This window comes from Marinilactibacillus sp. GCM10026970, from assembly GCF_042660675.1.
Classification (GTDB): domain Bacteria; phylum Bacillota; class Bacilli; order Lactobacillales; family Carnobacteriaceae_A; genus Marinilactibacillus.
In genome coordinates this window covers 1-115,343 of the sequence record NZ_JBHSUL010000002.1, presented here as the reverse complement: position 1 = coordinate 115,343, position 115,343 = coordinate 1, and the positions used below count along the sequence as shown (strand labels likewise).

General features: G+C 37.0%; 108 protein-coding genes and 1 riboswitch (1 of these 109 running past the window's edge). Of the genes, 48 read left to right on the top strand and 60 right to left on the bottom strand.

The annotated features are described in order from the left end of the window. The 15 genes from ACFP65_RS00915 to ACFP65_RS00845 form a co-directional block, all read right to left on the bottom strand. Positions 1-467, bottom strand: partial view of a DUF624 domain-containing protein gene (locus ACFP65_RS00915; RefSeq protein WP_379915018.1) — the 5' portion only. 199 nt of this gene lie to the left of the window's left edge; only the first 467 of its 666 coding nucleotides appear in the window; its start codon is at positions 465-467; its stop codon lies off the left edge, out of view. Next, positions 464-1,957, bottom strand: a complete 1,494-nt coding sequence (locus ACFP65_RS00910) for a response regulator transcription factor (protein ID WP_379915016.1) — start codon at positions 1,955-1,957, stop codon at positions 464-466. Before ACFP65_RS00910 ends, ACFP65_RS00915 begins: the two co-directional genes overlap by 4 nt. Position 1,958: 1 nt before the next feature. Further along, positions 1,959-3,758 (bottom strand): sensor histidine kinase, encoded by a 1,800-nt coding sequence (locus tag ACFP65_RS00905; RefSeq protein WP_379915014.1) that lies wholly within the window; start codon positions 3,756-3,758, stop codon positions 1,959-1,961. Next, entirely contained in the window at positions 3,742-6,018 is a 2,277-nt protein-coding gene (locus ACFP65_RS00900; protein ID WP_379915012.1) for a glycosyl hydrolase family 95 catalytic domain-containing protein, read from the bottom strand. The genes ACFP65_RS00905 and ACFP65_RS00900 overlap by 17 nt, the downstream gene beginning before the upstream one ends. A 355-nt stretch (positions 6,019-6,373) precedes the next feature. Next, positions 6,374-6,835: a 6,7-dimethyl-8-ribityllumazine synthase gene (gene ribE / locus ACFP65_RS00895; RefSeq protein ID WP_379915010.1), complete on the bottom strand. Its 462-nt coding sequence runs from the start codon at positions 6,833-6,835 to the stop codon at positions 6,374-6,376. 25 nt (positions 6,836-6,860) lie between these two features. Beyond that, entirely contained in the window at positions 6,861-8,048 is a 1,188-nt protein-coding gene (locus ACFP65_RS00890; protein WP_379915008.1) for a bifunctional 3,4-dihydroxy-2-butanone-4-phosphate synthase/GTP cyclohydrolase II, read from the bottom strand. Between the two features lie 14 nt (positions 8,049-8,062). Beyond that, entirely contained in the window at positions 8,063-8,716 is a 654-nt protein-coding gene (locus ACFP65_RS00885; protein ID WP_379915006.1) for a riboflavin synthase, read from the bottom strand. Positions 8,717-8,730: 14 nt separating this feature from the next. After that, positions 8,731-9,813 carry a bifunctional diaminohydroxyphosphoribosylaminopyrimidine deaminase/5-amino-6-(5-phosphoribosylamino)uracil reductase RibD gene (gene ribD, locus ACFP65_RS00880; protein ID WP_379915004.1) on the bottom strand — a complete coding sequence of 361 codons (1,083 nt, stop codon included), beginning with the start codon at positions 9,811-9,813 and terminating at the stop codon, positions 8,731-8,733. A 228-nt stretch (positions 9,814-10,041) separates the two neighbouring features. Next, positions 10,042-10,155, bottom strand: a riboswitch (FMN riboswitch). A gap of 341 nt (positions 10,156-10,496) precedes the next feature. Continuing rightward, positions 10,497-10,724 carry a hypothetical protein gene (locus ACFP65_RS00875; RefSeq protein ID WP_379915002.1) on the bottom strand — a complete coding sequence of 76 codons (228 nt, stop codon included), beginning with the start codon at positions 10,722-10,724 and terminating at the stop codon, positions 10,497-10,499. Further along, complete coding sequence (locus ACFP65_RS00870) at positions 10,721-11,053, bottom strand: DUF1697 domain-containing protein (RefSeq protein ID WP_379915000.1); 333 nt, start codon at positions 11,051-11,053, stop codon at positions 10,721-10,723. The genes ACFP65_RS00875 and ACFP65_RS00870 overlap by 4 nt, the downstream gene beginning before the upstream one ends. Before the next feature lie 162 nt (positions 11,054-11,215). Beyond that, positions 11,216-12,538 (bottom strand): MATE family efflux transporter, encoded by a 1,323-nt coding sequence (locus ACFP65_RS00865; protein ID WP_379914998.1) that lies wholly within the window; start codon positions 12,536-12,538, stop codon positions 11,216-11,218. Between the two features lie 104 nt (positions 12,539-12,642). Continuing rightward, on the bottom strand, positions 12,643-13,458 hold the full coding sequence (gene phnE / locus ACFP65_RS00860) for a phosphonate ABC transporter, permease protein PhnE (RefSeq protein WP_225742902.1): 816 nt from the start codon (positions 13,456-13,458) through the stop codon (positions 12,643-12,645). Between the two features lie 14 nt (positions 13,459-13,472). Next, on the bottom strand, positions 13,473-14,300 hold the full coding sequence (gene phnE, locus ACFP65_RS00855; RefSeq protein ID WP_379914996.1) for a phosphonate ABC transporter, permease protein PhnE: 828 nt from the start codon (positions 14,298-14,300) through the stop codon (positions 13,473-13,475). A gap of 12 nt (positions 14,301-14,312) precedes the next feature. Then, complete coding sequence (phnC, locus tag ACFP65_RS00850; protein WP_379914994.1) at positions 14,313-15,092, bottom strand: phosphonate ABC transporter ATP-binding protein; 780 nt, start codon at positions 15,090-15,092, stop codon at positions 14,313-14,315. Positions 15,093-15,198: 106 nt separating this feature from the next. Beyond that, positions 15,199-16,260 carry a phosphate/phosphite/phosphonate ABC transporter substrate-binding protein gene (locus ACFP65_RS00845; RefSeq protein WP_379914992.1) on the bottom strand — a complete coding sequence of 354 codons (1,062 nt, stop codon included), beginning with the start codon at positions 16,258-16,260 and terminating at the stop codon, positions 15,199-15,201. Between the two features lie 361 nt (positions 16,261-16,621). Here ACFP65_RS00845 and mscL point away from each other — a divergent pair, with 361 nt between their 5' ends. Further along, positions 16,622-17,008 (top strand): large conductance mechanosensitive channel protein MscL, encoded by a 387-nt coding sequence (gene mscL, locus ACFP65_RS00840; protein WP_379914990.1) that lies wholly within the window; start codon positions 16,622-16,624, stop codon positions 17,006-17,008. 47 nt (positions 17,009-17,055) lie between these two features. On the opposite strand, the gene ACFP65_RS00835 is transcribed toward mscL, so the two are convergent. From ACFP65_RS00835 to ACFP65_RS00780, 12 genes are all read right to left on the bottom strand, one after another. After that, the gene (locus ACFP65_RS00835; RefSeq protein ID WP_379914988.1) at positions 17,056-17,463 is read right to left on the bottom strand and encodes a hypothetical protein; all 408 of its coding nucleotides are present in this window, start codon (positions 17,461-17,463) and stop codon (positions 17,056-17,058) included. 140 nt (positions 17,464-17,603) lie between these two features. Continuing rightward, positions 17,604-18,821: an acetyl-CoA C-acetyltransferase gene (locus tag ACFP65_RS00830; RefSeq protein WP_379914986.1), complete on the bottom strand. Its 1,218-nt coding sequence runs from the start codon at positions 18,819-18,821 to the stop codon at positions 17,604-17,606. A gap of 60 nt (positions 18,822-18,881) precedes the next feature. After that, positions 18,882-20,051, bottom strand: a complete 1,170-nt coding sequence (locus ACFP65_RS00825) for a hydroxymethylglutaryl-CoA synthase (protein ID WP_379914984.1) — start codon at positions 20,049-20,051, stop codon at positions 18,882-18,884. A 228-nt stretch (positions 20,052-20,279) separates the two neighbouring features. Next, positions 20,280-21,011: a hypothetical protein gene (locus tag ACFP65_RS00820; RefSeq protein WP_379914982.1), complete on the bottom strand. Its 732-nt coding sequence runs from the start codon at positions 21,009-21,011 to the stop codon at positions 20,280-20,282. Positions 21,012-21,051: 40 nt separating this feature from the next. Beyond that, the gene (locus ACFP65_RS00815) at positions 21,052-21,747 is read right to left on the bottom strand and encodes a hypothetical protein (RefSeq protein ID WP_379914980.1); all 696 of its coding nucleotides are present in this window, start codon (positions 21,745-21,747) and stop codon (positions 21,052-21,054) included. Between the two features lie 43 nt (positions 21,748-21,790). After that, positions 21,791-22,501 carry a hypothetical protein gene (locus ACFP65_RS00810; RefSeq protein ID WP_379914978.1) on the bottom strand — a complete coding sequence of 237 codons (711 nt, stop codon included), beginning with the start codon at positions 22,499-22,501 and terminating at the stop codon, positions 21,791-21,793. 13 nt (positions 22,502-22,514) lie between these two features. Then, positions 22,515-22,829 (bottom strand): PadR family transcriptional regulator, encoded by a 315-nt coding sequence (locus tag ACFP65_RS00805; protein WP_379914976.1) that lies wholly within the window; start codon positions 22,827-22,829, stop codon positions 22,515-22,517. 141 nt (positions 22,830-22,970) lie between these two features. Then, complete coding sequence (locus ACFP65_RS00800; RefSeq protein WP_379914974.1) at positions 22,971-23,192, bottom strand: hypothetical protein; 222 nt, start codon at positions 23,190-23,192, stop codon at positions 22,971-22,973. Between the two features lie 24 nt (positions 23,193-23,216). After that, positions 23,217-24,422 (bottom strand): ABC transporter permease, encoded by a 1,206-nt coding sequence (locus ACFP65_RS00795; RefSeq protein WP_379914972.1) that lies wholly within the window; start codon positions 24,420-24,422, stop codon positions 23,217-23,219. 4 nt (positions 24,423-24,426) lie between these two features. Continuing rightward, complete coding sequence (locus ACFP65_RS00790) at positions 24,427-25,101, bottom strand: ABC transporter ATP-binding protein (RefSeq protein ID WP_379914970.1); 675 nt, start codon at positions 25,099-25,101, stop codon at positions 24,427-24,429. Further along, complete coding sequence (locus ACFP65_RS00785) at positions 25,094-26,356, bottom strand: efflux RND transporter periplasmic adaptor subunit (RefSeq protein WP_379914968.1); 1,263 nt, start codon at positions 26,354-26,356, stop codon at positions 25,094-25,096. Before ACFP65_RS00785 ends, ACFP65_RS00790 begins: the two co-directional genes overlap by 8 nt. A gap of 18 nt (positions 26,357-26,374) precedes the next feature. Next, positions 26,375-26,914 carry a hypothetical protein gene (locus ACFP65_RS00780; protein ID WP_379914966.1) on the bottom strand — a complete coding sequence of 180 codons (540 nt, stop codon included), beginning with the start codon at positions 26,912-26,914 and terminating at the stop codon, positions 26,375-26,377. Positions 26,915-27,531: 617 nt separating this feature from the next. Here ACFP65_RS00780 and ACFP65_RS00775 point away from each other — a divergent pair. Further along, positions 27,532-27,912 (top strand): YtxH domain-containing protein, encoded by a 381-nt coding sequence (locus tag ACFP65_RS00775; RefSeq protein WP_379914964.1) that lies wholly within the window; start codon positions 27,532-27,534, stop codon positions 27,910-27,912. Between the two features lie 125 nt (positions 27,913-28,037). Next, positions 28,038-28,637: a DJ-1/PfpI family protein gene (locus tag ACFP65_RS00770; protein WP_379914962.1), complete on the top strand. Its 600-nt coding sequence runs from the start codon at positions 28,038-28,040 to the stop codon at positions 28,635-28,637. Positions 28,638-28,652: 15 nt separating this feature from the next. On the opposite strand, the gene ACFP65_RS00765 is transcribed toward ACFP65_RS00770, so the two are convergent. The 5 genes from ACFP65_RS00765 to ACFP65_RS00745 all read right to left on the bottom strand — a co-directional run bounded on the left by ACFP65_RS00765 (position 28,653) and on the right by ACFP65_RS00745 (position 33,551). After that, a complete protein-coding gene (locus ACFP65_RS00765) occupies positions 28,653-29,168 on the bottom strand; it encodes an RDD family protein (protein ID WP_379914960.1) in 516 nt (171 codons plus the stop codon). A gap of 470 nt (positions 29,169-29,638) precedes the next feature. Then, the gene (locus tag ACFP65_RS00760; protein ID WP_379914958.1) at positions 29,639-30,583 is read right to left on the bottom strand and encodes an aminoglycoside phosphotransferase family protein; all 945 of its coding nucleotides are present in this window, start codon (positions 30,581-30,583) and stop codon (positions 29,639-29,641) included. Positions 30,584-30,716: 133 nt separating this feature from the next. Then, positions 30,717-31,568: a MurR/RpiR family transcriptional regulator gene (locus tag ACFP65_RS00755; protein WP_379914956.1), complete on the bottom strand. Its 852-nt coding sequence runs from the start codon at positions 31,566-31,568 to the stop codon at positions 30,717-30,719. A 36-nt stretch (positions 31,569-31,604) separates the two neighbouring features. Then, a complete protein-coding gene (gene murQ, locus ACFP65_RS00750; RefSeq protein WP_379914954.1) occupies positions 31,605-32,486 on the bottom strand; it encodes an N-acetylmuramic acid 6-phosphate etherase in 882 nt (293 codons plus the stop codon). Next, complete coding sequence (locus ACFP65_RS00745; protein ID WP_379914952.1) at positions 32,487-33,551, bottom strand: MupG family TIM beta-alpha barrel fold protein; 1,065 nt, start codon at positions 33,549-33,551, stop codon at positions 32,487-32,489. Positions 33,552-33,778: 227 nt separating this feature from the next. On the opposite strand from ACFP65_RS00745, the gene ACFP65_RS00740 reads away from it, so the two are divergent. After that, on the top strand, positions 33,779-34,699 hold the full coding sequence (locus ACFP65_RS00740; protein WP_379914950.1) for a VOC family protein: 921 nt from the start codon (positions 33,779-33,781) through the stop codon (positions 34,697-34,699). Between the two features lie 108 nt (positions 34,700-34,807). Here the strand turns inward: ACFP65_RS00740 and ACFP65_RS00735 are convergent, their stop codons facing one another. The 6 genes from ACFP65_RS00735 to ACFP65_RS00710 form a co-directional block, all read right to left on the bottom strand. Continuing rightward, complete coding sequence (locus ACFP65_RS00735; RefSeq protein ID WP_379914948.1) at positions 34,808-35,674, bottom strand: helix-turn-helix domain-containing protein; 867 nt, start codon at positions 35,672-35,674, stop codon at positions 34,808-34,810. Positions 35,675-35,924: 250 nt separating this feature from the next. Next, entirely contained in the window at positions 35,925-37,001 is a 1,077-nt protein-coding gene (locus ACFP65_RS00730; RefSeq protein WP_379914946.1) for a mechanosensitive ion channel family protein, read from the bottom strand. A gap of 49 nt (positions 37,002-37,050) precedes the next feature. After that, positions 37,051-37,776, bottom strand: coding sequence for a hypothetical protein (locus tag ACFP65_RS00725; protein WP_379914944.1), 726 nt, complete (start codon positions 37,774-37,776; stop codon positions 37,051-37,053). A 26-nt stretch (positions 37,777-37,802) separates the two neighbouring features. Further along, positions 37,803-38,621, bottom strand: coding sequence for a carbohydrate ABC transporter permease (locus ACFP65_RS00720; RefSeq protein ID WP_379914942.1), 819 nt, complete (start codon positions 38,619-38,621; stop codon positions 37,803-37,805). Next, on the bottom strand, positions 38,621-39,481 hold the full coding sequence (locus ACFP65_RS00715; protein WP_379914940.1) for a carbohydrate ABC transporter permease: 861 nt from the start codon (positions 39,479-39,481) through the stop codon (positions 38,621-38,623). The genes ACFP65_RS00720 and ACFP65_RS00715 overlap by 1 nt, the downstream gene beginning before the upstream one ends. A gap of 97 nt (positions 39,482-39,578) precedes the next feature. After that, entirely contained in the window at positions 39,579-40,904 is a 1,326-nt protein-coding gene (locus ACFP65_RS00710; RefSeq protein ID WP_379914938.1) for an ABC transporter substrate-binding protein, read from the bottom strand. 330 nt (positions 40,905-41,234) lie between these two features. Here ACFP65_RS00710 and ACFP65_RS00705 point away from each other — a divergent pair, with 330 nt between their 5' ends. Together ACFP65_RS00705 and ACFP65_RS00700 are read left to right on the top strand one after the other, a co-directional pair. Beyond that, positions 41,235-42,266: a N(5)-(carboxyethyl)ornithine synthase gene (locus tag ACFP65_RS00705; RefSeq protein WP_379914936.1), complete on the top strand. Its 1,032-nt coding sequence runs from the start codon at positions 41,235-41,237 to the stop codon at positions 42,264-42,266. A 585-nt stretch (positions 42,267-42,851) separates the two neighbouring features. After that, positions 42,852-43,133 (top strand): hypothetical protein, encoded by a 282-nt coding sequence (locus ACFP65_RS00700; RefSeq protein ID WP_379914933.1) that lies wholly within the window; start codon positions 42,852-42,854, stop codon positions 43,131-43,133. A 244-nt stretch (positions 43,134-43,377) separates the two neighbouring features. On the opposite strand, the gene ACFP65_RS00695 is transcribed toward ACFP65_RS00700, so the two are convergent. After that, positions 43,378-44,520, bottom strand: coding sequence for an FAD-dependent oxidoreductase (locus tag ACFP65_RS00695; protein ID WP_379914931.1), 1,143 nt, complete (start codon positions 44,518-44,520; stop codon positions 43,378-43,380). A gap of 216 nt (positions 44,521-44,736) precedes the next feature. Between ACFP65_RS00695 and ACFP65_RS00690 the strand changes: the two genes are divergently transcribed. The 3 genes from ACFP65_RS00690 to ACFP65_RS00680 all read left to right on the top strand — a co-directional run bounded on the left by ACFP65_RS00690 (position 44,737) and on the right by ACFP65_RS00680 (position 47,643). Then, a complete protein-coding gene (locus ACFP65_RS00690) occupies positions 44,737-45,330 on the top strand; it encodes a TetR/AcrR family transcriptional regulator (RefSeq protein ID WP_379914930.1) in 594 nt (197 codons plus the stop codon). A gap of 130 nt (positions 45,331-45,460) precedes the next feature. After that, positions 45,461-46,804, top strand: coding sequence for an MATE family efflux transporter (locus tag ACFP65_RS00685; RefSeq protein ID WP_379914928.1), 1,344 nt, complete (start codon positions 45,461-45,463; stop codon positions 46,802-46,804). Positions 46,805-46,821: 17 nt separating this feature from the next. Then, entirely contained in the window at positions 46,822-47,643 is an 822-nt protein-coding gene (locus ACFP65_RS00680; RefSeq protein WP_379914926.1) for a MerR family DNA-binding transcriptional regulator, read from the top strand. Positions 47,644-47,764: 121 nt separating this feature from the next. On the opposite strand, the gene ACFP65_RS00675 is transcribed toward ACFP65_RS00680, so the two are convergent. The 4 genes from ACFP65_RS00675 to ACFP65_RS00660 all read right to left on the bottom strand — a co-directional run bounded on the left by ACFP65_RS00675 (position 47,765) and on the right by ACFP65_RS00660 (position 52,919). Then, positions 47,765-48,094 carry a four-helix bundle copper-binding protein gene (locus ACFP65_RS00675; protein WP_379914924.1) on the bottom strand — a complete coding sequence of 110 codons (330 nt, stop codon included), beginning with the start codon at positions 48,092-48,094 and terminating at the stop codon, positions 47,765-47,767. A 137-nt stretch (positions 48,095-48,231) separates the two neighbouring features. Next, positions 48,232-50,118: a tRNA uridine-5-carboxymethylaminomethyl(34) synthesis enzyme MnmG gene (gene mnmG / locus ACFP65_RS00670; protein ID WP_379914922.1), complete on the bottom strand. Its 1,887-nt coding sequence runs from the start codon at positions 50,116-50,118 to the stop codon at positions 48,232-48,234. A 46-nt stretch (positions 50,119-50,164) separates the two neighbouring features. Then, positions 50,165-51,553, bottom strand: coding sequence for a tRNA uridine-5-carboxymethylaminomethyl(34) synthesis GTPase MnmE (gene mnmE / locus ACFP65_RS00665; RefSeq protein WP_379914920.1), 1,389 nt, complete (start codon positions 51,551-51,553; stop codon positions 50,165-50,167). Between the two features lie 244 nt (positions 51,554-51,797). Next, on the bottom strand, positions 51,798-52,919 hold the full coding sequence (locus ACFP65_RS00660) for a site-2 protease family protein (RefSeq protein WP_379914918.1): 1,122 nt from the start codon (positions 52,917-52,919) through the stop codon (positions 51,798-51,800). Between the two features lie 136 nt (positions 52,920-53,055). On the opposite strand from ACFP65_RS00660, the gene treR reads away from it, so the two are divergent. Beyond that, positions 53,056-53,778: a trehalose operon repressor gene (gene treR / locus ACFP65_RS00655; protein WP_379914916.1), complete on the top strand. Its 723-nt coding sequence runs from the start codon at positions 53,056-53,058 to the stop codon at positions 53,776-53,778. A 53-nt stretch (positions 53,779-53,831) separates the two neighbouring features. Here the strand turns inward: treR and pcp are convergent, their stop codons facing one another. The 10 genes from pcp to rpmH form a co-directional block, all read right to left on the bottom strand. Continuing rightward, a complete protein-coding gene (pcp, locus tag ACFP65_RS00650; RefSeq protein ID WP_379914914.1) occupies positions 53,832-54,479 on the bottom strand; it encodes a pyroglutamyl-peptidase I in 648 nt (215 codons plus the stop codon). Positions 54,480-54,543: 64 nt separating this feature from the next. Next, positions 54,544-55,467 carry a DUF979 domain-containing protein gene (locus ACFP65_RS00645; protein WP_379914912.1) on the bottom strand — a complete coding sequence of 308 codons (924 nt, stop codon included), beginning with the start codon at positions 55,465-55,467 and terminating at the stop codon, positions 54,544-54,546. Then, entirely contained in the window at positions 55,467-56,168 is a 702-nt protein-coding gene (locus ACFP65_RS00640) for a DUF969 domain-containing protein (protein ID WP_379914910.1), read from the bottom strand. The genes ACFP65_RS00645 and ACFP65_RS00640 overlap by 1 nt, the downstream gene beginning before the upstream one ends. Positions 56,169-56,365: 197 nt before the next feature. Further along, positions 56,366-58,018 carry an alpha,alpha-phosphotrehalase gene (gene treC / locus ACFP65_RS00635; protein WP_379914909.1) on the bottom strand — a complete coding sequence of 551 codons (1,653 nt, stop codon included), beginning with the start codon at positions 58,016-58,018 and terminating at the stop codon, positions 56,366-56,368. A 183-nt stretch (positions 58,019-58,201) separates the two neighbouring features. Next, positions 58,202-59,710 carry a PTS system trehalose-specific EIIBC component gene (treP, locus tag ACFP65_RS00630; protein ID WP_379914908.1) on the bottom strand — a complete coding sequence of 503 codons (1,509 nt, stop codon included), beginning with the start codon at positions 59,708-59,710 and terminating at the stop codon, positions 58,202-58,204. A 250-nt stretch (positions 59,711-59,960) separates the two neighbouring features. Then, positions 59,961-61,238 carry a bifunctional folylpolyglutamate synthase/dihydrofolate synthase gene (locus ACFP65_RS00625; protein ID WP_379914906.1) on the bottom strand — a complete coding sequence of 426 codons (1,278 nt, stop codon included), beginning with the start codon at positions 61,236-61,238 and terminating at the stop codon, positions 59,961-59,963. Positions 61,239-61,453: 215 nt separating this feature from the next. Then, positions 61,454-62,371, bottom strand: a complete 918-nt coding sequence (gene jag, locus ACFP65_RS00620) for an RNA-binding cell elongation regulator Jag/EloR (RefSeq protein WP_379914904.1) — start codon at positions 62,369-62,371, stop codon at positions 61,454-61,456. Positions 62,372-62,439: 68 nt separating this feature from the next. Beyond that, a complete protein-coding gene (locus tag ACFP65_RS00615) occupies positions 62,440-63,288 on the bottom strand; it encodes a YidC/Oxa1 family membrane protein insertase (RefSeq protein WP_379914902.1) in 849 nt (282 codons plus the stop codon). Between the two features lie 95 nt (positions 63,289-63,383). Continuing rightward, positions 63,384-63,734, bottom strand: coding sequence for a ribonuclease P protein component (gene rnpA / locus ACFP65_RS00610; protein ID WP_379914901.1), 351 nt, complete (start codon positions 63,732-63,734; stop codon positions 63,384-63,386). A 129-nt stretch (positions 63,735-63,863) separates the two neighbouring features. Then, complete coding sequence (gene rpmH, locus ACFP65_RS00605; RefSeq protein ID WP_072693642.1) at positions 63,864-64,007, bottom strand: 50S ribosomal protein L34; 144 nt, start codon at positions 64,005-64,007, stop codon at positions 63,864-63,866. A 558-nt stretch (positions 64,008-64,565) separates the two neighbouring features. On the opposite strand from rpmH, the gene dnaA reads away from it, so the two are divergent. The 16 genes from dnaA to ACFP65_RS00525 all read left to right on the top strand — a co-directional run bounded on the left by dnaA (position 64,566) and on the right by ACFP65_RS00525 (position 82,711). After that, on the top strand, positions 64,566-65,900 hold the full coding sequence (dnaA, locus tag ACFP65_RS00600; RefSeq protein ID WP_379914898.1) for a chromosomal replication initiator protein DnaA: 1,335 nt from the start codon (positions 64,566-64,568) through the stop codon (positions 65,898-65,900). 263 nt (positions 65,901-66,163) lie between these two features. Continuing rightward, entirely contained in the window at positions 66,164-67,300 is a 1,137-nt protein-coding gene (gene dnaN, locus ACFP65_RS00595) for a DNA polymerase III subunit beta (RefSeq protein ID WP_379914896.1), read from the top strand. Positions 67,301-67,600: 300 nt separating this feature from the next. Next, entirely contained in the window at positions 67,601-67,834 is a 234-nt protein-coding gene (gene yaaA, locus ACFP65_RS00590; RefSeq protein WP_379914894.1) for a S4 domain-containing protein YaaA, read from the top strand. Then, positions 67,834-68,955: a DNA replication/repair protein RecF gene (recF, locus tag ACFP65_RS00585; protein ID WP_379914891.1), complete on the top strand. Its 1,122-nt coding sequence runs from the start codon at positions 67,834-67,836 to the stop codon at positions 68,953-68,955. The genes yaaA and recF overlap by 1 nt, the downstream gene beginning before the upstream one ends. Before the next feature lie 17 nt (positions 68,956-68,972). Beyond that, the gene (gene gyrB / locus ACFP65_RS00580; RefSeq protein ID WP_379915231.1) at positions 68,973-70,904 is read left to right on the top strand and encodes a DNA topoisomerase (ATP-hydrolyzing) subunit B; all 1,932 of its coding nucleotides are present in this window, start codon (positions 68,973-68,975) and stop codon (positions 70,902-70,904) included. A gap of 121 nt (positions 70,905-71,025) precedes the next feature. Then, positions 71,026-73,554: a DNA gyrase subunit A gene (gene gyrA / locus ACFP65_RS00575; protein ID WP_379914889.1), complete on the top strand. Its 2,529-nt coding sequence runs from the start codon at positions 71,026-71,028 to the stop codon at positions 73,552-73,554. Between the two features lie 218 nt (positions 73,555-73,772). Beyond that, positions 73,773-74,072, top strand: coding sequence for a 30S ribosomal protein S6 (gene rpsF, locus ACFP65_RS00570; protein ID WP_225742843.1), 300 nt, complete (start codon positions 73,773-73,775; stop codon positions 74,070-74,072). A 60-nt stretch (positions 74,073-74,132) separates the two neighbouring features. Then, on the top strand, positions 74,133-74,678 hold the full coding sequence (gene ssb, locus ACFP65_RS00565; protein ID WP_225742842.1) for a single-stranded DNA-binding protein: 546 nt from the start codon (positions 74,133-74,135) through the stop codon (positions 74,676-74,678). 28 nt (positions 74,679-74,706) lie between these two features. After that, positions 74,707-74,940, top strand: coding sequence for a 30S ribosomal protein S18 (gene rpsR / locus ACFP65_RS00560; protein ID WP_225742841.1), 234 nt, complete (start codon positions 74,707-74,709; stop codon positions 74,938-74,940). 157 nt (positions 74,941-75,097) lie between these two features. Continuing rightward, complete coding sequence (locus ACFP65_RS00555) at positions 75,098-77,095, top strand: DHH family phosphoesterase (RefSeq protein WP_379914887.1); 1,998 nt, start codon at positions 75,098-75,100, stop codon at positions 77,093-77,095. Between the two features lie 24 nt (positions 77,096-77,119). Continuing rightward, complete coding sequence (gene rplI, locus ACFP65_RS00550) at positions 77,120-77,569, top strand: 50S ribosomal protein L9 (RefSeq protein WP_379914885.1); 450 nt, start codon at positions 77,120-77,122, stop codon at positions 77,567-77,569. Positions 77,570-77,734: 165 nt separating this feature from the next. Continuing rightward, positions 77,735-79,108 (top strand): replicative DNA helicase, encoded by a 1,374-nt coding sequence (gene dnaB / locus ACFP65_RS00545; RefSeq protein WP_379915229.1) that lies wholly within the window; start codon positions 77,735-77,737, stop codon positions 79,106-79,108. Between the two features lie 147 nt (positions 79,109-79,255). Then, positions 79,256-79,738: a PTS sugar transporter subunit IIA gene (locus ACFP65_RS00540; RefSeq protein WP_379915227.1), complete on the top strand. Its 483-nt coding sequence runs from the start codon at positions 79,256-79,258 to the stop codon at positions 79,736-79,738. A gap of 14 nt (positions 79,739-79,752) precedes the next feature. Next, positions 79,753-80,064: a PTS fructose transporter subunit IIB gene (locus ACFP65_RS00535; RefSeq protein WP_379914883.1), complete on the top strand. Its 312-nt coding sequence runs from the start codon at positions 79,753-79,755 to the stop codon at positions 80,062-80,064. A gap of 19 nt (positions 80,065-80,083) precedes the next feature. After that, positions 80,084-81,154: a PTS fructose transporter subunit IIC gene (locus tag ACFP65_RS00530; protein WP_379914881.1), complete on the top strand. Its 1,071-nt coding sequence runs from the start codon at positions 80,084-80,086 to the stop codon at positions 81,152-81,154. A 261-nt stretch (positions 81,155-81,415) separates the two neighbouring features. Continuing rightward, positions 81,416-82,711 (top strand): adenylosuccinate synthase, encoded by a 1,296-nt coding sequence (locus tag ACFP65_RS00525; RefSeq protein ID WP_379914879.1) that lies wholly within the window; start codon positions 81,416-81,418, stop codon positions 82,709-82,711. An 82-nt stretch (positions 82,712-82,793) separates the two neighbouring features. Here ACFP65_RS00525 and ACFP65_RS00520 read toward each other — a convergent pair whose 3' ends face one another. Both ACFP65_RS00520 and ACFP65_RS00515 read right to left on the bottom strand, forming a co-directional pair. Next, on the bottom strand, positions 82,794-83,462 hold the full coding sequence (locus ACFP65_RS00520) for a potassium channel family protein (RefSeq protein WP_379914877.1): 669 nt from the start codon (positions 83,460-83,462) through the stop codon (positions 82,794-82,796). 16 nt (positions 83,463-83,478) lie between these two features. Beyond that, complete coding sequence (locus ACFP65_RS00515; protein WP_379914875.1) at positions 83,479-84,867, bottom strand: TrkH family potassium uptake protein; 1,389 nt, start codon at positions 84,865-84,867, stop codon at positions 83,479-83,481. Positions 84,868-85,139: 272 nt separating this feature from the next. On the opposite strand from ACFP65_RS00515, the gene ACFP65_RS00510 reads away from it, so the two are divergent. Next, a complete protein-coding gene (locus ACFP65_RS00510; protein WP_379914873.1) occupies positions 85,140-86,600 on the top strand; it encodes an alpha-amylase in 1,461 nt (486 codons plus the stop codon). Positions 86,601-86,676: 76 nt separating this feature from the next. Here the strand turns inward: ACFP65_RS00510 and ACFP65_RS00505 are convergent, their stop codons facing one another. Further along, positions 86,677-87,219 carry a YtxH domain-containing protein gene (locus tag ACFP65_RS00505; RefSeq protein ID WP_379914871.1) on the bottom strand — a complete coding sequence of 181 codons (543 nt, stop codon included), beginning with the start codon at positions 87,217-87,219 and terminating at the stop codon, positions 86,677-86,679. A gap of 25 nt (positions 87,220-87,244) precedes the next feature. Continuing rightward, positions 87,245-87,691 carry a hypothetical protein gene (locus tag ACFP65_RS00500; protein ID WP_379914869.1) on the bottom strand — a complete coding sequence of 149 codons (447 nt, stop codon included), beginning with the start codon at positions 87,689-87,691 and terminating at the stop codon, positions 87,245-87,247. Positions 87,692-87,878: 187 nt separating this feature from the next. Here ACFP65_RS00500 and ACFP65_RS00495 point away from each other — a divergent pair, with 187 nt between their 5' ends. The 8 genes from ACFP65_RS00495 to ACFP65_RS00460 all read left to right on the top strand — a co-directional run bounded on the left by ACFP65_RS00495 (position 87,879) and on the right by ACFP65_RS00460 (position 97,170). Continuing rightward, positions 87,879-88,406, top strand: coding sequence for a PTS sugar transporter subunit IIA (locus ACFP65_RS00495; protein WP_379914867.1), 528 nt, complete (start codon positions 87,879-87,881; stop codon positions 88,404-88,406). A 116-nt stretch (positions 88,407-88,522) separates the two neighbouring features. After that, a complete protein-coding gene (gene yycF / locus ACFP65_RS00490; protein WP_379914865.1) occupies positions 88,523-89,236 on the top strand; it encodes a response regulator YycF in 714 nt (237 codons plus the stop codon). A 6-nt stretch (positions 89,237-89,242) separates the two neighbouring features. Further along, positions 89,243-91,102 (top strand): cell wall metabolism sensor histidine kinase WalK, encoded by a 1,860-nt coding sequence (gene walK / locus ACFP65_RS00485; protein ID WP_379914863.1) that lies wholly within the window; start codon positions 89,243-89,245, stop codon positions 91,100-91,102. After that, the gene (gene yycH, locus ACFP65_RS00480; protein ID WP_379914861.1) at positions 91,099-92,409 is read left to right on the top strand and encodes a two-component system activity regulator YycH; all 1,311 of its coding nucleotides are present in this window, start codon (positions 91,099-91,101) and stop codon (positions 92,407-92,409) included. Before walK ends, yycH begins: the two co-directional genes overlap by 4 nt. Continuing rightward, entirely contained in the window at positions 92,399-93,298 is a 900-nt protein-coding gene (locus ACFP65_RS00475; RefSeq protein WP_379914859.1) for a two-component system regulatory protein YycI, read from the top strand. The genes yycH and ACFP65_RS00475 overlap by 11 nt, the downstream gene beginning before the upstream one ends. 138 nt (positions 93,299-93,436) lie before the next feature. Continuing rightward, on the top strand, positions 93,437-94,249 hold the full coding sequence (locus ACFP65_RS00470; RefSeq protein WP_379914857.1) for an MBL fold metallo-hydrolase: 813 nt from the start codon (positions 93,437-93,439) through the stop codon (positions 94,247-94,249). A 152-nt stretch (positions 94,250-94,401) separates the two neighbouring features. Beyond that, the gene (gdhA, locus tag ACFP65_RS00465; protein ID WP_379915225.1) at positions 94,402-95,748 is read left to right on the top strand and encodes an NADP-specific glutamate dehydrogenase; all 1,347 of its coding nucleotides are present in this window, start codon (positions 94,402-94,404) and stop codon (positions 95,746-95,748) included. A gap of 228 nt (positions 95,749-95,976) precedes the next feature. Then, positions 95,977-97,170: a S1C family serine protease gene (locus tag ACFP65_RS00460; protein ID WP_379914855.1), complete on the top strand. Its 1,194-nt coding sequence runs from the start codon at positions 95,977-95,979 to the stop codon at positions 97,168-97,170. 455 nt (positions 97,171-97,625) lie between these two features. Here the strand turns inward: ACFP65_RS00460 and ACFP65_RS00455 are convergent, their stop codons facing one another. Then, a complete protein-coding gene (locus ACFP65_RS00455) occupies positions 97,626-98,048 on the bottom strand; it encodes an organic hydroperoxide resistance protein (protein ID WP_379914853.1) in 423 nt (140 codons plus the stop codon). Positions 98,049-98,170: 122 nt separating this feature from the next. Here ACFP65_RS00455 and ACFP65_RS00450 point away from each other — a divergent pair, with 122 nt between their 5' ends. The 5 genes from ACFP65_RS00450 to ACFP65_RS00430 all read left to right on the top strand — a co-directional run bounded on the left by ACFP65_RS00450 (position 98,171) and on the right by ACFP65_RS00430 (position 103,583). Beyond that, a complete protein-coding gene (locus tag ACFP65_RS00450) occupies positions 98,171-98,602 on the top strand; it encodes a MarR family winged helix-turn-helix transcriptional regulator (RefSeq protein WP_379914851.1) in 432 nt (143 codons plus the stop codon). An 11-nt stretch (positions 98,603-98,613) separates the two neighbouring features. Beyond that, positions 98,614-99,093 (top strand): 23S rRNA (pseudouridine(1915)-N(3))-methyltransferase RlmH, encoded by a 480-nt coding sequence (gene rlmH, locus ACFP65_RS00445; RefSeq protein WP_379914849.1) that lies wholly within the window; start codon positions 98,614-98,616, stop codon positions 99,091-99,093. 129 nt (positions 99,094-99,222) lie between these two features. Continuing rightward, a complete protein-coding gene (locus ACFP65_RS00440; RefSeq protein ID WP_379914847.1) occupies positions 99,223-100,797 on the top strand; it encodes a PIN-like domain-containing protein in 1,575 nt (524 codons plus the stop codon). 130 nt (positions 100,798-100,927) lie between these two features. Further along, complete coding sequence (locus ACFP65_RS00435) at positions 100,928-102,130, top strand: FRG domain-containing protein (RefSeq protein ID WP_379914845.1); 1,203 nt, start codon at positions 100,928-100,930, stop codon at positions 102,128-102,130. Between the two features lie 334 nt (positions 102,131-102,464). Next, complete coding sequence (locus tag ACFP65_RS00430) at positions 102,465-103,583, top strand: FRG domain-containing protein (protein WP_379914843.1); 1,119 nt, start codon at positions 102,465-102,467, stop codon at positions 103,581-103,583. 318 nt (positions 103,584-103,901) lie between these two features. On the opposite strand, the gene ACFP65_RS00425 is transcribed toward ACFP65_RS00430, so the two are convergent. Further along, positions 103,902-104,282, bottom strand: a complete 381-nt coding sequence (locus ACFP65_RS00425) for a VOC family protein (RefSeq protein WP_379914841.1) — start codon at positions 104,280-104,282, stop codon at positions 103,902-103,904. Between the two features lie 182 nt (positions 104,283-104,464). Between ACFP65_RS00425 and ACFP65_RS00420 the strand changes: the two genes are divergently transcribed. The 6 genes from ACFP65_RS00420 to ACFP65_RS00395 all read left to right on the top strand — a co-directional run bounded on the left by ACFP65_RS00420 (position 104,465) and on the right by ACFP65_RS00395 (position 111,145). Continuing rightward, positions 104,465-104,935 carry a DUF2691 family protein gene (locus ACFP65_RS00420; protein WP_379914839.1) on the top strand — a complete coding sequence of 157 codons (471 nt, stop codon included), beginning with the start codon at positions 104,465-104,467 and terminating at the stop codon, positions 104,933-104,935. A gap of 207 nt (positions 104,936-105,142) precedes the next feature. Then, the gene (locus tag ACFP65_RS00415) at positions 105,143-106,600 is read left to right on the top strand and encodes a DEAD/DEAH box helicase (RefSeq protein WP_379914838.1); all 1,458 of its coding nucleotides are present in this window, start codon (positions 105,143-105,145) and stop codon (positions 106,598-106,600) included. 202 nt (positions 106,601-106,802) lie between these two features. Next, the gene (locus ACFP65_RS00410; RefSeq protein WP_379914836.1) at positions 106,803-107,360 is read left to right on the top strand and encodes a hypothetical protein; all 558 of its coding nucleotides are present in this window, start codon (positions 106,803-106,805) and stop codon (positions 107,358-107,360) included. A gap of 71 nt (positions 107,361-107,431) precedes the next feature. Then, positions 107,432-108,031: a hypothetical protein gene (locus ACFP65_RS00405; protein WP_379914834.1), complete on the top strand. Its 600-nt coding sequence runs from the start codon at positions 107,432-107,434 to the stop codon at positions 108,029-108,031. Positions 108,032-108,294: 263 nt separating this feature from the next. Next, the gene (locus ACFP65_RS00400) at positions 108,295-108,639 is read left to right on the top strand and encodes a hypothetical protein (RefSeq protein ID WP_379914832.1); all 345 of its coding nucleotides are present in this window, start codon (positions 108,295-108,297) and stop codon (positions 108,637-108,639) included. 247 nt (positions 108,640-108,886) lie between these two features. After that, complete coding sequence (locus tag ACFP65_RS00395; protein ID WP_379914830.1) at positions 108,887-111,145, top strand: putative bifunctional diguanylate cyclase/phosphodiesterase; 2,259 nt, start codon at positions 108,887-108,889, stop codon at positions 111,143-111,145. An 89-nt stretch (positions 111,146-111,234) separates the two neighbouring features. On the opposite strand, the gene ACFP65_RS00390 is transcribed toward ACFP65_RS00395, so the two are convergent. Beyond that, positions 111,235-112,566, bottom strand: coding sequence for a dihydrolipoyl dehydrogenase family protein (locus ACFP65_RS00390; protein WP_379914828.1), 1,332 nt, complete (start codon positions 112,564-112,566; stop codon positions 111,235-111,237). A 239-nt stretch (positions 112,567-112,805) separates the two neighbouring features. On the opposite strand from ACFP65_RS00390, the gene ACFP65_RS00385 reads away from it, so the two are divergent. Together ACFP65_RS00385 and ACFP65_RS00380 are read left to right on the top strand one after the other, a co-directional pair. Beyond that, positions 112,806-114,800 (top strand): cation:proton antiporter, encoded by a 1,995-nt coding sequence (locus tag ACFP65_RS00385; protein ID WP_379914826.1) that lies wholly within the window; start codon positions 112,806-112,808, stop codon positions 114,798-114,800. A 91-nt stretch (positions 114,801-114,891) separates the two neighbouring features. Then, a complete protein-coding gene (locus ACFP65_RS00380; protein ID WP_379914824.1) occupies positions 114,892-115,200 on the top strand; it encodes an MGMT family protein in 309 nt (102 codons plus the stop codon). The last annotated feature ends 143 nt before the right edge of the window (positions 115,201-115,343 follow it).

Here is a 115,343-nt window from a genome sequence, read left to right as displayed (position 1 = left end):
TTTTTAGTGGTAACTTCAAAACGTGCCAAAATAGAAAATGCATAAATAATCGTCACCATTAAAATGGCTAATACGATCAAACTGATGACCGTCAAGAAAATCCATCCACGTTCAAGTACATACAAAATGTCTACACTCAAGATAATGAGCGCCGCAATGATTATCAACCAATACTTCGTACTTTCCATGAAATTATCTCGGTAAGCTTTCCAGTAATCCTTTGTTGGGTGAATCGTCTTTTCTCTATAGAGTTTCCCCATCGCATAAAAAAGCGCAGTCAAGCTCGCACCAGTTGGAATCAGTGCTACCCCGTAAATGAGTATATTAGAAATACTCAGCGGTAATAGAATAAGCGCCAGTAGAATCAGTGTATTGCTGACTAGAAAATAGGCATTCGTTAATAAAAAGTAGTAGATGTGCTGAGTAACCTTATAAAAAAGTGTGTCTGTAGAACTTTTCTCTTTCATTCAACTTCCTCCTGCTGGTCTTTCTGGTAGCCTTTTGGACTAACCCCAAACTGTTTTTTGAATTTCTTATGGAAATAATCATAATTAGAATATCCAACCATCTTGGCAATTTCGTAAACGTACAGTGAACCTTCTTCTAGAAACTGCTTCGCTTTATTAAGTCTGATTGTATCCAAATAGTCATGGTAACTGACTTTCATATCTGCTTTGAATTTCTTCCCTAAATAAGATTGACTGTAGTTAAAATGCTGTGCCAATTCTTTTAAATTCAAATTCAAATGATAGTTTTTCCTTGTATGTCGCTTGATTTCTTCTACGATATCTTGTTTTTCGAAAGCTTCGTAGAAAAATCTGCCAAAATCGTAGAAAGTGAATTTCAAGAAGTGAGCTGTCTGGTCAATAGAAGACTCTTTCCAGATAATAGATAAGATTTTATCTTTTTCAATTTCCTTGACTGGTTTATGCATACTTTCTTCTAGAAATTCAACACATTCAATAAAAATATATGACCAATCTCTTTTAACTTCTTCAACTGATTTGTTTGAATGTTGAAAGAACGCGACACATTCATCTAATACGCTCTCGATTTGTTTTTTATTGTTATCTTTGATCGCTTTTTTGAGTTTTGTCAGTAACTGATTGACCGAGAGTGGATAAGCCGCTTTCTTTTTTAAAAGAGAGCTGAGTAGTATTTGTTCATTCGGAAAAATATAAGATAAGTTATCCAGTCCTCTGATTTCGTCATAAAGGACCGGTAGTTCTTCACTTTTTTCAGTCACTGAGCTGATCTTCAACTGAACACTTTCTACTTCGCTGAAACGTCTCACGACACGCTCGAATTGATGTTGTTCTTCGTTACAGATCAGCAACAAGATTGTTCTGCCATCAGTATACGTATAAAAGTGTTTTTCTCCAATCAATGTTTTTTCAAAATCCAACAGCACCTGCAAATCGACACGCGTTTCACTACTAGAAATTTTCATCAATCGAAATGTCTGATATTGATTTAAGAGACTTAGATCAAACGCTTTTTCTCTATACATGATGTAAGAGAATAATTGATTCGCAAACAAGTATTTCTCTACATGTGTACGTTCTGTCTTTCTCGTTTGCTCTTCTTCAATTTGCGATTTGATTTTTCTCAAAATTTCTGTGAGCTGCACATCATCGATTGGCTTCAATAAATAATGGAGCGCCCCTAAGGACACAGATTTTTGTGCATACTCAAAATCTGAATAGCCCGATAATACAATGAATTTCGAATGTAGTTGACGCTTTTTTGCTGCTTCGACCATTTCTAGACCATTTAATCCTGGCATTCTGATATCTGTGATCACAAGATCTGGCTTTTTTTCTTCGATAACATCCAGTCCTGATACACCATTATCTACAGAATCGATAATTTGAAACCCTTCTTTTTTCCAATCAATAATATACGCCATGCCTTCTCTTACAATCGGTTCATCGTCCACTAAAACAACCGTGTACATGTTATTCCTCCTGTCGATTAAGGTGTTCTTGTATAGGTAATCTGATCTTCGCTACTGTGCCTTCTCCTACAACGCTATCGATAGATAATCCAGAATTTGGACCATAGGTGAACCGTATACGCTGGTGTACATTGTAAACACCTAAATGACTACTATCCCCATTAGAGGCCAATAGCGCTCGAATTTGTTCCAACTGATCTAACTTCATTCCAATTCCATTATCTTTTACCGTGATCTCAAGGTAACCCTCTACTTCTACTACTTTAATCTTAATATTCCCATTATCGATCTTTGGTTCAATCCCATGAATAAAGGAATTTTCCACAAGTGGCTGAATGATCAATGGTACGATCGTGTAGTCATGTTGGGTAGTATTTTCGATTTCGTAATCAATATGTTCACCGAATCTCAGTTTTTGAATTTGTAAATACAGTTCGGTGAACTCGAGCTCTTCACTCAATTTCGTTTCTTTCTGTTTTCTTTCCAGTGATTTTCGCATCAGTTTACTGAGAATCATGACAATTTCCGCGACTTCTCGGTCTTGATTTCTTAGTGCTTTCATTCGAATCATTTCGAGTGTGTTATACAAGAAATGGGGATTGATCTGACTTGCGAGCATTTTGAACTGTGCGTCTTTTACTTGTAATTCCCAGTCTTTCTCATTCACAATATGTTCCGCATTCAGCTCCATCAGATCTTCGATACTTTTCGTCGTCATCACCAAATGTTTGTATACATCAGACAACTCGTCATTCCCTTTGATAGAAGGCTGAATCGTAAATTGTCCGGCAGCCACCATTGTCATTGCGTCTTTCAACTTGAGGATCCGTTTGTTAAAGGTTCGGATGAAAATCGCCAGCATCAATATACTGAGGCTCAAGACTGCTAGAATGATCATGTAGGCTAATCGTAAATCACTATTCACATCCTGTAATATACTATCCGTAGGTACGACCCCCACGACCTGCATTTGAGAATCTAAGGTTTTAGGAATGTGAACGTCTCGAATGTTCAAGGTGAATTCTCGATCATACCGCTGAGAGTCGAGCGCTTCATAATTGCCTTCTGTGTCTTCAACGGCTTCTAGAACGGGTCTATATTGATTATATGAATTTTGAATATTGTCATATTCAGGATAGCTGTAAAGCGGAGTCTGGTTATTTAATGTGATAAAGACAGTACTCGCTGAATCAGCTAGCAGACTTTTGACCATGTTCTCGTTCACTGCAATCGTCAGTACACCGACTAGCTCGTAGTTTCGGTAGACCGAACGAATGAGGTTCAAATGCTGATCTTTTGTAATGTCGTCTTCCAAAACGAGCCATTCAATGCCACCGTTTCCACTTACACTGCTTTGGTACCAATCGGTATTCCTGATGGTTTCGTTAGCGTTATAAATTCCTGTGGTACTCGTTAATGTATCATTATCAACGTAAAAACGGATATGCTCAATCTCGTCATAGTACCGCAAATAATCTTCAAACATTTGGTAACCCTGGTACGCTTCATATACATCATAAGGATTGGTGTACTGCGTTTGTACAAGATCAGCCAGGTCTTCGTCCTGATAAATCCAGTCAGAAACATTCGTAACGGACGACAAAAGCGTTGCATAGTCCATTTGGATCCGCTCGTTGTTATTTTCAATCTCCGCCATTTTATTGTTGATTAGATTGGTTCGGATACTAGCTGTCAAATAAATACCAACAAGCAAAATTGGAATAATCAACATGATGAAATAAGAACCAAGTAACTTTTGCTTGATCGAAATGTAACGTCCTTGTTTAGTTGGTTTCTCCATCGGACACATCCTCTAGCGTTGTAAACTGTAAGTCTATCGTTTGCGCTTTTTGATTGGTCAAAACGACTTGTATGACATCTACATTTGTTTTTTCCTGAGTATATTGCTGCTGCAACTGAACCGAAACTGTTTGGTCCAGGTCCGACTGTAAGGTTAAACGGCAGGTTTTTTCTTTCCCTACTAAATCCCACTCCAGTTGTTCCACGAGTATATCTTTAGGCAAGCGAATACCTTTTAAAGATCCCTTACTCAACCACCTCGGTGTTGCTTTGAATAATGTCAAAGCGTCATCTGCCTCTGAATAGATTAGAGCATCGTGAAGAACTTTAGGGAAAGAGCCATTTGCATCTACATTGAACACATGCGCTTGATTATAATGAGCAGTCGCAAGGGATGGGAAAAAAGATTCATTGATAACCAGCTCGCGTAACGCGGCTTCCACTTCATTCGGTCTCTCAAGCGCAATTCCACACATTGCTGCATGAATCCTACCGTGAGAAGAGCTCGTATCGCCATCTTCATTCAACAACCAAGCTTCGATTCGTTTATCAAATGCTTTATTCGCTGCTTCCCATAAAATAGGTGATTTCTGATCGATTTCTTTACTTTGAAATACAGGGTACAAATTAGAAAAATGACGATGATTAAAATGCTCGGCCTTGGTTTCATCAATCCATTCTTTTAAAATACCGTCTGAATCAATCATATAATCCGGTAGCTGGGTCAATAATCGCTCATACTTTTCAGGAACTGGTTCGTCAAGCAACTGATAAGCTTTTTTTAGATTCCAAATCGTTTCTTTGATGACGGCGATGTCCATTGTTGCCGTATCCCCCATTCCATTCTCAGCTGAGTAACTTGGTCTCAAATGCACTTTTCCCTCTTGAATCGTTAAGAAATCCTCGTAGAACAAGAGTGTTTCAATATAAAAAGGTATCGCTACTTCTTTCAGAAAAATCTTGTCTTGTGTATATTCAAAATATTCATCGTAAAAGTGACTCATCCAACCGGCTCCAGCAGTCCATAGAACCATCGGCCATTCACTATTCCAATGTACATGAAGCGCACGTGTGCTTGCATGAACAGGCATCAGGTATCCGCGACATCCGTAATAACGAGCAGCATTTTCTTTGAAGTCCTCATGATAGTCTGCCATTTTGTTGAATAAGCCATCAAACTGTTCAAATAATCCAAGACTCGCTAAAGAGGCAATGGCAAGCTGAACGTTGGTGTCCAAGGTGTAATCCCCACTCCAGGCAGGCGAAAAGTCTCCGCCCCAAATTCCTTGAAGGTTTGGCAGAGCTTTCCCAGTCATAGACTGGATGACATAACGACTTGCATCGTACAATTTCTCATACAGCACTATAGGAACAGTATGCATTTCGTGCATCTCTTCAACAATTTCATCTAAAGACTTTCTTCTATCTTCATCATCAACCAATGTTAATGAGACTTGATTATAGGTTGCTTGAAATTCTTGAATATGCGCTTGCTGAATCTGTTCAAAATCATCCATACTATTGGTTACGGCTTCCGAATGGATAGATAAGGCAAAACAGATGGCTCTTGTCTGCTTGATTTCAACCTGATCTTGATGAACAGCAACTGTTCCTTCTGAAATATTCCAGTCCAAGCTAGAAACGTAACTAGTTTGATCAAGATAGGTCGATTTTTGAACGAGTCTACAATCTGTCAGTTGAACGATTTCCTGATTCAGCTCAGGGTTCTGGTAATCTTTCAGCGAAAAAGATACATCGAAAGGATCGTTCGATTCAATTTTTAAATATAACGCTCCATTTGCTTTGGAACAAAAAAGTATCTTTTTGAATCGTTGCTTTTTTGCTTCAAAAGTTTCAATCGCTAGACCTTTTTCATAATCTAGTTGTCGCTGAAAGTCAGTAACGGATTTTCCGTCTACTTCTATCTCTAACTGAATCTCACTTCCCGGATGATAAGGATCACTCATCGTTAACCCTTGATAGCCTTTTTCTAAAGCGACTTTTTCAAAGTATTCAACACCTTTTTGATAACCTTTTGCCTCAATAATCGCTTTAAACGAGTCCAAGTGATCTGACATATCTGGAATGTTGTTCATTTTATTTTGTTTTAGAAATAATGTGTGGTGGTTTGCGACTAAGTTAAATACATTTGGCGAACCAAATAATATGCCGCCCAGTGCACCATTCCCAACGATATAACCGTCTTCCCACTTCTCAGCTGGCTTCGTACTCCAAACACCTTTATTTAAAAAATCCGTCAATCTAACCGCTCCCTTTATGTAACCGCTTAATTTTTATAGAATTATAACATACAATTTCAGGTGTTTATAGATAATTTCATCATACGCTTTATCTTGATCGATACAATTCGTCACAAGGATTGTCAATTTCTTTTTTAAAATTCATATAATTATAGTCATTTTACAAAAAAGAGGCTGGGACAAAACTAGCCAAATAGAAGAAAGCCTTCAAATCTAGGATATCTATCCCTTGATTTGAAGGCTTTTCTACTTGTCTGATTTTGCGAAACAATGTTAATCAGAAACTTTTGTCCCAATCTCTTTTTATTTTAACGAATATTGCCTGCTTTATCTCATTTTTCTTTTCATGTTCCTCTTAAAATTGTTTCATCAAGTTAGCCATTTCAATAGCTCCTATAGCTACTTCAAAGCCTTTATTTCCTGCTTTGGTCCCCGCTCTTTCAATCGCTTGTTCGATCGTATCCGTTGTGAGTACGCCGAATAATACGGGTACGCCTGTACTATCAGAAGCTGAAGCCACGCCTTTCGATACTTCAGCACAAACATGATCATAGTGTGAAGTTGATCCTTTAATAACCGCACCAAGTGTAATGACTGCATCATACTGTCCTGTAGCCGCCATCTTTTTAGACACCAACGGAATTTCATACGCCCCTGGTACCCAAGCAACATTGATGTCCGTTTCCTTCACACCATGTCTAATGAGTGCATCTACTGCCCCGTCTAATAATTTAAATCCGATAAATTCATTGAATCGAGCAATGACAATTCCAATTTTCAAATCTTCTGCAATCAAATTTCCTTCTAATACTTTCATATTTTTTCCTCCATACAAGGTATCATTATAAGTAATGACCCATTTCTTCTTTTTTTGTTCGTAGATAATCTTGATCATAGATATTTGATTCTATGCTGATAGGTACTCGATTTTCAATCGTTAATCCATAGGCTTTTAAACTAGATACTTTCAAAGGATTGTTTGTCATCAAATTTAATCGATTAACTCTTAAATCATCGAAAATTTGTTTACACTCATGATACTCTCTAGCATCGACTGGTAATCCTAGTAGTATATTGGCTTGAATCGTATCGTGCCCTTGATCTTGTAGAGCATATGCTCTAATTTTATTGATCAAACCTATGCCTCTACCTTCTTGTCTCATATATAGCAGAATCCCTCTACCTTCATCTGCAATCTTCTTCATAGCTAAGTCTAATTGTTCTCCACAATCACACTTTTTCGATGCAAAAACATCTCCTGTCAGACATTCCGAGTGCACTCTACACAACACCGGATCTCCGTCACTGAGATCTCCCATTACAAGCGCGATATGATGCTCATTTGTATAAGCATGCTGATAAGAGTGTATCGTGAATTCTCCGTACTTCGTTGGCAGTTTCGCAACAGAATCCTTACGCATTATTTGTTCCGTTTTCTTTCGATACTCCACTAAATCTTTGATCGTACCAATTTTCAACTCATGCTCAGCCGCGAAACCAATCAGGTCATCTCTTCTCGCCATCGTCCCATCCTCGTTCATGATTTCACAACACAATCCAACTGGCTTTAAGCCGGCAAGACGTGCGAGGTCGACTGTCGCTTCTGTGTGCCCAATTCTTTTTAGAACACCTCCTTTTACTGCTTCAAGTGGAAACATATGACCCGGATGTTTGAAATCTTTAGCTTCTGTTTTTTCTTCCACAAGCTTTAATGCTGTGAGCGATCTTTCATGGGCTGATATTCCTGTAGTTGTGTCTTTAAAATCAATTGAAACGGTAAAGGCCGTACCATGGTCATCCGTATTTCGACTAACCATTTGAGATAAGTCGAATTTATTTGTATATTCTCGTGTCATAGGAATACAGATGAGTCCTCTAGCATATTTAGCCATAAAGTTAATATTTTCTGGTGTTGCAAATTCTGCTGCGCAGATAATATCTCCTTCATTTTCTCTATTTTCGTCATCTACGATAATGACATTTTTTCCGTTTTTAATATCTTCAATTAGTTCTTCTATATCATTGAACATACTTATGCCTCCATCTAAATAAATCCAGCATTCAATAAAACACTCTCTGTTATCGAAGACTGATTTATTGCTTTTTCACTTGATACTTTCAGCAGTTTTTCTACGTATTTCCCAATAAGGTCACATTCTAAATTAACCAAATCACCCACGGTATGTTTGAGCAATGTAGTTTCCTCAGCAGTATGTGGAATGATGGATACAGAAAATGTCGTGTTTGTTACTGAAACGACAGTCAAGCTAATGCCGTCTATAGAAATAGATCCTTTTTCGATTATATACTTGAGACTTTCGAATCCAGTTTCTACGGTTACCCAAACTGCATTCTCTTCGTGTCGATAACTTTTAATGATGCCCGTTCCGTCAATGTGTCCACTGACCATATGGCCACCTAACCGTACTTCTAAAGTTAATGCACGTTCTAAATTTACACGAGATAGATTCGTTAACTGTTGAAAACTTGTTCTAGTCATTGTTTCAGCCATGACATCTGCTTCAAAGGTTTGCGCAGTCATTTTTTCTACGGTCAAGCACACACCTTGAACCATAATGCTGTCTCCGATTTTTGTTCCTTGTAAGGTTTTACTCGCACTAATGGTTATTCGGCTAGATTTTCGAGACTTCCTGATATTTGTCACTATTCCAATTTCTTCAACTATTCCTGTGAACACCTCAATTCCTCCTCTTACAAATATCCTTCTATTAAGATATCTTCTCCTAGTTGGCTTAACTCATACGTTTTAAGTTCCACAGCTGCGCTGACCCTCTGAATACCTTTCCCCCCAATAGGCGATAAGGCATTTTGACCTCCGAATATTTTAGGCGCAATGTACACGGCAACTTTATCTACGACACCTGCTTCAAATGCCGCTGCGTGAATTGAAGCCCCGCCTTCAATCAATAGACTATCGATACCATCTTCCCCTAAAAGCGTCATTAGTTTTTTGAAGTCGAATGTTCCGTCATCTAACTGCATCAATAAAACCTGCACACCCTTTTGCTTCAGTCGATCTATTTTCTCTACACAAGCTGATTCGGATGTAACAATAATCGTAGGCGCTAGATTTAAAGTCTGAAGAAGCTTTGATGACTCTGGTATATTCAAGTTCCTATCTAGTACAACCCTTATAGGATTCGACAACCCTTCAATGCGAGAAGTTAGTAGCGGGTCATCTTTAAGTACCGTTCCAATCCCTATCAATATTGCAGCTACCTGTCCTCTAGTTTTATGCGCATGATTTCTGGATTTTTCAGATGAAATCCATTTGGATTTTCCTGATTCAGTAGCAATTTTCCCATCTAACGTCATTGCATACTTCATAATGACAAAGGGTTTTTGAGTTGTAATAAATTTATTGAATACCTCGTTTAATTTTTCACTTTCTTTTCGAAGTATGCCTTCTCTTACTTCAATACCAGCCTCTCGGAGAAGTTGAATGCCTTTCCCGGCCATCAATGGATTGGGATCCATTGCAGCTACGATGACTTTTTTTATCTTGCTTTCAATAATTAAATCCGTACACGGTGGCGTTTTCCCAAAATGTACGCAAGGTTCAAGTGTGACATAAATGGTTGCGCCTTCCACCGGCTCAGTGGCGGTTTTAATAGCGTTAACTTCAGCGTGCGGTCTCCCATATTGTTCATGATATCCCTGACCTATGACGCTTCCTTCTTTAACAATAACCGCTCCTACGAGCGGATTTGGTGAAGTTTTTCCTCTTCCTTTTTCTGCTAACTTTAGTGCCATTCTCATATAGACTCTGTCCATATAGATTCTCCTTCCATCAAAAAAGCCCCAAATCTTTATGAGATTCAGGGCTTGGCTTTTGAAATTAGTGGTATTCAAATAAACAGACTCCTAGTATACGGTTGTTCCTATACAGTAGAGAACGCTAAAAACCCTGGAAAAAAATTTTTCCCAGGGCATTCTGAATACAACTAGCTATTATCCTAAAAGTCAATAATTACAGACTCTCAGAATATTCACTATATCATTCAATGTCTTCTTTCATCCAGACTGTACTGTCGGCTTCGGAATTTAACCGAATCTGCCTTACGGCTCGTGGGCTTTACCACCGGTAGGGACTTTCACCCTGCCCTGAAGACTATTCACTTTTGTAACTCAAGAATAAAGAGTCAAAAATCTTTTGTCAACAACTTTTTCTTCTGTATACCTATTTCTATTTTCAAAAAAGCTAATTATTTATTAATCATTTCCACCATTGCAGTCCCCTAATACGAAAGTTTGATGTCTGTTAAATCCTTTTGAATAGATACTTAGAAATGCATTTCAGCCCCAAAATTGATATACAGTGATTAAGATCGATTCTTGTATTTAACTTATTTAAAATATAGAAAGATTTGTAAATTTCCACACATCATAATACATTTGAAATTACTCAATTCTCTACTAGAAGTTCCTGATTATATGATTACTTTTATTGTAAAGTGTCAGGTTTGAATCATTTCCCATAGCCTTGTGGTTGTGTTCCAATTTCTAACAGTTATTGACTGATAAATATCTTTTTTTGCAAGTCTGCTTAATGCACTTTTAGCATAATCCGGATGCGTTGGTCCAGGTCTACTGTAATAGATTACATTTGTTCCGCACCAAGATTGATCAATCCCGTCACGTGTATCAACTTCTTTCATAGCTTCTTCAGCAGTAATGTCTATCAAGAGATATCGTAACGATAATCCACCGTCTGATCAATTTTCCCATAATCTTCAGGAGCTTCCATTACAATGGATTCATAAACGATTTTACTTAACGTCAATATTTTTACTGAAGTCGTATCTAATTTGAATTTTTGGGTTAGTAGAGTCGCTACTTTCTGGGTGATGGTTTTACTGGATAGATTAGATTCAACAACTATATTTCCACTTTGAATATAAGTTTGAACAGTTTCAAATCCTTCTTTTAATAACTCAGTACGCAAGTCTGCCATCTTCACTTTATTTTTTCCACCGACATTGATTCCTCGAAGTAGCACAATATACTTTTCCATCCTCTCAAATCCTTTCAACTAAAAGATAGATTTATTGTACGCTTATTTTTCTTCGTATGTTTAATTATTAATGTAATAAGTCTCTAAAAGCTATTATCCTATAAAAAACACCCGTTAACTGTTCTGTAACTGAACAAATCAGCGGTTGATTTAGTTATAAATTTATTTTGTAGAAATTTTTTTCTGCTTAATCCGTTTTTTTGGATTCATCTTGATCATGATCCAACCGACGACTACGGCTTCCGCTACTACATAAGAAGACCACACACCAGTCATTCCATACAGGTAACTCAGTAGTAAAACAACTGGAATGATAATAAATCCACCTCGAAGCAGTGAAAAGAATAAAGCTAATCTTGGTTGATCTGTTGCACTGAAATACGTCGTCAAAATTGTATTTGCGCCAGCAAAGAAAAATCCCATAAAGTAAATTAAAAGACCAACAATCGCCATCTCTTTTACGTGAAGATTCTGGTCACTATTAAAAGCAGAGACAATACCGTCTCTAAATACAAAAGTCGAGACATAAATTAGCGTGCTAATAGAAAGCGCAGTGGCTATTGACAGTCTTAATACGTGTTTCATTTTGTCTAAATCTTTGAGCCCATAGCTATCACTTAACAGCGGCTGCGCCCCTTGTGCGACCCCCGTGAACAAGGATAAGACAACAAAGGAGATGTTGGCGACAATACCGTATGCGGCTAATCCTAAATTTCCTTCAAGCGTAAAAATAATGGTATTAAAGGAAAACATAACAACCGCTGCCGCAATTTCATTGATAAATCCAGCTGCACCCAAGTAACAGATATCTTTCATCACTTTTAGCTGAATCCCTTGAAATACAAACTTCAGCTGATTCGTTGGGCATCTAAAGTGCATACTTAAGATGGCCAAACTGCTGATCGGTGCAATACTCGTTGCTAGAGCTGCTCCAAACATCCCCATATCCAATGGAAAAATAAAAATATAGTCCAACACAATATTCAAGAAACTGCCCAGTAACATACCGTACATTGCTAGTGACGGATCTCCATCATTTCTAACAAAAGATTGCATGGCATTATTCAAAATAAAAAATGGAGAAAAGAATAGTAATGTTCTCAGATAGATGGATGTGTTCGCGAACGTTTCGTTATTAGCACCAAGCATGCGTGCAATATTGTCCGCTCCTATGACACCTATAATAGAAAACACAATGCCCACAATCAATCCAAATAGAAGGGATTGTGTGTAAACACTTCGGGCTTCTTTCGTTTTTCGCTGTGCATTCAGTATGCTAAAGCGTGAAGCACCACCCAGTCCTAGCATCAACCCTATACCGTGGATCACACCGTAAGCCGGTATACTTAAATTCAAAGAAGCGATCCCGTTGGAGCCCAAAGCTTGTGCAATAAAAAAAGTATCCGCTAGAATATACAAAGAAATTCCGATCATACCTAAAACATTTAAACTGACATATTTAAAAAATAATTTATTGGTATTCATTTAAACCCTCCGCAGCACGGTATAATTATTCAAAACCGGCGCTTTCCAATTATAATAAAAAGCTGCATCTTTTCCAAGATGCAACTTCTCGAGTATACTATATTTTATTTTGTTCCGCTAACTAATCTAGATCTTAGTTTGTTTGAGAATAGTTCCACTAAAAGAATCAGTACGACTAACCCAATCAAAATAGATCCAACTTGGTTCCAACGGTAAGATCTCATGGCAAAAATCAGTGGTGCACCGATACCACCAGCACCAACCAATCCTAAAATCGTCGCATCACGCAAGTTCATATCGAAACGATAAATCGTTGTTGATAGGAAACTTGAAAATAGCTGTGGTAAAATACCATAACGAATTTTCTGATACGTAGTACAACCCATTGAAGTCATTGCTTCTAGTACACCACGGTCTAGATTTTCAATAACGTCGACGTACAGCCTAGAAATCATACCAATCGAAGTGATCGACATCGTGAGTACCCCTGCGTAAGCGCCTGGACCTGTTACACGGATAAACATAATCCCGTAAACAAGTGATGGAATCGTACGAATAAAGATTACAACCAGCCTTGTGATATAAGCCACTGGTCCACTGACTACACTTGGCGCCATCAAAAATGAAATGGGAATAGCCAGCAAGGAACCAAATACGGTTCCCAGTAAAGCGATCGCAATAGTTTCATACAATAGATACGGTACACCTTGAGTTGAAAAGTCGAATAAGAATTCTAAATCTGGCGTTACAATCCCTCTGACAATGTTGACTGCCAGACCTGTCCCCTTTTGATCTAAACCTGTAATATCGACCCCTATAAATGACCAGATCAGAAGAGCCAGTATAATGATTGATATTGTCACAAAGTACAATTTACGGTTTGGAGCTTTGTTATATTGTGTTTGAATTGCTTCGTTCATTTAACTCTTCCTCTCTAAGACAATTTACGTCTGAAGTATTCGCTGATCCGTTCAATAATGAACACTACGATCATCAAAACTAAAAGAACCATTCCCACACTAGGATAGTCTCTCCAGCCCAGACGCTCGTTAAGAACCAGACCAATACCACCAGCGCCTACGTATCCTAAAATTGCCGCATATCTAACGTTTCCTTCAAATGCATACAGTGATACTGACAAGTATGTTGGTAATACTTCTGGAATAATCGCATATCTGAAAGCTTCTACCTTTGATAATCCCATTGATTCATTTGCTTCAAAAGCGCCCATGTCCACATTTTCAATGTGTTCATACATTAGTTTTCCGACGTAAGAAGACGTAAAGATGAAAATGGATAACATCCCTGCCATTGTCCCTAATCCGAATAAAAAGGTAAAAATTAGTGCCAGAACCAATGTAGGTAAAGTTCTTAAAATACTTAAAAAGAACTTAAAGAATCCATTAACGAATGTATTTTTAATGATGTTGCTAGACGAAAGTAAGGCTAACGGTACAGCTACTAGCGCACCAGCAAGCGATCCTAATAAAGACATTTGAATGGTATCGAATAAGGGTTCCCAAATGTTTGAAAGAAACTCAAAGTTTGGTGGGAACATTCCAATAATAATAACAAAAAACTGGTTACCACGTTTCCATAATAAAGATAAGTCTGCGCCCGTCGTTCTAAATGAAGCATACGTAGCAATCAGCACAAGCAAGAGAATCAATGGTGTTCTAGAAGCTCTTTGTTTGACTGTTTTACCATTTTCCAATGTATAAGTTTTCGGCTTGAAAATTTTATCGTAAACTGTTTCTTCCAATGTTTCTCCTCCTTACACTTTTGCTTCTTCAGGATCATCCATGTGCGGAACTTCAGTCAAACTACCATAGATGTTGTTCAATACATCTTGTGTTACATCTTCTGATTTCCCATCATAAACCACTTCACCTTTACGAACGCCGATAACGCGGTCTGCGTATTCCAAAGCTAGTTCAACATGGTGAATATTGATCAAAATAGACATTTCCATTTCCCGATTGATACGTTTGAAATCGTCCATAACAACTTTTGCCGTTACCGGATCCAAAGAAGCTACGGGCTCATCCGCTAAGATGATTGAAGGATTCTGAGCTAACGTACGCGCTAGTGCTACACGCTGTTGCTGTCCACCAGACAGTTGATCTACACGGTTGTAAGCTTTATCTAAAATACCGACTTTATCCAATGCTTCAAGAGCTGCAATCTTTTTCTCTTTAGGAAATAATCCTAATGTTTTTCTCCAAAAAGACAATTCTGGAACAGAAGAAACCAGTACATTGTTTAATACAGTCGTTCTCGTTACAAGGTTGAAAGATTGGAAAATCATACCGATTTTACGGCGGAAGTCTCTCACTTGTTTTCCTTTTAAATTACTTACATTTACTCCGTCTACATTTAATGTACCTTCATTGATTTCATGCATCCGATTAATACAACGGATCAAAGTAGATTTACCTGCTCCAGACAAGCCGATAATCGCTACAAATTCTCCTTGTTCAATCTTCAAGTTTACGTCTTTTAATGCAGTAACCCCATTCGGATAGGTTTTATTTACATTAATAAATTCGATCATAATTCACGTTGTCCTTTCTAAGACATACTCAAAAAGAAAGCCAGGAGATTGAGTCTCCTAGCTTGATCTTTGGGTATTGAGTATTAAGTTTAATGACTTCTATTGATTAGTTTGTCAAATCTCTAAGGATTTGTTGTGCTTCACGTTCTACATCGTAATCTGAACTTTCAGATTTTTCGTATCCTTCGTGAGAGTAGATTGAGATGATTTCTTTACCTTCATCTGTATTCGCAATGTTGATAAACGCATCTTGTAGTGCAGCTTTTAAATCATCTGTCATAATGTCAGAGTTTTTACTCACACTAATTGTATCGTTATAGATACCAGGTGTTACGCCAATTACATCTGTAGAATCCCAGATTGTATCTTCTCCGCCAAAAGTACCTTCCCAATCCTCAACATAGTCACGACGAGCATCTGCATACATTACTGCAACGTCTGCTTGTTCAGTCGCAAGACGAGATACTGAAGTTCCATATGAATCTGCTTGAGAGATTTGGCTCAAGTCAGATAGAGATTGTTCGTAATTTTCTTGCATCCAGATTGTTGGATAGATGTATCCAGCTGAAGAAGAAGAACTCATAACACTCCAAGAAGCAGAGTCTAAATCTTCCCATGTTAATTCTTCGCCATTATTTACTTTGTCTGCTAATTCGCGGCCTTTCGCAGAAGGGCCCGCAACTAAAATTGAACGATAGTAAGTTACTTGCTCGTCCGTTGGGTCAGTTGGTTTATTTGCATTCCATTCAGCAGGATCTTCTGAATCATTGTTTAGTCCTGCACGAGTTGACGTTAAAATAACATCTGCTCCATCATCATAAAGTACGTATGTTCCACCAGGTAAGAATCCAACATCTACAGAACCCGCAGACATTGCTTCCCCAACAGCTTCATAGTCCGTACCGACATCGATTTTAACGTTGTCAATATCATATCCTAAATCAGCCATCTCGTCTTTAAGGATGTCTTCTAAAGGTGCAGTTGCAGCTACGATTTCTTCTGGATCACGTGAAGGCACAAATTGAACAGATAATTCTTCAATCGCTACGTTTCCATCTTCGTTTGTTTCTTCAGAAGCTGAGTTGTCGTCTCCACCATTTCCACATGCTGCTAGTACTAGAGTTGAAGCAAAAGTAATTCCTAAACCTTTTAACCATTTATTAGACAAAATTTTTTCCTCCTAGTTTTAACTAAGTACAACTTTACAATTATTTCAAATATGCATATTTCTTGTCCATCTAAAATAGTAACATTCGATATTACAAAAGTCTACTCAATTTTGTGAACATTTTTCTAAAAACACATATTAAAACACGAACAATCGAGCTTGTTTCTATGACAAACCACTGCATTTTGTACAAGTTCCGTTTTCTGGAGATTTAGTATACCCTTTTTCTAAAGGGACTTTCTATCAATTTTATGTAAAAATCACGTAAAGGAAAATAGTAAAATTTGAAAATCTACTCATTCTTCAGTAGAATGAAAAGGTGTATTTGTAATTTTATTTTTAGAAAGGATTTTAATTGAACATGATTAAAGAATTTAAAGAGTTTATTGCTAGAGGAAATGTATTGGAGTTAGCAATCGGGCTTGTGATGGGATCTGCCTTTACAGCTATTGTGAACTCTCTTGTTGAATCTATTATTACACCAATCATTGTTGCTTTAACAGGCGAAGCAGAAATAGCAGATTTATCTTTAACAATTGGTTCAGCACCACTAGGGTACGGACAATTTTTACAAGCCGTTATCAACTTTTTACTGATTGCACTGGTCCTCTTCTTTATGATTAAGTTTATCAATACACTAACTCTTAGAAACAAACCTGAACCAGAAGAGACACCTGTAGAAGCGCCTACTGTAGAAGAATTATTAGAAGATATTAGAGATTTACTGGCTAAAAAAGATGCAGAATAATTAAAATAGAAGGTCCTCTAATTTAGTTTTAGAGGACCTTCTATTTTTTACTTTATCAGTTCTTCAAACTGACGTGCAGACTCTCCTTCGAGCCTGAAAACCGTATGTGTATCTACCCAATCCATTAAAGAGAGCTGAGTTGGATCTTCTTCCCACCAGATAGAATAGGTTTCAGATTCATCATCTTCCCCTTCAAAAACCATTTTATAATTTGGATCTATCATATCTACGATTCCATCCATCTGGGTTGCAGTAGACAACATCGAGTTGACAATTTCTAGTTCACCTTCATCTGAAGAATCAAATAAGTACTTTTGATCAATATCGCCTGTTTCTGTTAACGCTACACTAATGATTTCATTCGTTTCTTCTACTGGCTCGACGGTCTCATTTGTTTTTGGACTACTACATCCCATTAAAAACAAGGACAAGATCACCCATTTCGCTAATTTCATGCTTGTCTCCTCATCAAAACTTGTTTTGCAATCTATTCGATACCTTGATTATATTGAAATCATTGACAAACGTCACCCTAAAAATCCATTTAAAAACAAAAAAAGAAAAACTTTCAAAATGAAAGTTTTTCTTTTTTTGTTTAATCAACATCTGTGTTTCTAATGATTACAGCAGCACCCATTCCGCCACCGATACAAAGTGAAGCGATCCCATATTTTAGACCTTTGCGCTTCAATGTATATAACAAAGTCACTAAGATACGGTTTCCACTTGCACCAATTGGATGGCCTAAAGCAATTGCGCCACCATGAAGATTGGTTTTTTGTTTTAACGCTTCTTTATCTACTTCAAAAGCCTCAGATAATTCCTGAATCACAGCTAGACTCTGCGAGGCAAAAGCTTCATTCAACTCTAGAAGATCAATATCTTCAAAAGACAGACCCGATTTTTTCAACGCTTGTTTTACGGCAGGTACTGGTCCCATCCCCATAATAGATGGATCGACACCACCTTGACCGATTGCTACAATTTCAGCTAGCGGTTGGATGTCGTGTTGCGTCAAATAGTCTTCGCCCACGATGACCGTTGCGCTTGCGCCATCGTTCAAACCAGAAGCATTTGCTGCAGTTACTGTACCGTCTTTCTTGAATGCTGGTCTCAAAGACTGCATCTTTTCAAGATTAGCATTACGATTTGGATATTCATCTGTATCTACAGTGATTTCTTGCTTACGTCTTGAAGTCCAACTGACAGGTACAACTTCATCATTAAACGTACCTTCATCTACTGCAGTCAATGCTCTCTGTTGAGAATCATATGCGAAAGCATCTTGATCTTCACGAGATATTTTGTATTGTTCTGCAATGTTTTCAGCTGTTATACCCATATGGTAACCTTCAAACGCGTCTGTCAGACCGTCATGAACCATGTGATCGATTGTCTGGAAGTTCCCCATCTTGATTCCGTCACGTGTACGACCTGGCAACAAATAAGGTGCTTGACTCATCGATTCGGTTCCACCTGCTATAACAACGTCGTATTCTTCTGCGCGAATACCTGTGAAAGCATTCATGACCGTTTTGAGTCCACTACCGCAGACCATATTCGTACTATAAGCAGGAGTCGTTTCCGGTATTCCAGCTTTAATCGAAGCTTGTCTAGCCACACCTTGACCTTGACCAGCAGACAAAACGTTTCCCAAAGACACTTCATTGACCTCTGAAGGATTGATGCCACTTTGACTTAATACTCCTCCAATAGCCGTTTTTCCTAAATCTGAAGCAGATACGTCTTTTAAAGCACCTAAAAATGAACCGATTGGTGTTCGCTTAGCACCTGCTATATATACTTTTTGCATAAAAGAAACGTCTCCTTTATTTAAAGATAGCTTTTGAATCCACATTGTTCAGTCGTCTGGTTAATTTTTACCGTAATGACGAATGTTCGCTTGAACACCTTTCAGTACAACCGTACCAGAAGTTGTTTCTAGAACGTCTAACTCGATGTCTGTTGCATCTTTTGGCAAGGCTTGTTGTAAAATGTTTTCGTACTCTTCTATAGATAATTCACGACGTTTGTTGAGCAAAGCCTCGTGTTCGTCTTTCAACATGTGTTCTTTGTAACCAGATTTGACTTTTCCACTAAAGAATTCGCCAACCCCGCCAGAACCATAGCTGAATAAACCGATACGTGCGTTTTCTGGAAGTTCAGGTCCTTGTTCTAGTAAAGATAACAGGCTTAAATAAAGAGATCCTGTATAAATGTTTCCGACTGCTTTGTTGTAAGAAATGCTTGGCTCATAATATCCCATCAGACGAGTAGCATCTTCTTCAGAAGCGTGTTCCGTTAAAGCTTTTAATGCCTTTTTACCCATTTTAGTGTACGGTACATGGAAGCATAGTGCTTCAAAATCACTGAGGTCCCGGTTGTTTCTTTCTTTGTACTCACCCCAGACATCTGTTAAGAAGTTCAGATAAGCTTGGTTCGAGAACTTGCCGTCTACTATGGCATAGTCCGAGTGTAGTGGGCGCCAGAAATCCGAAATATCTTCTGACATAGATACACTATCCGTATCCAGTGCTAAAATGCGAGGATTAGCAGATAAGACCATTGCGACAGCACCCGCACCTTGTGTTGGTTCTCCGCCAGTATTTAAACCATATTTTGCAATATCTGTTCCTAATACAAGCACTTTGCGTTCAGGATGCAATGAGATGTGTCCCATAGCCATTGTGATTGCAGCTGTCGCACTATAACAAGCCTGTTTCAATTCAACCGAACGTGCATATTTTTGGATACCAGTTAAACGGTGTACCCACACAGCCCCAGATTTTGAATGATCTACTCCAGATTCTGTTCCTAATAAAACAAAATCAATAGCTTCTCTATCTTCTTCGTTCAAAACTTCAAGTGCTGCGTTCGCAGCCATGGTTACCGCATCTTGAGACAATGGCGCTACAGCCATTTTTTCTTGACCAATTCCGATCGTATACTTAGCCGGTTCGACACCTCTAACCTCAGCCAACTTTTCCATATCTATAAAAAATTCAGGGGTATAAAACCCAATTTTATCTATCCCGATTTCCAAACGATCGTCCTCCTATGTTCCGTTTTTTATGCATCCTGTTTATCTTCTTGTTTTATTATAAATGACCTTCCTAAAAAAAGAGTTAAGATTCATAAAAGCGCATTAATGATTATGTGGTCAACTTCCATCAGACAAGTTTTCGCAACTATATCGTAACATAGGAATTACCTCTAATTAGTATTATATGCTCACAGATTATTATATTTATTTACTCCTCTTATCAGAACATTATCTGTTGATTAAGAACGGCATTACAATATGGTTCATGATACCCATAAAAAGTGAACCCCAAGTAGCCATCATTAATATCGACCAGATATCCCGTTTTTCTTTCGGTGTTTTAAAATATTTCCACGTTATCATCAACGCCGCTAAGAATACTAGATTGGCTACTAATAAGTAGGGGAATTCAATAACAAATAAATTTGTTTTAAAGAAAAACTCTAATAGAATGATCGGTAGAAGAATGAGACCTATAAGCAATTTAGAAAGCAGGCGGTTTTTTCTGGAATTCCGCTTTGTATAGATGCCTTTCTGTAAGATATTAACTATCATCCCTACAGCAATCGTAATACCCAAAATTCGAACCACAAAGCTGATAATATCGACGCTTGAATTTCCTACTGCGAAAGCAAAGAAAAAGTAGAAACTAAATACAACCCCAAACGTTTTCAAAATTCCAAGCCAATCAAATTTTAAGGTAGCTAATAATTCATCTGCCGAGGATTTTGGATCTTTTCCAAAGTAAATTTCAGCTGACACACCTTCTTTTTGAGCTTGAAGTATATCTTCTAGTACTTGTAATAAGAATTCCTCTATTTCTTTTTCATTTTTGAAATAACTACCGTATCTAACATAATCTGCTAATTTTTCATAGTACTTCTGATTTTCTATGTACAAAGTTTTACTAATCTCTTCATTGCGTTCAGTCATTTCTTTAACACTTTCTGTACGCTTCATAGTTCGCCTCTTTCTACTCTACCGTCATTCCTAAATTTTATTACAGGTAATTCAGTGTTCCGATTATCAAAGAACCCCACAAGAAGACCATGGTCATAAACCAGTCTACTTTACTTTTATTCTTGTAAACAATCATCAGAACTGTCACTACTAAAGAAACGACAAATACTATACCTGCAAAAATAGCAAAAGGAATTTCAATTGGCCATGTTAAAAAAACCATTTGATCTCTTAATATCCCTACTAGTGCGAATGCTATACCAGCTAACGCACCACCAACAACGATTCTAAACAGTGTATCCATTTCACTAAAAACATCCCACTGTAGCAATTTCTTCATAATTCCCCAGAAGGCAGCTGTTTGCACGGTTAGCGTAATAAGATCAACAATATCTATTGAAAATCTATTTAAAGCAAAATTGAATAAGAGTACAACAAATAAAAATACACCAATTGTTTTTAGAAGTTCTTGCGGTTTATTTTTTAGCTTGGTCAAAAAGTTACTTGCAAATTCTTTGGGTTGATTATTTACATATTCATTAACCGTCTTACCCTTTCCTTGCGCTTCAATCAATTCGTGAAGAAAGTCATTCAGTCTGGTCTCTAATTCCATCGGATTTTTAAATGTATTTCCAAATTGAATATAGCTTTCAATCTTAGCAAATTGTTTTTTGTTTTCTTCTGTGAGTGTTTTCTTGAGTTGCTCATTTTTTTCATGTATATCTGTATGTTTCATTGAATTTCCTCCTTTTATTTATTTTGAAACTTCAATACCCTAATTAAAGGGTATTTATTATTCCAAATATTAAAGCACCCCAAGCTAGTATTAATAACAAAACCCAAATTTTACGTTCTTCTGCAGACATTTTGAAAAACTTCCAAGTAAATGACGAAACAGCAAAAAAATAAAGACCGAAGGGAATAAATAAAGGCAAGGAGAAATTTAGAAAATTAGGTAAAAGAGTTGCTTCGATAAGTGGTCCTGAAACAATAATAGTAATCAAGCTGATTATATAAAGACTTTCTTTTAATTTAGAAGATGACCGGTGAAAACTTTCGTTTTTCAATAGTTGTAAAAAAATGAATACAGCTAAGTACAAATATCCAGTTCTAAATAATATAGAAGTTAAATTTATAGAAGTTTCTGCAGAAACAATCATATTTAAGAGCGAAAATATTGAACTAATCCCAAAAACTTGAAGTAATATTTTTAAACCACCAATTAAGTTATAGTCAATATTATTGACTATGTTATTGGCAGACGTTTCAGGATCTCTCCCAAAGTAATCTTCAGCCATTACGCCTTCTTCTTGAGCCACGATTAAATCTTGTAGAACTTCTAATAGTACTTCTTCAATCTTTCTTTCATCCTTGAACCAGCTTTTAGTTCTTACGTAAACAAGCAATTCTTCGTAATATACTTTGTTTTCTTCAGTCAGTTCTTCTCTCAGTTCATTATTTTGCTGGATGACTAATTTAGTACTACTCATACTGTCTCCTCCTTTAATTTATTAAATGATGGACGCTGCTTTCCAGCTCTTTCCAACTCTGTACGAAGTCATCACAATATTCTATGCCTTTTTTGGTTATCTGATAGTATTTTCGGTCTGGTCCATCCGGCGATGGTTTTTTGACACTTGTCGTTAATTGATTTTTTTCGAGTTTTTGTAAAATTGGATAAACTGTTCCACCAACAATGTCTTCAAATCCAGATTTTTTAAGTTGCTGTACTAGCTCGTATCCATAGACTTCTTTCTCTTTAATAATCAATAAAACACATCCTTCTAGGACACCTTTTAATAATTGAGTCTTTTTCATTCCATCACCTTAACCTTCACTAGGTTGTATTACTTAATAGTTAACATCATCTTACTTTATCTTATCTAAGTTGTAAAGCATACTAGTGAAATGATAAAAACTCGAGCAAAGGATTTTCCTCTTTTGCTCGAGTTTTTACTGTTACTCTATAGGTACTTCGCTATCTTGATTTTTGAACTGCACTACACAAATTAAAAGATAACTTATAGGATAGATCACAGTGTAAGTGATTAAGAATAGATCTAGACGATCTCTTAATAAAAACAAAAGAATCAAGAAAATCACTAAGAATACGAGTTGTTTTTGCTGATTACATTTATCTTCAAAAAATTTATGTTTGGTGAATGTAACATATCGATTCATCTAGTCTAACGCCTCCCATCAGTCTTAAAGAATCTCGATAATTTCTTTCTTACTTGCAGCGTTCGCTGGTGCATAACTGAAAATCAGCCCGACAAGAGCGGAAACACCGATACAGATAACAATCGTCAATACGTCTATTCCTGTTGAGAAAGGTAAGAAAACTGAGGCGATGCCGGAGAAAAACCACCCTAGCAAATAGCCCACAACACCACCAATACTCGTCATCATCACACCTTCTAAAACGAATTGTGCTCGAATACTCTTTTGAGAAGCACCTAATGCACGTCGAATTCCGATTTCCTTTGTGCGTTCAGATACAGAGATATACATCATATTCATAACGCCGATTCCAGCTATAAACAGTGAAATCCCCGCCACACTTGCAACAAATAGTGTAATTCCTCTCAATACTTGAGAAAGACCATCATCTAAAGCAGACATATCGAAATACTCGTAACTTCCCATATTGCGCATCGTTCCATCTTCTTCTAAAAGGAAAACTGTCTCATCCGCTACTTCTGAAGGAAGGTAGCCTCGGTCGACTGTAATACTGATTTCGTTTCCTACAGAAAACTGATCATGGTAACGTTTATAGGTGTTTAAAGGAATCTCGATTTCTTCGGACACGAAACCACCCAAGAAACCAGATGTATCAATCTCATCTCCGTGTACACCAACAATCGTGTACAATTGACCGCTTAGCGTTAATCCTTTTCCAATCGCATCCTCTTCTGTGCTGTATACGTCTTGAACTAGTGAAAAAGGTACAACGGTCACTCTTTTTTCTCGATCATTATCAATAGAATCAAGCGATCTACCTGCTATCACTGGTCTTCCTTGCTCTTCTGTCAGCGTCGCATCTGCATAGCCTTCTTCTCCATCAATCATTGTATCTAAAGAGGCATACAGATAATCCATATTCACGACTTCTACATCATTCACCCCTGGAAGATAGCGAATGGATTGCAAATCCATATCAGAATATAAAGGTTCATTTGTCTCGTACATCCATTCTGGATCAGTTGACTGGAATTGAATATTGACGGTCAACAATTCTCCTTCGTCAGGATTTAAAGAGTCCAGAACATAATTTTCAAATCCTCTACCGATAGACATGATTGTACTAACCGCCGCAATCCCGATGACAATTCCAATCATTGTTAAAAAGCTTCGTTTTTTGTTTCTAAGTAGCGCGTTCCACGCGCCTTTGAAAAATACAATAGGCTTCATTTTCTTACCTCACTTCTTCGGTCAGTACGCCATCCTGCATATGAACGACTCTGTTACAGTACTCGACCGTAGAAGGATCATGCGTGACTAAAATAATAGTCACACCTTCTTCTTCATTTAATGTTTTGAATACGTTCATAATGTCATTGGATGTCTGTGTATCTAACGCGCCAGTTGGTTCATCTGCTAATATGAAATCCGGATTATTGATGATTGCACGCGCGATGGCAGCTCTTTGTTGCTGGCCACCGGACAATTGTTTTGGATATTTCTTACCCTTGTCGCCTATCCCTAATTTTTCAAGGAGTTCTTGCACTTTACTTTTAGTCTGAGTGTAATTCCAACCATCGTAAAGTAACGGCAATTCAACGTTTTCTTCAATCGTTAAGGTTTCAATTAAATTGAATTGTTGAAAAACAAATCCTACACGTTGATTGCGTAACTGAGAAAGATCTGCGTCTCCTTTAGACGTCACAACCTCTCCTTCAAGGTTATAATTTCCTAGATAGTGACGGTCCACAAAACCAATCAAATTGAGTAAAGTTGATTTCCCAGAACCAGAAGGTCCCATAATTGCCAGAAAGTCTTTTTCTCTGACTTCAAGATCCACATCTTTTAATACAGGAATCCAGTCGTTATCTGCTTTGTAAGCTTTACGAATTTTTTCCAGCTTAATCATAGAACACACCGACTTCGTCTCCATCAGCCAGTTCCATATCCGGATCCATAATCACTTCTTCACCAATTTCAAGACCAGATTCTAGCATATACAAGCTTCCATCCTCAGTGACTTGAACCTCGCGGCGTTCTACAATCCCTTCATTATGAACAAAGACAATAGTTCCTTCTTCTTCTTCGATTACGACCGACTGCGGTAAGTAAACGATCCCTTCATCTACTCCGATTTGAACAGAAAATCCGTATTGAATAGATTCTTCTGGAATAACAGTAAAAGGATATCTGGAAGAGGAAGAACCCCCTTCACTACTTGCTTGCATGGGTAAAGTACTCAATTTTGTCACGGTACCACCTAAGACTTTATCTGAAGTGATTAAGCTAATTTCCACTGTATCTTCTAAAGTGATTTTATCGTAATCATACTCAGAAACAGATGCATCGATTTTCTGTTCTTTTGACATCAAACGAATAACTGGTTCCTCACTTGCTTGAATACTTGAAATGTTCGGCTGATTCAACTCGATAATCCCGTCAAAATTTGCTTGAACCGTTGTTGTAATATCTCCCCGTAACCGCTCGATTTCAAATTCGATATCTTCCATCTGTTCGTTCAAATCTCTTATCGACATCTGAGCAGAATCAACTGTGGCATCTGCTTCTACTTTATCGGACTCATAACGTAAAAGATCATTTTGAGCTGTGTCTAGTTCTGTATTCACCGTAAATTGTTCACTTTCTTCGTCTAATTGATCTATTGAGCTTTGTCCAGCAGATTCGATTGCACGATTACTTTTAGTAATATTTGCGTCCGCTGTTTCGGATGCTTTACGAGCGTTGGCCAGTTCGGTTTCAGCTTCAGAACGTCTTTTTTCTAATCGACTATACTGACGATTTTGTTCATTTAATAATTGCTGATTTTCTTCATTTGTATATGTAAATAAGTCTGTACCTTCTTCTACTTCCTGCCCGTTTTCTACGAGTAGTTCACCGATGACACCATTTGATGCATCATAGTATTCTTCCTGAACCTCAGATGCTTGAACGATTCCATCAAACAATACTGGATCTTCTTCTCTAACCGTATAAATAGAATAAAATTGTTCTGTTTCAGTTCCAATAGCAGATCCTTGAAAAGCACGAACGATAAAAAAGATAGCAATCAATACAGCAATAATCCCTACGGTGATTAGCCCCTTTTTATCACCAACTCGCTTAGAAAAAGAGCGAGTCGGTGTTGGTTTAGTAGATTTTTTCAATTTTTGTCCTTCTCTCCATTAAAGTAAAATATTGTTGGCGATGGTTTGTAATGCAATCGTCAATACGATTCCGATAATCAACCACGCTACTTGAACAATTATGATTGCACGTTTGATGTGGCTTTCTTTTTCTTCACCTGAGAAATAAAATAACAAGAATAAGACAGTTGTTATAACACTTACTACAGAAGCTAAAATTAGATTTTCTCCATATCCAAGCTGTCCAATAATAAAATTGATCACCGCTCCAATTGCACCCGAATAAAATAGCGCTGACCAGATATCATACTTATAGACAAATTCTTCTTTTGAAACCCATTGAGTTGGAAACTTTATAAAGGCGTATTGAATTGCTGTAGCAATGACCAAGAAAATTGCACCAACTATTGCGCCAATGACTCCAAAAGCAGCGAGAGACTCTGTATCGACACCTTCTGGGATCATCGGATCTGTCGAAAACGCTCCATATACTGCAATTCCGAGTACAACCACTATGTATATTACTAGCGCTGACCATGGAAAGGTTTTGCTTTGATTAACTCTTACTTCTTCATTCATTAAGTATACTCCTCCAAATTTGATTAATTATTTTCCCCTAACTAAACCATAACTCATCATTCGTAACTTGACCGACACTCCTTTTTTAACCTTTATTGTACAATTGATTCTTAATGGAAAGTATTTTAAAATAATGGAACAAATCTATCCACATGTGTTTCAGCGTACAAAGTCTCGAACTATTAAAATTGTACCAAAACCTCCATAACATAACAATGTTCTTTTAAATAGAAATCGAACATATTTAACAACTAAATCTCAACTAATGCCGAACACCATTAAATAGGTTTTTTCTTATATCTTATGTAAGTACTATACGCTATCTGGTTCAAAACAGTGAGCAACGATTCGTTGCCCCCTTGTCAAATCAACACAATCGTAATAAATTTTTATCCTGTCCTCTATCTTTACCTATTTCGAAATCAAGTTTTCGAATTTTAGCTAGTTTTGATAAACGAATATTATTCAGTTTGGAGTAGTATAAAATTAGAAGATTTTATCTTTTGACCTTTTGCATTTTTGAATTTGTAAGTGCTTCTTGTTTGAAAGTTCGATAACATTCGCTATAATGAGGGGAAAGAACTAGTAAGGCAATTAGATATTAGGAGGAAATGACTATGAAATTTATCAAAGGAGCACTATTCGGTGCAGCAGTAGCATTATTATTTGCGCCTAAAAGCGGTAAAGAAACACGTGAAGACATTTCTAAAAAATTCAACGAGAAAAAAGAAATGGCAAACGACTATGCAAGTATGGCCAAAGGAAAGTCAGAAGAAGTTTCACATGCAGCAAGTGAAGCATCTGAAAACATCAAAATCACTTTAGCTAAAACTGCACAAGATCTTAAAGAACAATTACATTCTGCATCTGAAGATATCAAATCTGAAGCTGTAAATGCTTCTGAAGATGTAAAAGCAACAACAAAGCAAGCTGCAAACGACGTTTCAAAAGAAGTTGATAAAGCTTCAAACAACTCTAATAACCATACTAACCACTAATCTTTTATTATAAATAGTTGACCATCCATTTGGGTTCGCCCTAAATGGATGGTTTTTCTGTAACCATACTAAACTCAGGTATATTACATCGCAAAGCCGCGTAGCTATACAAAGGAGTAATCAAAATGAAACAAAAAATCGTCGGTATTCTTTTATTCAATGAAGTTGAAGTACTCGATTTTGCAGGTCCTTTTGAAGTGTTTTCTGTTACTGAAAATCCCTCTAAAAAAGATAAGCCTTTTAAGGTGGTTACGATTTCTCAAGATGGCCAGATGATTAAAGCTAGAAACGGCCTTCACGTACTACCTGATTTTAACTTTGGAAATCATCCAAAGTTAGATATTCTTGTTGTCCCTGGTGGATATGGAGCACGTGAACTTGAAATACATAATCAAGATTTGCATCAATGGATAAAAGAACAAGATCAAACAACAGAATATACTACCTCTGTCTGTACCGGTGCATTCTTACTAGCGAAAGCAGGCTTACTTGAAGGTAAAACAGTAACGACGCATTTTAGTGCTCTAGATAGGCTAGCGGAGAGCTTTCCCTCACTTAACGTAAAACGAAATACAAAGTTTGTAGACGAAGGTCATATTCTGACATCTGCGGGTATTAGTGCGGGAATCGAATTATCTCTTTATCTTGTCGGTAAAATCTTAGGTGCTTCTACTGCCAAAGAAACCGCCAAACAAATGGAATATGATAGTCAATATACAAATTAATATCCGCAAATTTTTCTATTTTTTTAAGGTAACCTGTGTTCCAGCCAAAAGATCCCCCAAATGGCGTCGGTCTTTTCGGAAAAATCCCATCCAAAGTAAAATCAATCCTAGAAAAATACCCGCATTGGTGAATAGAATTGAGCTTATCGCTCCAAATTCTGTGTAGATTCCTTCAATTACACCTAAGTGTGCAAGTTGCCAAGGAAGAAACTTAACAACATTTCGAGTGAGGCTTCTCCAGAACGATCGGTTCATATACACCACTTCAAGCTTTGCTTTTCGCTTACCAAATGTACCAAAAGGCTTACTGTAGTCCATGACCGTAAACCAAATAACGATCGGTATAACGGACTCTACCGTCGCAACGATTTTTGCTTGATTCATTGTAAATTCAGGTATGCCATCTAGTATGAAAAAATAGATCATCAAATTCACAATCAATAACGCTACTAGATAGACTAAGATTGCCACATAGTCTACTAACAGTTCTTTCAATCTGATACGCCAGTTTATTGGATTATCCTTTTTCATATCAATCCCTCCAGTTTGTCGTAACGAATAGAGCAAATATAAATAGCCAACCGTTCACGTCAGACTTTAATCCACTGTTAGTAAGTTGGCTTATTATGCGTTATTTGAAGTGTTTTGATAAATATGTACTCAAAGTTAATTTCCCCAATGATGATTATGAAAGCCAATCAGATAGTAGAGCGAGATATATCCTAACCAAAAAATAGCCAGAGACAATACAATTATCCTGATTGTTTTACTCATATCTTTATGCTCTATCGATAGCCCTAAAAACATCAGCCCTGCACCAGGCAGAAAGTTCATGAGGATATTCTGTATGTTATCGCCTTTATCTAAATTAATTCTTAGAGATATCTCAATCGTTATAAGGATTCCTATATAAATCAGCGCATCTCTTATTGTAATCTTTATTTTATACATATTTACACCGCCCACTCTTCATTTCATTATGACAAATTTCTTATAGGTTATCAAAAATAACAATTGTTATCAATCTCCTTTACTTCTGCTAACAATCTTAGTCGTCGTCTGAACCGGTTGGTTATTTCAAGTCCTTTGTCTAAATCTTCTCCATTCTCCAGTGCCCAACAGGCCTCAAGAATACCACGAACAACTCCCCATTTAATAATACGCATTTGATCTAAATTCAAGTAAGAGGACATCCACTGTATCCTTCTTTCTAATACAATATCTGGGTCGCCTTGACGATCTATGTAATTCAACAAATATTGAATAGTCTCAAAATGGATATCTCCAAACAGTCCTTTTGGATCAATAACCTTCCAGCCACCGCCTTGGTTCTCTAAAATATTCCCGTGATGCAAATCCCCATGCATCAATACAGGATCTATAGTCGTTTGAATTAATTCTTCTAATAATATTTCAGCTAAGGTCATCTCTTCTTCTGGAATATCGCCAGTAGTTCCCTCAATTTCTCGGTATCGTTTTAGAGCAGCGAACCATTCGACAAGCGTCGGTACACCTTCACTGTTAACGTTAACTTGTGTTTGATGGAGTCGTTTAAAGACTTGGCAAAACTGTTTAACCTCTTTTTGGTCTTCTCCCATATTTGCTAGAGACTTTCCGGGCACAACTTTTTCGAGTAAAAGCGCACCGAGTTTCTCGTTATAGTCCAAAACCCGAACAGTCCCCCTTCCTTCAAATGCTTTTAGAACATCTTTTTCTCTTTTGAGGGCTTCTTTCTCAAACGATAATTTCAGTACAACAGGTAAGTGCCCAACCATGCCATCTGCAACATAATTATAAGACAAGTCCTCGAACGGTCTCAGATGGTGAATATTAAAAATTTCTTCGCTCTTTGACAAGAGATTCGGTAGTGCGTTGACCCAGTTCTCAACTTTAGATCCGTAATTTTTCACCATGATTTCCTTGAAATTCTCAGGAATCTTTGTCATTGCTACCACCCTTTCTATATGAATGATGTTCTTTAAATTATTGAGTCAATTTGTGTATACAAAAACCGCTAAAGGAATCATGTTGATCTTTAGCGGTTTTAATTAAAAGCATGGTTTCACACGACGTAAAAATTTACGAACCATAATGCTCGATTTGCTCTCTTGAATACTTTATTTGATCAATAATTTTATCATAGTTTTTTGAAGCATACGCATAAAATAGAATATCTACCAAAATAAACTGCGCATGCAACGAGCTGGTTGCGGCACTTCTGACTGTCCCTTCTTGTGCTCTAACATGTTGAAGTGAGATGTCTGCCCTTTTTGTTAGACTGTTCTTACCAAACTGGGTTAGCGCAATCGTTTGGCTCCCATTTTTTTTAGCCAGTTCCATGACTTTAACGATTTCCTTTGTCTCTCCTGAATTGGAAATTCCAATAAAAACCTGTCCTTTTTTTGTAGGAGACATTGCCGCAAGCAAGGCATGTGGATCTTTATAACTAATACACGTTTTTCCGATTCTACTCCATTTGTGCGCAATATTTTCTGCTACCAAACTTGAAGCGCCAATTCCAAACAGATAGATGATTGAAGAATTTTTCATTGCTTCTACCGCTTCTAGTAAAGCTTTCTCTTGAATAACAGAAACCGTATCTTGCATCGTTTGAAACGCGTTTCCAAGTAACTTATCCATAATATCATCCAGCGGTTCATCTGGTGTGATATCCGAATAACCGACTGGATTACTTTGCGTGAATTCTCTTGAAATCAGTACCTTAAGTTGGGTGAAACTTGAGATATCCACTCGTTTACAAAGTCTGATTACTGTTGCCGCACTTGAATCAGAAGCCTTTCCCAATTTTGACGCTGTCATATTTACGACTTCTTCTGGTTTATCCAAGACAAACTGAGCAATTTTCTTTTCCGCTTTGGGTAATTGATCTTTAATACTATTGATTCTTCCTAAAATATTTTTCTCCGTCATATGATCCGTCCTTTGAGGCTTCTAGTGAACTAGCTTTTAGTGTGTTGATTGAATGGACTGACGCACACGACCCTGATGTGCCTCTAGTAGTGCATTTGCATTTTCCATGGTTGTGTTGGCTAGAATCTGAACGATGGCTGTTTTGACAGAACCTGATTCTTGATAATACTTTTCAGCTTCTTCAAATGAGCACTCCGTCGCTTCCATAATAATTCTTTTAGAACGATCAACCAACTTTTCATTTGTTGCCTGAACATCGACCATCAAATTTTCATAAGCTTTACCTAATTTTACCATAGTCACTGTAGAGATCATATTCAGTACAAGTTTCTGAGCTGTCCCAGCTTTTAGTCTCGTAGATCCCGTTAATACTTCAGGGCCTGTTGCGACTTCTACAGGGAAATTCGCCAGTTCACTGATGGCTGCATCTACGTTATTGGAGATGGATCCTGTTTGAGCACCAACGGAATGCGCATAACGGAGTGCCCCTTTTACGTAAGGTGTTCTTCCACTTGCGGCGATACCGATCACGACATCTTTTTCGCTCAATTCGACACGCTTCAAATCTTCTTCGGCCAGTTCTGAAGAGTCTTCTGCTCCTTCTACCGCTTCTACGACTGCTTTTTCTCCACCCGCTATGATTCCTTGCACCCATTCAGGTGAAATACCAAAAGTTGGAACACATTCCGCTGCATCTAGTATCCCTAAACGCCCACTTGTTCCAGCACCAATATAAAATAGGCGTCCACCTCTTTCCATACGTTCGAACACTGCTTCAATCAATTGATTGATTGCATCAAGATTCTCTTGGATGACAATTGGAACAGTCGCATCTTCTTCATTCATCAACCGCGTCATTTCTTTTATAGATAAGCGGTCCAATTCCATTGACTTTTGATTTCTATTTTCTGTACTCATTTACTCTGATTCCTCCATAAATTGAAATTTTACGCTTTCAGTAATGTACTCAAGTAACCCCACTGAGTTCTCTTGAATCCTTGCTAGTACATTGACTTTATCATCTGCAAGTAGCGCTCTTTTTGTGATTTGTAGTTCGCCCTTATATCTTCCATATAAATCGTTATCCAATGTTACGGTTCCAATTGGTCGATCTTTCACAACACTTGGTTGAATGCTCTTTGTTTTCAATACAACGCGAGAATCTTCTGAGCGAACAACGTCTCTAGCCACATCTTGTCTATTTTGGTGGACAACATAAAAATTTTCTGGAAGATCCTTCGACAATAATTGAACAGGCAAAATCATCAGACCTTCTTTTTCCCACTTAACGATTCTATCCAGAGTATTTTCGGTCATCATGATGTCTCCAATCAAAACTTCATCTACAAGGTAGTGTTTCTTTAGTTCTAGATAAGCAAGTAAGGGATCCGTCTCTCTGTGCGCTTCCAGCGTTGGTAATCCAGCATAAATCGGACCTCTTTTCTTTAAATCACCTGGAATAAAAGCCTGAATATTGAATCCTTTCTCTTTTAAAAACCGATTTCTTCTGAGAAAAAAGGCTGCGTCTAATCCCGTATTTTCTCTTGGATAGTAATTGTGGCACACGGTAATATTGGTCAGATTCAAACCCGCTGCTATTAATGATTGGCAAGTCTCCTCAGTAATTGTACTGGCGTTCAACACAATCTCAAAAGTATCACTAAATTGTTTGATTTCTTTGTAAGAAAAGCCATAATCCATTCTCAAGCTCGTTATACCAAGATTTGTGAAAAAGGCTGTTGCTTCTTCTTTCGATAGACCGTACTGCTCAAGTGTTCCTGTTGAAACATCGATCGTAAGCGTCATATGATTGGATTGAATTTTGGGTAGAATCTTTTTAAGGCCGCTTAACGTTTGTTTGGGATTCTCTTCGGGTATATGCAAAGAGGTAAACAGTGTCTTTATGCCTCTCTTGTGTAAAGTATCTATCCTATTAAGGTTCATTTCTTCGCTCTGCGACAAATAAAGCGATGCTCCAAGCATAATTGAGCGACCCTCTCTCTACTAAACTGTTTTTAATTTCTACTTTATTATGTATGAAATGAAATAATATTTCAATTTTTACACTACTATCTTAGTGATTTATTTTAATTTAAAATATGCTTAAATACCTGTTGACATTATTATCCTATAGGAATAGAATACATGTATAATAAATATTACGAATTAGAGATAGTTTTATTCGAGATAAATCATAGGAGGATCTAAATATGAAAAAAACAACGAGTATTCATCATATATCCGCAATTGTTGGTAATCCTAAAGAAACTGTCGCATTTTATTCATCTGTTCTTGGACTACGATTGATTAAAAAAACGGTTAACTTTGATGATCCAGGAACGTATCATTTATATTTTGGAGATGAACAAGGTAGTCCCGGAACTATTTTAACTTTTTTCCCTTGGCCAAACGCTTATAAAGGAACGGTTGGGACTGGCCAGGTTGGTACGACGCTATTTCAAGTGGATACAAATGCGCTTGATTTCTGGTTTGAGAGACTTCAATCTTTTAATATTAAAGCTACTCGCGAAATCGTATTTGAGGAAGAGACGCTTTACTTCAGTGATCCGCATGGCTTGAGTTTGGGTATTGTTGCACGTTCTGGATCCGTTACTCACACATGGAAATCTTCAGACATTCCCGATGATAAAATGATTTTAGGATTCGCAGGCGCTCAATTATTATCAACTCATGCAGATAAAACATCTGAATTGGTCGAACAAGTTCTTGGATTTGAACAAATAGCCGAATCCGAAACCTATACTAGATTCAAGTCTAGCGAACAAGTTGGGCATACCCTAGATATCAAGAAAGTAGAACCTATTACTGGAAGTTTTGGAGTAGGTACCGTTCATCATATTGCCTTCCGTGCAAAAGATGAAGTGGACCACTTAGATTGGCAGAATTTTTTGATGGAGAATGGTTATCTAACGACCGAAATTAAAGACCGTGATTATTTCAAAGCAATGTACTTCAAAGAACACGGTGATATCATTATGGAAATCGCTACAGATACACCTGGTTTCTCAGTCGATGAGCCTCTAGAACATTTAGGCGAAACGCTTCAACTTCCCGAATGGCTAGAGTCAAAAAGAATTTTGATTGAACATCACTTACCACCATTAAGCTAACGGAGTAAAAGAGTGTTTGCATTTCCTTTAGTTAGATTCTCACTTACTTTCTACCAAAAAAAGGCACAAAATCAATCCTCTTTGGACAGATTCCGTGCCTTTTTTGTGTTATCCATTTTGTTCTACTTCAGTTTCTACTAATTCATCGATTGCTAGATTTGCCATTGTAACGAATCGTTCGTTTTGTTGAATATCGAAGATAAATGCAGCTTTCTTATAAGATTCGACTGCTTGGCGCACTTGATCCAAGTGTTCTAAACAATACCCTTTTTGATAAAAGAAATCCCCCAGTAAAAAGAGTGTGTTGTTCTGTATCAGCAACTCCAGTCCCTGTAACACTTTTTCCAGTGACTCCCGATTCTTTTCTTGCTTGGAAAGACACAAAGAATAATTCAGCAGTAACTTCGCTTTCTTTTCATGACCCATCCACTCTGAGAAAGACTCGAATCCTTTTTGGTAGTATTCTTCTGCTTTCTTGTATTCATCAATTCTTTGGTACTGGTTTCCGATACTATCAATGATCTCGACACGTAATTCCCCTTTTTTCGTGCCTTCTTCGATAGAAATCAGATGATTGAGTGCTTTTTTGTAATCTCCATCTCTATGAGTGTACAATAGCCCTTTTATCCACTCGAAAAATAGCTTATCATCCCCTACAGATCTCGCTATTAATTCGTGGTTCGTCTCCACTAGGTACGCAACCGAATCATATTCTCTCCGGTCAAGATGCTGTCTGACCATTTTACACAACTGACTCACTTGAGAATGTCTTGTTTCCAAGGAATCCTCTCCATAAAAGAAACTCATAGGCGTATCCATTCTATCAGCGAGTTTTTCCATCAGATCTCGACTAGGTCGTACTTTTTGTTTCTCAAGTCGACTAACCATAGCTTGCGTACAAATACCCTCAGCGAGATCGATTTGTGTCATGCCAATTTCTTTTCTTCTTCTTTTGATTTTCTCCCCTAATCTCATGTCATGATGCCTCGTTCCCTGTGTAATATAAATATAATTATAATAATCTCATTATACCTAAGCTCATCTGACATTTCTATACTTTTTTTTGGAAATATATAGGAGATATTGAATTGTATAGTCGGTTTCCTTGTATGAATCTTACAAAGTAATTGACTGATTATTTTTTTCGCTAACTTTTTTTATAACTCATGATTTTTGAAATGAAAAAATCTGACCCATCAATTGAGTCAGATCTTTAGTAGATTTTTTATTTATCAGATGGTTCAATCATGTGCAGATCTCTTTGTGGGAAAGGAATTTCGATGTCATATTCATTGAATTTTTCAAATATCTTGAATCTCAAGTCACTTGGCACACGGAATTCTCTTTCATCTGTCTGTTGATCAATCCAGAACCAAACTTTGAAATCCAAAGAGGACTCTCCAAAATCTTCGAAGAACACTCTTGGTTTTGGATCGTTTAAGATATTGTGCCATTTCTCTTCTTTCAACTCCACAACAGATTCTTCTAGTAATTTTTTCACTAGTTTAACGTCACTATCGTAAGATACGCCCACCTGTATAGAAATTCTTAAACGAGTATCCGAGTAAGAACGATTGATAAATTTTTCTTCCAAGAAAAATGAATTTGGAATGATCATACGCTCGTTCGCTCTTGTCCGCACAATTGTCGCACGCATTTTAATTTCTTCAACGTCCGCAATTGTGTCATCAATGATAATGCGATCGCCCACTTTTACTGGACGCTCAAACAAAATAATCAGACCTGAAATAAAGTTAGACATAATATTTTGAAGTCCAAACCCAATTCCAACTCCTAATACACTGACAACAACGGTCAAGCTTGTTAAGTTAAATCCTAAAGAAGAAAGAGCTACTAGAATCGCAATCGCTACGACCACATATTGAAATAGTGTATTGAATGTTGCCTGCATCCCTTTATCTAACTCATATTTTGAATATAGAGTAGGGAGAACGTAGCGTTTAACTGCATTTGAAAACCGGACAGCAACGACAACGACAAATAAGACAGCCAAAACCAAGAAAATAGAGACGTTTGTATCTCCAAAAACAAACAGCGTATCGTAAAGCCAAGGAGTATTCGATAAATAACTCAATAGGAAAATAATGAGTATAAAAAGCGTACTCCAGTTGAGAAATGTTTTCCATAAGGCGACCAATCTTTCAGATTGAATCAATCGTTCTCCAATTTTCTTTAAAACAAACCTGATAACAAATATTCCAATAACGCCAAGAATTCCACCTAGCCAGTACGATAATCCTACGTCATTTAAATACTCGATCCAATTTTCAAACACTGACACATACTCGCCCCTTTAACTTTATTTATTTACCATTGTATCAAATTATGCCTTAAACCTCTAAGAACTCGCCAGCATTTGATTTTTTAGCGTTCTGTTTATCGAGCCTTATGATCTTGTTGTACTGCACTTTGAATAAGAAAAAGGCGCTATAAACACTGGCAACAGGGGCTGCTAATACAAAGATAAATAAACTCATTTCAAAGGTGGCATACAAAATCAGTAAAACCACTAAAAGCGAACTAATAGAGTAAAGGATTTTTGCAAAAACTAGCTGATGCATTCGTTTGAATTTCCACCAAATAGACATATTAAAATGCGCTTGAAAAGAGAATAACTGGATTATCATGGTCAAGACATAAAAGAGTAAAACCAGAAAGACCGTGAACATCACAAAACTTCTAGACCAACTATAAAACAACCCTGCTCCTACACCGACGAGCGCACCTGTAAGCATAATCCCCGTCATGAAACTTTCTTTGTAGTTTGTCACAAAATAGGCCCAGAAAGACTTCAACGTTAAACTTCCTCTGTCTAAAATAAGATCTCTAACAACGCAAAATAGCGCTTGTGTACTAGGATAAAAAAATATCGGGAGTGTCAACACCTGTAATGGTCCTAAAACATAATAGCTACCAACCTGAGTAACGACCAATAATTGTATAGTCAATAGAATCACCGGAATATTCAACATTATCCAAAATAAATTAAATAAAAAAAGTGTCGTTAGCTTGTCTGAAAGCTCATACAATGTGAAATAGAATTTTCTTTTTGGCATTCATTTACTCCTTTACTGGCGATACTCTATTTAACCGCACCTTCTGCTACACCTTCAACAATCTGTTTTTGAGAAGTGAAATAAAAAATAATTACAGGGATGATTGCAATGGTTAATCCCGCTAAGGCCAAATGCCACTGTCTCGTATATTGTCCAAAGAAATAAAACATTCGAATCGGAATAGTTTGACTACTGTTTCCTAATACTAGTGAGGGAAGCAAGTAATCATTCCAAATCCAGATAACATTTAAAATCGCAACTGTTACAGATATTGGTTTAAGTAACGGGAAAATAATCCGCCAAAAAATCTGTAGCTTATTAGCACCATCCATTCTAGCTGCTTCATCTAGAGTAACGGAAATTCCTGTCATCGCTCCGTGATATAAAAAGATTGATAAGCTACAACCAAAACCAAGATACATAATGATTAGTCCAACGCGATTCAGCATGCCAATTTGACCAAAATTTGAGGTCAGTGGAATCATAACCGATTGAAAAGGAATCAGCATAGCCGCAACGAATAGTAGCAGAATTAAACTACTTAGCTTACTTTTATTTCTCGCTAGTGCATATCCAGCCATTGAAGAAAAAAGAATGATAATGACCACACTCGCTACGGTAATCATCAACGAGTTGAAAAATGAACGCACAAATTGTAAATCTTCAAAAGCTTGCTGGTAATTCGCAAAATTCAATTCTGAAGGAGGAGTCAGTACATTGGAAAAGATGCCTCTTGGGTCTTTGAAGCTGTTAACAATCATTAAGTAAAATGGAGAAATCCATACGAGTCCTAGTAAAAGACCGAAAACTTCTAGTACATAAATCGACCATTTTTTCTTTTTCATTACAGATCCACCTCTCTTTTCTTATTGTAGTAAACCTGACTCAGAGAAATGATGGCTACAATGACAAAAAATACGATGGCTTTTGACTGACCGTAAGCCATTTGATTTCCAGAAAAAGCGGTATCTACAATATTCATGGCTACCATTTGAGTTGAATTGTAAGGACCCCCTCCGGTTAAAGATAAATTCTGATCATAGATTTTAAAAGAGTTCGACAGCGTTAGGAACATCGTTACGGTAAAAGCAGGTGCAATTAGTGGGAAAATAACGTGTCTGAATTTCTGACCCGGTGTCGCCCCATCAATTTCAGCGGACTCCATCAACTCTTTGGGTACACCTTGTAAGTACGCAATATAGATGATCATAATATATCCTGCCATTTGCCAGACGGTTAGTATCACTAATCCCCAAAATCCTGTTGCCGGTGTCGATAGCCAACCTTTCAACACTTCGGCCCCGATAACGTCTCCTATTGTTGAAAAAACACGGATAAAAATAAATTGCCAAATAAATCCTAAAATTAATCCGCCAATTAGATTCGGCATAAAGAATATCGTTCTCAATAGATTTCTACTTTTCAGTTTACTTGTAACTAAGAGAGCTAGTCCAAGTCCAATAACGTTCAATAAAATAATACTGGCGACTGCAAATCTGACTGTAAACCAAAGGGACTGCATAAATTGTTCATCATTCAATAACCTTTGATAGTGACTAATGCCTACAAATGCAGTGAAATTCAATCCATCCCAATTCGTAAAAGAATAAAAAACGCCCATAAGGACAGGTACAATAACGACCAGTGACAAACTAAGTAGTACAGGGCTGATAAATAACCAGAATGTTATTTCTTTATTTTTCATCTGAGGACTTCCTTTCTAACAATCATACATTCAGCTGATGCTTAAATTGAAAAGAGCCATTTTATAATGTACCAAACGGCTCTCTTTCAATATCCTATTATTGTCTCATCGATTCCCAAGCTTCTTTGGAAGCTTCAATGGTTTCTTCCCAGGTCATTTCTCCGCCGATATAGGCTTGGAGGTTCGGTCCAAATTCATTTAATTGATAACCAGTCGGGAAGCCAGTAAAGACCCAACCTAACGTATCTCCACTCTGAGAATAGTCATAAACAATTTGAGAAAGCGGATCACTGATTTCCAAGTCTTCGTATCCTTCGTAAGCTGGAACGAAATTAAATTCCGATACGACAAAGTCTTTTCCTTCATCTGATAAATACATCCAATCCAAGAAGTCTTTTGCGGCTTGAACCGTTGCATCATCATTATTGTCATTCACTGCCCAATAATTTGGAACGCCTACTGGCAGACGATCTTCGTACCCTTCCAGAGGAATTGGGATCATTCCAACATTGGATTCCGCAAACTCAGGATCCATTTGTTCAAGGGTTGGGTAAATCCAGTTTCCTTGTTGGATCATAGCGACCTGTCCCAGTGAAAAATACTCTTCAACTTGCTGAGAATAATCTAAACTCAACACAGGTTCGATGGAATAATCTACTTGCAAATCTAACATTTGCTGGAACTCATCCGCTCTTTCAAAGGCCAGTGTTTCTGCATTGTAAGCTTCAATTGGATTTTCGTTTAGTTCTGGTGACAAATACACATTTGCCAGATGATCTCCCATCACCCAACTCTCAGCTCCCGGTAATGCAAAGACCGCTTGGATGCCTAACTCTTCTTTTTGATTATCAATTGTTTCAACAGCTGATCTTAACTCTTCATAAGTTGATAATGTTTCTGGATCAATTCCTGCTTGTTCAAATACCTCCCTGTTGTAGATAAATCCATAACCTTCTAAGTTATAAGGAATGGCATCCACCCTACCGTCTTCATGGGTGACATTTTCAATCGTTCCTTCCAGCGCTGCCGCCGCTGCATCCGTGTCTGACATATCCGCCATCAAATCTTGGAATTGCTCGATTTCATTTGGACCAGCTACACTGAAGATATCCGGTTCATCACCTGAAGAAAATCGTGTAGTTAACTGCGTAAAGTAGTCCGTTCCTCCACCAACAGAAGTGATTTCAATCTGAATATTGTCATTTTCTGCCATATACTGATCTGCTAATTCATTGAACTGGGAATTGAACTCAACCTTTCCTTGCATAATATTCAGTTGAATCGTTTCCCCATTTCCCTCATCATTTGAACCCATACCGCCTGGACCTGCTCCATCTTCGTTTCCACAAGCTGCTAGAAGCAGTGCACAAGATCCTATAAACAGCACTTTATTTCTATTATTCCAACTACAATGTACCGACATAATGATCCCCTTTCTTATCTTCAAATACTAACATCTGTCCAACTATCCCATTTGACCGAAAATATCAGTATATTAATAATTTAATCATAATACAACCGCTTCCAAGTTTGCAATTTTAACGATTAAGTATTTAACCCTACAGAAATTTTTCCACTTTCTTAAAATAAACACTATTTAATGACTTCGCTTGTTTTTCGTACATGTAATATAAATTTTCATTTTATAACGATTTTATTCTTCAACTGATTTGTAAAAACGCTTCATTAATGACATAATGAAGTATCTTGTACAGCTTCTTTGTATGATTTTATCAAATAGGAGGTTGGGAATATGTTAAAAGAAACATTGAGGACGATCGGATTTGTCAATAGCCATAAAGATGATGAAAAGCGGATTGCTTTACTCCCAAAAGACATCAGACAACTCAAAAATCCAGAAGCTTTATTTTTTGAAGAAGGTTATGGAAGCGATTTAAATATTTCGGATACTGAATATTCTGATCTTGGTTGTCAAGTTGTCTCTAGAAAAATTGCTTTAGCTCAAGAAATTGTCTGCGATCCAAAAATTGGTGATGCCGCTTTTATCAAAGATTTAACTCCAGGTCAGACTCTGTTTGGATGGATTCATGCGGTTCAAAATAAAGAAGTGACCGATATCTTGATTGAAAACAAACTGACAGCTTATGCTTGGGAGGATATGTATGAAGATAATCGACATTCTTACTGGCGCAATAATGAACTTGCAGGAGAAGCCGCTGTTATGCATGCTTATCAATCAAATGGTGTAATGCCTTACGATACAAAAGTTGCCATTTTAGGACGAGGGAATACGGCTCGTGGAGCCATGCGTATATTAACCGGTCTAGGCGCAGATATTAAGGTCTATAACCGTAAACAAGAAAAACTATTCCAAAAAGAAATGACGGAATTTGACGTCATCGTCAATGCTATACTTTGGGATACTACTCGTGAAGATCATTTAATTTATCGATCTGATTTAACTCGATTCAAACCTGGCACACTATTTATTGATGTCAGTTGTGATGCACACGGTGCCATCGAAACCACTGTCCCTACTTCTATCAAAGACCCCATCTACGAAATTGATCATGTCATCCATTACGCAGTCGATCATACCCCCACAATTTTTTACCGCTCTTCTTCAAATGCTGTTTCAAAAGAAACGGTTAAATATATAGATGATCTAGTCGAAAATCGTCCTAACGAAATCTTAGATAATGCTCTGATTGTTGACAATGGATTGATCATAGACGAACGTATCAATCAGTTTCAAAATAGAAAGATTTCTGAAAACCTTGATGAACCCGATGCAGAAATGCCACCACCATTAATTAACTATTAATGCAAAATAAATAGACTAAATCAGGTACGTATTCTCAGAAGTTATTCCAATATAACAATTGAGAATACGCACCTGAAGATAGAATTTTCCATAAACATTCCTGAACGTTAGAAGCACACTCTAACATTCAGGAGTTTTTGTTTTTACTAATTTTATTCTTCATCTGCATTTTCTAGCCGCTCTTCTCCTAAACTTCCTGTCAAAGGTCCCAGATAGTAATCCAGTGGAAAAGATCTTTGACCCTGGTGTAAGAGTGTAATGTTGTATACACTAAACGGATTGTAACCTACAGCATCGTTGTTACTCCATCCTCTAGCTCCAGCTACAAAAGTTGCACCACTACCATAAGTGTGATCAGCGCTTCTCTAGATAAATTCTCCTAGGATTCTTTAACACGCAATTTTCCAACTAGAAGTTGATTCACTTGTCTCAAAGAAACCACTTCAACTTCTCCGCCCTCTACAGTAACGGTCTCTGGAAAATGTATTGCTACAAACTAAACTCCCCCTTCAGTGATCTCGCTTGACTGAGTGAAATACACGTAGCATAATTAATAAAACTTATGTACAGAATGGAGAGTGGATTATGGGTAAGAAAAAGAACAAAGCTAAAAAGAAAGAAGAGAAGAAGGCTAAAAAAGCTAGAAAGAAAGCAAAAGAAAAAACAAAAATAGCTAAACAAGAAGAAAAAAACCGTTCGGAATCGAAAGAACCATTAAACGTTTCTACCTCGAAAAAAGAAAAAAAGGTCTCTTTGAATCTCACGATCACGCCCACCAATAAAAACAAATTAAAAAATCTAGCTAAATCGGCCGATACGAGTGTTTCAGAACTCATTGCTCAGTGGATTGAAAACCAAGAACAATAATATTTAAACTTAAATCTAGAAAAGAGAGTACGCGATTATGTAATGCCCCCCAAAGGTTAGACTTACTCGGAGTGGAGAAATCCACTCCGTTTTTTTATAGAATCGAAAAGGTCTGAAAGGGTTTTATAGTTGTTTAACTAAGCAAATTTATTTAATAGATAAAAAAGTATATTAGTACAAACCCTTAATAGATAAGAGAATGTTTCTAATATACTTTTAAAGTTTAAATCAAGTTAAAGTGTTTTTATTCCCACTCAATATTAAATCCTTCTCCAAAAAAAGCATACTCTTCAGCATTTTCTATTTGAAGGTTGTCTAATATAGAAGCACTCTTGAATACTTTCTCCGCTCGATCCTTACGATCGAATTGATAGTAATAAAAGGCATCTTCATGATCAACGTGATCTCTAAGCATTTTAGATAAATATAACGCATCTTCTAATCCTAGAGTGGTTCCCATTCCTGCATTTGGATCAGCAGTATGAAGAGCATCGCCAATTAACGCAACTCTTCCATGTGAATATTGATTCATTAAATCTAGTCTAAATAATTGATTAGGAATAATATTGTAAGTGTTCTGAATTAACTGTTTAATAGGCGCATTCCATTCAGAAAATTTATCTGCTAAGTCAGACTTAAATTCTTCAATTGATTTTGCTTCAAAATCTTTCTTAGGAATTTTCCGTTCTTCGTTTACAATAAGAGACCATGAAATTTCAGTGTCTGTCGGATGATGTTTTGAAACAAAAAAGTTGAAATTATCATGGAAATACATTAAAGACTGGTCAGTGGTAAAAAAGTCCTTAGCTTCTCCTAAGTCATCACTGCGTACTAGTCCATATACAGCCCATTTCCCTGCATACTTCAATGGATAATTCGGAAACGGAAATAAAGTAGATCTTGTTTTGGATCGTACGCCGTCAGCTCCAATTAATAGGTCACCTTTCGTTTCTGTTCCATCTTCAAAATAAATATTAACATGGTTTTTTTCTTCTGTGAAAGACTTTAACCTTTTTCCAAAATGGATCTCTATATTTTCTTCGAGTACTTTTTGATACAAGATATCAATCAAATGATATCTTGTAATATTTATTAAAGAAGGCATTTCTTCTTCTGTATCCACTTCAATTTCATCAAATAAAGCGTTCCCCTCTTTATCAGTTACTTTGAAATCTTTAATCTGGTGACTATTTTTCTTTATTGCGTCTCCTAACCCTAGTTGTTCTAAAACATGCAAACCACTTGGGTGAATTACAAAATGACCACCTACTTTTCCAAATGCAGGTGCTTGCTCATATACTACACTCTCAATATTTGCCTTTTTTAAAAATAGTGACATAGCCATTCCTGCAATGCCCCCACCAATAATAATCACTTTTTTTCTCATATTGAACCTCTCCTTTAATTTTTTAGTGAAAGATTTATCTAATAGAAAGCGAAAACTTTCCAACACAAATCTAACATTAATCGGACGATTGGTCAATTAAAATATAAAAAAAGTTTTCATATAGGTTTTCTTAAGTAAAAATTCGGACGATCAGACGAATAATTATGTTTTCTTATTATATTTAGTGTAAAATTAGAATCATTAAGGAGGTATACAATGAGCAGACCTGTTGGAACAAATAGCGAGGATACGAAAAAATATATCCAAGAAATTGCCACTAAAATATTCGGGTATAAAGGTTATACTGCAACATCTATGGCAGACATTAAAAATGAGACCAACTTAAGTAAAGGTACAATCTATTACCATTTCAAAAATAAGGAAGACTTGTATCTTTATTGCCTGATTCAGTCGTCCAATAATTATGTTAAAAAATGGAAGATCATTTCAAAAAATGACTCAAGTGCTGTAGATAAATTATATTCATGGGGAAAACTAAATAGTATGGAATCTCAACAACCCTTAACAAAGACAATTTCTGAGTATTTAGTTTCAGTGCATAAAGACGACACTTCTACTTTTATTAGTATATTTAAACCTGAACTCGATATAATCAGGAACATTATCGAAGAGGGTATAGCATCTGGTGAATTTAAAATTGATTTAGATGTTGAAAGTACGACCTTTATATTATTTAATTTGATTTCTTCTCTAGACAGTTCTTTCTATATTGGTTACAAAGTACCTGAAACGCAAAGAAATCATTATATGAATGCTATAGACATCGTTGTTAAAGGATTGAAGATATAAAGTTTGTTCAGAAAAGTCCATTAGCCATATATTAGTTTTAATTACAACATTTACACCCCTCTTGACTCTAGAGTTACTCCATACTTTAAGATACACGTATTGGTATTAATTTGGATTAGGAGAGGTTTAAATGAGCAACTTAGAGGAAACAAAAAAAGATTATACAATGAAATCATTATTAACTTATGCTGCGCCAACCATTCTGGCTATGATCTTTGTATCCGTTTATACAATGGTTGACGGTATTTTTTTAGCACGTTTTGTGGATTCAACTGCATTAGCCGCAGTTAACATCTTCATGCCTATATATGCATTGATATTTGCTATTGCCTTAATGCTAGGTACTGGAGGTAGTGCCATTATTGCAAAAAAAATGGGAGAAAATAATCCGCGAGAAGCGCAGCGTGATTTTACAAATATTGTCGTGTTTGGAGCTTTATTGGGGCTGATCATTATGATTTTAGGATTAGTATTTATTCGTCCAATATTAGAAGTATTAGGTGCTGGAACAAGTAGTCTATTATTTGATTACACCTTCACCTATGGACAAATCATTTTATGGACTAGTCCTTTTCTAATCATTCAGGGAATGTTCGAAGCCTTATTTGTAACCGCAGGAAAACCTAAGCTAAGTCTACTAATAACCATTATCGGAGGAAGTACAAATATAGCATTAGACTATTTATTTATTGTTGTTATGAACATGGGGGTAAAAGGCGCTGCCTTAGCAACTTCAATAGGAATCGTTATTCCATCCATTTTAGGGATTATTTACTTTTTAACGTCTTCTAAAAGCCTATTATATTTTACTAAATTTAAGTTTAAATGGGGTCTCATATTAGAAAGTAGTATAAATGGTTCTTCCGAGATGGTTACGAACCTATCCTCTTCTGTAGTAACCTTTGCATTTAACTTTTTAATGTTAAAATTTATTGGGGTTGAAGGAGTCGCAGCAGTTACAATCATGCTTTATGCCATGTTTATATTAACACCACTATTTATGGGGTATTCAGTCGGTATAGCACCCATCATTAGTTATAATTATGGACGTCAGAATGTAGACAAATTAAAAAAGATTTTTAAAAATAGTCTGGTTTTTATTACCATAAGTTCTATTTCTATATTTGTATTATCACATTTACTTGGTCCTTACCTGATTCGATTTATGGCAGTCCAAGGAAGCGATGTATATGAAATAGCTAAAAACGGATTTTGGTTTTTCTCTCTCAGTTTCTTATTCATGGGAATAAATATTTTTACTTCCATGTTATTTACTGCTTTATCAAACGGAAAAATTTCCGCAATTATTTCCATACTTAGAACTTTGGTATTTGTTTTGACTGCATTGTTAGTCTTACCACCTCTAATAGGTATCAACGGAATATGGATAGCTACTCCACTGGCAGAGCTATTGTCGGTTGTTGTATGTACATTCTTTTTGTTTCGAAATAGAAAAGTCTATCAATACTTTTAGAAAAAGGTGAATACTCTATGATTGAAAGTTCCAAGAGTTATTTGACAACTGGCCGATTTGCAAATTTAATGGGCGTTAGTAAAGACGCTTTGCTTTATTATGATAAAATTGGAATTTTTTCTCCTGAGATTACTGGCCCAAATGGTTATCGGTATTACTCAATTTATCAGGCCAATGTTTTTATGGTCATTCTTATCCTAAAAGAAATAGATATGCCGTTACAAAAGATAAAAAATTATTTAAATACTAAATCTCCAGAAGAGCTTATTTTGTTGTTAGAAGAAAAAGACAGAGCTCTTGATAAAAAAATTACTGAGCTAAAAATTATGAAAAAATTGATTACGGAAAAAGTAAAAGATACAAAAGAATCTTTACTAATAAACAAACAAGATATCATAATCGAATCCCGAGAGAACGATCAATTTATTGTTACTACCAATACCAAATGGGTATCAAATAATATAGATTCCTACGAATCTATGCAATTACACTTCAAATATTTGGAAGAGAATAACATCCATCTTTCATTTTCTGAAGGATGGATGATACAGGTAGAAGATGTTTTAAATAAAAAAATTGAAGAATATGAATATATTTACACCAAAGTAGATAACGAAACATATGCAAACTATACAATTGAAAAAGGCGATTATTTAGTGGCCTATCATAATGCTGATTATTCGAGTATCAATAAGACGTACAAGCGCTTAGTACTTTATGCAAAGGAAAATCATTTAAAATTGAAAGGTTATTTTTACACAGATGTTTTATTAGATGAGTTGTCTGTAAATGACAAAAAAGATTTCTTAATGAAAATATCAGTAAAGATAGTAAAATAGTAGTCTGTAAGACCACTTTCTTTGAATCCGCTTGTAAATAATCAAATACAAAAATCCGCTGAGGAAGCCTTTAATGACTTCTTCAGCGGATTTTATTTTTATAGGAAGCATTTTGCCTAGCTTATTGACCAAGGTATGCTTTACAAGCTTTTTCGCATTCACGGCAAGCTGCTGCACAATCCTGGCAGTGCTGCATTTCATGATTTTCGCATTCTTCTGCACAAATACCACAAGCTTTAGCACATGCGGCTACTAGATCTGGGAATATGTCGCTTTCTCTATAGGCAAAATCTGCTACGATTCCGCACATATCTGCACATACGCGGTCTGTTCGAATACAGTTCGCCATCATCTTGACATCGTCTTCTTTTAAACAGGCATCAAAACACTCGTTACACGCCTTTGCACACGCTGCTACTTTACTGACTAACGTTTCAACGGCTTGGCTCATTATACTTCACTCCTATTTTTTTATTTTCTATCATCAGTCTACGCCCTGCTAAATCTCATAGCAAAAATAACGCTTAAGCACAAAAAAAGGAACCCTGGATCAAATCCACGGCTCCTTACTTTAAATGAATCAATTGATTATACTTTCGCTACACTGCCTTGTTCCACGTAGACCATCAAGATTGAAATATCTGATGGATTCACACCACTGATTCGGCTTGCCTGTGCGATTGTTTCTGGTTGAATTTTTGTTAATTTTTCGATGGCTTCAGTTGCGATACCATTGATTGAGCTATAGTCGATACCTTCTGGAATTCTTTTGTTTTCCATCCGTTTCACTTTGTCCGCTTTGCGGAATGCTTTCTCGATGTAGCCTTCATACTTGATGAAGATTTCAACTTGTTCCATCACTTCTTTAGATAGCGGTTCTTCTGTTGGCGCAAATGGAATGATATCTGGGTATTTAACGTAAGGACGACGAATAAAGTCATAGACCAAAATACCATCTTTCAATTGTGGCTCACCTTTTTCTTCAAGATAAGCAGCAACATCTGTTGGTTTCAGACGAACCTTTTTCAGACGAGCCAGTTCTTGTTCTACTTGCGCTTTTTTATCTAGGAATAACTGATATCTTTCTTCTGAAAGTAGTCCTAATTCACGACCAATTTTACTTAATCTGAAATCTGCATTGTCGTGACGTAATAATAGACGATATTCTGCACGTGAAGTTAGTAAACGATAAGGTTCATTCGTTCCTTTAGTAACTAAGTCATCGATCATAACACCGATGTAGCCTTCATTACGTTTCATGACGAATGGTTCTTCTCCTTGAACAAGACGCGCTGCATTAATTCCAGCCATTAGACCTTGTCCGCCCGCTTCTTCGTAACCAGAAGTTCCGTTCATTTGACCGGCAGTGAATAAACCACTAATCATTTTTGTCTCAAGTGAAGGGCGTAATTGGTATGGTTTAACCACATCGTACTCGATTGCATAACCTGTACGCATCATTTTCGCATTTTCTAAACCTTCTACTGAATGTAGTACAGCTAACTGCACATCTTCAGGTAAAGAAGAAGATAATCCTTGTACATAAACTTCATCTGTTGTTTCACCTTCTGGTTCTAAAAACAATTGGTGACGTGGTTTATCAGAGAAGCGAACCACTTTGTCCTCAATGGACGGGCAGTAACGAGCGCCAACCCCTTCAACAATTCCCGTAAACATCGGTGCACGATGCAGATTTTCACGAATGATATCATGAGAAGTTGTACTTGTATACGTTAACCAGCAAGACGTTTGGTTTTGCAGATATTTTTCATCTGGTGTCTCAAAACTGAAGTGATGAGGCTCAAGATCTCCCGGTTGTTCTTCTGTTACCGAATAGTCGATAGAATCTTTGTGAATCCTTGGTGGTGTTCCTGTCTTGAAACGGTCCAAGTCAAAACCAAGTTCTAGTAGATTCTCAGATAATTTGATAGAAGGTTGCGTGTTATTCGGACCTGAAGAATATTTTAATTCTCCAATCACGATTTCTCCACGAGAAGACGTACCCGCTGTTAAAACAACGGCTTGGGCACGGTAAATCGCACCTGCATTTGTAATCACGCCTTGAATGACATTGTCTTCAACGACTAGTTCATCAACGATTCCTTGTTTCATATCCAAGTTTTCAGTTCTTTCAATGGTACGTTTCATTTCAATGGAATATAAGTGTTTGTCTGCTTGCGCACGTAGGGCACGTACTGCCGGTCCTTTGGCAGTATTCAGCATACGCATTTGAATATAAGTTTTGTCGATATTACGGCCCATTTCGCCACCTAAGGCATCCATTTCACGTACGACGATCCCTTTAGCAGGTCCGCCAATCGATGGGTTACATGGCATATGAGCAACCATATCTAAGTTAATCGTTATCAGTAACGTTTTCGAACCCATTCTTGCGGCTGCAAGTGCTGCTTCTGATCCAGCATGACCAGCACCGACAACGATAACATCGTATCTTCCAGCTTCATAAGTTTGCATCAAGTTATTCCTTTCTAATATAAAGTCCGTTTATAAGGTTAATGGTTTATTTTCCTAAGCAGAATTGACTGAATAGTTGCGTAATCAATTCATCTTGTACACTATCTCCAGTGATTTCACCTAGTAAGTCCCAGGCTCTAGTCATATCGATCTGCACTAAATCGACTGGCATATCCGTTTCAATACCTTCTATTACATCGTTAAAGGCATCAACTGTCTCATTCAATAAGGCAATATGACGTACATTTGATACATAAGTTGCATCACGCTCGCCTGTTTTTCCTGAGAAGAACAGATCAGCGATTTTCGCTTCCAAATCGTTCATACCAGCGCGTGTTACGATGGATGTCTGGATAATACTGGCTGGATCAACAAGCTGCTTCAACTCGTCCATATCTAGCTTTGTTTCAAGATCCATTTTATTTAAAATCACAATTCTATGATGTTCTTCTGTTGCTTCGATCAGTAATTTGTCTTCTGGTGTCAACGCTTCGTTCTGATTGAATACTAGTAAGACTAAGTCTGCTTCTTTTAAAGCTTTACGACTCCGTTCAACACCGATTCGTTCGACGATATCTTCGGTTTCGCGAATACCTGCTGTATCAATGAGTCTAAGCGGTACCCCTTTGACACTGACATATTCTTCTACAACGTCACGCGTTGTTCCGGCAATTTCTGTCACGATGGCTTTCTCTTCTTTAATCAAAACGTTCAGTAAACTAGATTTCCCAACATTCGGTCGACCAATAATCGCTGTAGCTAATCCTTCGCGCAAGATTTTCCCTTGGCTTGCTGTATCTAGTAAAGATTCTACTTGTGCTTTTACTTTTTCTGCTTTTTCAACAAGTAGTTTCGCTGTCATTTCTTCTACATCATCATATTCAGGATAATCGATATTGACTTCCACCTGTGCTAGCGTACTCAAAATATCTTGACGCAGGTTTCTGATCAAGCGTGACAGATCTCCATCAAGCTGTGTGACCGCCATATGCATCGCTCTATCCGTTTTCGCACGAATCACGTCCATTACCGCTTCTGCTTGAGATAAATCGATTCTGCCGTTCAAGAAAGCCCGTTTTGTAAACTCACCCGGTTCAGCTAGACGTGCGCCATTATGCAAAACTGTCTGTAGCACTCTGTTAACGGCCAGTACACCACCATGCGTATTGATTTCAATCACATCTTCACGTGTATAGGTCTTTGGTGCTTTCATTACAGAGACCATGACTTCGTCTATCTGTTCTTCTGTTTTAGGATTCACGATATGACCATAATGAATCGTATGCGTTGGTTGATTTTTTAAAGTTTTCTTTCCTAATTGATAGACACGGTCTACAATATCCAGCGCTTCGTCTCCACTGATTCGAACAATTCCAATACCGCCTTCACCAGGAGGGGTAGAGATTGCTGCAATAGTATCAAATTCGATTGCCATTTTAAGATATTCCTCCTATTTTTCTTCACAAAAAAAGTGCCTGGTCCACCCCAATAATGCCTACTTAAATAGACCTGAGGTGGAAAAGCACTTTCACTACTTTACCACTATTTAACTTGCTCATATTCTGTCTTGCTCAACACTATAAATGATATAAGGAATGAATAAAAAAGTCAACTACTTAACTTATTTTTTATTAGTAAATTGTGAACAGAAATATTCAGAATGTTCACCGGTTTCTCGCTTAAACTAGCTCTTCTTCTACATCGTTACTTGCAGTACGGTTAACGCGTTCTTGCGAGACTTTTTCTTCCACGAAATCAAGTAGCTTTTTATTTAAGGCCCTATCTGCATAAGTTGGTGCTTGATCCAACGATTTTTCAGCTTTCTCAATCCAGGTTTCTGCTTGATCCAGATCTTTGTCGATCCAAAAGGCCATCGCTGCTTTGATCCTATAGGTTTCCAGCTGATTCGTTTTCAAGTACTGTTTAAACACTGGGTCTTCTTTAATCTCGTTTTGGATCATCGTATCTTCTGTTTCCATTGTGAGATGGCAGAATAAATAGTCTCTTGAAACATCCATCTGATAGGGCTTGACCATTTGCGATCGTTGATTCCATAAAGGTTCAGTCAATTCCAGTGCATGTCCAAAATTTTCTGCTTCTAATTCTCGATTGATCTGAACGAGTACTGTATAAGCATTGAATTGTTCTGTCATGGGTTCGTTAGGATTTTCAATCAATTCATGATCTTTAATTTCTCCATACATTTTTCCATTGATAAAGTCTGCACTGAGTCTTAACTGCTGGAAGAATTGAGGTCGCTTATTAGGATCCATCTTTAGTCGTTTCAAGGTATTTCCATCTGTAATACTAAAAGGAATTAAGTTCAGGATACCAGTGAATAGCCCTGTCACAATAAAGCTATAAAGATAAACAGATCGACCCCCCATTAAAACAAACCCTAATCCGATGATAGCCGTAATAAAATTTGCCAAAGCTCCTCCAAATAAATAAAGGCGGTACGGTGGATTGTAGTCTCGTTCTGATGGTAACATTAAACATTGTCCACCCGTTCCAGCTATGGAAAATTTTGCCATTCTGTATTGATGTTGCTCTTTTACGAGTGCCCAATTTGCTATTCTGAAAAATAAAAATTGGTACCCTGAAACTTTACCTGCAACCAAGTGACCCATTTCATGAATGATGATATGAAGGAAACCGAAAACCGCGATACTGATCAAAATAAGCCCTGCTCGAATCAGTAACCATCCTATATCTATGTCTGTCATGGCTGCATGATAACCAATCCAGAAACCGATGATAGCACAAATCGCTATATATAATGTAATAAGAATCTTTTTCACGTGAACACCTCTCAACTAAACCATATTTTCTCAATTATAAATCAAAGTTCTACTATACACTACGATTTATTTTTTTACTAAAAAAGTGATGATTTATGGTAGAATCCTATAGAGAATGAATAAAGGAATGGATCACTTGAGTAAATTTCATGAAATATTCGTCGATATCGAATCTGCAATTTTAAACCAAACATATAAATCTGGAGATCTACTCCCGAGCGAAAATGATTTGACGAAACAATACAATGTTTCGCGTGAAACAATCAGAAAAGCCTTAACGCTGTTACTAGAGAGTGGATATATTCAAAAGAAGCAAGGAAAAGGTTCTATCGTTTTGGACGTTAAACGGTTTGATTTTCCGATCTCTGGCTTAACCAGTTATCAAGAACTTCAAAACGCTCAAAATATCTCTAGCCAGACTCTACTAATTGAAAATAAAATCACTAAAATCCCTAAGCACATTGCTGAGTTTTTAAAAGTTCCTGAAAGTACGGAAGTTCATACGGTAGTTCGTGCTCGAAAAGTTAATCAGGAAGTTGTGATACTAGACAAAGATTATTTGCTGACTTCAATTATAGAAGAACTTCCAGATGAAGAAGCAGAAAATTCTCTTTATCATTATATCGAACAAAAATTAGGCCTAAAAATCGGATACGCTAGAAAAGAATTCACCGTTGAACCAGTTACCGATGAGGACCGATCCATCATGTCTCTTCATGATGACCATCATATTGTGGTAACTAGAAGCGATGTTCACCTCGAAGACACGAGACTGTTTCAATACACAGAGTCTCGTCATAGACTAGATAAATTTCGCTTTGTCGATTTCGCTAGAAGACGCGGTCCACAAACCTACTAAAAAGAGGGACTTGATGCAGTAAAACGCACCGAGCCCCTCTTTTTAATGGATTATTAGTGAGTGGTTCCACCTATCGCTTTTAAATCTTCTTTTCCATCAAAAGACACGATTGCTTCGATTGCTTTTGTAATACCCGAAGCGATATCTTCAAGATTCATGGCTGGTTTACCTGGTTTATCCAGCACTTGTGAAGGAATAAACGGCACATGCATGAATCCTGCTTTGATTTCTGGATACTTTTTATCGATCATATATTGTACTTGATACATGATATGATTACATACGAATGTTCCTGCAGAATTAGAAACGGACGCCGGAACACCTGCTTTTTTCATCTCTGTTACCATCGCTTTAACGGGTAATTGAGTGAAATAAGCTGATTCTCCATCTTCTTTGATGGCTACGTCAATTGGCTGATTCTCTTCATTATCAGGGATTCTAGCATCGTCTACATTGATGGCTACACGTTCAGGGGTCAATTCAAATCGTCCTCCGGCTTGGCCGATGTTCAGGACATAGTCCGGTTTGAACTCTGCAATAGCCTCGTCTGTTACGTCTGCACTTTTTCCAAATACAGTAGGAATCATAACTTTTTTAATTTCTGCTCCACTAATGGTATCAGGGATTTTCTTTACTGCTTCCCATGCCGGATTTAAACTTTCTCCGCCAAATGGATCAAATCCTGTAACTAAAATTTTCATATTCATCGCTACCTTTCTTTTATCATTATATCAGAAATATCCGATTCAATAGAAGTTTCCTGTCCTAGAATGCCCAGAAGTACATTAAAACGACATGGAACACAATCATAATTAAAGCCATTGGAATCTGTTCTTTGATGACGCCATTTTCATTTTTCATTTCAAGTAAGGCTACTGGCAAAGCATTAAAGTTTGCTGCCATCGGTGTCATAAGCGTTCCACAAAATCCGACAGTCATTGCTAAAGCTCCAGCAACTGCTGGATCACCACCTTGTGAGATTACAAATGGAATACCAATTCCAGCTGTGATGACCGTGAAGGCTGCAAAAGCATTTCCCATAATCATGGTAAAGATCACCATTCCAGTCGAGTAAGCAATAACGCCGACTAAAGGATTTCCTTGTGGTAAGAAACTAGAAATTCCGTTGGCAATCACGTCACCGACTCCCGCTTGAGTAAAGATTACGCCTAAAGCTGCTAATAACTGTGGTAAGAAGCCGACTGGACCAACTTGCTGGACCATTCTATTTCCATCTTCTAACGCACTGTTAGGAGATGACTTCGTAATGATCATTGCTACGACCAAGGAAGTCACCGCTCCAATACCAATTCCTGCTTGTCCCCCGAGTGGTGTAAACTGAGCCACTCCAACAGCAACTACAGCTAGTACAACTACAGGAAGAAAAACCCAATTCCCAAGTTTTTTACTAGAAGCTTGTGCTTCTTCTTCTGTTACTTGTTTTATATGGCCGATTTTAACTTGTTTTAATAGTGTCAATACACCAACGATCAGTAAAATCGCTCCTGTGATTTCAAAAGGAATATAATTCCCTAAAGCGAATGTAATCCCCAGTAGTAACCAGAACAATGCCGTTCCAATTTTAGCTGGGTGCGTTTTGTCCGTTGCGACTTTAAAAGCTACATAGGCAAGCAATAAACCAACAAGAATGAAAAAGAACTCCAATAAATTATTTACAAATGCTTCCATTATGATTTACCTGCCTTTTTCTCTTGGTCTGCTTGATTGTATTTGCGGTTCATTTTGCGGTCAAATAGAACATTAGACACCACGACAATCACAAGTGCAAAAAGCGCTACTGGAATGGTCGCAATAACAATATCTATAGGAGAAATTACGTATCCTAAAGATTCCATTGTACTAGTAATCAATAAAACACCTGAAGCTGCAATAAACGTATTTTGCGCAAAGAAGTTCCCAAAATTCTCTGTGGCTGCGGAACGTGCTTTGATTTTTTCTGTATCTTCTTCACTGATTTCCCCGTATTTTGTCTTAGCAGCTGCTTGAGACATTGGTTCGATCAATGGACGAACGAATTGTGTTTGTCCCTGCATCCGAATAGAAAAGGTACCCGCTAGTTCTCTGAAAACCATATAAATTGAAAAGAGTTTCCCAGCTGTGATTCCATTAATGTTCTCGAGAATTCTTACAGCTTGCTGACGCAATCCCGCTCTTTCTGCGATTCCAATCATCGGTAGCGTTAATAAGAATAACGTCACTAATCGATTATTAACAAAAGCTTCCCCCATAATAAAAAGAAACTCGAAAAATGAAATGCCTGATACTAGTGCTGTAACAAGTGCTGCAATCAAAACAACTGCAATCGTGTCGAATTTAAAAATGAATCCAACGACGATAATTAAAATACCAACTAACCGTATAATTTCCATACCTATCCTTCTCCCAACTCATTATATGAATGCCTCAATTTTAAATCATAGCACCTAACAACTTAGGAGTCAAAATTTGAGAGTGATAAAAATATGGATAGTATTTTCTCATTGTTAAGATACTTTCTACCTACAAAAAAGCAGTCTATGATAGTAAAGGCACTTACTGTCATAGACTGCTTCAAGTTATCATTCAATTAATTTAATAAAAAAGCGATGGTTTCGTACGGTTGCATCACTAATTTTGACTCTAACTTTCTCTCTTCTTTATTTCCTAATATATATTGTGCATCCATTTCTAATAAAGGACGAGGTATATCGATTATCGCTTCATCTGCATAAAAGTGATTCAAAACAAGTAGTTTTTGATTTTCATACGTCCTAACGTAAGCAAAAATACTTTGATGCCCCAGTTCAACGGGTTCATAAGAACCTTCTTGAATAATTTTATGTTCTTTACGTAACTGGATTAATTTTTTATAGTACTCACGGATGGTTTTACTGACTCCATCATTCTCCGTGTTGCGTTCTATATAATTTTCAGGGATTCTTAGCCAAGGTTCCCCTTCTGTGAAACCAGCATTCTTGGAGGTATCCCACTGCATCGGTGTACGTGCGTTATCTCTAGACTTAGCTTGAATGATATCCATAATCTGATCTTCTGGTAATCCGTCTTCTTTTAATTTCTGATAGGCATTATGTGTTTCTACATCTACGTAGTCATCAATTTCCTTATAGTTCGGGTTCGTCATTCCAATTTCTTCACCTTGATAGATAAAGGGTGTACCTCTTAGGAAATGGATGGTCTGAGCCAACATCGTCGTTGTTTCAAAAGGATACTTCTCAACATCTCCAAACCGACTATTCGCCCGTGGCTGATCGTGGTTGTTCCAGAAGACTGCGTTCCAGCCTCCGCCTTCATCCATTCCTCTTTGCCATTCATCCAGTAGTTTTTTTAGTTCCAAGAAATCAAATGGTTGCGTCGTCCACTTTTCACCATCTTTATAATCCACTTTCAAATGGTGGAAACTAAAGATCATCGACAATTCATTTCGTTCAGGATTAGAATACTGTACGCCATTCGCTACAGTTGTTGAGCTCATTTCTCCAACTGTAATCACATCTTCATACTTGCCGTATGTTTCTCTATTCAATTCGTGAATATACTCGTGGACGATGGGTGTATCTGTGTAATGAGATTTTCCAACTCCGTCATCTGCATCTTTTAATTCTTCGTCTTTTCCAATCACATTAAGGACATCAAAGCGAAGTCCTTTGACGCCTTTCTCTAGCCAGAAGTTGACGGCATTGTAGAGTTCCTGTCGGACTTCTGGATTTCGCCAATCTAAATCTGCTTGGGTTTTATCGTACAGATGTAAGTAATACTGATCTGTATCTCCAAATTTAGACCACGCATCTCCGCCAAATTTAGATTCCCAGTTTGTTGGAAGACTACCGTCCGCTTTTCCTTCTCTTAGAATATAATAGTCTTGGTATTTCTTTTCTCCATTTAAAGCTTTTTGAAACCACTCATGTGCTGTAGATGTATGATTCAACACCATGTCTAGCATCAGGGAAATACCCCGTTTTTTGGCTTCTTCTACAAGTGTGTCGAAATCTTCAAAAGTCCCGAACATCGGATCAATAGAGGTATAGTCTGCTACGTCATAACCATTGTCGTTTTGAGGTGACTTGTAAAAAGGATTCAGCCACAACATATCTACACCCAAATCTTCTAGGTAAGGTAGCTTTTCAATAATCCCCTTCAAATCACCCAGTCCGCTTCCATCCGTATCTTTAAAGGATTTTGGATAGGCCTGATAAATTACTTTGTCATGAAAATGTGTCATCGAATTCTTCCCTTCTATGTTTATAGAAAAAGGACTGATTCTTAAGTACCGGATATTCGTCTAAATAAATGCTCTAGACAGCTTCGGTCTTGAAGAACCAATCCTTTTCGAACGGTTAAATACTCTTTCTTTTACAATTTAAACCTACCACTGATAGGTAGCAATTACGAATCTTTTGCTCAATTATTGACCTAATTTAGGAATCGGTAAGTTTGTGTTTTCCCATTTAGTCAAAATCCCTCTTTTTTCAAAGAAAATCGTTAAGATAATGGGTACTATAAATGCAACGGCCATCGCAATGAAGAATCCGACCATAGAATCTGGCTGAATACTCAAGAATCCTGGAAGTCCTCCGACTCCAATAGAATTCGCGGTTACATTCATTGCTACAGAGATCATTCCAGCGAATGCTGAACCAATCATTCCTGCCACAAATGGGTAAACAAATTTAATATTGATACCAAATAGTGCCGGTTCCGTTACCCCTAAATAAGCGGAAATAGCAGCCGGAATAGATACCTGCTCTTCTTTTTTATTACCCCAGTGCATAATGATCATACCTAGAACGGCAGATCCTTGAGCAATATTTGATAATGCAATCATCGGCCACAAGTTTGTACCACCGTAATCTGCAACTAATTGTAGATCGATTGCATTAGACATATGGTGGAGACCTGTAATGACCAGTGGTGCATACAGACCACCAAAGACGAATCCGAAGATCCAACTAAAGGTTCCTGATAGTCCCCAGTTTACAACTTGAGAAAGACCTGTTCCGAGCGTCCAACCAATCGGTCCAATAACAGCATGTGCGATAAAAATTGTTGGAAGTAATGCAAATAATGGAACAAAAATCATTGAAATGGCTTCTGGAATAAATTTACGTAACCATTTTTCAAGGTACGCCAGCAAGAACCCAGCCATCATTGCCGGAATAACTTGTGCTTGGTATCCGATTTTATCTAACTGGAAGAAACCAAAGTCCCATTGTGAGATATCTCCAGCGAGGATATCTTCTACTCCATATGCATTCGCTAGTTGTGGAGAGACTAATGTAAGACCTAAAACAATACCTAATATCTGAGTGGTACCCATTTTTCTTGTAACACTCCAAGTAATCCCTACAGGTAGGAAGTGGAAGATCGCTTCACCAGGCAGCCATAAGAAATCATTTACGCCGGCCCAGAATTGAGAAACGTTGACAATTTTATTATAAATTGGAACGCCAGCCTCTGTTACTTGTGGTACACCATCTACAATTAATTGTCCCAAAGACTGAAATTCGATTCCTTCTAATACATTACGAAATCCTAATATTAAACCACCAATAATAATTGCGGGAATAAGCGGAGTAAAAATTTCAGCTAAAGCACCCATGAGTCTTTGTAGCCAGTTCATGTTTTGTGTGCTAGCTTTTTTTACATCATCTTTAGAAACACCTTCAAGACCGGAAACGTCTGAAAATTCATTATAAAAGTCTGCTACTCTATTACCAATAATGACTTGAAATTGTCCAGCTTGAGTGAACGTTCCTTTTACTGATGGAATCTCTTCTATCCTCTTGACGTCTGCACCAGATGGATCGTCTAGAACAAATCGCATGCGGGTCGCACAATGCGTTACAGCGTTAACATTTTCTTTCCCGCCAATAGCATCCAGCAACTCTTTAGCATCATTCTTAAAGTCTGCCATGTTATTTCCTCCTAAATATCATTTTAACTTGTATATACAAGTTGTCTGTTAAAGTAACTATACTCTAAAACCTTTTTAGATGCAACCGTTTTTATATTTTATCTCCCCTCTCATATGTGTTCCTCTCCTGTATAGACTGTTCTTGTTCTCTTCAGGATAATTTTATCATTTAAATTTCGATTTCAGTTAACAAAAAGCCCCTCAAGCGACTGTAGGAATACTCAGCACTTGAAGGACGGTTATTTTAAATTTATAAATGAAGCAACTTTCTTAAATCACCGACTAAATAAAGGGATCCAAATACGACAATGACTTCCTTTTTTTCGGCTTCCTTTTCAATGTACTTCTGGATATCTTCCACTGATTTTACGAATCTTGCAGACTGTCCTCTATTATTCAGTATAGTAGCGACTTCTTCTGCATCAAACCCTCTCCAAGGATCTGGTGACACCGTTAAAATTTGTCTCGCAATATCTGAGACATTTTCGATCATATCTATATAAGCTTTATCTTTCATCATACCTACTACAAATGTGATTTTTTGATCCGGAAATAAACTTCGGATGTTTTGACTCAACAGCGCGACACCTTGTTCATTGTGTGCACCATCTACTAAAACGAGTGGTTCTTCCCGTAATACTTCCATCCTACCAGCCCAGAATGCTTTTTCTAGACCTTTTCTAATCGCTTCATCTGTAATCATTTCATACGTTGCTTTTAATTGTAAAGCCGTCTCTATGGATAGCGCAGCATTTGAAAGTTGGTGGACACCCACCATCTTAATTTTCAGATTCCTGTACTGCTTGTAGTTGAATTCCTGTCCTTTGACAGACGCAGATAATAGCTCAATATCAGATTGATTCAATACCTTAAGCTCTGCTTGTTTTTCTCTTGCACGTTCTTCAAATATCGGTTGCAGTTCGTTTCCACAATCATAAATAACCACAGACCCGTTCATTTTGATGATTCCAGCTTTTTCCTGAGCGATTTCTTTTAAAGTATGTCCAAGCATGTTCATATGGTCTAGGCCAATCGATGTAACGACCGCTACCTCAGGTGTTTCAATAATATTGGTTGAATCGAGTCTTCCACCAATTCCCGTTTCCAGCACAACTAAATCGCAATTTTGACGACTGAAATAAACAAAGGCAACAGCTGTCAGTATTTCAAATGAATACAGTTTTTCAGACAATTCTGCTTCAACTTCTGCTACATAAACTGCTACTTTTTCAGTACAGTCAATAAAGTCCTGATCGGAAATGAATGTCTGATCCACTTGAATGCGTTCGTTTACGACTTCAAGATGCGGAGACGTAAAGAGCCCAACCTGCATACCGGCTTCTCTTAGAATTGAAGAAATAAAAGAAGCAGTAGTGCCTTTGCCATTTGTTCCTGCTATATGAATAAATTTTAGCTGATTTTGCGGATTCCCTAGTTTTTGCATCAAGCTCGCCATGCGGTCTAGATTTTCTTTTTTTCCATTTCCGCGATTTGTATTTACAAGTGCTGTGACTTCTTCCATATTCATAAACCACGCCTACATTTCTAAGTTTTTCTTTATTATACAATCGAGTAGCTAGATTGTCGAAAACTAATAAAACCTATTGCATAATTTTAATTATTCCTAATCACTTTATACTTTTAAGCACATAGTCTATCCCAACTCTGCTTTACTTCTAACAATTAGAAAAAAATAGTCATGCATAACCGAAGTTAGACATGACTATTTTAAATAAAGAACGCTTATTCTTCAGGCTCCACGACTAGGTAACGATGGGGTTCTTTGCCTTCAGAATGTGTTTGTATCCCTTGATGATGATTCAAGAAACGGTGAATCAATTTTCTTTCATGCGCAGGCATTGGTTCAAGAACGACTGGGCGTTTGGTATGTTTCACTTTATCTGCTGTTCTTTTAGCTAACTGCTCAACGGTTTTTTGACGACGATCTCTATACGCTTCAGCATCTACTTTAGCGAAAAACTTCGAATCAGCAAGTTGGTGTAACTGAATCTGAGCCAGCGTCTGTAAGCTATTCAACACTTTACCATGACGGCCAATGACTAAGCCAGCATCTTCTGTTTCTATATTGTACTGAACTTTTTTCCCTTGTCTTTGTACATGAACAGAAACATCTTCAATACCCATTTTGTTTGTAACATTTTTCAAGTACTCAGCTACTTGCTGAATACTTTCAGCATCTTTTTGTTCAATTTCCTTTTGCTGTTCTTCAGAAATTGCCGGCTTCACTTCTTCAGAATCTTCTGTAGAAGCCATTACAAGTGGTTTCTCATCTGATGATTGATTCCTAGTTTCTTCGACTTCTTCGGGACTTTCTGCAACGGGTTCTACAATTTCTTGGTCAGAGGATGGTTCTGTTCCTGTCTCACTTTCAACAAATAGAGGTTTTTCAGGAGCTGGTTTGTCCTTCGGCAAAATGTCTTCTGCAGAAAAAGAAGATTCAAATACACTTTTGATTCCACTTGTTGCTTGCTTTCTCTTAACGACAACGACCGCATCTTTTTGCCCAATTCCCAGAAACCCTTTTTTACCAGGTTCTGTTACTTCAATATCTGCTTGCTCTATCTTTAACCCCAAAGCTTTTAATCCTTTTTCGATTGCAGCTTCTGTTGTAGGTGCCTGTGCTGTATATTTATCAATCACGAATAATGCCCTCCGTTCAACGATAGGTATGTTTATTCAATCAAATCATATCAAACATTTACCTTAGATTATTTTCTTACGTTACGCCCCAATTTTTGCGCTTTCTTCATAGCTCTTCTACGTTCACGTTCAGCTTCTCGCTCTTGTTCTTCCTTCAATTCACGCTCTCGACGCGCTTTGAAAGGATTTTGTAACAGTACAGTCTGTAGTGCTGCAAATCCATTGGATGCTGCAAAGTAAAGTGCTAGAGCACTAGATAGTCTGAATGTGATCAACACAATGAATAACGGCATAATGTATGTCATAACTTTTCCGCCAGCTTGCGGTCTTCCCATGCTCATCAAGTATGAGTTTGCTAGTGTGAAGATACCGGCTAAGATTGGCAAGATCAAGTAGGGATCCGGTGCACCTAAGTTTACCCATAAGAAGTCGCCTGTTCTAAGAATCGGCGTTCTATTCACTGATTGATACAATGCGATAAAGACGGGCATTTGAATCAGTAATGGTAAGAATCCTAAATACGGATTAACGCCTGCATCTTTATAGAGTCTTTGTTGCTCTTCTCTTAATTTCTGTTGTGTTTCAGTATCCCTTGAAGAATATCTTTCTCTTAACTCTGTCATCTGTGGATTAATTTCGTTCATCTGTTGCATATTCTTCTGCTGGAAATGCGTGATTGGAATCAGCAAAGCACGAATAAATACTGTCACGAGGATAATCCCCATACCGTAACTATTATTGAATAGTCCAGATACCCAAATAATCAACTGAGCAAAATTGTAAATAACGACGCCATCCCAAAATCCTTCACTTTGAGCAGTAACATCGCTTGTACCACAAGCAGCTAAAACAAATACGACCGCAAGCATGCTGAACATCAATAGCAATCGCTTACGTTTTTTTACTATAGTAGACATCTCTTTCCTCTTTTCCAAAGTCTTGTGCGCTAGATTAATTATAAATCAAAACCAGCTTTTAGAACATCCTTATTTTAAAAATGATACACGTTCATTTACTCACTGATTATCATTTTAGCCAGCTTCAAAACATGTGATAAGCTTTTTTTCACTTCAACATAAGACATACTAGCTGCTGGATTTCTTGCGATAACGAGAAAATCTCTCTCTTGTTTCAATAAACTTTCTTGATCGAACTCTGTCAGTGCTTGTCTGATTTTCCTTTTTACGGCATTACGAGTTGGTGCGTGACCTAATTTTTTGCTGACAGAAATGCCTACTCTAAAATGAGCTTGATCTGGCTTTTCTAGTACATAGACGACAAACTGGCGATTCGCCACAGACTTTCCTTTATGGAAGACTTTTTGAAAATCGGCTTCTTTTTTTACTCGATAAGCTTTTTTCATGACCAGTCACCACCTGCCTTTACTTGATTCTTTTTTCAAAAATAGTTTATTTCATTAAGATCGCTTTTGACAACAAAAAAAGGCGACGCGCTCTTATTTTAATAAGAAGCTATCGTCGCCTATTATTTCTTATGCTGAAATGCGTTTTCTACCTTTACGACGTCTTGCTTTCAATACTCTACGTCCGTTTTTTGTACTCATACGTTTACGGAAACCGTGTACTTTTTGACGCTTACGTTTTTTAGGTTGATATGTTAATCCTTGTTGTGACATTGATCATACACCTCCTGAATCATTGCTATATCTCTGTTTACTATTTAAAGGTTACAAAATGCTATCTAAATTTTGCATCATAACATAGACAGACTATATCAGTTTAAGAAAATAGATACCATTTGTCAAGTCTTCCTTTGTAATTTAACTGTTTGCTTTTAAATTTAGACACATTTTCAAATAAAAAATATGCTGATCTCATGCACATTTTTATCCACAGGACAGTTAACAACTCTATCTTTATTTTTAGCTGTTAACAACTTTATACATGATCCACCCACATTTTCACCCTGTGTATATAAAGTTATCCACAAGTTTTTTCATAATGTTAATAACTAATTTACAGACTGGTATTAAAGTATTTAAATACGTTTACTTATCCACAATTCCTGTTAAACATTTCTGTACAACTTGAAATTCCACACAGGCTCTGTTCCCGTGTGGATAACTATTTTCAATAGGTTCTGAATTATTTATCAACAATTTCACTCAGTTGTGGAAAACTTATCTCATCCATGATAAAATAAAAAAACATTCATTGAGACGAGGAGGAACAGAATGAATAACACGCATCCCTTGTGGATACATTTACAAGATAAATTTAAACAATCTCTATCTAAAGTTAGTTTTGATACATGGATTCAAAGCGCAAACCTCGTCCGAGTTACGGATAACTCCGTTACTATAGAAGTTCCATCTACTTTGCATAAAGAATATTGGCAGAATAATCTGACTACCAGAATGGTAGAGTACCTTTATGAATATTTCGGCCGCGAAATTTCTCCACTTTTTGTAACCTCTGAAGAACAGGCTACACATGAAGAGAATGAAGAACCGCAGCGGAGAGAACCTTTTGATCAAATGAATATGGTTTCCAGTACTTTGAACAGTAAATATTCTTTTGATACTTTTGTTATCGGAAAAGGTAATCAAATGGCTCACGCAGCTGCCTTAGTTGTCGCGGAAGAACCTGGAACGATCTATAATCCACTTTTTTTCTACGGTGGAGTAGGACTCGGAAAAACGCATTTGATGCACGCGATTGGTCATCAGTATTTACAAATCAATCCAAATGCTAAAATCAAATATGTATCAAGTGAAAATTTTGCAAATGACTTCATCAATTCTATTCAAAATAGAACGCAGGAAAAATTTAGAAGACAATATAGAAATGTGGATCTTCTATTAGTAGATGATATCCAGTTTTTTGCTGACAAAGAAGGTACTCAGGAAGAATTCTTCCACACCTTTAATGCACTTTACGATGATCGTAAGCAAATCGTATTGACTAGTGACCGACTACCAAATGAAATACCAAAACTTCAAGAAAGACTGGTTTCTAGATTTGCTTGGGGACTATCCGTTGATATTACACCTCCAGATCTTGAAACAAGAATTGCGATCCTTAGAAAAAAAGCCAATGCAGAAGGACTTGAAATTCCAAATGATACATTGAGCTACATCGCCGGACAAATTGATTCAAATATTCGTGAATTAGAAGGTGCTTTGGTTAGAGTACAAGCTTATTCAGCTATCCAAAGAAATGACATTACGACGAGTCTAGCCGCAGATGCACTCAAAAGTATGGTCAAAAAAGACAAGAATCAAGATATTTCAATCGCAACAATTCAGCAAACAGTCAGTAAGTTCTATCAAATTTCACTCGTTGATTTAAAAGGCAAAAAACGTGTTCGTCAAATCGTTCTTCCAAGACAGATTGCAATGTATCTATCTAGAGAAATGACAAATAACTCTTTACCTAAAATCGGAAAAGAGTTTGGTGGTAAGGATCATACTACTGTTATTCATGCATATGAAAAAATCGAGCAAGCAATCAAGAAAGACGCTGAATTAAAACAAGAAATAGAACAGATCAAAAAGAGTCTGCAATAATTTTTTATTATACCTAGGATTTCCACCTGTGTATAACCTGATACTTTCTACACAAAGTTACCCACAGGTTATCCACAAGTGGAAAACTTTTGTCTCTAAGGGTTTTTTAGCTTTTCCACAGTATACACAGGCCCTACTACTATTACTATATTATTTATATAAATATATACAGGCAGTCTGCCAGATTTAAATCCAATTCAAAATCATGAAATAACAGCACATTATGCTATACTTACAATAAGAAAAATGCACGGAGGGATTCTATGAAATTTTCTATCAAACGAACGGCTTTTCTAAAAAAATTGAGAGACGTTCAACTTGCAGTATCTTCAAGAACAACAATTCCGATATTAACAGGAATCAAATTGGTTGCAGATTCAGAAGGTGTTAAACTGACTGGTAGTAACTCTGATATTTCAATCGAAACCATTATTTCAGTTCACGATGAAAAAGCAGAATTAAAAATTGAAGAAGAAGGTAGTATCGTTTTACAACCTGCTCGTTTCTTCAGTGACATTGTAAACAAATTGCCAGATGAAACATTTTCTATTGAGGTAATGGATCGCGTTCAAACAGCCATCACTTCAGCTTCATCTTCTTTTATTATCAATGGGCTAGATGCAGCAAATTATCCACACTTACCAGAGATCGATACGGACCAGGCGTTTACTTTACCTGTTCAGTTGTTGAAAACCATTGTTAAACAAACCGTTATTGCTGTATCTTCACATGAAAGTCGTCCGATATTAACAGGAGTGAACCTTTCTTTAAAAGAAGGCAGACTAAAAGCCGTTGCTACAGATAGTCACCGCCTAAGTCAAAGAGTCATTCCTTTAGAATCTGCTGGAGATTTCTCTTACAACATTGTAATTCCAGGAAAGAGTCTTCAAGAATTATCAAGATTACTAGATGATTCTCTTGATGAAATTACAGTTGCGATTGCAGAAAACCAAATTTTATTCAAAACAGAAGATACACATTTCTATTCAAGACTTCTAGAAGGGAACTATCCGGATACAGATCGCCTGATTCCTGATGCTTCTTCTACACAGATCACACTAGACGCACAAGTTCTTTTAGGTGCTGTAGAACGTGCTTCACTTTTATCACACGAAGGTAAAAATAATGTGGTTAAATTATCAGTGAAGCAAAATGAATTGGAAATAACCGGAAACTCTCCAGAAGTTGGAAGAGTGAATGAAGATGTGTCCTTTAAACAGATCGAAGGAGAAGAAATGGAAATCTCATTCAATCCGGATTATCTGAAAGCCGCGTTGAATACATTTGGTGCTGTTGAAATCACGATAAAACTCATTTCAACTTTGAGACCCTTTGTATTGGTTCCAAGTGATGACAATAGAGAATTTATCCAGTTAATTACACCGATTCGTACATCTTAAAATCCTAAACAGAAATCCTACTGAGTTGATCAGGTCTATATGGACCGAACTCAGTAGGATTTTTTTGTCTAACAGATTTTTTTAAGACGAAAACAGATAAAAATACACAAATTTACATTCTGAGCGTATTTTGAGTAAAAATATCATTTTTCTTTTTATCTATCAAAAATCTATCAGAGGCCATTATTTTCCGTCAAAATTTGTATTGACCTCTTTTTTGGGGTATAATAGAGAAAGAATAGTATGAAAAAAATCGTAGAGTTTCATGACGTATTTTTTACTTTAAGGAGCCGATAAAAGGTGCATACCCCAATTCAAATAGAAGAAGTGTATATTACATTAGGCCAATTTCTGAAACACGCAAATGTGATTTCAAGTGGAGGAATGGCTAAGCCGTTTCTAGAGCAGTTTGAAGTCTTTGTTGATGGAGAACTTGAAAACAGACGAGGAAAGAAACTTTATGACGGTACAGTAGTAGATATTCCAGAAGTAGGTAGTTTTGTAGTTGAATCTTTAAAACATGAGGACGCCTGATGTATTTAAAAGACCTCCAACTAAGAGGTTACCGCAACTACGATAAAGCCGAAGCTGTATTTTCTCAGAATATCAATGTGTTTCTGGGAGAAAATGCTCAGGGCAAAACGAATATGATGGAAAGTATCTATGTACTCGCGATGGCTAGAAGCCACCGTACAGCGAACGACAGAGAATTGATTGGCTGGGATCAGGAATTTGCAAAAGTAACGGGCCGAATCGAAAAATCTCAAGGTGACTTTCCACTGGAAATTATTCTCTCCAAAAAAGGAAAGAAAGCAAAACTAAATCATCTAGAACAAAAAAAGCTCAGTGCCTACATTGGTCACCTGAACGTTATTTTGTTTGCGCCAGAAGACTTGTCTCTTGTCAAAGGATCTCCTTCGGTTAGGAGAAAGTTTCTGGATATGGAGATGGGACAGATGAGCCCGATTTATCTTCACCATCTTGTTGAATATCAAAAGATGCTCAAGCAGCGTAACCAGTATCTGAAACAAGCGAGATTCAAAAATAAAGTGGATCAGACTTATTTAGATGTCTTAACAGATCAGCTAGCTGCAGAAGGCGCAGAAGTCCTTATAGAGCGATTCAAATTTACCAAACGCCTACAGGAGTGGGCTGAACCGATACACAAATCTATTTCTCAGGAAAAAGAACAGTTACGTATCGAATACGCGTCCTCTATACCGGTTAATTCTGAACAAGATAAAAACCAATTGATGCAAGACTTGTTAGAACAATTCAGCAAGAATCAGCAGAGAGAGCTAGATCAAGGAACCACAGTAAGTGGCCCCCACAGAGATGACCTCCGTTTTTACATCAACGACAAAAATGTCCAGACTTATGGATCTCAAGGACAGCAGCGAACGACTGCACTTAGCGTAAAACTTGCAGAAATTGAATTAATGTTCGAAATGACGGGAGAATATCCCGTCTTATTACTTGATGACGTATTAAGTGAGCTCGACGATGATAGACAAACGCACTTGCTTAAATCGATTCAAGATAAGGTTCAGACATTTTTGACAACGACGAGTTTGGACGGAGTAAAAAAAGAATTATTGAATGACCCGCGGATTTTTAATGTATCAGATGGGCAGATTAAAATGGAGAGTGAATAAACTTGGCAGATGAACAATTGACTCCAAAAGAAGTCGTAGAAATACGCGAAGAATATGATGCAAGTCAGATTCAAGTACTGGAAGGTCTAGAAGCCGTTAGAAAAAGACCCGGAATGTATATCGGATCGACAGGCGAAGCAGGACTACACCACCTAGTATGGGAAATTGTAGATAACTCAATAGATGAGGCTATGGCAGGTCACGCTGATAAGATTGAGATTGTCATTGAACCCGACAACATCGTAACCGTTACAGATGATGGACGAGGAATCCCAATCGATATCCAACAAAAAACAGGTCGTCCAGCAGTAGAAACAGTTTTTACAATCTTGCACGCTGGTGGTAAATTCGGCGGTGGCGGATATAAGGTATCTGGAGGCCTACACGGTGTAGGCTCGTCTGTAGTAAATGCTTTGTCAGAGTACCTTGAAGTGAACGTCCATAAAAATGGAAAAGTATACAATCAGCGCTATGAACGTGGTGCAGTGATGTACGACCTTAAAGAAATGGGTACAACGGACAAACGTGGAACAGAAGTTGTCTTCAAAGCAGATGCAGAGATTTTCAAAGAGACGACCGTTTATGATTTCCACAAATTATCTACTCGTGTAAGAGAATTGGCTTTCTTGAACAAAGGTCTGAGGATCTCTATTGAAGACCGAAGAGAAGAAAAGCCAGTTCGTTTGGATTACCAATATGATGGTGGGATCCAAAGTTACGTTAGCTACTTGAATCAAGCAAAAACGAACTTGTATGAAGAACCTATTTTCCTTGAAGGAGAACAAGAAGGTATTGTTGTAGAAGTAGCCTTACAACATACAGATGGCTTCCATATGAATATTATGAGTTTCGCAAATAATATCCATACCTATGAAGGTGGGATGCATGAGTCAGGATTCAAAACCGCTTTAACGCGAATCATCAACGATTATGCTCGTAGAAACAAGATTTTAAAAGAAAATGATGATAATCTGACAGGTGAAGATGTCCGAGAGGGCTTGACTGTCGTACTCAGTATCAAACATCCAGATCCACAGTTTGAAGGACAGACAAAAACAAAACTAGGGAACTCAGAAGTGCGTACAATTACGGACCGACTATTCAGTGAGCATTTTGATCGCTTTTTAATGGAAAATCCGACTGTCGGTAGACAAATTATTGAAAAAGCTTTGTTGGCAGCACGTGCGCGCTTGGCAGCTAAACGTGCCAGAGAAGTTACACGTAAGAAAAATGGTCTGGAAATCAGTAATCTTCCAGGAAAACTGGCTGACTGTTCTTCTAAAGATCCTGAAAAATCTGAAATTTTTATTGTTGAGGGAGACTCCGCTGGAGGTTCCGCAAAACAAGGAAGATCAAGACTATTTCAGGCGATTTTACCCATCAGGGGTAAGATTTTGAACGTAGAAAAAGCTTCTATTGACCGTATTTTGGCCAATGAAGAAATCCGTTCGTTGTTTACAGCGATGGGTACAGGATTTGGCGAAGAATTTGAAATCGATAAAACAAGATATCATAAATTGATTATCATGACAGATGCCGATGTAGATGGTGCACATATTCGTACACTACTATTGACACTGATTTTCAGATATATGAGACCCGTTATTGAAGCAGGTTTTGTCTATATTGCTCAGCCACCTTTGTATCAAGTTAAACAAGGTAAAAAGGAAGTTTACTTGGATACAGATAAACAGCTAGAAGAGTACTTGAAAGAAATTCCACCAACACCAAAACCAGATATTCAGCGTTATAAAGGTCTAGGCGAGATGGATGCGGAACAACTTTGGGATACAACAATGAATCCAGAAAATCGTCGCTTACTTCAAGTCACTGTTGAAGATGCCATTGAAGCAGATATGGTATTTGATATGTTGATGGGTGAAAAAGTTGAACCGCGTCGTCTCTTTATCGAAGATAACGCTCAATATGTTCAAAATATCGATATTTAAAGTTTGGATCACTAAATAATCTATCAAAACAACTATACCGTGTGCAGAATTTTCTGTCTTGATGTTGACACACGGTATTTAAGTTGTAAAAAGCTCGATGAAAACAAGGAGGAACAAATACTTGGCTGAAAATAGAGAAGCACGCATGGAATCGATCAATCTTGCTAGTGAAATGAAAAATTCATTTTTAGACTATGCAATGAGTGTAATTGTTTCCCGTGCTCTACCTGATGTTCGAGATGGTCTGAAACCTGTTCATCGCCGTATCCTTTACGGAATGAATGAACTAGGCATGACACCCGACAAAGCTTACAAAAAATCTGCTCGTATCGTTGGAGACGTAATGGGTAAGTATCACCCCCACGGTGACTCTGCTATTTATGAATCTATGGTGCGTATGGCACAAGACTTCAGTTATCGTAACCCTTTAGTTGATGGACACGGAAACTTTGGTTCAATAGACGGCGATAGTGCAGCAGCAATGCGTTATACAGAAGCAAAAATGAGCAAAATCGCTATGGAAATGCTTAGAGATATCAATAAAGATACGATTGACTATCACGATAACTATGATGGTTCTGAAAGAGAACCAGATGTCTTGCCTGCAAGATTCCCGAATCTACTGGTAAACGGTGCTTCTGGGATTGCGGTAGGAATGGCTACAAATATTCCCCCACATAATCTTAGAGAAGTGATTGCTGCTTGTCGTATGTTGATGGACAACAGTGAAGCGACAGTGGCTGAATTGATGGAAGTGTTGCCTGGACCGGATTTCCCGACAGGTGCGATGGTATTAGGTAAGTCTGGTATTCGAAAAGCCTATGAAACTGGTCGTGGATCAATCAAGGTTCGTGCAAAAGCACATATTGACGTACTTAAAAATGGTCGTGAACGTATTATCGTTGATGAACTACCTTATTTAGTCAATAAAGCAAAGCTGGTAGAACGTATAGCTGAATTAGCTCGAGATAAGCGCATTGAGGGTATTACAGACTTAACAGATGAATCAGATAGAGATGGTATGCGCGTAGTTATAGAAGTCCGTAGAGACGTCTCAGCGAGCGTTATATTGAACAACTTGTATAAATTGACACCGATGCAAACATCCTTTGGATTCAATATGTTAGCGATCGTAAATGGAATCCCTAAAACGCTCGGACTAGTAGAGATACTAACAGAGTATTTAAAACACCAAAGAATCGTTATCCGTAGAAGAACAGAATACGATAAGCGCAAAGCAGAAGCGCGCGCGCATATTCTAGAAGGTCTACGTATTGCACTGGATCATATCGATGAAATTATTTCAATCATTAGAGGTTCTCAAACTGGTCAGATTGCTAAAGAGACTTTGATGGAAAGATTCGACCTTTCTGAACGTCAATCACAAGCAATACTTGATATGCGTATGGTTCGTTTAACAGGACTAGAAAGAGAGAAAATCGAAGGCGAATATCAAGAACTGATTTCTACAATTGATGATTTAACAGACATTCTGGCTCGTCCAGAACGTGTAAATGAGATCATCGAAGTAGAGCTGGAAGAAATTGCTGAAAGACATGGCGATGATCGCCGCACAGAACTTCTAGTTGGTGAATTATTGAGTCTCGAAGATGAAGATTTGATTGAAGAAGAAGAGATTGCGATTACCTTATCTCACAATGGATACATGAAACGCATGGCCATTTCAGAATTTAAAGCTCAAAACCGAGGCGGTAGAGGCGTGAAAGGTATGGGGACGAATACAGATGACTTTGTTGAGACCTTATTAACCTGTTCGACGCATGATTTACTCTTATTCTTTACAAATACTGGTAAAGTATACAAAGCTAAAGGATATGAAATTCCAGAATATGGCCGTACAGCCAAAGGTATTCCGGCAATTAACTTCCTGGGTATAGATAATAGTGAGAAAATCCAGGCCATTATCAATATGCGTGGAGAAGCGAAAGAAAATGAACACTTATTCTTTACAACTCGTAAAGGGACTGTCAAACGTACAGCTTTAAGTGAGTTTATGAATATTCGTACAAGCGGATTAAGAGCAATCGTCTTAAGAGAAGAAGATGAATTGATCGATGTTTCCATGACTAACGGAGATCAAAACATCATTATCGGTACACGAGACGGCTACGCTGTCAGCTTCCATGAAACCAAAGTAAGAAGTATGGGTAGAGCTGCTGCAGGTGTTCGAGGAATTAACTTAAGAGAAGAAGATGATGTAGTCGGGATGGATCTTTTAAACGAAGATTCAGAGGTGTTGATCATTACAGAAAATGGATACGGTAAGAGAACGGCTGCCAGCGAGTATGCTATCCGTGGTCGAGGCGGTAAAGGTGTTAAAACAGCCAACGTTACTGAGAAGAACGGTCCTCTAATCGGACTTAAAACAGTAGATGGGCATGAAGATATCATGTTGATTACAAACGGGGGAGTCGTTATTCGATTCCACGCTACAAATATCTCTCAGACAGGTCGAGCAACTCAAGGTGTTCGATTGATGCGTCTGGAAGAAGGCAATAAAGTATCCACTCTCGCTAAAGTAGAACCTCAAGAAGAGGAAGAACTCGAAGTAAGCGAAGTGGAAGATCCGACAGTAGAAATACTAGAAGATAATCTTGAAATAGAAACAGAAGAACATACTGAAGAATAGTATGATTTCTGAAAATTAAATAATCGTCATTCTATTCGGTTTGATCAAGCTGAATAGAATGACGGTTTTTTTATTTAAAATCATACAAATTACTAAAATAATGTTGCTTAAGACATCCCGTTATGCTATAATTGTTCGGAGTGAGTACTCTTTAGAGAATACTCTCCTTGCTCTTTCAAATGAGAGGGCCAAAGTCCATAAGGAGGTGACAGTCAACGATGAGTCAATCAGCGAAATATGAAATTTTATATATTATCCGTCCAAATATCGAAGAAGATAACAAAAAAGCGTTAGTAGAACGTTTCGAAACAATCTTAAAAGATAATGGTGCTGAAGTTACTGAATCAAAAGACTGGGCGAAACGTCGTTTTGCATATGAGATCAAAGGATACCGAGAAGGTACTTACCGCTTGGTAAATATTGTATCTGAAGATGCAGCAGCAATTAACGAATTCGAACGTCTAGCTCGTATTAACGAAGATATTCTTCGTCATATGATCGTACGTTTGGAAGACTAATATGTTTCACGTGAAACATATTGATGTTGCAAAGTAATGATGTAGAAAGGAGCCCAACCAATGATTAATAATGTCGTACTAGTTGGAAGATTAACTCGTGACGCTGAATTACGTTATACAGGTAGTGGTACAGCTGTAGCTTCTTTTTCTATAGCGGTTGAACGTACTTTTACAAACGCTCAAGGAGAAAGAGAAACAGATTTCATTAACTGTGTAGCTTGGAGAAAAACTGCAGAAATTATTTCTAATTTCACACGTAAAGGTTCTCTGGTCGGTGTAACGGGACGTATTCAAACACGTAATTACACAAACAATGAAGGTCGTAAAGTATATATTACCGAAGTTGTCTGTGAAAATTTCCAAATGTTGGAACCTAAGTCTGTAACAGATAAACGTAGTCAAAATGACAACGATTCTTCTGGATCAGGTTCAAGTTACTCTAACAATAATGCAAATTATTCAAATCAGAACAATTATTCTCAACAGAATAATAGTCAAGCTCCTGGAAATAATCAGAACAAAAACAATTTTGCAAACTTCGATGAGGATCCATTTGAAAAAAATGACGATCCAATTGATATTTCAGATGACGATTTACCGTTTTGATTCATAACTAAAGAAGGAGGAGTATAAAATGGCAGGACGCAGAGGCGGCAAGAAGCGCCGGAAAGTTGATTTCTTTGCAGCAAACCATATCGAATATATTGATTATAAAGATACTGATTTGTTGAAACGTTTCATTTCTGAACGCGGTAAAATTTTACCACGTCGTGTAACTGGAACTTATGCAAAGAACCAACGTAAATTAACTAAAGCAATCAAACGTTCACGTATCATGGGATTACTTCCATTCGTAACTGAAGATTAAATAGATATATAAAATCGTAGCAGATTATCTGTTGCGATTTTTTTATTTCAATGTTTCACGTGAAACATTCAGATATTGACCTTTTCTGTCAGTCTAGAATATAAAGGCAAAAAATGTTAAGATATAGTAGTCTAAATATTGAAACAGAGGAGACAATATGAAACGAGTCAATGAAGAAGAATCTATTCCAAGGTTTCTAGATCGACCATTTATGCGAATGATGATTCTATTTGCTACTTTAGCTATTGTAGTATTAACGATACTTAGTTTTATTGCTAATGTGTGGATAGGCATGCTCATGCTTTTAATCGCAATTACGATCTTTTTGGTAGCTTGGAGATTCGGAAAAGAATATGTAGAAGAATTGAATTCTTATATATTAAATTTATCCTATAGAATTAAGCGTGGAGAACAAGAAGCCTTAATTAAGATGCCCATTGGAATCATACTAATCAATCAGAATGAAGAAATTGATTGGGTTAATCCTTACATGCAAACTCAGTTATTTAGTGAAGAAAGTGTACTGGGTAAACATATTAGTGAAGTCAATGAAGACATCTATAAACAAATTCAGAACTCAGACGAAACAAAGACTGAGTTACTTGAATGGAACAATAAAAGATTCCAGATGATTGTACAGGAAGATATCCATGCAATTTATTTGATGGATATTACGGAATATGCTGAAGTGAAAGTGAAATATGAAGAAGCAAGACCTGTTGTAGGTTGGCTTTTTCTTGATAATTACGATGAAGTTGTTCAAGGACTTGATGACCGTGGAGTATCAGGATTTAATAGTTTGCTGACTACCTACTTATCGAATTGGGGTAAGCAACACAGTATCTTTTATAAAAAAACTTCTGAAGATAAATACTTCCTTTTACTAAACAGAAGTGAGTTAGAAAGAATTGAAAATGAAAAATTCAATATCATAGACAATATTAGAGATAGAACATCAAAAAGAAATTTACCGCTTACAATTAGTATAGGTATTGCTTACGGAGATGACGACTTTGATAAACTCGCTGAATTGGCACAAAGCAATCTAGACTTAGCCCTAGGTAGAGGTGGAGATCAAGCTATCGTTAAAGAAGTTGATCAAGAGCCTAGATACTATGGTGGTAAAACGAACCCGATGGAAAAACGTACAAGAGTGCGTTCCAGAATGATTAGTCAAGCTATGCAAGAATTGATCAAAGGGAGCGATCAAGTGTTCGTAATGGGTCATAAGAACCCGGATATGGATGCTATCGGATCTTCTTTAGGTATAGCTCGTATTTCCATGATGCTTAAAAAGAAATGTTGGGTTGTTATTGATCAGGATGACTTAAGTAATGACGTAGGCAAACTGATGAATGAAATTGAGAAACAAAATCAAGTGAATCAAAATATCATTTCTCCTGCCGAAGCTCAAAATATCATTACAGAAAATGATTTAGTTGTTTTAGTGGATCATCATAAACCGTTGCTATCCATTGCGCCAAACTTGCTTAAGAAAACGAAGAAAAATATCGTCATCGATCATCATAGACGTGGAGAAGAGTTTACCGAAAATCCATTACTTGTCTATATTGAACCATACGCTTCTTCAACAGCCGAACTGATTACAGAGTTGTTCGAATACGTATCGTCGGATGGTGAACCAATCAACCGTATTGAAGCGACAGCTATGCTAGGTGGTATTATTGTAGACACTAATAACTTTAGCTTACGTACCGGTTCAAGGACGTTTGATGCTGCCAGCTATTTGCAGTCAGTTGGAGCAAATTCTACAATGATTCAAAGATTATTGAAAGAAGATCCAGAAACTTATCTGAGACGTAGTAAGTTAATTGAAACAATTGAGTTTGTTCATGAAGGTGTCGCGGTTGCACATGGCAAAGATCAACAGATTTATCCGCCCGTTACATCAGCACAAACTGCGGATACGATGTTGAGTATGTCAGGTGTTGAAGCAGCCTTTGTTATTACGAAACGTTCAGATGATATGGTTGGGATCAGTGCAAGAAGTCTAGGTAAGATCAATGTACAGATCATTATGGAAAGAATGGGCGGAGGCGGACACTTGTCCAATGCAGCTACTCAAATAGATGGAAAGTCTGTACAAGAAGTTAGAGAAGAATTAATAACACAAATTAAAACAGCGTTTGACTAATTTAAATAAGAGGAGCGTTTAACTATGGAAGTAGTTTTATTGAAAGATGTCAAAGGTACAGGAAAAAAAGGCGAAATCAAAAATGTATCAGACGGATACGCTAATAACTTTTTATTGAAAAAAGGATTGGCAAAAGAAGCTACAAATTCAGCAGTAAAAGAATTATCTGCTAAGAAAAACGCTATGAAGCGTGAAGAAAATGAAATTTTAGAAGCTGCTAAACAAGATAAGAAAAAAATAGAAGAAAATGCAATCGAACTTCATGAAAAAGCGGCAGAAGATGGTCGACTATTTGGATCTGTCACAACTAAACAGATTGCTAAAGAGTTGGAAAAACAACTAGGTATTAAAGTTGATAAACGTAAACTAAATCAACCAATGCCAATGAGAGCGGTAGGGTCTCAAAACGTAGAAGTGAAATTGCACAAAGAGGTTACTGCAGAATTAACGGTTCGTGTAACAGCAATAGACTAATCAGCAAAAGGGAGAGGCTTTAGAAGCTTCTCCCTTTTCTCTGCTATTAAAGAGAAAATAAGATAGTAAACAATTGTTCCCTTATATACTTTTAGAATGAGATATTGTACAATTAATAATGAATTTGTGACCTATAAGGTGCGAAAGGAAGAATATACATTGGCTATGGAACCATTAGGCGATCGTCTACCACCACAAAATATTGAAGCCGAGCAATCTGTTCTGGGCTCTATTTTATTAAATCCAGAAGCATTGATTCCGGCGATGGAATACATTGAATCGACAGATTTCTATCGTCGTGGGCACCAACTGATTTTTCAGACGATGATTGATTTAAGTGAGCGGAACGAAGCAATAGATGTTGTAACGATTGCGGATATGCTGGAATCAAGAAATCAGCTTGAAGATATTGGTGGGACACCTTATTTGGCTGATATAGCCACTACAGTGCCCACAGCTGCAAACGTGGAGTATTACTCCAAAATTGTTGAAGAGCGTTCTATATTGCGCCGTTTGATCCAGACAGCGACAGAAATTGCTTCAAGAGGATATGACGAAGCAAGTGATCTTCCCAACCTTCTAGATGATGCTGAAAGACAGATACTTGAAGTGTCCGAAAAAAGAAGTCGTAGTGGATTTGTCAATATCGAGACCGTTTTAAGAGAAACCATCAATAATATTGATGAACTATTTCAAAATGATGAAGAAATCACAGGAATTTCTACCGGGTATAAAGCATTAGACCAAATGACTGCTGGATTACATGAAGATGAGCTGATTATACTAGCAGCGAGACCGGGTGTGGGAAAAACAGCATTTGCGTTAAATGTAGCTCAAAATATTGGAACGAAAACAGATGAAACGGTTGCGATTTTTAGTTTAGAGATGGGTGCTGAACAGTTAGTGAACCGTATGCTTTGTGCGGAAGGTACTATAAATGCTTCGAATTTAAGGACTGGGAAGCTGACTGAAGAAGAGTTTACTAAATTATTTGTTGCAATGGGTAGTCTTTCTAAAGCAAATATTTATATTGATGATACACCAGGAATTCGTACAGCAGAAATTAGAGCAAAATGCCGTCGCTTGAAGCAAGAGCGAGGTAGTTTGGGATTGATCGTCATTGATTATCTTCAACTAATTGAAGGTTCGGGTAAAGAAAGTCGCCAGCAAGAAGTATCGGATATCTCTAGACAGTTAAAGAAATTAGCTAAAGAGTTATCGGTTCCTGTTGTCGCCTTGTCACAGCTTTCTCGTAGTGTAGAGCAAAGACAAGACAAACGACCAATTTTGAGTGACTTGAGAGAATCAGGATCGATTGAGCAAGATGCCGATATCGTTGCCTTCCTATATCGAGAAGATTACTACCGTAATGAAGATGAGGAAGATGAAGACGAATCAGCTGAAGATAATGTAGTCGAAATTATCTTGGAAAAAAACCGTTCTGGAGCACGTGGGACGGCAAAACTCCTATTTATCAAAGAGTACAATAAATTTTCTTCATTGACTTATTATCCAGAAGATCAGATACCGAATTATTAAAGATAAAAAACCGTAATAATCTATGTTGAAATAACTCAACAAAGACTATTACGGTCTTTTTAAATACAATGGAGTAACCCTTTTCATAAAAATAATTGATTGGTATACTTAACCAAAAGAAGTTTAAGGGGAGTTGAGACAAAGGTGATGAATCAGCACAACAAAGAGGAATTAGAAATAAGGGTTAATTTGGATTTTCCTTTACGTAAAAATGGGGATAAAACTCAATTACTGTATGACCTGTCCATATGGATATCTAATCAAATTAAAGAAGAAATAGACCCCAAAACTATTTTGAACGGAATATTGGAAAGAGAAACTCTAGGGACAACTGGTTTTGGTGATGGTTTTGCAATCCCTCATGGAAAGATCAAAGATTTAAAGCAACCGGTACTGGTCATTGTTGCTTTAGAAGAACCAATCGAATGGGATGCTCTAGATGATCAGAAAGTGGAGCAACTATTTGTCATACTGGTTCCTGAAAAAGATACTGATAATACACATTTGGGGCTATTATCAACGCTTGCATATCATTTGATGGATGGGGAAACTAAAAGACAGATAAAGAGTATACAAAGTGAATCTGAATTGATCAAATATGTAAGAGATATTTTTAAAGAAGGAAGATAAAGGAGGAGAATGACATGAGAATTATCGCAATCACAGCCTGTGCTACTGGCGTTGCACATACATTTATGGCAAAAAAAGCGCTGGAGAATGCTGCTGACAGAAGCGGACATCAAATAAAAGTAGAAACGCAAGGTGCGACAGGAATAGAAAACGAATTGATACAAAAAGATATTGACCAGGCAGATATTCTGATTTTAGCAATAGAAGTGGGTATTGCTAAAAAAGAGCGATTCAACAAAATTAAAAAAGTGGAAATACCTATCAGTACTGCAATTAAAAACGCAGACGGATTACTTAAGAAAATTGAAGAAAAACTAAACTCTTAAATAGGGCGGAGGAGAAATCATGCGTAAACTTCAACAAGCTTTAATGACTGGGGTATCTTATATGCTGCCATTTATTGTATTTGCCGGAATGACCATTGCAGTAACCCAAATGTATAGTCAATACATATCGCCAGATGTGTCAGCAGTTAACACATTAAACGGATTTGCATGGATCATAATGGATATGATTCCAGCAATCTTTGGGGCATACATGGCTTATGCAATTGGAGATAAAGCAGCTATTGCCCCAGGCTTTATTGGTGGTTATATTGCGGCACATCCTACAGTTGAAAATACATCCGCTAGCGGATTTTTAGGTGCAATCATTGCAGGTTTTGTAGCCGGATACGTTGTATTATATTTTAGAAAGCTACCTTTTCCAGAATTTTTAGAATCAATCAAGAAGACGCTATTTATTCCAGTGCTTACAGGGTGGCTACTTTATCTATTAATGACGTATCCAGTAGCAATGACTATAGGTGTATTGAACGATGTAATGATTGAAAGCTTGATCAGTCTTTCAGAATCAGCGCAATACGCTTTTCTATTAGGAGCTATTTTAAGTGCAATGTGTGCATTTGATATGGGTGGACCACTGAATAAAATTGCTATCACGTTTGTCTTTGCATTGTGGAATGAACCAAGTGGAATTGGGTTCAGAGTAAATGCAGCAGTCTTTCCAGGAATAATGGTTCCTGCACTTTCAGTAGGGATTGCTTCTCTTATTGCAAAATCTAAGTTCAGCCAAGAAGAAATTGACTTAGCTCCAGCTTCAATCTTATCAGGACTAGTGGGGATAACGGAGGCGGCTTTACCATACGCATTTCAAGATCCCTTTAGGGTTATTATTCCTAATATGATTGGTGCAGCCATTGGTGGAGCTATTGTAATGGCTACTGGCGTTTCAACAACAGGCGTTTCAGGCGTTTTCGGTTTGCCGATGGCCAGTCAATTATTAATGTTTATTACCGCTATTTTAGTAGGGGTAGTATGTTCTGTAGTACTCCAAATATTGGTTAGAAAACCGAGAGTTCATGATACTTCAGTAGCGGAAAAAGAAGATGACTTAAATTTTGAGATTACTCTATAAAGAAAAAAGGCATTAATCTAGAAGACGAATCCTAAATAAAGTGTTAAACTACATCAGATATATGGTAGAATAGAAGTGTTATTAAAGATAACACTTGATGCAAAAATAGATTAGGGGGACACCTCCATTTAAAGATAGATAACAAGGGTAAAGCGAATAGGACCATTCTATTCTTATATCAGTGTATTGTTTGTCTGGGTAATGGAGTACTGTCTCCTTTTATAATTTCAAGCATTAAATATTTTTAGATGAGGTGGACAAATGTCGTCGGTCGTAGTTGTTGGAACACAATGGGGAGACGAAGGTAAAGGTAAAATTACCGATTTTTTAAGTGAAAACGCAGAAGTTATTGCGCGTTATCAAGGAGGAGACAATGCAGGTCACACAATCATTTTTGATGGTGTAACATACAAACTACATTTAATTCCTTCAGGTATTTTCGCAAGTGATAAAATCAGCGTAATCGGTAATGGTGTAGTCATTAACCCTAAATCTTTGGTCAATGAATTACAATACTTGCATGACAGAAATATCACTACAGATAATCTGCGTATTTCAGATCGTGCACACGTTATCTTACCGTACCATATTAAAATGGATCAGTTGCAAGAAGATTCTAAAGGAGACCAAAAGATTGGTACGACCATTCGTGGTATCGGACCAGCTTATATGGATAAAGCTTCTCGTATCGGAATCAGAATCGCAGATCTATTAGATAAAGACATTTTCGAAGAGCGGTTGAGAAGTGTACTAGAAGAAAAAAACCGTTACTTTACTCAAATTTATAACTCTGAACCAATTGAATTTGACGAAATTTTTGAACCTTACTATGAGTTCGGACAGCAATTCAAACAATACGTCTGTGATACTTCCGTTGTATTGAATGATGCGTTGGATGCTGGTAAACGTGTATTATTTGAAGGTGCACAAGGCGTGATGCTGGATATTGATCAAGGAACCTATCCTTTTGTAACGTCTTCTAATCCTGTTGCCGGTGGTGTAACAATCGGAAGTGGTGTTGGCCCTTCTAAAATCGATAAAGTCGTTGGTGTATGTAAAGCTTACACATCACGAGTTGGAGATGGACCTTTCCCGACAGAATTAAACAACGAAACAGGACAGTTTATACGTGATGCCGGTAAAGAATACGGAACAACAACTGGGCGTCCTCGTCGTATTGGTTGGTTTGATAGTGTCGTTATGCGTCATGCCAAGAGAGTTTCTGGTATTACGAACCTTTCTTTGAACTCTATTGATGTGTTGTCAGGTTTAGATACTTTGAAGATCTGTACAGCTTATGAGCGCAATGGTGAACACATTCTTCATTATCCCGCTAGTTTAAAAGAATTGGCTGAATGTAAACCAATCTATGAAGAGCTTCCAGGTTGGAGCGAAGATATTACAGCATGTAGAACACTAGAAGAATTGCCAGAAAACGCGCGTAACTATATTCGTCGTGTATCTGAGCTTACAGGTGTTCATATCTCAACATTCTCAGTTGGACCAGATCGTGACCAGACAAACGTACTAGAAAACGTATGGTCACCAGTATCTTAAAATAAATGCCATTAAAAAAGCATCCCGCTACCTAGCGTCAGTCTTTACAGACTGAAACAGAGTAGATCGGGATGCTTTTTACTTATTTAAGTTGATTCGTATAATCTAAGTGCTCAAAAGTATGAGGTTCTCCGATAGCAACGAGTAAACTTTTTGGTGAGATTTTTTCGTCGGGTGAAATATTTACTTGCAGTTTTTCACCTTCAGCATTTTTCATTCCAATAACATTGATACCGTATTTGTTCCGTAAGTCTAATTGTACAAGGGACTTGCCGACCCATTCTTTTGGCGTCAGGAATTCAATGATTGCATTATCTTCATCCAATTCGATGACATCGAGTATTTTGTTTCTCATAAGATTACGCGCAACACGGTCGCCCATTTCTTTTTCTGGACGAATAATTTCATGCGCACCGACTTCTAGAAGGATTTCTTTGTGTACTTTATTTTTTGCTTTTGCAATAATTTGTTTGATGCCTAGCTTTTTGCAGTTGAGTACAGCTAGTACACTGGCTTCCAAGTTAGATCCTGTACCAATAACCACAGTATCACATTTTTCAAATCCGATACTTTTCAATAGATCCAGATCAGTAATGTCTCCTTGAACGCCTTGGACAACGTATTCTTCTACACGGTTTACATCCATCAAATCTTTATCAACGGCAATTACATCAAAATAATGTTCGCCTAATTCTTTCGCAATAGTCGATCCAAATACTCCAAGACCTAATACACCAATTATCTTATTCAATTTGTTCTCTCCTATCTTACCCTATAATGATGTTTCCAGACGCATATACTTTTGGTTTCTGCTTGCGTTCAAATTGGCCAAGTGCTGTGAAGATTGTGATGGGGCCTAGACGACCAATAAACATCATAAACATAATTACCGTTTGACTTCCACGAGATAAATCAGGTGTCAAATCAGCAGATAAACCAACCGTTCCTAAAGCAGAAACAGCTTCGAAAAATAAATATTGAAGAGGAACTGTCTCATCGAAAATCGACATCAAAGACATTCCGACAAAATTCAAAATCACGAACATAACGACAATCACAAGAGCTCTTTTTACAATCTCATTATCAAGTGTTCTTTTCTGATAATGCACATGTTGCTGACCGGTTACCTCAGCCCAGATCAACTTGACGACAAGGGCAACTGTGGAAGTTTTCGCACCCCCGGCTGTACCACCTGGGGACCCACCAATGAACATAAAGACGGTCATAAAAATAATTGTAAACAGATGTAGATTCGTATAGCCTACAGTTGCAAAGCCAGCTGTACGCAATGTGACGGCTTGAAAGAAGGTGGCCTGAATTTTACCAGAGAGACTAAGGCTACCAAGCGTAGTAGGATTATGCCACTCTGAAAGCATGAACAGTACCATTGCTGCACCAATTAAAAATAGTGTCCAGTTCAGAACTAGTCGAGTATGCAGTTTTAGTCTTCTGTAACGACCTCTTAAATCAATCCAGCTTCTAACAGCGATAAAACTCTTGAAATTTTGAGCGAGATCAAACCAGATGGAAAATCCAATTCCTCCGACAATAATGAGTAGTGGAATTACAATGTTCACAATGGGAACATCTACAAAGCCTTGTAAGCTGTTTGTGCCAAGGTTGTCGAATCCTGCATTATTGAAAGCTGAAATAGAGAGAAAAATGGACGTAAATAATCCTCTGGCCCATCCAAACAAGGGTACGAAATGGAAGGTGAGTAGAAAAGCACCGATTCCTTCTATGAGGAAAGTGTATTTCACTACAGATAAAAGGAAATTTCTGAAATTAATCATGCTTCCACTATTTAAGGCTTGCCTTAAGGTTACTTCGTCTTTCATACTGACACGACGTCCTAACTGCATCACGATTGTTGCAACTAACGTGATGAGACCGAGCCCTCCGAGCTTGATCAGGACTAAACCGACGATTTGTCCGAAAATATTATACGTATGCGCCAGAGGCTCAGTGAAAAGGCCCGTCACACAAACCATGGAAACGGCAGTAAACAAGTGATCAAAGTAAGTCGCTTGAGACCCGATTTGCTGACTAAAAGGCATAGATAATAAAATTGATCCCACAAGAATAACAAACGCAAAACTTAGAACAATTTTAAAAGGGATGGGTAAATTTGAAAAGCGATTCAACAATCGTCTCATACAATCATTTTTCCTTTCTGGTACTAAAAATCAATATCTAGATTGTATCTCTAGAATCGTTAAAATACAAGGAGATTCCAGTAAAAACTAGCCTACTTGTGAATAGAGAAGTGCTATTTTGTCACCGAGAAATCTTAACAGAGTAAAAAGGGCTTAAATAAGCCTGTCGCGTAGGGCTTGCGAGACGTTCCAGTTGTTTCTTTTTAAAGATAAAGATAAAATTATAATGTTAGGGTGTTTACTTTATAACACTGATTGTAGGAGGAGAGAACATGGAATATAACGGGACTATGATGCAATATTTTGAATGGGATCTGCCGAATGATGGTACACACTGGAAAAAACTGAAAGACGAAGCAGCTCATTTGAGAAATATCGGCATTACAGCAGTATGGATTCCACCTTGTTTCAAAGCACTGAGTCAAGAAGATGTAGGATACGGTATCTATGATCTCTATGACCTTGGTGAGTTCGATCAGAAAGGAACCGTTAGAACAAAGTATGGCACAAAAGAAGAATTATTAGACGCTATCCATACCTTACATGAACAGGGGATTCAAGTTTACGCGGATGTTGTTTTAAACCATAAAGCAGGAGCAGATGCTACAGAAACCTTTGGAGCTGTTCCAGTAAATGAAGAAAACCGACATGAAGAGGTTGGAGAATCAAGAGAAATTGAATCTTGGACATACTTTAATTTTCCGGGTAGACAAGGAAAGTACTCCGACTTTGAATGGCACTGGTATCACTTTTCGGGTGTCTCTGATGATGAAATTTCAGGAGAACAAGGTATTTATAGAATTGAAGGCGAAGGAAAAGGTTGGGCACCAGATGATACGGTGTCAACAGAATTTGGAAACTTCGACTACTTAATGTTTGCAGATATTGATTATAGCCATCCAGAAGTGATTGAAGAAACAAAAAATTGGATTCGATGGTTTATAGAAGAAACAGGGATAGATGGGATTCGACTGGATGCTGTTAAACACATCGATAATAGCTTTATGAAGGATTTGATTGATGGTGTGCGCGCTGAATTTGGAGAAGACTTCTTTTTCGTTGCAGAATATTGGCACCAGAAATATAAAGCGTTAGAAGAATACATGGAAGATCTTGACTACAATACCTCTATGATGGATGTAAGATTCCATTATGCACTACACGAAGCTTCTCAGTTAAAAACAGATTTTGACTTAAGAAGATTATTTGATGGGACGCTTTATAAGAAAAATGCTGAACAAGCAGTGACGTTCGTTGAGAACCATGATTCTCAGCCTGGACAGTCTCTGGAATCCTATGTCGAACCTTGGTTCAAACCGCTGGCATATGGCATTGTATTACTAAGCTCTTATGGTTATCCATGTGTGTTCTACAGTGATTATTACGGATATAGTGGAGACGTTGACTATAATGGGTGTCCAAGTGATATTGAAAAGCTGATGCGCGTAAGAACGGAATATGCTTACGGTGAACAGTATAATTATCTAGACCACGGTACTTGCCTAGGATTTACACGTACAGGAGATGAAGAACATCCTCATGGGTGTGCAGTTGTGATTTCTAGTGGAGATGAAGGATTCAAGGAAATGACTGTTGGAGACTTGCACGCAGGCGAAACGTATATAGATATTTTGGAACATAGAGAAGAAGAGATTCTTATAAATGAAGATGGTTCCGCAATTTTCCCAGTAAATGCAGAGTCCATCTCTGTATGGGTGCTTAAGGAACAATAGAAAAAAGACAGTTGGATAGCGAAGATTTTAGATCTCCGCAATTCCAACTGTCTTTTTATATTGACTATTTTTGCAATTAGTTATTCGGGTTCATTTTGTGTGAAGCTTCTTTTTCATCTGCAAGATGGTCTTTGTCTAACTTGAAATCTTCATTATTAGATAGATGATTATCGTGTAAAGCTTCGTCTACTTTGTCTTTAGGAATTGCTTGGTCTGTTGAAGGCTCAAGTGGAGTGCCTTTTACATCACCAAGATTTTCGTCATCATACATTGCATGAGAAGCTGTTGCAGGATCAATCACTGTATCTGATTTTGGCTCGATTGAAGCGTTTCTTTGTGCAAGATCTCTTTCAATTTCTTTAATGGTTTCATTTAATTGGGCTTGTCGAGCATCCATCTCTGCTTGTTCAGATTGTAATTCCATATCTGCTTCAGCATAAGATTCTCTGAAATCTTCAACAAGTTGTTGCGCTTTTTCACCGCTAGAGTCTTTCAGTTTTGTTGCTTCAGATTTTAATTCTTTGCGGAATTGATCTCCTGTTTTTGGAGCAAACAATAAAGCAGCAAATGCAGAAGCAGCACTCATCATTAATGCTTTGGCTAAACTTATTTTTGGCATAGTGTGGTTCTCCTCTCAAAATGGGTTATTCGTTTGTGTAACGAGCCTTTTGTTTCTGGAAAGTACGTTTGAATGCTCGGGTAAATGTTTTAGCAATCATCGGACCATCCGTTTTCAATTCATCAGCAGTGTTTTTGGCAATGCCTTTTGAATAGTCACTACTATGATCTTTCAAGTAAGTGAGTGAATCGCTCAAACTAGAAGCGTGAGTAGACAGTTCATCAAATCGCTGCATCTTGATTGTTGCAACTTTTTGAAGATCTTCAATGCGTCCTTTGACTTGATTAACTTTGGTTTGAACAGCATCTGCTTCCACTGTGAAGTGTTCGATATGGTCATTTACAGTCGATTGTGTTTCTTTTATATTGTTGAACGTCGGTTTCATCTTTTTAAATGTAGTCAAACCGATTACGACGAGTGCAATCAAAGCTAAACCTAAAATGACTAGAGCAATAATATATGCTATTGACATCATAATGCCTCCTTTACATAAGCTAGTTTTTATTTGAAGTTTCTATAAATAGAATACCACGAACAGTCTCATAGCAACAAACAGAAGCTACGACTAAAAGATATTGCTTGAAACGGCTTTAGTTGTTAGAATAGTAGCAACATACAGAGTTACGGATTTAACCGTAACTTACAAAAAGGAGAAAAGCATGACAGACGAGAGAGCGAAGGATTCTGAGATTGAAATAAATGATACAAAGGATTCTCGGCACAAGCTACCTTTACGTGCAGTTTCAGACGGAGAAGTTTTATCGATAGAAGAAGTACCAGATGAAATTTTTGCTCAAAAAATGATTGGTGAAGGGTACGCCATCAAGCCAACTTCTCAACTAGTCGTTGCACCTATTGATGGAAAGTTGATAGAAGTTGCAGATGCGAAACATGCCTATTATATCGAAACAAAAGAAGGGTTGAAAATTCTGATCCATGTGGGAATCGACACATTGCTGTTGAATGGAGAAGGGTTCAAAACTAAATTGAAGAAAGACGACCAAGTTAAAGCCGGAGATGCATTGGTAGAGTTTGATGAAGAACTGATTACCAAAAAAGGTTTTAATACGATTATTTCAGTTATCGTATTGGATGATTTAGCTTTTGAAGTGACTCAGGTACTGAATCTGACAAAACAAGCTAAAGCAGGAGAAACGGTAGCAGTGGAAATTGAGTTACAGAAGTAAGAATTTGTCGTATTTCTTTGAAAAATTGAACCGTGCCCATAGGTGCTGTATACTTGGTCTAGATTACAAGAATTGAAAAGAGAACATAAGAATATGTTTCTGAGGAGGAGCATCACTTGAAAAAAATATTAGTCGTAGATGATGAAAAGCCAATTTCAGATATTGTTAAATTTAATCTTGAAAAAGAAGGATTCGAAGTTTTTACTGCATATGATGGAGAAGAAGCTGTAGAGAAAGTAGAAGAACACTCACCAGATCTGATTGTACTCGATCTGATGTTACCAAAAATGGACGGACTTGAAGTTTGTCGTGAAGTCAGAAGAACACATGATATTCCAATCATCATGGTTACAGCTAAAGATCAGGAAATTGATAAAGTTTTAGGGCTAGAACTCGGAGCCGATGACTATGTAACAAAACCATTCTCTAACAGAGAATTAGTCGCCCGTGTTAAAGCAAACCTGAGACGTCAATCTTCTGTACAAACAGCTGAACCAGAAGTACCAGAAAGCAATGATATTGAAGTGGGCGATTTAGTCGTTCATCCAGATGCCTACATTGTTTCTAAGCGTGGAAGTACAATCGAATTGACACACAGAGAATTCGAGTTACTACACTACCTTGCTAGACATATCGGTCAAGTCATGACCAGAGAGCATTTACTTGAAACGGTATGGGGATATGACTACTTTGGAGATGTCAGAACGGTTGATGTTACTGTAAGACGTTTGAGAGAAAAGATCGAAGATAATCCGAGCCATCCAAACTTCTTAGTAACTAGACGAGGGGTAGGATACTATCTAAGGAATCCTGAACAACAGGAGAAATAAACTTATATGAAAAAAAAGATTCATTTTTATCAGTCAATCAACACTAAGATCGTATTTATCATTGTTATGCTACTTGTATTCGCCCTGCAGATTATCGGGGCGAATTTTGTTACGACAATGGAACAAAAGTTGGTCGGAAACTTTAGAAGTGACCGTCAGACGCAGATGACGTTTCTTAAAAGTACCATCTTACCATTACTAGAAAGTGATCAGAGCGAAGAAGAAACGGAAACCAATCCAAGAGAAGAAATTAATCGTCTCTTGATGGAATTTTCAGGAAATAATATCACGGAATTACAAGTGGTTAGTCCGAATAGGGTCATCATAGGAATTAGTGATAGTACCCAACAGAGTATGATCGGACAAATTTCAAATGATGCAGATGTCAGACAAGCACAATTATCCAGTACGTCTGTCACAAAGCAAGATCTTGATCCAACTTCTCAAGATAGAAGGTGGAAAATTGTCGAGCCAATTTATTCGAGTACAGATTCAGAGGAATTTTTAGGTGTCATCGTACTCGAAAGTAACATTGAAACCGTCTATACGCAAGTTTCAGAAATTACCCTGACATTTTTGCAAGCCTCTTCTGTCGCGATCATCTTATCGTTGATTCTGGCGAATTTAGTGGCTAGAGCGTTGACTAAACCCATCAAAGAGATGCAGATCCAAACACGTGCTATCGCAGAAGGTGACTATTCGGGTATGTTGACGGTATATGGAGATGATGAATTAGGAGAATTGGCCTTCTTGATCAATGAATTGTCGAATGAAGTAGCAGAGGCACAAGAGTCCATCGATTCAGAGCGTCGACGCTTAGATAGCGTACTGACCCATATGACCGATGGCGTTATTGCTACAGATCGACGAGGAAAAATCTTTATCGTAAACAACATGGCCGAAAAAATGCTTGAAGTGTCGGGAGAAGAAGTGAATGGCAATAATCTTCTGAAAATTCTAGGTGTAGAAAAAGAGCTGACTCTAAGACGCTTATTAGAAGAGCAAGAAGATATTTTGATTAATGCTTATAACGATGGTTTACCTACAATTCTTAGAGCCTCTTTCTCTCTGATTCAAAGAGAAACCGGCTTTATCAGCGGAATTGTGTGTGTGCTCCACGATGTAACCGAGCAAGAAAAGATCGAAGAAGAACGGAAGCAATTCGTTTCCAACGTATCCCACGAATTAAGAACACCATTAACCAGTATGCGTAGCTACATTGAAGCTTTAGCAGATGGTGCTTGGCAAGATCCGGAACTAGCGCCAAGGTTCCTTGAGGTAACACAAAGTGAAACAGACCGAATGATTCGCATGATTCAAGATCTGCTACACTTGTCTAGAATTGACTCAGGTAAAAGTGAGTTAGAAGTCGAACTCGTTGATATAACAGAATTACTGGATCATGTACTGAACCGTTTTGATATGTTGATTCATTCGAACGAGTATGAAGGAAAACATTACCGAATTGATCGGAATTTGCTAGATGAGCCCGTATTTGTTGAAATGGACACAGACAGAATGGTCCAAGTATTGGATAATATTATGAATAATGCACTGAAATACTCGCCAGATGGCGGTGTGATCACAGGAAGTATGAGTCAGACAGCACAATCTGTGATTATCAGTATTACCGACCAAGGGATGGGTATACCTAAAAAGGATCTTGTTAAAATATTCTCTAGATTTTACCGAGTAGACCGTGCGCGCTCACGTGCGATGGGTGGTAGTGGTTTAGGGTTGGCGATTTCTAAAGAAGTAGTTGAACAACATGGTGGAAGAATCTGGGCAGAAAGTGCGGAAGGAAAAGGTACGACTTTCTACTTATCCCTTCCTTACATTCCATTTGAGGAGGATGAGTGGGCATGACATGGACACATATAAAGCACGTACTACTTGGCTTTTTGATTGTATTGAGTCTCTTTCTTAGTTACAACCTGATGGTTACAGGAACGCAACCCAATTCATCATCTTCTTCTGGAACTAGTCAGACACCCGTACTGATTGACCGAACATTATCAGAAGTCTTTTCACCCAATCAAGTTATTCTGCATGAAATTTCTGAGGAGCCGAAGATGGCATCCATGCAAGAGGCAGAAGGGTTGATTAATACAAGCTATGAAAATATGACGTTTAGAGGCGTAGAAGTGCCTGAAACATTACCGAAAGCGGACTATCTGCAATTAACGCAAGCCGATTCTTGGATAGAATTTGTATTTAATGCACAGATTCCTTTTGGACTATTTGAAAACGGCTTTGAAAACTTACCTTCAGACTATGAAAATCGAACCTTTAATCGAGTGCTATTTAACTTAAATCAAACGGATAAAGTCATGTTTTATAACATGAATGAAGAACTCGCTTATGGAATAGAAGAAGCTATGATTACCAACAATGTGATTGAGGCTTTTAGAGAGTCAGAAGATATTGTCTATACAGAAGCGGAAGCCTTGAATTTAAATCAAATTGTTTATGCTCCAAAAGAGAACTTGACGGTACCTTACCGTAACTACCTTGTTGAAAGTCTGCCGAACAGCTTATATATTAGTATGCTTATTGATACATCACAAGCTGAAACACAGACACTTGACGAAGGGTTAAGGATTTACGACTTACAGCAAGAAGTTATGATCAATGATAATTTGCATGTATTGTCCTATCAAAGGCAGAGAACAAGCTTTGATGAGCTTTCTTTGAACGAACGGTTAGCGAGAAGTTTTGAGGAACTGAACCGAGTTGAAAACTGGACAGAAAAGTCACAATATCAGTCTTACAATATGCAGACAAATGAAGCGACCTTCCAGAGATATCTTGAGGGACTTCCTGTATTCAGTCCGCAACAGAAAGAAGCCACGACAGTCGTTACTTATGTCGAATCCGGTTTGAAAAACTTGAGTGTGCCGCTGCGAATTATTCAGACGCCGATTACACCGGATGAATTTGTAGACAAAGAGTTACCCAGTGGACAAGAGATTGTTACAAGACTAGAATCTGTTGAAGTAGAAGCTTCAGAAATAGAAGATTTGGAGATTGGACTCACTTGGGTTGAAAGTGAAGAAGAATCTCGTCTGATCCATTTTGAGCCAAACTGGTATGTCAAACTCGAAGGCGACAACAACTGGTACGAAGTCGAACGGTATATAGAATTGCAGGGGGAACAAATTAATGGACTTTAAAAAAATTGAAAATATTTTTCTATTGGCCTTCGTCTTCCTGAATGTCTACCTCCTGGTGGGTTATATTAATCGAACGGGGATGCAGTATGCAAACTCTCCATCTGAACAAATCAACATCATTAGAGATATGCGGGATATAGGTATACAGATACCGGGGAACTTGTCTGATGAGAAGCTCAATGTTTATTATATGCAGGCGAACAGCAACAACTTGATTCAAGACAATATTAATTCACTTGAGAATCAGGCTGGATCTGTTACATCTGATGGAACGCTTTATACGAGTATCTTGTCTGAGCCAATAGAAATAGAAGGAGACCCAAGCGAAGGGGTTACAGATCAACAATTAGCCAAACTGCAATCTTTTGTCAATAGCTCCTCTATTTTATTCGGAGATCAGTACGAGTTCTTGAGATACGATAATGAAGAAAATCGCTTTATTTTTAGTCAGATAGTCAACGATAGACCTGTTGGAGACGGTACGTCAGAAATTTCGTTTTACTATGGTAGGAGTGATGGCAACATTATTTCTTATCAGCAAACCTATGCTGGACCTATGCAACAACAAGGTGATTCTGTCGAAGTGATTTCTGCAAAAGAAGCAGTAGAGTTCCTGTTTCAGAGTAATGAATTAAGTTCGAATGCAGTCGTTTCCACCCCTATTCTTACCTACCAGCGTACGCTCGCGTTAGAAGATTTGAGTATATATGGACCAGCATGGCTTGTACCTATAACGGAAAGTAATGAGAGTAGAGTTTTAAGGGTTAATGCAAAAGATCGGACGATGATTACAGACCCTGCTGAGTCAAATGAGGTCACTCCAGAACCGGCTGTAGATGCGGAAGATGAACCAGACGAAGAGGAAGATATTGAACCTGATCAAGGTTAAAAAGAAACAAAACTTGTTTTAAAAGAAAGACTTGCCCCTTTAGTTGAAACTGTCTAATATTGTTTAGATGGCTTCTTGTTTAGGGGCGTTTTTTATTGTAAGATAGACAATGATCAAGTACCGGAGAGGATTTTGGAAATGTTAGAATCTGAACAGTCTGGACTGAAAATAAGCGTATTGGCCAGTGGGAGTACTGGAAACATCACTTATATCGAATCAGATAAAGTTAAATTATTAGTCGATTGTGGGTTCAGTGGAAAAAAAGCCATTGAATTATTGAAGCAGATTGACCGTCGACCAGAAGAGCTGGATGCCATCCTAGTCACGCATGAACATAGCGATCATATAAAAGGTGTTGGGATCATGGCTCGTAAATATGATTTAGACATCTACGCAAATAAAAACACATGGACAGCAATGGAACCTAAACTAGGTAAAATCAAGCTGGAACAAAAGCATCATTTCGATTTGGAAAAGACAATGACGATTGGCGATATTGATGTCTCAAGTTTTGGTGTATCACATGACGCCGTTGATCCGCAATTTTATACATTCCAAAAAGACAATAAACGGTTTGTTATGCTGACAGATACAGGTTACGTGAATGACCGGACGCGAGACTTTATAAAGAATGCGAACGCCTATTTATTTGAAAGCAATCATGATTTGAGTATGCTGAGAATGGGACGTTACCCGTGGTCTTTGAAACAAAGAATATTAGGGGACAAAGGACACCTTTCCAACGAAGACGGTGCATTGGCACTAGCTGAAATCGTTGGAGATAATACAGAAAGAGTCTACCTTGGACATTTAAGTAAAGAAAACAACTTAAAAGAGATTGCCTATTCTACAGTGGAAGAAATTTTGATGCAAAAAGGAACAGGGGTTAATCATAAGTACACTCTTTTTGACACAGATCCTGTTGAAGCTTCTCCATTATTTAATTTATAAGCAACTTTTAAAACAAAGATAGGAACGATTCCAAACGGAGTTGCTTCTATCTTTTTTTGAATATGAGGATTTGATTAACGAATATCTTCTTATAATCGGATAATTATGATAGAATGATGAAAAGTATTTTAAAACCTTAAAGGGACGTGAATCTGTTGACTGCAAAAGCATACATTGATCAAGTACTAAGTGAAACAAAAGAAAAGCACGCCGGAAAAGTAGAATTTATTCAGGCTGTGGAAGAGTTTCTCCCAACACTTGAACCGTATTTGAATGATCATACTGAGATTGTTGAAAAAAACCTTCTTTCTCTTATCGTTGAACCAGAAAGACTGATTCAGTTCCGTGTGCCTTGGCAAGATGATGAAGGCAAATGGCAAGTGAATCGTGCTTACCGAGTGCAATATAATTCGGCAATTGGACCGTATAAAGGTGGATTGAGATTCCATCCAACAACTAACGAAAGTATTGTAAGATTCTTAGGATTTGAACAAATTTTCAAAAATAGCTTAACAGGACTCCCAATTGGTGGTGGTAAAGGGGGTAGTGATTTCGATCCCAAAGGAAAAACGGATGCGGAAGTCATGAGATTCTGTCAAAGCTTTATGACGGAATTCCAGAAACATATTGGACCAGACATTGATGTGCCTGCTGGAGATATTGGCGTAGGTGGAAGAGAAATTGGCTTCTTATTTGGTCAGTATAAACGGTTAAATGGGTTTTCTGCTGGGGTGTTAACAGGAAAACCGGTCAGCTCATGGGGAAGTCTGGCAAGAACAGAAGCAACAGGCTACGGTCTTGTGTATTTTGTACAGAATGCGTTAGAAGACAGAGATGATTCTTTCCAGGGCAAAAAAGTCGTGGTATCTGGTAGTGGAAATGTTTCAATCTATGCGATTCAAAAAGCACAAGAATTGGGTGCAACTGTATTAACGTGTTCAGATTCTTCAGGTTATATTTATGATCCAGAAGGTATTGATTTGGACCTAGTAAAAGATATCAAAGAAGTTCGTCGCGGACGTATCAAAGAGTACCTAGAACAACACCCTGACGCAACTTACGTGGAAGGTTCTGTCTGGTCACTTAAAGAATCTTATGATATTGCTTTACCATGTGCGACCCAAAATGAGATCGATGCAGAACTGGCACAAACAATGGCGGATGCAGGTGTTAAAATCGTCGCTGAAGGCGCGAATATGCCTTCAAGTAAGGAAGCGATCGATCTTTATCAAGACCAAAACATTCTTTATTGTCCAGGAAAAGCAGCAAATGCTGGCGGAGTAGCTGTTTCAGCACTTGAAATGGCACAAAACTCTGCACGACTGGCTTGGTCCTTTGAGCGAGTAGATGATGAACTGAAATCTATTATGAAAAACATCTATACAGCTTGTAGTGAAACAGCTACTAAATATGCTGAGAAAGATAACTTGATGGCTGGAGCGAATATTGCCGGATTTGACCGTGTTGTTCAAACCATGTTATCGCAAGGACTCGTTTAGACCAACTTTAAAAAGCGTCAGCTCATCTTTCTTGTATTCATTGAGGAGAGGAGTTGATGCTTTTTTATAAAGAAAGTATGTAAAGTCAAAAAAATATAGATTCTTCACAAGATATGATAAAATACGGTTGACATAGAGCGATTTAGTCTATATTTGTTCAAATAAAATTCAAAAGAAGATTGTACAATCATATCGAAAGCAAGTAGTGGTGAAGAGAGGAATGATCACATGTCTAAATTAAATATAAAATCATTAATGGTCGTTGGATTGACATCGACTTTACTAGTCGGTTGCGATGCAATGAATCAAAGTCAAGATAACGGTGTTACCGAAAATCAGACAGGAAACGTCAATGAAGAGGGCGATGTAGCCGTTTCAGAAATGAGAGTAGATGTTTCTTCCGGTGTTACAGATGCAGTCAGTACAATAGATGATGCGGTCGTTTCAGTTATCAACTTACAAAAAGCCGCACAAAATCCTTATGGCTGGTACGGAGGAACGCAAGATGATTCAATAGAGGATCAAGAAGATCTTCAAACAGTCGGAACTGGTAGTGGGGCCATTTACAAAGTAGATGGAGACACGGCGTATGTCTTTACTAATAATCATGTTATTGACGGATCAGACGCAGTAGACGTTCTTTTGAAAGATGGTACACGAGTACAAGCAGAAGTCATCGGAGCGGATGTATGGACAGATTTGGCTGTATTATCGATCAGTTCAGAAGATATTAGCTCAGTAGCGGAATTTGGAGATTCCAATAACCTCAAAGTCGGTGAACCAGCCGTTGCGATTGGTTCTCCATTAGGAACAGACTTTGCTTCATCTGTAACCTCAGGAATCGTTTCAGCTGTTGAAAGATCTGTACCGGTGGATACAGATGGAGACGGAACGTATGACTGGGAAATGACAGCGATCCAAACGGATGCAGCGATCAACCCAGGGAACTCAGGTGGTCCACTTGTCAATATAGCGGGACAAGTCATCGGAATCAACTCAATGAAAATTTCGACTTCAACAGTAGAAGGAATGGGATTTGCGATTCCAAGTAATGATGCAGTCGATATCATCAACCAACTAGAAAATTCAGGTGAGATTACACGCCCAGTACTTGGTATTGGCATGGTCGATCTTGCGATGATTTCTCAACAACAACGAGAAGCTGTACTCAACGTGCCGGAAGATATAGCAGGTGGAGTCGTGATTGCTGAAGTAACAGGTGGGAGTGCCGCAGATGAAGCGGGTCTAGCTCAAAATGATATTGTCGTGAAATTCAATGGCGTGGACGTAACAAATGGCGTAGAATTAAGACAACAAATCTATAACACAACAGTCGGAGACGACGTTGAAGTAGAGTATTACAGAGACGGTACATTAGAAACCACAACCATCAATATGAGAGCTTCAAACGAAGTATTATAAAATATAAGAAAGACCTGCAGAGATCAATCTGCAGGTCTTTTTGTACACAGTGTGTATAACGGTGTGCGTAACTATTTTAAATTGTGGATAACTATAAGATACAGATTGAGAAGACAGTAAAATAGATAGGAATAAAGTTATCCACAAAATTCTAGAGGGTTGTGCGTAACTTATTTGATTAAGTGTGTATTCAGTACACAAACGCTGTTTTAATAAGGTTTAAAAGTTTTTAGTTAACAAGTTAGAACATAATGAACGCTGTGTATAACTGCTGATTTTGAACGGACAAAAACGCTAAAAGAGAGCACTTAAAAAGGATGATTAGGCGAAAATATGGGGAACAAGCCTGTGTATATGTGTATAACTTTTGTGTATAAGTGTGAATTACGGTGGAAAAAAAGACCTGATCTTGTTGAGGAAACAAGGTCAGGTCTTGGATAGTTGGGTCATATGTTTTATTTTGCGATTGCAGTTTTCTTAACTTCTACGTTACCATCGATTGCTCTTGAATAAGGGCAAACTTGGTGTGCTTTTTCAACTAATTCTTCTGCTTCTTCTTGCGTTACGTTTTCGATTTCTACTGTTAATTCAACAGCTAATCCAAAGCCTTCGTCTACTTTTGCAATACTTACATCAGCAGTTACAGTTGAATTGATTCTTTTCTTAGCTTGTCCAGCGACTAATTGAAGTGCGCTATCGAAACATGCTGAATATCCAGCAGAAAATAATTGTTCAGGATTGGTTTTGCCTTCTTCGCCTCGTCCACCTAGTCCTTTAGGTACAGTTAGCTCTAAATCTAAAACGTTATCTGAAGATTTGACATGTCCTTGACGTCCACCAGTTGCTGTTGATGTTGCAGTGTATAATGCGTTTGACATTTGAATCACCTATCCTTATTTTTTATTTGCTTACAATTAGATTGTACACAATATAATTAAAGAAGTCAAACTATATAAACTTACTTTATAAATTGCTATAATCAAAGATAGGAGTGATGAACATGACGAACGAACTATTAAAATTAGAAAACCAGTTGTGCTTTTCTTTGTATGCCACAACAAGACAAATGACAAAAATTTACCGTCCTTTATTAAAGGAGCTGGATATTACCTATCCTCAATACTTGGCACTACTTGTATTATGGGAAACAAAAAAAATCTCGGTAAAAGCAATGGGGGAGCGTCTGTTTCTTGATTCAGGGACGTTAACACCCATGCTTAAGCGCATGGAAGAACACGGTCTAATTAAAAGGGTGCGTTCGGCTGCTGATGAACGTGTTGTTGAGGTTAGCTTAACAAAAAAAGGAAAAGAAGCAGAAGAAAAAGCAGGCTCCATTCCTATAAATGTTATTCAACAGAGTGGTCTGGAAGAAGAAGAAATCTCACAGTTGAAAAATCTCTTATCAAAAATGATGGGCCAATTTGGCGAGTAAGGTGGCATAAAATGGATATTACAATTATCTCTGTAGGGAAGTTAAAAGAGAAATATCTGATTGAAGGTATAAAAGAATACGCGAAACGACTAGGCGCTTATACAAAATTCAAAATCGTTGAAGTTCCTGACGAAAAAGCGCCAGAAGAATTAAGCGATGCCGAAATGACGCAAGTCAAAGACAAAGAAGGCGAAAGAATCCTCGCAAAAATTCCTAACCAGGCTTATGTATTTTCGCTTGCGATCAAATCAAAAGAACGTTCATCGGAATCGTTCTCCAAAGAAATCCAACAACTGATGCTGCACGGAAATAGCAGCATTGTCTTTGTGATCGGTGGCTCACTAGGATTAAGCGAAGCCGTCATGAAGCGTAGTGATGAAACCATCTCCTTCGGCAAAATGACGTATCCGCATCAATTGATGAGATTGATCTTAATAGAACAGATCTACCGTGCTTTTAGAATTATGAGGAATGAGCCTTATCATAAGTAGATGAGGTTTTTGAGGCTACTAGTAACTAAATAATTTAAAAAGTAAATTTAGAATTTATTTTATAAAAAACAAGTTTATAGTAATAGTAGTCTCTGATAGACTGCTACATAAAGATTTAGGGGGAAATAAATGATTAATACGGAAGATTTTAATAGTTTTATGGAAGATATGAACCCAATAATTGTACTTGACAGTAGCTCGCTACTTGATTTATATAGATATAGTCCGGATACTTCAAAAAGTTTATTGAAGATTTATCGAAAAGAAATTGAGAATATATGGCTTCCTAAACAAGTATCTGATGAATTCCTTAAAAATTACGAAATAATATACCAAGCTCAATTTAATCAATTTAAAAAGATAGCTACTGGAGTAGAACAGAGTGCTAACAGTCTTGAAAGAAAATTAAATAAATCATTATTAAATGCTAAAAAATTTTTTTATCCACAAGTAAATGACTTAGAAAATCGAGTCAGAGAAGAACTAACTCGATTAAAAGATATATCTACAGAGTATGAGGAAAGCATAGAAAGCCAAATTCAGGCTAGCTATGAATATTTCCAAGAAAATAATGCCAAAATACTGATAGATGAGCTTCGTTCAGATGGCAAAATCGGGCCAGGTTTCACAAAATTTGAAAAAATTAGTATTTTTGCAGAAGGAGATGTTCGATTTCGATTAGAATTTCCTCCAGGATATAGGGACATAGAAAAAGATAAAGAAGATGTTTCAAAAGTCAATAAGTTTGGGGATTTAGTTCTTTGGAAAGAAATATTAAAAAAAGCAAAAGAAAATCAAAGCTCCGTGTTGTTTATAACAAGTGATGTAAAAGATGATTGGTGGACCTTAAACAATCAAGGAAAAATTTTGAGCATGCATCCATTATTAGTAGAAGAATTTGTAAATGAGACAGAACTTAGTGATGACAATTTTTTGATGTTATCTACGGGTGATTTTTTTAATTTGATGATTCACCGAATCCAAACACACAATATAACAGAAAAAATTGGAGTGTTAAAAGATGTATACACTTTAAATGCAGAATTAAAAGCAAATGAATTGCTAGATCAGCATAACAAAATAGAATCAATAGAAGAAGAATTGGGACTAACCGCATCATTTATACACGATGGTGAGTTTCAAAATTATGTTCCAGACGTAATAAATGATGTTGAAGTTTTGGATATTTCAAAATTTGAAATAATTGATAGTGTACTCTATACTAATTCTGATCATTTTATTATTGAATCAATTGCAGAAGCACTTTGCGACATTAAAGCAGAAGTTCGAGTTTATGATGATATGAATGTTACGTTTGCGTATGATGTTAAGATTTCATTCAATATACAAATAACAATCCCTATAAAATCAGTTAACGATGTGATAGAAGAAGAACAACCAATCTTGCGTGATATAGAAGAAGAAGAACTATTAGAAATTGAAAATATTAATTTCGATTTTTTTGATCTAAGTATTGTTGATTGTGTAGAAACGAGTAGTCCACATAACGACGAAAAAATTTATTATAACGAAATTTGTTCTGAATGCAATAAAAATCATGCTAATTACTTTAAAAATAATGGTGAGAGAATTTGTGAATCTTGTTCTTCCAATTGGGATCTTTGTCCAGACTGTGGACTATTTTATCCAAGAGGATCTCTTTTTGGAGCTTTCTGTGAGAGTTGCGAAAAAGAACACGATTAAATAACTCTTATATAAAGATTTCACTATTTTATAAAAGTAAATGTAGTAATTATTGATGCCTTAAATTATATTTTTAAACATCAAGTTAAACTTCAATGTAGTTTAAAAGTCTAGATAAGGAGAAATTTAAGTGCTAATTAAAGAGATTGAATCACTTCAGGAGTTTATTCATCTACTCGAAGATTATGACGAAAATAGATACTTCTATCGTGGAGAAAACAGTCAGAATTATTCAAGTATTTTGGCATCAGCGTATAGGAAACACAAAGAACTTTTTGGAAATAGCAAATTAATCAATCATAAAGAACTATTAAAAGAATATTATTTCGAAATAGCACATGAACTCTCTCCAGTGGAAAGAGAAAACTTTATTTATTATGCACAACACCATGGGTTACCCACTCCACTTGTAGATATTACTTCTAATCCCCTAGTGGCACTTTATTTTGCTTGTGCAACAGAAAATTATGATAAAAGTGGAAAAAGAGATAATAATAAAGCTATTGTGCATATATTTGAAAAAAAACAGTTCCTTGATTTTACAGAAGCAATGAAAAACTCAGAAGAGTTAGATTATAAACAATTAATTCGAGGCGATAATATTTTTTTGCCCGAACTTTTTAATAGCCTAATAGATCTAGAGTTTAAATCTCTTGATTTTATTCTAAAGAAAACTATAGATCAAATTAGAAGATTAATTAAAAGAAAATACTTAACAAGTTTAGACAATATAAATTTAACTCCAGAAGAAGTTTTGTATAATTCTTTAAAATCATTGCCAGATAATGAATACGATATGTTTGAGTATCTAATAAAAAAACTTGAAAATAAATTTTTTATAATAGGTAGCAAAGCGGACGAATACAAACAAGAATTAGATTTTGGAGAAAACCATACTGTAACTAATTATTTAAAAAGTTTAGAGTATAAGAATATTTTTCCAGACCATAACAAAATTAGACGAATAGTAGTTATAATAATTGGTCTTAAATTACAATATTTGATTCTTTCTGAAAGCTTAAACATTAAATCAACTAGATTAAGTATTGATAATGAAACAGGTTTTTACTTTCCAAATATTTTAGTAAAGTCCGATGTGGCATTTGATAGAATGAAAATACAAAATGGAGCTTTTATTTATCAGCTAGCATTTGATAACAGTAATATAGAGGAAGCTTTCAATATGAATATTAAAGCTGATAATAAAGTGTTAATAAATAATAAAGCAAAAATATTTAAAGAATTACAAAAAATTGGAATTACTAAGGCCACACTATTTTCAGATCATGATAATGTAGGGGATTATTTACTACAGAAGCACTTAAGGAACTAATTTTTGAGATTTTCTAATTTAATACTTTTTGTTTAGTAGTAATCAAGTATTTATTTATAAAGGATCATCATAAATAAGCTGATAGGGACATATTCTCTTATTAAAGATATAAAAATTATCGTTGTTAGAGACGAAAAAAAGAAATAGATATTTCATTGTAGAAGAACAAAGGTTATTCGAAATAACATTGGTCATTAATATACAGAAGTTATTTAAAGTAGGATTAGCGTAAAATATATTAAAAGTAGTAAAGTAGTAAAGTAGTAAAGTAGCAAGGAGTGGGGTTGTTTTTTTTTTTGAAATTGGAGTATATCAGATAGGAGGTTAGTAAGTATTGTTATATGAAGTTAATAGTGTTTCTCAATATATTGATTTAATTAAAAAGTTACAAGAAGAAAGCGATTATCCACTATATTACCGAGGTCAATCTAAGTTTTACGATAAAATGGATTCTACGGCTTTTAGGATGGATTTATTAGAAAAGGGATCATTACATCAAGGTTATCCGTTCAAAAGAATTATTAAAGATTTTAAATACGAAGTTTGGAACGATATAAATAACGATACTAGAAAAAGATTTCTAGCTTTTTGTCAGCATCACGGAATACCTACGAACTTGTTAGACTTTACTGAAAATCCATTAATCGCATTGTATTTTGCGGTTTCAAATCAAGAAAATATGACCACACCTGGATATATACACATTTTAAATACACCATTATTAGATATGACGGATTTTATTGAAGAATATGCTATCGATGAAGGTAGTATTTTTGAACTTACTTTTTCAGATGATCTAAATATATTAGAAAAAATCATTCATAAATTTCGTTACTTTGAGGAAAACCACCCAAAAGAGTTTTATAGAAGGTTCAAACGATTAAATAATGATTTACAGCATTTCAAACAAATGAAAAATAGAGAAATCCTTTATGATTCAACTGAAATCATGACTATTGAGGATGAGATTTTTAGTGAAATAGAATGTATAAATCAAGAAAATAAATATTCTATCCATGTGCCAATATATGATAACATGATGCGAAAAGATATAGAAAAGACTATTTTTAATAATTCTCCTAATCATAATGTGACAGCTTACTTGTTATACTTGCGTTATTTTAGAGTGCTACTAAACCTTGAAAGTAAGTGGCCGAAATATATAAATGGTTTACTACCTATGACATACAAGCCAATATTAAATTTTAAAAGAGGTATTAACCAAAAAGGAATATTTATATATCAAAATTATTTCGAACGAATTCCATCCAAGTCTCATGGTTATAGAGAATACACAGTTCAAAGTATTGAGTCGAATCACATTATTAAAATAACCGACTCAAAATTTAATATTGGAGAAATGCTAGACTTATTACAAATAAATAAAAAATTTGTATATGGCGATTTTGAAAGTACAGCTAGTTATTTTGTTAATAAGTACAATAGGTTTTAATCAAATTTTCAATTTTAATCTTTTAGTTAATTTAAGTATAAAAAATTTAGATCTTACACATCTTAAACAATAGCAAGACGAATTAAAAAAGCCGTGAGTGAAAATACAGAGAAGTTAAGATAATCCATTATAGGAAGTTTTGAAAAGTTAATATTAATTTTGAATATCTATATCACCACAATAAAGTATAAAAATCCTCATTTAGACATACTACAGAGAATCTTATCATAAGTAGTGGTTATATATGTAAAATAATCATACAAAAAAAGTAAGCATAATGGTTGTCTCCAATATGCTTACTTTTATACTATTCAAAAATTATTTTTCGCGTTTTACTTCAATACGGTAACCATCAGGGTCAGTCACGAAGAAATAAGATGGTGTGCCACCTGAAAGTCCTTTTAACTCACCAGTTTCGTATGCAGAAGCTTTACAAATTTCATGCATTTTTTCTAAGTCACCAACAGTTACACCTAAATGACTGAAGCCATCTCCTACAGTGTATGGATCTGCATCGTAATTGTAAGTAAGCTCAATTTGTACAGAAGAACCAGGAGAGTTTAGATAAACTAAATCAAATTTATTTTCAGGGAATTTTCTGTGGCTGGCAACTTCAAAATCAAATAGATTCGTGTAGAAGTCTAAAGTAGCCTCAAGATCTCTAATGCGTAAACAAATTTCAACAAGTTTTTGGTTCATACTATCATCCTCCAATAATTTATTACCTTTATTCTAGCATGAATAAGTACAATAAGTGAAAGTTAATACCCAAATCTTTCACACCGAAAGTGATAATAGAATAAATGAATTAATGTGATGCTGAAAAGTGGTAGTACTCATAAAAGAAGTACATAAATAAAAACAAGTAGAGGAGTGATGAGATGAAAGGATTAGCGTTTGAAATTCACAATAATTATGGACAGCATCTACTTGATATTCTAGAGGAAACAAATTTAAAGGATATGAACTGGTGGATCGGTGGAGGAGAATCTTATAGAATTCAAAATCATACAATCGGAGAGTCTCTTTTCCCTATAGACTGGCAAATGGAGGGAATAAGTGGAGAAAAACTGTACAAATTGATCTCAAAACAAGAGTACTATCTGATTTTTTGTGACTTAAAAGGTTTTCCTAAGAATTCAGATGCAAAAGAAGTCGCAACGTACGAAGAATTTCTGGAAAGTGACTGTCAGTTTGTATTGAATCTGGTAGATTCTTCTTACACTACTATCTACTCTAAGAACCAGATGATTATTGAAAACTTATATACAAAGGCAATCATCTTAGGATATGAAAATGTGAGTTACTTGGAAGATGAAATTGATAGCAATACTACGCTTATTGCTTGGTAAACACCATAAATTAGTCTATAGTTGCATACATTTATTGAAAACATACAAGAGTTTATTAAATGGATCGTAAGCAGGAACTTAGTCATAACTGAGTTTCTGTTTTTAATTTACGATAAAAACGTTTATAGATGCCTATTAGAATGGTAAACTCTAGACTACAGAAGAGTCTGTTATAACCATTCAGCGAAAAAAAGAAAGCAGGAAAATATGAATAAGCCATCATTTGAAACATTTGAAATTAGCCCCGAAATAACAAAGGCACTAACGAGTTTACGTTACTTTCACCCGACAGCGGTACAGGAAGCCGTTATTCCATTGGCCTTAGAGAAACAGGATGTTATTGTTGAGTCTCAGACAGGTAGTGGTAAGACCGTTGCCTTTGGTATTCCGCTTTGTGAACAAGTAGAGTGGGAAGAGAATAAGCCGCAATCTTTGATTTTGGTTCCAACTCGAGAATTAGCATTACAAATCAAAGACGATCTTATGAATGTCGGTCGATTGAAGCGGATAAAAGTTACTGCAGTATTTGGGAAGTCACCTTTCAAAATACAGAAATCTGAACTGAAACAAAAAAGCCACATTGTTGTCGGTACTCCAGGCCGTATTTTAGAACATTTAAAAGAAGGCACATTAGTAGTCGATAAAATCAGCAGCTTGGTTTTAGATGAAGCAGATGAAATGCTAAATATGGGCTTCATCGAACAAGTTGAAGAAATTATCGGTCATCTACCAACAGAACGTCAAACGATGCTGTTTTCTGCGACGATGTCATCAGAAATCAATCGTTTAGCTAGCTTTTATATGAAGGATGACCGTGCTTCTGTGAAAATGGAATCTTCAGTGGAGAACACGCCTAAGATTTTACACTCTTATATTAACGTAGAAGAGTCCGCTAAGGAAAAACTGCTGTTAGACTTGTTAACGATTGAGAACCCAGATGCTTGTATCATCTTTTGTAACACCAAAGATGCGGTAGATAGTGTTGTCAGCTATTTGGACAAAGCTGGTCTACCAATTGATAAGTTACATGGCGGTATGGATCAAGATGATCGCTTAGATGTAATGGATGAATTCCGCTCTGGGAAACTGCGTTACTTGGTAGCAACTGACGTAGCTGCTCGTGGAATTGATATTGATAACGTGACACATGTCGTCAACTATGACGTTCCTGTTGAAAAAGAGAGCTATACGCACCGAACAGGTCGAACGGGTCGCGCAGGCAAAACAGGATTAGCCTTAACGATGGTTAGTAACGCTGACAGAAGACGCTGGCAGGAAGTTCGTGACTATACATTCGATGGTAATCAAGAGCTTACGGAAATAACGGCGCCTAACGAGCGTGCAGTTACACGTGCGAAAGCGGCTTTTGAAAAGAAAATAAATACACGAGTGGCACCTAAAATTGCCCGTAATAAAGAGTTGAATAAAGATATCACGAAGGTTTACTTTAACGGTGGGAAAAAGAAAAAACTGCGCGCTATTGATTTCGTAGGCACGTTAACGAGTATTAGAGATGTGTCAGCAGAAGATATCGGTATTATCACGATTCAGGAAAATGTGACCTATATCGAAATCATGAATGGTAAAGGACCTTACGTCATTTCTGAAATGCAAAATCGTACAATTAAAGGGAAAAATTTAAAAGTAAATAAAGCACGTAAGTAGAAAGAGAAGATTGAATAAGGTCTTCAAAAAAGCATTATGAGCATAAGTGACTATAGAGAAACACATTATTTTTCAATTCCTGAAAAATAATGTGTTTTATACTATCTTAATCTTTCTCTACTAGTAAAAATCGTATTACTCAGATAAAATAAGTATAAGAACGACTTTACATAAAAAGAGTTAACTGTACGGGGGAACTAAAATGAGCAAAATAGTGAGCAGTGTATTAACGCTACTCAGTCTAACAACTCTATCGGCTTGTTCAAGTTTAGAAGAAGTGGCTGTAGTAGAAGAAAGCCAGCAAGAGGTCAATGATATGGAAAGCATAGAAGAACCCATTATCCAAAATGAAGAAGTAGTCCCAGTTTTGCATACAGAAGTTCCTTCTGTAAAACGGATTAATGCAGGCTACGATGAGCAGATGGAATTTGACTACATGTACGAAGAAGTCTTCTGGGGTGTTGAAGAAGAAGATGCGACGTATCACTTTCCTAATGTACATTCAGGAATTGTAAATTTAGGAGATAGCATTCTAGTGGATTGGAGTACAATGGACCCACAACCTACTGAAATCAGTTTAGTTAAGGCCAATGCAAATGATACCTCTGAAATAATTAGCGAAACGACTATCTCAGATAGTAGAGAGATAACGATTGATGTCGGCGAAGAAGAAATAGGAAAACAATATGCTCTTCAGTACTTATGGAAAGATGGAGAATTCGTTACTGGAAAAACGATTCTAAGTTTTGAACTTAGATAAATGATTCTATGTGCAATAAACAAAAGTATATCGATCTGGAATGACTAATTGATTTAAAAGGAGCTAATACAATGGAGCCATGGACATTTGAACCGCCGACTGAACATTATGATGAAAAGCTTGTAGCGATAGATAATCAAATTTGTCAGTTAATGAAACAGCGCAAAGAACTATCGGATAATACCCCAAGTTTTCCGACTAGAAAATTTATTACAGACTGGTCAGAAAAATATGGTTTTGATGAAGAGTTTCTAAATACGATATTTTCAGACTTGTTAAATGAGAACTTATATAAACCTAAGGTGGAACCAAAGAATTTCCTTAAGAATATTCCTATCTTGAAAGCTTTTGAGAAAGAGGATGTATTTTATTTTGTCACTCTGATTCGTCAGTTTGAAAATGTCAGTGTGGTTGAGTTAAATATCAGTGATAAAATCATCGGCGACGTATCTGAATGGAATTACCCTGAGGAGCACTTAGAACTTTCAATTAAAGCAAGAGATCAAGAGTTTGATTGCAGGAACGATGGAGGCGGAGGTGTCCCAGGCAGTATAACGAATACCTTTATTATATCTCCGGCTCTTCCTGATGATGTATCCGAATATGACTTAGTATTCAAAATGTATAAAACGATTTTTGCTAAAGATGCTACCTTTGAATTTACTATTTGAGAAGTGCAGATGAGGGAAAGGAATCATAGCGATGAAAAGATTTGAATTGAGTAAAGGGGCTAAGGTATTTACCGTTACGTTTGTAGTATACTTTTTGATGCTTTCTTTAAGCTCGGGTGAAAGTATATCGACAATCATTCTGACATCAAGTTATGGAAGCTTTGTAGTCGCTTCTGTTGTTTATGCTGTTTACAAGTTATGTTCTTATATAAAGCGACTAATAAAATCATAGTCATCTAAACAAAGTATACAAGGAGTATGTAATGAAACTTTTATTATTAACAATCTGCAGTTTAGTTCTTTTTGCTTGTCAGTCAGAAGATGCCGCTTCAAATAGGCCAGATATAGAAATAGAAGCACCTAGAGAAGAACCAATACAAAATTCTACTGGAGAATTTATAGCTAAGATTATTTCTCTTAATGAAAACAATGCAGTCGTTCTTGCAGAAGATCTTTCTGGATATCCTAATGGAGCAGAAATTAGCGTATCCTTGCCAGCAGGAGAAGACTGGGAAACAGGAGACGTCGTGCGGATTGAATATGAAGGTGGATTTATGGAAAGCGATCCTATGCAGATTAATCAGAAAAGTGTTGAAAAAATAGAATAAAAGAAATTTCGATTGAACAAGATAAAGTTTCATTTCAAAAGGGACTCCAAAGATTTACGGAGTTTCCTTTTTTTGTCTATCCGATAATCATTTTGAATATAATGTTGATTAAACTACATTTTGAAGCGCTTGCTGTATAATAATAGTTAAGATCTTTTGAATTTTTGAATTCTATCAAAAGTACTCTTAAATAAAAAATAAAAAACGATTATTTGAAAAAGGTATGTCAAATTTAGGGGTTGAGGAAGTGACAATACTAAAAGAAAAACGATACATCATTGGATTTATATTGGTAAATGTATTTCTATTAATAGGATGGAATATCCTATTTAGAAGCAATGAATGGTTGGCAAGCCTAGACATTCTTGTCCTTCAAACGATAGCAGTAGTATTTTGTCTTACCCAATTCTATAAAGCGTATAAAGAAACGCATAGTCAGCAAAAGAAGTTTTGGTATTTATTGAGTATAGGTACGGTGTTCTATCTTGTTGGAAACTCCCTTTGGCTAATGATGCAAATTATAAATGGAGAATTTTTATCTACAAGTGTCGAATTCTTTTTTTGGTTATTAGCTAGAATCATTTACCTGATCGCTCTATTTTACCGTATTAGGGGGATCAATACGACCAAATTCAAGAAAGTCTATTTTTTCAATATTCTGATTTTTATGATTACTACAGCGTCGATAACGACTTATTATCTGATAGAACCGACAGTGAATTATGCAGAAAATTCACTAACAGCGATTGTTATAACTTTGATATATCCAACTATAAATTTGAGCATCCTATTGATGATATTTATTCTTTACTATCTGGTTCATAAAAAAATAGAAAACACCGTTATGTTGTTCCTTATAGTAGGTTTTTTGATGACCATTACTGGAGACACGTATTTTTCCTATTTAGAGACCTACAATCATTATTATCCAGGAAGCTTGGTTAATTATTTCTGGCTTATTGGGACATGGTTACTTGGTCTCACAGGATATTATGCAAAGAGTAGTAGAGAAGTACAAGACGTATCTACTGAAGATTTTAATCTACAATATGTAGTCATTAATCCTTACATTAGTACATTGGTACTGATCGTTCTCGTTATCAATAGTTATGACTGGACTTTGAATGCGCTCAGCTTTGGCGTATTGATTGTAATAGGAATGATTATTGTCCGTCAGCTATTTACCATAAAAGAAAACAGGGAGTTAATAGATGAATACAGTTATCTAGCTTATCATGACCCCCTAACGAATCTAAGCAACCGTGCTAAATTTACAGAGACACTTGAGCTTGAAATGGAAAGAGTAAGAGAGCAGAATCAAGAAATTTCGTTGTTATTGATTGATCTCGATCGATTCAAAGTTGCAAACGATACACTCGGCCATCAAATTGGAGATGAAATCTTAATAAAAGCTGCAAAACGTATAGAAGAAGTTCTTGCGCCTGATATGCAAGTGTTTAGATTGGGTGGAGATGAATTTGCAGTCATCATTGTGCAAGAAACAGATTCAAAATGTAAGGGCGTAGCGGAAAATATTTTGCAAAATATTCAAAAACCTTTCAAGATCAATGATTATGAAGTCAGCCTTACAGCTAGTATTGGTATCAGTGTTTTTCCAAAAAATGGTAGGTCCTACGAAGAACTATTCAAATTTGCGGATACAGCAATGTATTTAGCTAAAGATAGTGGAAAGAATGGATTTAAATATTATGATGATGATTTAAGAGAGGTAATGGGTCGTAGACTAAGGATTGAAAGTGATCTAAGGAAAGGGCTAGAAGAAAATCAGTTCAAGTTGTATTATCAGCCAAAGGTAGACTTAGTATCTAGAGAAATGATTGCAATGGAAGCTTTACTCCGCTGGAATCACCCGGAATTTGGATGGATTTCTCCTAATGAGTTTATTCCGATCGCAGAAGAAACTGGACAAATCGTAGCCATAGGAGAATGGGCTCTGAGAAATGCCTGCAAGCAAAATAAAGCTTGGCAAGAAAAAGGATTGACAGCAATACGAGTTTGCGTCAATGTATCAGTTAAGCAATTTCAGCACGGTGGACTCTTGACGATGATTGAAAACGCACTTGAAGAATCTGGTTTACAGCCTCGTTATTTGGAAATAGAAGTCACGGAAAGCATTATGCAAAATACGAGCGAAACGAGTGAAGTGCTGCATCAAATTAGAGAAATGGGTATAGAAATTGCCATTGATGACTTTGGAACAGGTTATTCATCTTTAAACGTCATTCAACAATTACCGATTGATACCATTAAGCTAGATAAATCTTTTATAACGGATATCCGTAATGCGAATCAGTTGGCTATGGTAAAAACCATTATTACTTTAGGTGAAAATTTGAAACTCAAGGTAGTAGCTGAAGGGATAGAAACAGAATATCAGTTGAAGAAACTAATCGAAAGTAGATGCGATATCGGTCAAGGCTATCTCTTCTCAAAACCTGTTGAACCCAATCGGTTTGAAGAACTGCTGAAAAGAAAATATCTTTAAGTAACGTCCAAATGATATGTAATATATGAACAAATTAAAAATGTCGATTCCCTATTCATTTAGAGAATCGACATTTTCTTTTGTTTCTATCAAGAGTAAATAGAAGGCAAATCACTAGCAGGGGTTGGATAAGCAAAGATGTGACTAGCAAGTTCACTAGCTGAAACTTTTTGCTCGATTAATTGACTGAAGTAGTTGATCAATTCGTCTGCTGCGTTATTCAAGCAAGCTGCACCGACTAATAATCCGGATTGTTTGTCTTTTACAATTTTGATTGTTGAAATAGGTTCGTTGGTTCTACGGTAATTGAACCACTGAGTAGCGTCAATTGTAGACAATTCGTAGTCATCATTGCTTTTATCAACCATAACACCGATTTGAGCCAATTTAGGACCAGAAAATACCATTGTAGGAATACTTGGATAAGCTATCGGTTCTGTCGTTTTTCCCGTCATGTATGAGACAACGTAATTAGCCTCGAAGGTACACACAGGCGTCAGTTTCGGCTGGCTCTTAGATAAGATATCTCCGATGGCAAAAATAGCTGGATTGCTTGATTGAAGATGCTCATTGACCTTAATACCTTTCTTGTCGTACTCCACACCCGCATTTTCAAGTTTCAACCTATCTGTATTCGGCATTCTTCCGGTCGTACAAAAGACTAAATCCGTATTTAATTCAAAATCAGAGTCGTCTGTTAACGCGTAACCGATAGAAGTATTTTCAACTTTAGAAATATCTACATTGAAATGGAATTTAACACCTTTAGCTTCAAGTTGTTTAACCAACTGGTCGACAAGTTCTTGGTCAAAGTCTTTAAGCGGTCGATCATTGTGCTGAATCACATGAACTCTAGAACCAGCTGCATTAGCAATCGCGGCAAATTCAAAAGCGATATACCCTCCACCTACTAAGGTGATGGTTTCAGGCATTTCTGGAAGAGATAAGAAATCGTCGCTGGTCAAAAAGTGCTCTTTTCCTTCAATATCTAATATAGAAGGTCTTGCACCAGCAGCGAGGATAAAGTGGTCTGCTTTCAATTCGTCACCATTTACCTCTAAAAGATTTTCGTCGATGAAGGCCGCTTTCCCAGTGAAAGCTTTTACACCAGAAGATTCAAGACTACTCTTCATTTGTTTAGGAACGGGAGAAGTAAAGGTCTCTTTAAAAGCCATCAGTTCTGGCCAGTTTACTTTAGGAGCTGAATTGAGTCCTTTTCCCTGTAATTGGTTGACATGATCTCTAGCTTCAACCGCTGATACGAGTACTTTTTTTGGATCACAGCCTCGGTTTGGGCAAGTCCCGCCCCATAAGCTTTCCTCTATTATAGCAACGCTTTTACCTTCAGCTGCTAGGCTGGAAGCCGTTTCCATTCCGGAAACCCCACTACCAATCACCACTACATCAAACTCTTTTACCATGATTAAATTCTCCTTTGTTGAGTATTTTCCATTAAAGATCTGCAAGTTATTTTTAACACAGAAAATGGGACATTGAAAATGAAAGAACTTAAACAAAAGCGTTTATATACTTCATATACTATATAACAAGTATTAGACTGTTATATTATTTGTGTAAACTCGTTTGCGGAGGCTGAAAATTATGTTAGTATATATTCTTATTAAATTCTACTTTGGTAGTCTTAGTGAAGGATAGTTTGATGCAATTACCAATTGAAGAACCTGTTTTAATCTTTGCTTCCGCAATGATACTATTTTTTATTTCACCCTTAATTATGAAAAAATTTAAAATACCCGGTATAATCGGCCCCATACTTGCAGGTATTATCGTTGGTCCTTATGGATTCAATATTTTAGAAAGGGACCAGACTATTGAGTTGTTAGGTAATATAGGATTGTTATTTATCATTTTTATTGCTGGTCTGGAATTAGATATTGATGGCTTCAAGAAGTATCGTAATCGAAGTGTCTTGTTTGGGACGCTATCTTTTAACATACCGCTGATTTTAGGTGCGGTTGTGGGAGTTCTCTTGGGTTACACTTTGACCGGATCCATTCTGCTAGGTTCTATTATTGGATCACATACGTTGCTGGCCTATCCTATAGCAAGTGTGATGGGAATTTCTAAAAATAAGGCTGTGACTACTGCTGTAGGTGGTACACTTTTAACAGATACGTTTGCTTTGTTAATCTTAGCGATTATAACAGGCTCTACAGAAGGACAATTATCCTTGCGGTTTTGGATAACCATGCTCTTATCACTGACCGGATTTGTCTTATTGATTATGTTGGGTATTCCAAAAATATCCAAGTGGTATTTTAGAAATTCGGAGAATGAAGGAATTACTACGTTCTCATTTGTGATGGTCGTTCTCTTCTTTTCCAGCTCCTTGGCAATTCTAATCGGAATGCAACCATTGATTGGGGCTTTTTTGGCTGGTTTAGCGTTGAATCGATTTGTACTCGACTATGGGACTTTAATGAACCGTATTCGTTTTTTAGGAAATGCGATATTTATTCCTTTCTTTTTGTTATCAGTAGGAATGCTGATGGACTTAAGTGTACTATTCAATAATCCTAAGGCTTGGCTCGTGACGATTGCAATCGTTGTTTCCGTGTTTATTGGAAAAGCAGCAGCTCCGCTAATTGTTAGTAAAGTTTATGGGTATTCACCTGTAGAACGGAATGTAATGATTGGGTTAACAACGCCACAAGCAGCAGCAACACTGGCCTCTACACTGGTAGGATATAGAGTAGGACTGCTAGATCAAATAACGGTCAACGCGGTTATTATTATGATTTTACTGACCTGTTTCTTTGGATCTTATTTTGTGGAGAAATATGGTAGAAAATTGGCTTTACAAGAAGAGAGACAACCAAGTAAGCGTGAAAAAGATTCAGAGCCAGAACGTATTTTGATTCCACTAGCCAATCTTCAAACGATGGAATCTTTGATTGACCTGGCAAATATGATTAGAGAATCCAGTATAAATGAGCAAACACTTCATCCTCTGACAGTAGTACAAAAAGATTTGAATTCCGCTCATGAGGGTGTAGCAAGTGCTGAAAAAATGTTAGGACACGCACTTATATATGCATCAGGTGCTGAAATTCCTCTTCTTCCTATGACAAGAGTAGATCAGAACGTATCCAATGGTATCATTAGAGCGATAGCTGAAAGACGCATCAATACCGTTGTCATTGGTTGGAATGCCGAAAGAAAATTCAATCAAATGTTTGGAAATATTATTGATCGGGTCGTTGAACAAACTAGTCAGTCTATCTTGGTAACGAAATTAGATCATCCACTGGAAATAACGAGAAGAATTGTTTTGATCGTACCTCGTGGGGCAGATCACAAGGGCGGGTACAGAGAGGCGTTAGAAAGAATTAAAACATTGACAGTACGATTAAGTGCGTTTTTACTCGTATTGGTAGTCGGTGAGTCTAAAAATTCTTATCAAAACTCTATAGAGAACATTCAACCTGATCCACCATTTGAAATAAAAGAAATTGATAATTGGGAAGCTCTAAGGGAGTCGTATGTGCACAATCTAAATAATGATGACATTGTTGTGATTATGAGTGCAAGAAAAGGAACTGTTGCTTGGCATCCACAACTTGAAGAATTACCAAAGAGTTTAGCAAAAGTGAAGCCAAAAAGCTTTATCGTGTATTACCCTGAAGAAAGCTAAAGTAAGAAAACAAGTGGTTGAACGATTGGAAATAAAAGTGACTACCCTATAGCAGTAAGAAAGAGTAGTTTAAAGGCTGTGAGGTAAATAAATGAGCCAGATTTTGAATGAAGATTTGATTTATGAAGTGCTTTCCGTGGTCGATGAGATTCCAGAAGGAAAAGTTGCGACGTATGGTCAGATTGCCAGATTGATTGGTAGAGAAAAGAATGCTCGTCTTGTAGGAAGAGTGTTGAGTATGGCTGAGTTCTATGGAAGGTATCCATGTCACCGAGTAGTCAATCATGCCGGTAGGCTGGCTCCAGGTTGGAAAGAACAAAGAGGCTTGCTCGAAGCGGAAGATGTCCCGATGAAAAGTGAAATACAAGTTGATTTGAAAGCTTGTCATTGGGAAGGATAAGCGGTATTTAAGGTAATCAAAAAGGCTATGGTGATTACGTATAGTGACCCCAAAAAGTTAGACTTTTTTCAGAGCAGATATTCTGCTCTGTTTTTTTATGCTATTTTACACTCGTTTGTATGAGTTCGTCGATACTCGATTGG

Excerpts from the sequence above, each read along its gene's own strand:
- ACFP65_RS00695 (WP_379914931.1), bottom strand. The coding sequence starts at position 44,520 with ATGAGAAAAAAAGTGATTATTATTGGTGGGGGCATTGCAGGAATGGCT.
- mscL (WP_379914990.1), top strand. The coding sequence starts at position 16,622 with ATGATTAAAGAATTTAAAGAGTTTATTGCTAGAGGAAATGTATTGGAG.
- treP (WP_379914908.1), bottom strand. The coding sequence starts at position 59,710 with ATGGCAGACTTTAAGAATGATGCTAAAGAGTTGCTGGATGCTATTGGC.
- ACFP65_RS00795 (WP_379914972.1), bottom strand. The coding sequence starts at position 24,422 with ATGAAGCCTATTGTATTTTTCAAAGGCGCGTGGAACGCGCTACTTAGA.
- ACFP65_RS00835 (WP_379914988.1), bottom strand. The coding sequence starts at position 17,463 with ATGAAATTAGCGAAATGGGTGATCTTGTCCTTGTTTTTAATGGGATGT.
- ACFP65_RS00715 (WP_379914940.1), bottom strand. The coding sequence starts at position 39,481 with ATGAAAAATAAAGAAATAACATTCTGGTTATTTATCAGCCCTGTACTA.
- phnE (WP_225742902.1), bottom strand. The coding sequence starts at position 13,458 with ATGAACGAAGCAATTCAAACACAATATAACAAAGCTCCAAACCGTAAA.
- ACFP65_RS00400 (WP_379914832.1), top strand. The coding sequence starts at position 108,295 with ATGAAACTTTTATTATTAACAATCTGCAGTTTAGTTCTTTTTGCTTGT.
- ACFP65_RS00440 (WP_379914847.1), top strand. The coding sequence starts at position 99,223 with ATGATTAATACGGAAGATTTTAATAGTTTTATGGAAGATATGAACCCA.
- dnaA (WP_379914898.1), top strand. The coding sequence starts at position 64,566 with ATGAATAACACGCATCCCTTGTGGATACATTTACAAGATAAATTTAAA.
- ribE (WP_379915010.1), bottom strand. The coding sequence starts at position 6,835 with ATGAAAGTATTAGAAGGAAATTTGATTGCAGAAGATTTGAAAATTGGA.
- ACFP65_RS00735 (WP_379914948.1), bottom strand. The coding sequence starts at position 35,674 with ATGAGATTAGGGGAGAAAATCAAAAGAAGAAGAAAAGAAATTGGCATG.
- rpmH (WP_072693642.1), bottom strand. The coding sequence starts at position 64,007 with ATGTCACAACAAGGATTAACATATCAACCTAAAAAACGTAAGCGTCAA.
- rplI (WP_379914885.1), top strand. The coding sequence starts at position 77,120 with ATGGAAGTAGTTTTATTGAAAGATGTCAAAGGTACAGGAAAAAAAGGC.
- ACFP65_RS00780 (WP_379914966.1), bottom strand. The coding sequence starts at position 26,914 with ATGAATGAAGAAGTAAGAGTTAATCAAAGCAAAACCTTTCCATGGTCA.
- ACFP65_RS00415 (WP_379914838.1), top strand. The coding sequence starts at position 105,143 with ATGAATAAGCCATCATTTGAAACATTTGAAATTAGCCCCGAAATAACA.
- ACFP65_RS00530 (WP_379914881.1), top strand. The coding sequence starts at position 80,084 with ATGCGTAAACTTCAACAAGCTTTAATGACTGGGGTATCTTATATGCTG.
- ACFP65_RS00390 (WP_379914828.1), bottom strand. The coding sequence starts at position 112,566 with ATGGTAAAAGAGTTTGATGTAGTGGTGATTGGTAGTGGGGTTTCCGGA.
- ACFP65_RS00515 (WP_379914875.1), bottom strand. The coding sequence starts at position 84,867 with ATGAGACGATTGTTGAATCGCTTTTCAAATTTACCCATCCCTTTTAAA.
- ACFP65_RS00460 (WP_379914855.1), top strand. The coding sequence starts at position 95,977 with ATGTCTAAATTAAATATAAAATCATTAATGGTCGTTGGATTGACATCG.
- ACFP65_RS00540 (WP_379915227.1), top strand. The coding sequence starts at position 79,256 with ATGAATCAGCACAACAAAGAGGAATTAGAAATAAGGGTTAATTTGGAT.
- ACFP65_RS00410 (WP_379914836.1), top strand. The coding sequence starts at position 106,803 with ATGAGCAAAATAGTGAGCAGTGTATTAACGCTACTCAGTCTAACAACT.
- ACFP65_RS00760 (WP_379914958.1), bottom strand. The coding sequence starts at position 30,583 with ATGACAAAGATTCCTGAGAATTTCAAGGAAATCATGGTGAAAAATTAC.
- ACFP65_RS00790 (WP_379914970.1), bottom strand. The coding sequence starts at position 25,101 with ATGATTAAGCTGGAAAAAATTCGTAAAGCTTACAAAGCAGATAACGAC.
- ACFP65_RS00770 (WP_379914962.1), top strand. The coding sequence starts at position 28,038 with ATGAAACAAAAAATCGTCGGTATTCTTTTATTCAATGAAGTTGAAGTA.
- ACFP65_RS00700 (WP_379914933.1), top strand. The coding sequence starts at position 42,852 with ATGGGTAAGAAAAAGAACAAAGCTAAAAAGAAAGAAGAGAAGAAGGCT.
- mnmE (WP_379914920.1), bottom strand. The coding sequence starts at position 51,553 with ATGGCAATCGAATTTGATACTATTGCAGCAATCTCTACCCCTCCTGGT.
- ACFP65_RS00910 (WP_379915016.1), bottom strand. The coding sequence starts at position 1,957 with ATGTACACGGTTGTTTTAGTGGACGATGAACCGATTGTAAGAGAAGGC.
- ACFP65_RS00905 (WP_379915014.1), bottom strand. The coding sequence starts at position 3,758 with ATGGAGAAACCAACTAAACAAGGACGTTACATTTCGATCAAGCAAAAG.
- ACFP65_RS00645 (WP_379914912.1), bottom strand. The coding sequence starts at position 55,467 with ATGGAAGCATTTGTAAATAATTTATTGGAGTTCTTTTTCATTCTTGTT.
- ACFP65_RS00740 (WP_379914950.1), top strand. The coding sequence starts at position 33,779 with ATGAAAAAAACAACGAGTATTCATCATATATCCGCAATTGTTGGTAAT.
- rnpA (WP_379914901.1), bottom strand. The coding sequence starts at position 63,734 with ATGAAAAAAGCTTATCGAGTAAAAAAAGAAGCCGATTTTCAAAAAGTC.
- ACFP65_RS00725 (WP_379914944.1), bottom strand. The coding sequence starts at position 37,776 with ATGCCAAAAAGAAAATTCTATTTCACATTGTATGAGCTTTCAGACAAG.
- ACFP65_RS00615 (WP_379914902.1), bottom strand. The coding sequence starts at position 63,288 with ATGTCTACTATAGTAAAAAAACGTAAGCGATTGCTATTGATGTTCAGC.
- ACFP65_RS00870 (WP_379915000.1), bottom strand. The coding sequence starts at position 11,053 with ATGGAAAAGTATATTGTGCTACTTCGAGGAATCAATGTCGGTGGAAAA.
- ACFP65_RS00830 (WP_379914986.1), bottom strand. The coding sequence starts at position 18,821 with ATGCAAAAAGTATATATAGCAGGTGCTAAGCGAACACCAATCGGTTCA.
- ACFP65_RS00475 (WP_379914859.1), top strand. The coding sequence starts at position 92,399 with ATGGACTTTAAAAAAATTGAAAATATTTTTCTATTGGCCTTCGTCTTC.
- mnmG (WP_379914922.1), bottom strand. The coding sequence starts at position 50,118 with ATGCAAACTTATGAAGCTGGAAGATACGATGTTATCGTTGTCGGTGCT.
- ACFP65_RS00685 (WP_379914928.1), top strand. The coding sequence starts at position 45,461 with ATGAGCAACTTAGAGGAAACAAAAAAAGATTATACAATGAAATCATTA.
- ACFP65_RS00525 (WP_379914879.1), top strand. The coding sequence starts at position 81,416 with ATGTCGTCGGTCGTAGTTGTTGGAACACAATGGGGAGACGAAGGTAAA.
- treC (WP_379914909.1), bottom strand. The coding sequence starts at position 58,018 with ATGACACATTTTCATGACAAAGTAATTTATCAGGCCTATCCAAAATCC.
- murQ (WP_379914954.1), bottom strand. The coding sequence starts at position 32,486 with ATGAGTACAGAAAATAGAAATCAAAAGTCAATGGAATTGGACCGCTTA.
- ACFP65_RS00500 (WP_379914869.1), bottom strand. The coding sequence starts at position 87,691 with ATGTCAATAGCATATATTATTGCTCTAGTCATTTTAGGTTTAGCTTTG.
- ACFP65_RS00890 (WP_379915008.1), bottom strand. The coding sequence starts at position 8,048 with ATGTTCAATGATATAGAAGAACTAATTGAAGATATTAAAAACGGAAAA.
- ACFP65_RS00755 (WP_379914956.1), bottom strand. The coding sequence starts at position 31,568 with ATGACGGAGAAAAATATTTTAGGAAGAATCAATAGTATTAAAGATCAA.
- rpsR (WP_225742841.1), top strand. The coding sequence starts at position 74,707 with ATGGCAGGACGCAGAGGCGGCAAGAAGCGCCGGAAAGTTGATTTCTTT.
- ACFP65_RS00680 (WP_379914926.1), top strand. The coding sequence starts at position 46,822 with ATGATTGAAAGTTCCAAGAGTTATTTGACAACTGGCCGATTTGCAAAT.
- ACFP65_RS00690 (WP_379914930.1), top strand. The coding sequence starts at position 44,737 with ATGAGCAGACCTGTTGGAACAAATAGCGAGGATACGAAAAAATATATC.
- ACFP65_RS00625 (WP_379914906.1), bottom strand. The coding sequence starts at position 61,238 with ATGAATATGGAAGAAGTCACAGCACTTGTAAATACAAATCGCGGAAAT.
- dnaB (WP_379915229.1), top strand. The coding sequence starts at position 77,735 with ATGGAACCATTAGGCGATCGTCTACCACCACAAAATATTGAAGCCGAG.
- ACFP65_RS00865 (WP_379914998.1), bottom strand. The coding sequence starts at position 12,538 with ATGAATACCAATAAATTATTTTTTAAATATGTCAGTTTAAATGTTTTA.
- ACFP65_RS00805 (WP_379914976.1), bottom strand. The coding sequence starts at position 22,829 with ATGAAAAAGACTCAATTATTAAAAGGTGTCCTAGAAGGATGTGTTTTA.
- ACFP65_RS00535 (WP_379914883.1), top strand. The coding sequence starts at position 79,753 with ATGAGAATTATCGCAATCACAGCCTGTGCTACTGGCGTTGCACATACA.
- ACFP65_RS00505 (WP_379914871.1), bottom strand. The coding sequence starts at position 87,219 with ATGCCAAAAATAAGTTTAGCCAAAGCATTAATGATGAGTGCTGCTTCT.
- phnC (WP_379914994.1), bottom strand. The coding sequence starts at position 15,092 with ATGATCGAATTTATTAATGTAAATAAAACCTATCCGAATGGGGTTACT.
- ACFP65_RS00720 (WP_379914942.1), bottom strand. The coding sequence starts at position 38,621 with ATGAAAAAGAAAAAATGGTCGATTTATGTACTAGAAGTTTTCGGTCTT.
- ACFP65_RS00455 (WP_379914853.1), bottom strand. The coding sequence starts at position 98,048 with ATGTCAAACGCATTATACACTGCAACATCAACAGCAACTGGTGGACGT.
- ACFP65_RS00555 (WP_379914887.1), top strand. The coding sequence starts at position 75,098 with ATGAAACGAGTCAATGAAGAAGAATCTATTCCAAGGTTTCTAGATCGA.
- ACFP65_RS00710 (WP_379914938.1), bottom strand. The coding sequence starts at position 40,904 with ATGTCGGTACATTGTAGTTGGAATAATAGAAATAAAGTGCTGTTTATA.
- ACFP65_RS00765 (WP_379914960.1), bottom strand. The coding sequence starts at position 29,168 with ATGAAAAAGGATAATCCAATAAACTGGCGTATCAGATTGAAAGAACTG.
- ACFP65_RS00820 (WP_379914982.1), bottom strand. The coding sequence starts at position 21,011 with ATGAAGCGTACAGAAAGTGTTAAAGAAATGACTGAACGCAATGAAGAG.
- ACFP65_RS00705 (WP_379914936.1), top strand. The coding sequence starts at position 41,235 with ATGTTAAAAGAAACATTGAGGACGATCGGATTTGTCAATAGCCATAAA.
- ACFP65_RS00405 (WP_379914834.1), top strand. The coding sequence starts at position 107,432 with ATGGAGCCATGGACATTTGAACCGCCGACTGAACATTATGATGAAAAG.
- ACFP65_RS00510 (WP_379914873.1), top strand. The coding sequence starts at position 85,140 with ATGGAATATAACGGGACTATGATGCAATATTTTGAATGGGATCTGCCG.
- walK (WP_379914863.1), top strand. The coding sequence starts at position 89,243 with ATGAAAAAAAAGATTCATTTTTATCAGTCAATCAACACTAAGATCGTA.
- dnaN (WP_379914896.1), top strand. The coding sequence starts at position 66,164 with ATGAAATTTTCTATCAAACGAACGGCTTTTCTAAAAAAATTGAGAGAC.
- ACFP65_RS00450 (WP_379914851.1), top strand. The coding sequence starts at position 98,171 with ATGACGAACGAACTATTAAAATTAGAAAACCAGTTGTGCTTTTCTTTG.
- ssb (WP_225742842.1), top strand. The coding sequence starts at position 74,133 with ATGATTAATAATGTCGTACTAGTTGGAAGATTAACTCGTGACGCTGAA.
- ACFP65_RS00420 (WP_379914839.1), top strand. The coding sequence starts at position 104,465 with ATGAAAGGATTAGCGTTTGAAATTCACAATAATTATGGACAGCATCTA.
- ACFP65_RS00800 (WP_379914974.1), bottom strand. The coding sequence starts at position 23,192 with ATGAATCGATATGTTACATTCACCAAACATAAATTTTTTGAAGATAAA.
- ribD (WP_379915004.1), bottom strand. The coding sequence starts at position 9,813 with ATGGACAGAGTCTATATGAGAATGGCACTAAAGTTAGCAGAAAAAGGA.
- ACFP65_RS00775 (WP_379914964.1), top strand. The coding sequence starts at position 27,532 with ATGAAATTTATCAAAGGAGCACTATTCGGTGCAGCAGTAGCATTATTA.
- ACFP65_RS00470 (WP_379914857.1), top strand. The coding sequence starts at position 93,437 with ATGTTAGAATCTGAACAGTCTGGACTGAAAATAAGCGTATTGGCCAGT.
- recF (WP_379914891.1), top strand. The coding sequence starts at position 67,834 with ATGTATTTAAAAGACCTCCAACTAAGAGGTTACCGCAACTACGATAAA.
- ACFP65_RS00425 (WP_379914841.1), bottom strand. The coding sequence starts at position 104,282 with ATGAACCAAAAACTTGTTGAAATTTGTTTACGCATTAGAGATCTTGAG.
- ACFP65_RS00745 (WP_379914952.1), bottom strand. The coding sequence starts at position 33,551 with ATGCTTGGAGCATCGCTTTATTTGTCGCAGAGCGAAGAAATGAACCTT.
- rpsF (WP_225742843.1), top strand. The coding sequence starts at position 73,773 with ATGAGTCAATCAGCGAAATATGAAATTTTATATATTATCCGTCCAAAT.
- ACFP65_RS00380 (WP_379914824.1), top strand. The coding sequence starts at position 114,892 with ATGAGCCAGATTTTGAATGAAGATTTGATTTATGAAGTGCTTTCCGTG.
- ACFP65_RS00810 (WP_379914978.1), bottom strand. The coding sequence starts at position 22,501 with ATGAGTAGTACTAAATTAGTCATCCAGCAAAATAATGAACTGAGAGAA.
- rlmH (WP_379914849.1), top strand. The coding sequence starts at position 98,614 with ATGGATATTACAATTATCTCTGTAGGGAAGTTAAAAGAGAAATATCTG.
- ACFP65_RS00675 (WP_379914924.1), bottom strand. The coding sequence starts at position 48,094 with ATGAGCCAAGCCGTTGAAACGTTAGTCAGTAAAGTAGCAGCGTGTGCA.
- ACFP65_RS00495 (WP_379914867.1), top strand. The coding sequence starts at position 87,879 with ATGACAGACGAGAGAGCGAAGGATTCTGAGATTGAAATAAATGATACA.
- yycH (WP_379914861.1), top strand. The coding sequence starts at position 91,099 with ATGACATGGACACATATAAAGCACGTACTACTTGGCTTTTTGATTGTA.
- pcp (WP_379914914.1), bottom strand. The coding sequence starts at position 54,479 with ATGAAAATTTTAGTTACAGGATTTGATCCATTTGGCGGAGAAAGTTTA.
- ACFP65_RS00640 (WP_379914910.1), bottom strand. The coding sequence starts at position 56,168 with ATGGAAATTATACGGTTAGTTGGTATTTTAATTATCGTCGTTGGATTC.
- ACFP65_RS00385 (WP_379914826.1), top strand. The coding sequence starts at position 112,806 with ATGCAATTACCAATTGAAGAACCTGTTTTAATCTTTGCTTCCGCAATG.
- ACFP65_RS00815 (WP_379914980.1), bottom strand. The coding sequence starts at position 21,747 with ATGAAACATACAGATATACATGAAAAAAATGAGCAACTCAAGAAAACA.